Raw genomic sequence first — 115,343 nt, 5'->3', positions numbered from 1 at the left:
CATGATAGGCAGCCCGACCGGGGTCACACTCTATCAGCAGGTGGCGCGGGATTTACCGATTATTGACTACCACTGCCATTTGGAAGCCAAAGACATTTATGAAAACCGCCGTTTCAGCAGTATCACGGAACTGTGGCTGGCAGGCGATCACTACAAATGGCGCGCGATGCGCGCCAACGGTATCCCAGAAGCAAAGATCACGGGTAATGCCTTCCCTGAAGAAAAATTTCAGGCGTGGGCAGAAACCGTTGAAGCGGCGTTTGGTAACCCGCTCTATCACTGGACGCATCTGGAACTGAAACACTACTTCGGCATTGATGAGATGCTGAGCAGCCGTAACTGGCGTGACATTATGGATGCCTGCAACCGGCAGTTGCAGGATGATGCTTTCACACCACGTGCGTTAATGATGCGTTCTCGGGTTGAGGTTATTTGCACCACGGATTCGCCGCTGGATTCTCTGCATTACCATCAGTTATTGAAGCAGGATGCCAGTTTTACCCCCAAAGTATTGCCGACCTTTCGACCGGACGAGTTTTTCTCGCACGACAGACACCAGTTCTCTTCGGCTTTGGTGCGTTTGGCGGAATTGACCGGTGAAACCATTACCCGCTTCACGGATTTTGAGCGTGCGCTGGAAGCGCGAGTGCAGTTTTTCCACGAGGTGGGCTGTCGTATTTCCGATCACGGGCTGGGCGATTTAACTTTTACACCGTTCACCACGCTACAAGGGGATGCGGTATTCCAGAAAAAAATGCAGAGCGAAGTAATTACCGCTGCGGAAGAGAGTATTTGGCAAAGCGTATTATTTATTACGCTGGCCCGGTTATATAAAAAATACGATTGGGCTATGCAAATTCATTTCGGGGCGATCCGCAATAATAATCAACGCATGTTGGAAAAAGTGGGGGTAAATAGTGGATTTGACGCTATTGCCGATCAACCCCGCTTGGCAGCCAATCTTAATGCATTTCTCAATGCAATGGCCGAGGAGAATCATTTACCCAGGACAATCATTTATAACTTATACGCAGCCTACAATGACATTGTGGCTTCGACGATTGCCAACTTCCAGTCCGGCGAAGAGGGGGTTAAATCACCGCTTCAGTTCGGGTCAGGCTGGTGGTTTAACGATACGCGCCGTGGCATGTTGAGCCAGCTTAACGCGCTGGCGGATCAAGGGTTGCTGATGAATTTTGTCGGTATGCTGACCGATTCGCGCAGCTTTGTTTCTTACCCGCGTCACGATTATTTCCGCCGGATATTATGTGGATTAATTGGACAATGGATCGATGCCGGGGAATTTCCCGCAGATGACATTATCCTGCAACGTATGGTAAGAAATATTTGTCACGATAACGCCCTACACTATTTTAAATTCTGATTATTACTCTCATTTTAATGAGGATAGAACATGTCTGCTGCTAAGAAAGTGACTATACCGGTCAGTATCGGCTATGGTCTGACGGATATTATGGGTGGCGGTGCCTTTACCGTGATCGGGGCTTGGTTACTCTTTTTCTATACCACTTTTGTAGGTTTAACGCCGGTGGAAGCTGCTTCGATCGTCGCTATTGCGCGTATTGTCGATGCGATTGTCAGCCTGTTTATGGGCAGTTTTACCGACCACTTTTATAAAAACTATTTCGGTAAGAAATTTGGCCGCCGCAGATTCTTTCTGTTGATCGGTGCGCCGTTGATGCTGGTGTATTCGTTGCTGTGGCTCAACGGCATGAATTACTGGTTCTATCTGGCGGTGTACCTGGCGTTTGAAGTCATTGCCGCGATGGTGCTGATCCCGTGGGAGACGCTGCCGTCCGAAATGACGAAAGGGTTTAACTCGCGCACCAAACTCTCTACCTGCCGTATGTTTCTCTCGGCGTTGGGGACGTTTCTTGCGACCTTTATCCCTGGCCTGCTAATTAAGCACTACGGTGAGCATGATGCGAATGCGTACCTGATCAACGGTGTCATGTTCTCGGTTATCTTTATGGTGTGTGTGTTCATCTCTTGGAAAGTGACCTGGGAACGCGAACTGACGCCGGAAATGCTGGCAGAGTTGGAGGCGGAAACGCCACCGCGCACCCTGAGTGAAAAACTGCGTATGCTGGGCGGGTTGTTTAAGGATTATGCTTCAACACTGCGTGTGCGTGCCTTTAGAAAACACCTGGCTATTTATTTGTTCTCCTTCACGGCTAAAGATGTCTACAACACCGTGTTTGTGTTCTTCTGTGTCTACTGCCTGAACGTCTCCTCGGCGTTTGCCGGAAGCCTGCTCTCCATGAGTACTGTCGGGCTGCCAGTGACGTTGCTGTCCGGGTTGGCGATCATTAAATATGGCCCATCGCGCCTGTATATCTTTGCCTACACGCTGATGATGCTGTGTCTGGCCGGGTTCTTCTATGTCTACCGTTTCCCGGTGGAAAACAAGATGGTGATGCTGGTGGCGCTGGCCGGTTTCTATCAGGTAGGCCGCTGCGTGCTGGAGTTCACCCCGTGGAACGTGTTCCCGTTCATTCCTGATATTGATGAAATGATCACCCGTCAGCGTCGTGAAGGGCTTTTTGCTGCGGTAATGACCTTCTCACGTAAAACCAAGGTCGCGATTGCCACCTTTATTGTCGGCCTGCTGTTGCAGTGGGGCGGTTTTATGAAAGGCAGCCAAGCGCAACCGCAGGAAGCGATTCAAACCATTGCTGGGTTGATGTTTATTGGCACCACCAGTCTATTGCTGATAGCGCTGTGGCAGGCACTGACCTTCCATCTGAATAAAACCACGCACAAGGTGTTTGTGGACGAAGTGGAACGCTTGAAAGCCGATGGCAGAAAACAGGATGTGACACCAGAAACACGCCGTATCGTCGAGGATTTAACCGGTCATCCTTATGACACGCTGTGGCATCAAAAGGATGTGTCATCGGTGAAAGGCTCACGGACAGCTTCGCCGGTGGGTGAGTAAATGTAATCGGATGCGCAAGCGTCTACGTTGGGAAAAACTGTTATGACAACCTCTCTCTTACAGGCAAAAGCCGCGGTGCCTGAATATGACCGCAGCAAACTGGTTGCACGTATTGCCCATATTGGTTTCGGCGCATTTCACCGCGCCCACCAGGCGGTGTGTGCCGACAAACTGGCCGCACAGTTCGGCAGCGATTGGGGCTATTGCGAAATCAATCTGATTGGCGGTGAGCAACAGATTCAGGATCTTCGCCAGCAGGATCTGCTTTGGTCGGTATCTGAAATGGCGGACAATGGCTGGACCAGCCGCATTGTCGGTATTGCCAAAACCGCTTTGCACGCGGAGTTGGACGGCATCGAGGCGGTGCTGGAGGCATTAAGCGCACCGGATATCGCTATCGTATCCATCACGGTGACGGAAAAAGGCTACTGCCACCATCCGGCGACCGGACAGCTTAACGCAGAGCATCCGCTGATTGCGCACGATCTCCAGCATCCGGATCAACCGCGCTCTTTGCCGGGTGTCATTCTGGCTGCGATCAAACGCCGTATAGCGCGTGGTGTGTCGCCATTTAGCGTGATGTCGTGCGACAACATGCCGGAAAATGGCCATGTGACACGCAACGTGATAACCCAACTGGCGCAGCGTCAGGATCCTGAACTGGCTCTCTGGGTCGCGCAACATGTGACGTTCCCTTCCACCATGGTGGATCGTATCGTACCGGCGATGACGCCGGAAACGCTGGAGCAGATCACCGAACTGCTGGGCGTGAACGACCCGGCGGGCATTGCCTGCGAGCCGTTCTTTCAGTGGGTGATTGAAGACAACTTCGTCAACGGGCGTCCCGCATGGGAAAAGGCGGGCGCAGAGCTGGTACAGGACGTACTGCCGTATGAAGAGATGAAACTGCGCATGTTGAATGGCAGCCACTCTTTCCTGGCGTACCTCGGTTATCTGGCGGGTTATGCACACATCAGCGACTGCATGCAGGACGAGGCGTTGGTCAACGCGGCACATCACCTGATGCTGCAAGAGCAGGCGCCCACATTGCGCACGCAGGGAGTCAATCTGGCGGCTTACGCTGACGCACTGTTGCAGCGTTACCGCAACCGTGCGCTGAAGCACCGTACCTGGCAAATTGCCATGGACGGCTCGCAGAAATTGCCACAGCGCATGCTGGATTCGATTCGCTGGCATCTGGCACACGGCAGCCGTTTTGACATGCTGGCGCTCGGTGTAGCTGGGTGGATGCGCTATGTTGGCGGCGTAGACGAGCAAGGGAACGCGATTGATATCAGCGACCCGCTACGTGATGTGCTGGCTGATGTGGTGCGTAACAGTGCTCAAGGAGAAGCCCGCGTACAGGCCTTGCTGGGGCTGGAGGCTATCTTTGGACCAGACTTGCCGCAGCAGCGCGAGTTTGTCGCGACAGTGACCCGCTACTATCAGTCACTGCTTCAGCATGGGGTGAAACAGACGCTGCGCACGCTGGTCTGGTGATCCCTGTTTTCGGATTGATGACAAAATCACTTCACGCCTCGTCATCCCCGCCTTCGCGGGAATCACTGTGGGATTAGGGCCATTTGTTAGCAACCTCCAACGTTATCCGCACAGCGGATAACGTTTTTACGTTTAGCGCCGCGAAAAATATGATGGAAAAGGGGGGTAGGCAAAGCATTAGCATGTATCATGACGGGTAATACTTTCGAATAGTTAAAAGCGATGTATGGAAACTTCCTTTCAGATCAACAGCAATGAGCCGGTCAATCAGCAAATCTATCGTATCTTGCGTAAGGATATCGTGGAGTGCGCGATTCCGCCGGGTAAGTTACTGTCAGAAAAAGAGATATCAACCCGTTTTTCCGTTTCGCGCCAGCCGGTGCGTGAGGCGTTTATCAAACTGGCGGAAGCGGGACTGGTGCAGGTATTGCCGCAGCGCGGTACTTTCGTGATGAAAATTTCGGAACAACGGGTGGCGGATGCGCGTTTTATTCGCCAGGCGTTAGAGTGCGCCATTGCGCGCCGGGCCGCAGAGTTCGTGACCGATGAGCAATTGCTGGTGCTGGAGCACAATCTACACCGGCAGGAATTGGCCGCGCAGAATGAGCAGATTCGTGAGTTTCTCAGCTTGGATGACGATTTTCACCAACTGCTGATGCAGGTGGCACGCTGTCCATTGGCGTGGGAAACCATCGAATCAATCAAAGCAACCATGGACCGGGTACGCTTTCTCAGTTTGAGTCAGGTTTCTCCACCGCTGAATCTGATCAAGCAACACTACCTGATTTTTAATAGCCTGAAAGCACACGATCCTGATGCGGCAGAAGCAGCAATTCGCGAGCATCTGCAAGAGATGGTCTATTCGATCACGCCGATAGCCGAGCAAAACCGCGATTGGTTCGATCACCCTTAACGGGGGGATAAAGAGAGTATTCTTGCATCGGGCGTGTTAACACGCCCGAAGGGAGACGAAAGCCGTGTCAGGCGCGGCCCAAACGCATCAGCTCATCAGGGGAAAAGTATTCGCTGACCCCGTTGAGTTGCACGCATTTGGCTTTACGAACGTCTTCTCGTTTCAGCTTATCTGCATGAATGGCAGCAATGGTACCCACCAGACGAGAACCGTTTTGCATTACACGACAGCCCGTTTCAAGCGGGTTTCTGTATCTGTCATACGCTGTGTACATAATAACCTCCTTCGTTGACTACAAAAAACCGCTATCGATCCTACTGCCGAACGGCGGTCATCGCCAAGGTAAAGGGGGGTTTATGCATAATCTGTATATAAATCCTGGCGTTATTTCCTGAGGTAAATAACGCCAGGAGATAACGGCGGAGCGATCAGGGTTTGGTGGGGATTTGTCGAAAGCGCCAGGCGATATGCAGCGTGTTCACCAATACCAGCAACGCGGTGATGATGAACACCCAGCGAAATCCCATCATGGCGGACACGCCGGAGCCGAGTAACGGGCCTGCGACATTACCCAGATACATAAAGGATTGGTTGTAACCGAAAATCCGCCCGGTCACCTGCTGGCTGCTGTATTTCAGCAGCAGCGCCTGTGTGGCTGGCATCAGTGCGCCATCGGCGAAGCCTAGCAGGAAACGCAGTATCCCCAACTGTAGCGAATCACTGATGGTGGACATCAAACAAAACAGCAGCACACAGGCGCCCAGTGCGGCGATCAGGATGCGATGTGCGCCGATTTTGTCGCCAAGACGGCCCAACCGCGGTGCTGATAGCAGCGCTGAAACGCCGGGAACAGCAGCGATCACGCCGCTGAGAAACGCGAGATTATTGGTGTCTGGCGTAAGTTCGCGAATAAATAGTGTCAGTATTGGGCTGATGGAGCCGTTAGCGAGCTGAATCATCATGGTGGTGATGAACAGGCTGACAATCAACGCCGGGTAGGGCAGGGAAGAGAATACGGCTTTGCCACTAAGACGATTCGCTTTGGTGACCTTGATAACGCCTTCTTTGATGGAGAACAAGGTGATCAAAAAGCACATGAACAGCAAGGTGGCAGTGATAAAGAACACCACGCGCAGCCCGACGTGGTCGGCGAGAAAGCCACCGATCAGCGGGCCGATAATCACGCCAGCCACCTGACCGGTGGAAAGCGTACCCAGTGCCCAGCCGCTTTTTTCACGCGGGACTTGCGAGGCGATCAACGCCATGGCATTGGGAATATAGCCAGAGGTCAGCCCCATCAGAGTTCGCAGGATAAACAGGTGCCAGACGTTGCTGGCCATGCCCTGTAGCGCCATGACGATGGCCATGCCGAGTGCAGCGCGCAGCAGCATCAGCTTGCGCCCTTTGCGATCCGCCAGACTGCCCCACAGCGGCGCGACGATGGCCGAGACCAGAAACGAGGAGCTGAAAATCAGCCCGGACCACAAACTCAGTGATGCGTGGTCGGTGACGCCGAGCTGTTCAATATAGAGCGGCAGGAACGGCAGTATCTGGCTCATGGCAAGGCCAGTAAAAAAGCATCCCACCCAAGCGGCGTATAAATTGAGTTTCCAGGTTTCCATGGCGTCCTGCATGCCGTCGCAGCGCGGCAGCGTTACGGGTAAAACGGCGATATCGGCGCGATATTGGCCGTTGAGCGAACTTGCCTTCACGGCTACAGCCGGGAAACTATCACGCTAGGTGATTAAAAGTTCATCATATTTCAATACGATAACATAACGGACGCCGAGATGAGCTATTTGCACGTGTGAATATCGCCAGTTTCTGAACGCCATGTTGCGTATACAAAAAAATTTTGTGATGTGTGTCACAAAAACTTGCGTTTGGATTATGACGAGCGTACACTCTGTTAACAGAAGACAACATCACCTGCAACTTCATTATCGGTAACGTTAAAAAAGCCAAAAATCGTGCGTAAATTACTGAAAAGAATCCTGGCTGCTTATGTTCTTGCCCACAAAGATGTTCCGCCGGGCGCTATGTACTGATAGCCATCGCAAATTAAAAAAAGCCGTGAAAACGGCTTTTTTTATGTCTAACGATCCAACCTCAAAGCGCATCAGCAATCGCACGGCCTAAGGTTTCTGTATTGCCGCTGCCGCCCAAATCCCGAGTTAACGGTGCCTGTGTCGGCCCTTGTGCCAACACGGTTTCGATAGCCTGTAAAATCGCGGCCCCCGCCTCTGCGTGACCCAGATGCTCCAGCATCATGGCACCGCACCAGATTTGACCAATCGGATTGGCCAGGCCTTTGCCAGCGATATCCGGGGCAGAACCGTGCACCGGCTCAAACAGGCTGGGGAACGTGCGCTCAGGGTTAATATTGGCAGAGGGAGCGATGCCGATGGTGCCGGTGCAGGCAGGGCCAAGATCGGACAGGATATCGCCAAACAGGTTACTGGCGACCACCACGTCAAACCAGTCGGGATGCAGCACAAAGTTGGCGGTGAGAATATCGATATGGAATTTATCGACTTTCACCTCTGGGTAATGCTGCCCCATTGCGGCAACGCGCGTATCCCAGTATGGCATGGTGATCGCAATGCCGTTGGATTTGGTGGCAGACGTCAGGTGTTTGCGCGGCCGCTTCTGCGCCAGTTCATAGGCAAATTTCAGGATACGATCGACGCCGACGCGAGTCATTACGGTTTCCTGCATCACGATCTCACGTTCCGTGCCTTCAAACATCATGCCGCCGACGCTGGAGTATTCCCCTTCGGTATTTTCGCGCACCACGTAGAAATCAATATCGCCAGGGTTGCGATTAGCCAGCGGGGCTTTGACGCCGGGCATTAAGCGGCACGGCCGCAAGTTGACGTACTGATCGAAATCGCGGCGGAATTTGAGCAGCGATCCCCAGAGCGACACATGATCGGGTACCACCTCTGGCCAGCCAACGGCGCCAAAATAGAGGGCATCGAAGCCTTTCAACAGCTCAAACCAATTATCCGGCAACATTTTACCGTGTTTGAGATAGTAGTCGGCGCTGGCAAAATCAAACCATTCCCACTGTAATTCAATGCCAAACTGCGCGGCAGCGCGCGTAACAACGCGTACCCCTTCTGGCATAACTTCTTTTCCGATGCCATCCCCAGGGATGACAGCAATTTTGTAGCGCGGTACGGACATAAGGGTATTCCTGTTTTTCTATTAGCGGACCCTTACGAGTGTATTTCTTGTAAAAATGATGAACAATAAGCCTTACGGGAAAGCTATTATTGAATTAAAGGTAACAATCGATGCGGGAAATGAACGATCTGCTGTTTTTCAGTCGCATTGTCGCGCTGGGTAGCCTGACGGCGGTCGCCAGAGAAAGGGGGCTGTCTCTTCCTGCTATCAGTAAACGGTTAAGCGCGCTGGAACATCGACTCGGCGTGCAACTGATTCAGCGTACCACCCGGCGTTTAGAGTTGACGCTGGAAGGGCAACTCTACAGCGAAGGCGCACTTCCCATCCTCAATGACATTGCCGAACTGGAGAATGCAGTCAGCCGTAGCCAAATGACGTTACGCGGCAAGCTCACGGTAAACGCCTCGTTTGGCTTTGGTCGACGTCATATTGCCCCGCTGGTGTCTGCATTCTCCTTGCTGCATCCTGAATTGGAGATACAACTGCAACTGTCGAGTCAGCCCATCAATATGCTTGATGCCGGCATTGATATTGATATTCGCGTGGGCACGCCCCCTGATTCACGTCTAATTGCCCACAAACTGCGTACCAATCACCGTATCCTGTGCGCATCACCTGATTATCTGTCCAAGCGCTGCATCTCACGTACGGTGGCGGAGTTGGCCGGGCATAACTGTCTGGTGCTGCGCCAGTATGAAAGCGATTATGCGATGTGGCGCTTTTACCGCGACGGTCAGGAGTTTAGCCATAAAGCTGAAGGCAACCTGTCGAGTAACGACGGCGAAGTGGTGATGCGTTATGCGCTGGATGGGCGAGGTCTGCTGTTACGTTCAGCCTGGGATGTTGAACCTTATCTGGAGCAGGGCGCATTAGTGGCTTTGTTGCCAGACTTTACAACGCAGGATGCAGGCATTCACGCGGTCTATCAGCAACGGCGTCACGTTCCCGCCAGAATCACTACTTTTGTCCGCTATCTTCAGGCAGAAATGGCTGTCTAGATTGAAACGCAGTCGCGTTTTATTAAAGACGCTCAAATCTCCGATCGCTATGGTATCAATTTTAATCCCTTACGCTCGGCAGAGGGTCGCCGTCAATACGGCGATGATCGGTCTTGTGTCATTTGGGACATTTATCGATGCCTGCGCACAGGTACAATGTTGTTAAAAGGAAAGAGTAAAAAACCCACAGCCTTGTGCACAGAGTCTGGCAGTACGGCAGCGCGATGGATGCGTACTGTAAGTGTGACCAGGAGGGTGAAACAGCACGGTTTTGATTCAATTCCTAATAGGGGTGGTATGACGATGGTTAAAGCAGAAGAAGCGGCGATGGAGATTCTTGTCAATGCGGATGAATCACGCAGCCTGTGTCTGGAGGCGTTGCAGGCGGCACGCCACGGAAAGGTTGAACAAGCCAATGCGTTAATGACTCGCGCAGATCGGTTTGCAAGAGTGGCGCATCAGGTTCAAACGCAGTGGGTTGCACGAGAAACCGTTGTGCCGATGACATCTATTATGGCGCATGCACAAGACCACTTGATGACGTCATTATTGGTGCGGGAGTTGGCGAACGAAATGCTGTATTTATACCAGAGTTAACACAGGGCACGATGTGTCGGCGGGTGGGAATAGGCCTGTACCGCCTTTAAGCAGGACGGTACAGGCAGTGATGCGTTGATTAGCGGGTGGCTTTGATTGCCGCGACCAACGTGTTCATCTGTTCGCCGATCAGTGCCGCAATTTTTTCGTCATGCAAGTTGCCCTGATCGTCAAAACCGCCAGCAAATGCGTTAGCAAACACTTCCGGCTTGTTAAGCGGTTGCAGATTCAGGAACACGGCGCTTTGGCGCAAATGATACTGCGCGCGTGAGGTCCCCATACCGCCGCCCGCCCCCATCAGCGCTACGGGTTTGCCGCTCAGCGGTTGGCTATCTGGCAGTCGTGAAAGCCAGTCGAGGATGTTTTTCAATGCTGGTGCCACGGAGTAGTTGTACTCGGTGCAGGCAAAGACAAATCCGTCAGCCTGTTGCGCCTGACGCGCGATGCGCTGCACGGCAGCGGGGATCTCGGTCAGATCGGCATTGTAGAACGGTACATCCAGCAGATCGGCGATCTCGAGGGTGGTATCCGCTGGCACAGCGGCTTGCGCTGCGCGCAACAGCCCTTTATTCGCAGAGGCGCGGCGCAGGCTGCCCGCGATGCCCAATAGTCGTAGGGTGCTCATGGTATTTCCTTAAAATTCAGCATCAATATCAACAACAGAAATCAGCTTGTGGTTCACAAACTCTTTAATGCCCAGTCCGGTTAGTTCGCGCCCATACCCAGAACGGCGGATACCGCCAAACGGCAGATCGGCCTTCACGCGGGTTGGGTGGTTGACGTACACCATCCCGGTGGACAGGCGAGCGGCAACCTCAGCCCCGTGTTTGCCGTTACGGGTGAACACTGAACCCCCGAGACCGAACGGTGAATCGTTGGCAATACGTACCGCATCATCTTCATCTTTAGCACGGAACAACATAGAGACCGGGCCAAAAAATTCCATATGGTAGGCGGGATTGTCCGGCGTAACGTCGGTAAGTATAGTCGGCTGTACGAACGCACCCTGGGTCGGCACTTTCGGGCCCACTTCCAATGCGGTTGCGCCATGCGACACCGCCAGTTGAATCTTCTGTCTTACTTCATCAGCGGCCTGTTGGGAAGAGAGCGGGGCCAGCGTGGTGTTCTCATCCAGCGGATCGCCGGTGCGCAACGCAGCAACGCCCTGGGTGTAGCGATCGAGAAACGCGTCATACACGGCGTCTTCAATGATCATACGTTTGGAAGAGACGCACACTTGCCCGCCGTTCCAGTGGCGGCCAAACACGGCCCACTTGACGGTTTTCTCCAGTTCGGCATCTTTCAACACCACGAAAGCATCGGCACCGCCCAATTCCAGCGTGGATTTTTTCAGGGCAAGTGCGGCCTGCTGGGCAACGGTGGCGCCCGCGCCTTCTGAACCGGTCAGGGCTACGCCCTGCACACGCGGATCGTTGAGGATCATTTCAATGTGCTTGCGGGTGGCATACAGATTAGTAAATGCCCCTTTAGGCAACCCGGCGTCATGCATCAGTTTTTCAAAGCGGGCTGCACTTTGTGGCACGTTGGAAGCATGCTTCAACAGAATAGTGTTACCGGCAGAAAGTTGCGGTGCGATGATGCGTGCGATCTGATAGTAAGGGAAATTCCACGGCTCGATAGCGAGCAGCACGCCCAGCGGTTCGTGCACGATCTGCGCGGTCGCTTCTTTCGGGTTGGCGACTGGCAGCGTTTCGGGGGCCAGCAGCCCTTCCGCATGCTTAACGTAGTACTCGAAAATTTGAGCGGATAGTTCCACTTCTGCTCGAGCTTCTGCAACCAGCTTGCCCATTTCCAGCGTCAGCAGTCGTGCCATTTCTTCTTTATGTTGACGTAGCAGTGTGGCAGCTTTTTGTAGAATGGCCCCTCGGGTGGAAAACGGGGTTTCTTTCCATGCCAGGAAAGCGTTGTGTGCTTGGCTGATGGCGTCAGTGACTTCTGCGTCAGTGGCGTCGGGGAACGTTTTAATGACTTCACCCGTGTACGGGTTGATAGTGGCATATCCCACGGTAAACCTCCTGAAAACAAACTGTTCAAGATGCCCGTCCTACTTCAAATTGCAGATGCGTTGGCTGCGCTCACTCACCCGAATCACTTACTTGAGTAGGGTCATCGGGATTCCTTCACTTGCCGCGTTACGAGACTCATCAATGAGTCTCGCCCTAAAGGGCCAGCGCAAGCGCTGTTCAAAACGTTAACGTTTTGTCCTGCAACTCGTATTATTTAGGGCATATGTTACTTAGTAAGGTATCAACTGATAATTCACACCGTTTCAGGTTGCTCCACAGAAAACAGTCGGCTCCTGCCAGCATAGCGATGGCGAGGAGGCTGCGGAGTCACCTCTGACGCCGCGATGGTGAAGCGATGCTATCCCGACGTCATCAAGCTATAATACGCCTAGCTAAAAACAATACAATATTAACCGCATTGCGATACAGTTTTGAGGCAAGTGATGAATAAAACGGCAGGGATACAGGTTATCTCAAGAGCAATCAAAATATTACGGCTGCTGCATGAGCGTGGCACGAGTCTGGGAGAACTGGCGCGTTTGACGGATCTGCCTCGCTCAACGGTGCAACGTATTGTCGATACTCTGGCGGCTGAACATTTGGTCGAGTGCGGTGAGGGCGGTGTGCGGCTGGGCTGGGGTATCAATGAGTTGGCGAGAAATGCCTATTCTGACGTGGCAGCGCAGTTGCGTCATCCGCTTGAACTGCTGTTTGAAAAGACGCGTGAAACGGTCGATATTTCGACCTTTCATGGTCGCGAGGTGATCTTCCTTGACCGGATTATCAGCGATCAGGCGGTGCGTGTGGTGCCCATACACGATCGTCCCAAGCCGGTATATGCCATGGCGAACGGCAAGGCGATGTTGTCGCTATTAACCGATGCGCAAATTACGGCACTGCTACACGATCAGATGCCTGCGTTAACGTCCCAGACGCTGGTTTCACTGCCCGTGCTGCTGCAACAAATAGCAGAAGTGCGCGCCGATGGCTTTTCTTATGACAGGGAAGAGCATGCGGAAGGCGTCTGTGCCGTTGGGATTGCCCTGCCGGTACCGGGAAGACCGGCGCACGCCTTGTCGGTGGTGCTTCCTTCCTATCGCTTTGCTGCTCGCCTTCCGGCTATTCAGCAGGCGCTGGAAGAGGTGCGGCAAATGTGCCTGTGTATCCTTTCCCCGCGCAGCAAGTAACCGACGCACAGATTACAGATGTTAATGGCATATAATGCATGTATAATTAATGTGGAATTATATGCTTTTCTTATGGCTAATGTGAGTCGATCATGAGGTCAGCAGCAGTGCCAACAAAAAACAATCCGCTGGCAACGGCACATACCTTAAAGGATGATATTTACGGGCTGGCGCTGGGCGTGATGTTTATTGCCGTCGGCCTGAACCTGCTTAAATTTTCTGGCATGGTGACTGGCGGTATTGCCGGCATCGCACTGCTCATCTCTTACTATCTGCCGCTCTCTATCGGGTTGCTGTTCACTCTGGTCAACATCCCGTTTCTGGTGTTTTGCTATTTCAGCATGGGGCGGGCTTTCACGATAAAAACGCTGATTGTCAGTATCACACTGGGGCTAGCGACCCAGGCGGTACCGATGTTAATCACCATCAGCTATCTGCATCCGCTGTTCGCCGCCTTGGTGGGCGGCACCTTTATTGGCATGGGGATCCTTTCCCTCGCGCGCCATAATGCGTCTGTTGGCGGCACGGGGGGGGTGACGCTGTGGCTGTATCGTCGCTTTGGCATCAACGCAGGTAAAAGCCAGATGGCGTTGGATGCGCTGGTGTTTCTTCTCTCTCTGATCAAAATGCCGTTGCTGCTATTGCTGTGGTCTGCGCTCAGTGCGCTAGCCATGAATGCCATGCTGATGAACTGGCACAAACCGGGGCGTTATCAAGGCGGTGACGCCTGATGTCCAACGAGTACGCTATCCCATAGCGTTTCGGCCCCTGTCGCCAGCCGTGCTGCTGGACGATAGAGCCGGATATCCAGTGGGATCGTCCACTTCTCTTCGTGGTGGGTAGCCCGGCAAATGGTGCCGTTTTTTTCACTTTCAGCGGCCAGCGCGTGCGGCAGCCAGGCCACGCCTTCACCCGCTTTCACCAGCGCCAGCAACGTGGCGGCCAAATCGGACGTGAATACCGTCTCCATGTTGCGCGTCAGGCGGTGCAGTGACGCGGTATTGCTGATAATGCGCCCCAATCCAGAATCCTCGCTGTAAGCGAGAAACGGAAACCCTTGCTGAGCGTCAACAAACCACTTGGCGCTATGGGGGCCCGTGGCGGGAATGCTATAGGGAATCAGCCGATCCTGGCCGAGCGAAATGCTCATAAACTTCTGCGTTGGTAGGTGTAATTGCATATGCGGGTGGTGGTGGCACAGCAGAAATTGTGCACCTCCCTGTGTCAGCATGCGTTCACAGGCGTGCAGGGTGGCGGATACCAACTGAAAAGCGCTATCACGCGAGATATCGCTGTTGTTTCTCAGCCAATCGGGAATAAAGGTGAACGAGAGAGCATGGGTGGCGCACATAATGACCTCAGGGGCGCGCTGTTCTACGCTGTCGCGCGTTTCGCTGCGCAGGGCATAGAGTGCCCGAATCAGATCCGGTGCCTGATGAAAAAAGACCTCTCCCGCCTGCGTTAGCCGCGCGCCGCGACGATTTCGTTCAAACAGCGCCACGCCGACCCAGGCTTCCAGAGCCTGAATACGCCGACTGAATGCGGGCTGTGTCACATAACGCGCAGCCGCCGCTTTTGAAAAGTTGAGCGATTCGGCCAGCGCTATCCCGTCTTCCAACCACGCTAGCTCTAAGTGATGCCGATTTGGCATTACAGCGCTCCTTTTTCGCATTGGTTATCCGTCAAACATTGCCTTTACTATAGACGCCATGGCGTGCTTTAGGGCATTGCTCTCGCAGAATATGACATTTTTCACGTTAAGCAAACGGCATCACAGCGCATGTAACAAAGGCAGGTTTTTGCCGCTGGCTTAGCGACCATCAGGAGATTCGGCTATGCGTATTATCGATGTGTGTGAAGTCACCAAACCCATCGCTTCCCCGATCAGAAATGCCTACATCGATTTTTCGCACATGACGACCAGCCTGGTCGCCGTGGTGACCGATGTGGTGCGTGATGGTCGACGGGTTGTCGGGTATGGGTTTAACTCCAACGGGCGCTATGGGCAGGGCGGTTTGATTCGTGAGCGCTTTCGTCCGCGTATTCTGGACGCTGACCCGGAAACGCTGCTTAATGCGCGTGGTGATAATCTCGATCCCGATCGGGTATGGAACACCATGATGAAAAATGAAAAGCCGGGTGGGCACGGTGAACGCTCGGTCGCGGTAGGAACGCTGGACATGGCGATTTGGGATGCGACCGCCAAAATTGCCGGTATGCCGCTGTTTCATCTGCTGGCGGATAACAACGGTGTGCGCGCCAATCCGCGCGTGTTCGTATACGCCGCGGGGGGGGTACTACTATCCGGGCAAAGCGCTGGATGCGTTGAAGCAGGAGATGCGCGGCTATTTGCGTCGTGGTTACACGGTGGTGAAAATGAAGATTGGCGGTGCGTCGATAGAGGAAGACCGTCGGCGTATTGAAGCCGTGCTCGAAGAGATTGGCAGCGAGGCTCAGCTTGCCGTGGATGCCAATGGGCGTTTCTCCTTGGAAACTGGCATCGCTTACGCCAAGATGCTGCGCGATTACCCGCTGTTTTGGTATGAAGAGGTGGGCGATCCGCTGGATTATGCTCTGCAGGCGGCGTTGAGTGAATTCTATCCAGGGCCGATGGCTACGGGAGAAAATCTGTTCTCGCATCAGGATGCGCGTAATCTGCTGCGCTATGGCGGTATGCGCCCGGACAGAGATTACCTGCAATTTGATTGCGCGCTGTCCTACGGTTTGTGCGAATACCTGCGTACGCTCGAGGTGCTGGAGCAGTTTGGCTGGTCACCTGCGCGCTGCATTCCACACGGTGGGCATCAAATGTCACTGAACATCGCCGCCGGGTTGGGATTGGGCGGTAATGAAAGCTATCCGGATCTGTTCCAGCCTTACGGCGGATTCCCCGATGCTGTTCGGGTGGAGCAAGGGCATATTGTGATGCCAGAATTGCCGGGTATTGGCTTTGAAGGCAAAAGCGATTTGATTGTTGAAATGCGCGCGCTGGCGGAATAATCGGTGGGGTAAGGCTGGCGTGTCGTGCCAGCCTGAAACGATCAGAAACAGGCCAGATAGTTTTCCAACAGCTTTTTCAACTGAACCTGCAAGGTGGCGGCCTTCTCTGCATGCCAGGCAAAGGGCGCTTGCTCTTCCATGTAGTTACACTGTGCCAGTTCCAACTGCACGGCATGTTGCTGTAGCGCGGGTTGCCCGTAGGCGCGAGTGATGTAGCCGCCCTTGAAACGCCCGTTAATCACCCAGCTGTATTGATCCTGAGTTTCACAGCATGTACGTATTGCCGCTTCTGCCTCGCGGGAACAGCTTTCGCCTCCATTGGTGCCGATGTTCAAATCGGGCAGCTTGCCGTCAAACAGGCGCGGAATGTGTGACGCGATGGAGTGAGCATCGAACAGTAGCGCATAGCCGTAACGTGCGGTGAGGCGATCGAGTTCTTGCTGGATTTGCTGGTGATAGGGCTGCCAAATATGTTGCAGGTAGCCGTTACGTTGCTCAGGCGTCGGTGCTTTACCTGCAACAAAGGTCGGCGTGCCGTCAAACAAGGTGCTGGGAAACAGTCCTGTGGTGGCGCTGGCGTAAAGTGGTGTATCGTCGGCGGGGCGGTTGAGATCGACCACCATGCGCGAATAGTGGCCCACCAGTATGCTGGCCCCCATCTCGCGGACAAAATCATAAAGCTGTGGAATGTGCCAATCGGTATCTGGCTGAGGGCGCGCGGCGTCACTCAGCCCGTCTTCGACTTCGGGCGTAAGCTGGGTTCCCGCGTGGGGAATACTGACCAACAACGGCAGCGTGCCGCTTTGAAAATCAAACGGTTCCATGACGAACACTCCCTCGATAAACGGTGGTACAGGGCAACTGCCCACCCAGCCAATAGGTTAATTCTGCCGGACGGGCTATCGGCCAGTGTACAAAATCGGCTACTTTGCCCACCTCCAGCGATCCGTGGCTTGCTTGCTGCCCCAGCGCTTTCGCCGCGTGGTAGGTGACACCGGCCAGTGCTTCTTCCGGTGTGAGTCGAAACAGGGTGCACGCCATATTGAGCATCAGACGCAGAGAAAGGGCCGGTGAGGTGCCTGGATTGGCATCGCTGGCGATAGCCATGGGCACGCCGTACTGGCGCAGCAGTTCCACCGGTGGTCGCTGCGTTTCGCGCGGCAGGTAAAAAGCCCCCGGTAGCAGCACGGCGACGGTGCCGCTGGCTGCCATGGCCTGTACGTCCTCTTCCGTCAGGTATTCCAGATGATCGGCAGAGAGCGCATGGTAGCGCGCCGCCAAGGCGCTGCCACCCAGTGCGGAGAGCTGCTCTGCATGCAGTTTTACCGGCAGCCCTAGCTGCGTGGCGGTGTTAAACAGCGTTTTAACCTGTGCCGGTGAAAACGCCAGGTGTTCGCAGAACGCGTCAACGGCATCGGCCAACTGCTCTCGTGCGACCTGCGGCAGCAACTGGTCGCTGAGTGTGGTAATCCAGGCATCCGCGCGCCCTGCGTATTCCGGTGGAACGGCATGGGCCGCCAGACAAGTAGCAACCACCTGCGCAGGCACCTGTGCGGCAAGCTGGCGTATGGCGCGGAGCATTTTCACTTCGCTGTCGATATCCAGCCCATAGCCGGATTTGATCTCGACGGTGGTGACGCCTTCGGCTAACAGCAAGGCTAATCGTTGTCGCGCGCTTTCAACCAACTGCTGTTCCGTTGCGGCACGCGTGGCACGCACGGTGGAGAGAATGCCGCCGCCGTTGGCGGCGATGTCGGCATAGCTTACGCCATTCAGACGCTGTTCGAATTCGTCACTGCGATCGCCACCGAACATCAGGTGAGTGTGGCAATCAATAAAGCCGGGCGTGATGATACCGCCGTCGAAGTGGGTGGTGGTATCGGCGTTGTAGGCCGGTAGCTGCGCTTGCGGCCCAGCCCAGGCTATCTTGCCCTCTGCTACGGCCAGCGCGCCATCATGAATGATCTGGTAGCGTCCATCGCGCAGGGTGACGAGGTCTGCGCCAAGCCACAGGCTGTCGCAGGATAATCGTTGAGTCATGATGTCACTCTTCTTGTATATACAACCAAAGACAAGCTAACCTACCCGCACCGGAACGACAAGGGGCGCAAGATAGCATTTTCTTATTGTGACCATAATAATTCACTATAGTCGTTGGCCGGTGAGCTGGTGTATGTATAGGTATAGACAACCAGTAATACAACTCAAACCACAACCGTAAAGGATCAACCATGCCGAGCTTCTTCGCTTCGCGCGCCCTGTTGCCGCAGGGATGGGCGCGCGATGTCCGCATTGCCGTTTCCGCTGAGGGCGTGATTACTGACGTCGAGCAAAACGCCACGTCAGAAGAAACGCAGTCTTTGCCGGGTATTGTGCTGCCTGCGATGGCGAACCTGCATTCACATGCTTTTCAGCGCGCGATGGCGGGGCTGGCAGAAGTGGCAGGCGATCCGCAAGACAGCTTCTGGACCTGGCGCGATCTGATGTATCGGCTGGTAGGCCATCTGACGCCGGAGCAGGTCGGTGCCATCGCCAGCCGACTCTATATCGAGATGTTGAAAGGGGGCTATACCCAGGTTGCTGAGTTTCACTACCTGCATCACGACCCGGCCGGGCAGCCTTACGCGCAGGATGACATGCTGCTGCAACTGATCACGGCGGCAGAGCGCGCAGGCATCGGCCAAACGCTGCTGCCGGTGCTCTACAGCTACGCCGGTTTTGGCGCCCAGCCTGCGCTGCCGGGGCAACGACGTTTCATCCAGCATACCGAACACTATGTAGCCCAGCAGCAGCGATTGGCAACGCTGTTACGGGATAGGCCGTTGCATACGGCAGGGATTTGTTTTCACTCGCTGCGTGCCGTCAGTGAAAGCCAAATCAACGACGTGCTGGCAGCCATGCCCACAACGTTGCCGGTGCACATTCACATTGCCGAGCAGATGAAAGAGGTGGAAGACTGCCTGGCGTGGAGCGGCGAACGGCCCGTGAACTGGCTGTTCGATCGCTTCGCCGTGGATGAGCGCTGGACGTTGATTCATGCCACTCATCTGGATGAACGCGAGCTACAGCGCGTAGCAGCCAGCGGAGCCATTGCGGGACTGTGTCCGACCACGGAAGCCAACCTTGGCGATGGCATCTTTGCGCTGGACCAGTATGTCGCACTGGGCGGTCGTTGGGGCATCGGTTCAGACAGCCACGTCTCATTGAACCTGTTGGAAGAGTTGCGCTGGTTGGAATATGCGCAACGCTTGCGTGACAGACGGCGCAACCGGGTAGTGACGCCTGACCAACCTGCGGTCGGTGATGTGCTTTATCGGCAGGCGCTGGCGGGCGGCGCGGCAGCCTGTGGGGTTGCCATCGGCGCGCTGGCTCCGGGTTATCGCGCCGATTGGCTGGTGCTGGAGGATAATGCCTGGTTGCACGGCCTGCCGGACCGCGCGCTGCTCAACCGCTGGCTGTTTGCCGGTGAGCGCCAGCAGATTCGCGATGTGTGGGTTGCCGGGAAACAGGTGATTTATCAGGGACAGCATGCGCTGGATGATGAATCTGACCGCCAGTTCGCCCTGGTCATGGATGTGTTGGGGAGGCTCTAATGCCATTTTTTGATGTAAATACCTTACCGGTCAGCCGTTGGCGTAATGGCGGCGGAGAAACACGGGAAATCATCAGCGTGGCTGCGGTGGGCGGGGAAGGGTTTGCCTGGCGTGCCAGCATTGCCACCATTGCCCAGGCCGGTGATTTTTCTGCCTTTCCGGGCGTTGATCGCATTATTACCTTGCTGGAAGGCGCCGGTGTTTCTCTGATTTTCCCGGGGTTTTCGCACCGTTTGCGGCGCGGCGAGCCGCTGTTTTTTGCCGGTGAAACGCCGCTTTCTGCCACGCCGGTCGTGACGCATGGCGAGGATACTGACAACCGGGACTTTAATATCATGACCCGGCGCGACAGCCATTATGCCACCGTGATGGCGGTGCGTGACGCGATGCAACTGGGCGCGCAGGAAGCGGGCGTGCTCTATGTGATGGACGGTTGCTGGCGCATTGGTGAGGAAACCTGTCAGACGGGGCAGGGCGTGTGGTGTACGAGTCAACAGCCTGAACGCCACCTCACGCCACTGACCAAGGATGCCTGGTTGCTCTACACCGCGGTATTTCGCCGCGAGAGCAACCCCTTACAGCCATCAGCCGTGGGTCTTGAAACGGCCCAGCAGGCGATAGCATGAACCGGGATAGATAAGACGAGCGACGGTAACAATGCGCGCGTCGTGCCAGGTGCGGCGGCGGATCATCAGGCACGGCTCCTGCGGGTCTAGTGCCAATACCTGACGCTGGTGATCGTCTGGAATAAAAGCTTCCACGATATGTTCACCGGCGGTGAGTGGCGCCACCTGACTGAGATAGGTGTAAGGCGTGCGGCAGGTGAAATCCTGTTGCAGATAGTCCGGCGCTTCCACGGGATTGACGTAGCGATCTTCCAGTTGGACCGGGAGATCGTTTTCGTAATGGACGATCTGCGAGTGGAACAGCGTTTGCCCCGGGGAGATATCAAACTGTTCCGCCAGTTCACTTTCCGCTTTCAGACTTTGCAGCGCTAGCACGCGGCTGCTGTGGCGATGTCCACGTTCGGCAATCTCTTCGGCGATATTGCGCACTTCGAGCATGGCCGCGTAGGCCTTGATCTCCGCGACAAACGTACCGACGCCTTGCATTCGCAGCAAAAAGCCTTCACTGGTCAGCTCACGCAGCGCGCGGTTAATCGTCATACGGCTAACGCCGAGCTCGTTGACCAACTCGCTCTCTGACGGAATACGCTGGTGCGGCTGCCAGGCACCCGTACGAATCTGGCTGATAATCGCCTGCTTGACCCGTTGATAGATGGGGGCGGGTATATCGCTCATGGCGCCTGCAAGTTGCGATGCGCGCTGCTGTGTCACCACGGTGTTCTCCTTGACCCTACGCTTTTGTGCAGTGTAGCGAATTTTATGCGCGTATGTATATATATAGACAATAGTGCAAAGACGGTGCCGTGCTGCTGACAACCCGTTGAGGAGGATGGCAGGTGTGTTGTTGCGTGCTGGCTTGTGAATGACGAATCATCATGGTGCGCCAAACGGGAGCAATGCACTATTCTGGAACCTGCTTTCCTGCCTGGTCTTTTCACACGATTCCCGCCAATAAAGGGCTATACGCCAGTTCTGTGGCATTGGCACATTGCTTGCTTAAGTTGTCTATACAAGCTTATACCCATTTAGGGTACAGACAATAACGTTGGCACAGTTTGCCGCATGGGTAATGACTTCTCTCACAGGAGCGGAACGAATGAACAAAGCACGAGGTAACATGGGCTGGAAAGCGACCCTGATGGCGCTTTGCATGGTATCGGCAGGCGTGGCGCAGGCGGCAGATACGCCGGTAGCGATCGGTATTTCTGGCTGGACCGGCTTTGCGCCGCTGACGCTGGCTGATAAAGCCGGCATCTTCAAGAAGCATGGGCTGGATGTGTCGATCAAAATGATCCCACAAAAAGATCGCCATCTGGCCGTGGCCTCTGGAGCGATTCAATGTGCTGCCACCACGGTAGAAACCTATGTCGCCTGGAACGCCAACGGTGTGCCGATTAAGCAGATTGTGCAGTTGGATAAATCCTACGGCGCTGACGGTCTGGCGGTGCGTGGCCCGATCAGTGATATCAAATCGTTGAAAGGGAAAACTATTGGTGTCGATGCGCCAGGGACCTCCCCCTACTTTGCGCTGGCGTGGATCCTGGATAAAAACGGCATGACGCTTAAAGACGTGAAGACGGCAACGCTCTCGCCACAGGCTGCCGCACAGGCGCTGCTTGCCGGGCAAAACGATGCTGCCATGACTTATGAACCCTATCTCTCCAGCGTGCGCGACAAACCTGAAAGCGGCAAGATCATTGCCACCACGCTCGATTACCCGATGGTAATGGACACGCTTGGCTGTACGCCGGATTTTCTCGCGAAAAATCCGCAGGCCGCCAAAGCATTGGTAGAAAGCTATTTTGATGCGCTGGAAATGATCAAGGCCGAGCCGGAAAAATCTTACGAAATCATGGGCGCAGCGGTGAAATCAAGCGGGGCGGATTTTGCTAAATCAGCCAACTATCTGCGCTGGCAGGACAGAGAACAGAACCGCAAATTCTTCAGCGGTGAAATCGAAACCTTCAGCAATGAAGCGGCCAAACTGCTGCTGGAAATGGGCGTGATTCGCAAGATCCCGGATATCAGCACCCTGTATGACGCCAGCTACGTGAAATAAGGATATTGGCATGATGAGTGATTCTCGCGCGACTGACAAACTGCCTTTGCCGCCTGCGGCGTTACCTGACGCTGCACCGCGCTGGCACAATCCGTTGATGGTGCCGCTGCGGCCTGTTGCCGTGCGGTTGCGCGTGGCACTTGGGGTCGCCTTTTTTGTCCTGTTTTTTGCCCTGTGGGGAATGGTGACGTTCAGCGGTTCGGTATCACCGACCTTTTTGGCCGATCCGCTGACCATGCTGCGTGAAGGGGCGATCCTCTTCACCCAGTATAACTTCTCTGAGGATATCGCTATGACGGTGATGCGCGTGCTGGCAGGGTTCCTGCTGGCTGCAATCATCGGCGTCCCCCTCGGCATTCTGATGGGCGCGTACAAACTGTGCGAGGCGTTTTTTGAACCCTTTGTGTCGTTTTGCCGCTATTTACCGGCATCGGCGTTTATTCCGCTGTTGATTCTGTGGGCGGGCATCGGTGAGATGCAGAAGATTCTGGTGATCTTTATTGGTTCTTTCTTTCAAATCGTGTTGATGGTGGCGGTAGCGGTAGGCGCTGCGCGTCGCGATTTGGTGGAAGCGGCCTACACGCTGGGATGCAGCAACGGCAGCGTGGTGCGGCGCGTGCTGATCCCTGGGGCGGCATCGGAAATCGCCGAACTGTTACGGTTGGTGCTCGGGTGGGCGTGGACTTACGTGATTGTTGCTGAACTGATTGGCTCGTCGAGCGGTATCGGGCACATGATTGTCGACAGTCAGGCGCTGCTGAATACCGGACAGATCATCTTCGGCATTATCGTCATCGGGGTGATTGGCCTGCTGTCAGATTTTCTGTTTAAGGCGATGAATCGACGCCTGTTTTCCTGGAGCTTATTGTAATGTCCTACAGCAAATTAGCGGTACGCCAGGTCGAGCGCATCTTTACCGGCCCGCGCGGCGAACAGACTCAGGCGCTGTTGCCTGTCGATTATCAGGTACAGGAAAACGACTTCATCACCATTCTCGGGCCGTCCGGGTGTGGCAAATCTACCTTGTTGCGCATCATCGCCGGGTTGGATTCGCCCACCAGCGGTGAAGTGTGGCTTGATGGCGCGCTGGTGGAAGGACCGGGCGCCGATCGCGGTATGGTGTTTCAAAGCTATACGCTGTTCCCCTGGCTGACGGTGGCGCAGAACATCTGTTTTGGTTTGCAGGAGCGCGGCATCAGCAAGGCACAGCAGCAGGAGCGTTGTGACTACTACATTCATCAGGTTGGTTTGAAAGGCTTTGAGCATCACTATCCGCGTCAGCTTTCTGGCGGCATGCAGCAACGCACTGCGATTGCACGCGCATTGGCAAACGATCCCAAAGTGCTGTTGATGGATGAACCTTTTGGCGCGCTGGATAACCAGACGCGCGTCATGATGCAGGAACTTTTACTTTCGGTGTGGGAAGCGTCACGAAAGACGGTGATGTTTGTCACGCACGATATTGATGAAGCTATCTTTATGGGTAACCGAGTAGCGATTTTTAGTGCTCGCCCGGGACGCATCAAAACCGAAGTGGCGGTTGCCTTTGACGGGCATCGTGATTACACCCTGAAAACCTCGCCGGAATTTATGGCGCTCAAGGCCAGGGTGACCGAAGAGATTCGCGCCGAAACGCTCCAGGCGTTGGCGCATTAGTCAGGCACACAGACCAGAACAAGACATAAAAACGCCTATGGCGTTTTTACTTCAGTTTAACTTGTATATACAGGAATAGATTATGACAACAACACCCCTGTCGATTTGCCTCACTCCCGGCGCGGTCGATCTGGCGACGCTGCGGGCGATTTATCACGGTGGCGTCACACTGACGCTCGCCGAAGAGGCCTGGGCTGACGTGGATGCCGCGTGCCAGCAGGTGGCGGATATCGTGCGGCAGAATCGGGTGGTCTATGGCATCAATACCAGGTTTGGCAAGTTGGTCAGCACCTCCATTCCTGCCGAGCGTCTGGCGGAGTTGCAACGCAATCTGGTGCTGTCGCACAGCGTCGGCGTAGGTGAACTGCTGCCCGACAATGTGCTGCGTTTGGTGATGGCAACCAAAGTGGTGAGTCTGGCGCGGGGCCATTCCGGCGTGCGCCGTCTGGTGATTGAAACCTTGCTGGCGTTGTTCAATGCGGGCGTCATGCCGTGCGTTCCGGAAAAAGGATCGGTAGGGGCGTCGGGTGATTTGGCACCGTTGGCCCATATGTCGCTGATGCTGCTGGGGGAAGGGCAGGTCAAAATCAATGGCGCTCTGCTGCCAGCACGAGAAGGGCTGGCGCTGGCTGGCGTCGAGCCGCTGGTGTTGGGGCCGAAAGAGGGGTTGGCGCTGCTTAATGGCACGCAGGTTTCCACTTCGCTTGCCCTGCGCGGCCTGTTTGGTGCAGAGCAAGTGCTGGGGGCAGGTCTGGTCGCTGGTGCGCTTTCGCTGGAGGCCATTCGCGGTTCGGCCAAACCGTTCGATGCATGTATCCACAAAGCGCGCGGCCAGCGAGGTCAGATCGCGGTGGCTGAGGCGATGGATGCGCTGCTCAAAGGCAGCGGCATCATGGATTCACATATTCATTGTGGCCGGGTGCAGGATCCTTATTCCATCCGCTGCATTCCGCAAGTGATGGGGGCCTGTCTGGATAACCTGACCCATGCGGCGCGCATTCTGCAAATTGAAGCTAACGCTGCGTCAGATAACCCACTGGTGTTTACCGACAACGGTGATGTGATTTCGGGCGGTAACTTTCATGCTGAACCGGTGGCATTTGCCGCTGACATTATCGCTCTTGCTGTCGCGGAAATTGGCGCAATTTCTGAACGCCGTTTGGCGCTGCTGCTCGATACCGGTCTGTCGGCATTGCCGCCTTTCCTGGTGGCCGATGGCGGCGTGAATTCTGGCTTTATGATAGCCCAAGTGACCGCCGCCGCCTTGGCATCGGAAAACAAATCGCTGGCGCATCCCGGCAGCGTTGACAGCTTGCCTACCTCTGCCAATCAGGAAGACCACGTCTCCATGGCCACTTACGCGGCCCGTCGTCTAGGCGCAATGTGTGACAACACTGCTGCCGTGGTGGGTATCGAAGCGATGGCGGCTGCACAGGGCATCGAATTCCACCGCCCGTTGCGCAGTTCTGCTTTGCTGGAACAAGAGTTAACCCGCATTCGTCAGGCGGTACTTTTCCTCGATAAAGACCGCTATCTGGCGCCGGATATCGCTGCCATGTGTCGTTGGGCAAGCCAGGCCGAATGGCCGGAACAGGTGGCCGCGTTGCTGCCCACTTATGCTCAATAACCCGACAGGCTACGGACATTAACCGAATATCAAAGGAACAGCATTATGACCTTATCTGTGGAACAGGCGGGTGCGCGTGAAGTGAGAGCACCCCACGGCAGTGAACTGCATTGTGAAAACTGGCTGATCGAAGCGGCGTACCGCATGATCCAGAATAACCTGGATCCAGACGTTGCCGAACGGCCCGAAGATCTGGTGGTGTACGGTGGAATTGGCAAAGCGGCACGCAACTGGGCCTGTTTTGACGCGATACTCGCCTCTCTGCGCGCCCTCAAAGGGGATGAAACGCTGTTGGTGCAGTCTGGTAAACCGGTGGGCGTTTTCCGTACCCATGAAAACGCGCCGCGCGTGCTGATCGCCAACTCGAATCTGGTGCCGCACTGGGCCAACTGGGATCACTTCAATAAGCTAGACCGTGATGGATTGATGATGTACGGCCAGATGACGGCGGGTTCATGGATCTACATCGGTGCGCAGGGCATTGTGCAGGGAACCTACGAAACCTTTGCTGAAGCAGGGCAGCAGCACTACAACGGCGATTTGCGCGGGCGGTGGATCCTGACCGCTGGCTTGGGCGGCATGGGGGGCGCGCAGCCGTTGGCCGGCGTGCTGGCCGGTGCCAGCGTGCTGGCGATCGAGTGCCAGGAGTCACGCATTGATTTTCGCCTGCGTACACGTTATCTCGATTACAAAGCCACCGATCTGGATGAAGCGCTGGCAATGATCGATGAGGCGTGCAAAGCGGGACGCGCCATTTCTGTGGGCCTGTTGGGTAACGCGGCGGACGTGGTGCCAGAACTGGTGAAACGCGCCAAGGCCGGAGGGATGCGCCCGGATATCGTGACCGATCAAACCTCGGCGCACGATCCGATTAACGGTTATCTGCCGCAAGGATGGGACGTGGCGCACTGGACAGCGATGCGCACTCGCGATCCGAAAGCGGTAGAAAAGGCGGCCAAAGCCTCGATGGCGGTGCATGTGCAGGCGATGCTGGAATTCCACCATATGGGTATCCCTACGGTGGATTATGGCAACAATATCCGCCAGATGGCACTGGAAGAGGGGGTGGCTAACGCGTTCGATTTCCCCGGTTTTGTGCCTGCCTATATTCGCCCATTATTCTGTCAGGGCAAAGGCCCATTCCGCTGGGTGGCGCTGTCAGGCGATCCGGAGGATATCGCGCGTACCGATGCCAAGCTCAAAGCGCTGTTTCCCGAGAACACGTCGTTACTCCGCTGGCTGGATATGGCGCAAGAGCGCATCGCCTTCCAGGGATTACCCGCACGCATTTGCTGGTTGGGATTGGGAGAGCGCCATCTGGCAGGGTTGGCTTTCAATGAGATGGTACGCAATGGCGAGTTGAAAGCGCCGATTGTGATTGGTCGCGATCATCTGGACTGCGGATCAGTTGCCTCACCCAATCGGGAAACCGAAGCGATGCGCGATGGCTCGGACGCGGTATCCGACTGGCCGTTGCTCAATGCGCTGTTAAACACGGCGGGTGGCGCAACCTGGGTCAGTCTGCATCACGGCGGCGGCGTGGGTATGGGCTTCTCACAGCATGCGGGCACGGTGATCGTGTGTGACGGCAGCGAACAGGCCGATGAACGTCTGGCGCGCGTGCTGTGGAACGACCCGGCAACGGGCGTGATGCGCCATGCGGATGCAGGGTATGAGAGCGCTATCGCGTGCGCTGCGCAGCATGGGTTGAACTTGCCGATGGTGAAGGGCTAACGGAGCGCGCCGCTGAGGTCATCATGAAAGAAACGATTGAACGACTGGCGCGGCGCGAAGCCCGCCAACTGGGACGCTATAACTCAGGATTGTCTGATGATGCGGTGCGCCAGCGCTTTGCTGTGAAGGACATTGCCCGCCTTGCCAGCAATGAAAACCCACTGGGCATGAGTCCGTTGGCCGATGCGGCGTTGTGGGCTGAAGTGACGCGCACGGCCTGTTATCCCGATCCGGCGAGTCTCCAATTGCGCGCGGTCATTGCCGCACGCACCGGGATGACGCCGGAACCGGTGGTGATGGGTAACGGCTCGGAAAATCTGCTTGAAATGCTGTGTCTGGCTTTTCTCAATCCGGGCGATCGGGTTGTTACGCTGCTGCCCTCTTTTGGGCTGCATCACCTGTATCCCAACATGTTAGGGGCTGAGGTGACGCTGGTGCCAGTGAATGTGCAGATGGAGTACGACCTGGATGCCTGGGCGCAGGCGCTGGCACAACCGGCCAAAATGGTGGTGTTCAGTAACCCCTCCAACCCCGTGGGTTGCATGTTGGGGCGTGAGGGATTCGAACGCCTGATTGCCATGACGCCGCCGGACTGCGTGTTGGTGATCGACGAAGCGTATTATGAGTACTGCGCCGCGCACCCTGATTATCCCTATAGCCTCTGCGTATTACGTCAGCAGGCGCGACCGTGGATTGTGTTGCGCACGTTTTCCAAGGCATACGGTCTGGCTGGCTTGCGTGTGGGGTATGGTTTGGCGTGTCATGCCGAGATGGTTGAACTGCTCGACCGCGTGCGTACACCGTTCAATATCAATCGTATGGCGCAGGCTGCGGCACAGGCCGCGCTGTTGGATGTGGCGCACGTGGCACGCAGTGTCACCCATGTCACGCAGCAGCGGGCCTGGCTCAGAGATCAACTGCTCGCCATGGGGTGGGGTGTGGCGCCGTCGCAGACCAATTTCCTGTTTGTGAATGTCGCACAGGATAGCGCGGCGTTGGCTGAGCGTTTATTGCATTTCGGGGTGATTGTGAAGCCCTGGCTGGAAGCCGGATATACCCAATGGCTGCGGATCTCGGTGGGATCTGAGGCCGCCAACCAACAGTGTATTGCGGCGCTGCGTCAGTGTGCGCAGTAATCCCGCTTCGGCCAATTGACTGAATAATTACGGAGAATACATGCAACAGGTCTATTTTCCTGCGCGCGTGGTACGCGGCGCAGGCGCGATTAACCAGTTGGGCGCCATCGCTTCAGCGCTGGGTAAACGTGCTTTGGTTTTGGGGGGGAAACATGCGTTGGAGGCGGCGTCAGCCCTGATTGATGCACAACTGGCCGCAGCCGGTGTGAGCAAGTGCGCCGACATCTGGTACGGCGGCGAGTGCAGCGAAACACAAATTTTACGTCTGGCACAAGACGTACGCACCCATGCTGCCGATGTGATTATCGCGGTGGGCGGTGGGAAGGCGTTGGATACAGGAAAAGCTGTTGGACTGGAAACAGCCCGTCCGGTTATCACCCTGCCGACCATCGCGGCAACCTGTGCTGCGGTGACGCCACTGACGATTCGCTATGATGACGACGGTCATTTTCGTGATTTGTATCATCTGCCTGTCGCGCCCGCCGCGGTGATTATTGATTCCGATATTCTGGCTAAAGCACCACTGCGCTGGTTAGCCGCGGGGTTGGGCGATACGCTGGCAAAATGGTATGAACTGCGCGCCATTAGCGGTAATAAGGATGTCACCGGTTTTGGTGCGTCCTCTATGGCAAACAGCCAGCTTTGCTACCAACAGATTGCCCGATTTGGTGCCGCTTCCTGCGAAGCCGTACGACAACAGCAGGCGACACCGGCGTTGGATCAGGTGCTTGATGCCATCTTTTTGTTTGCCGGATTGACCTCGCTGATGAGTAATGGTGCCCATGCGGCGGCGGCCCATGCGCTCTACGAGGGCTTTACTGTGTGCGATAAGACGCGTGCTTACGGACATGGTCTGCTGGTGGGGTTTGGTAATCTCTGTTTGCTGGCGCAGGAAGGGCGTAGCGATGCGGAATTGCTTGAAGCCATTGCGTTGGCGAAGGCGTGTGCCATCCCAACATCACTGGCAGCGATTGCCCCAACCCTGACTCCAGAAGAACAGGCGGCCATATTGAATGCGGCGGTGACGGCACCGGATATGGGCAATATGCCTCATATCGTTACCCGCGAGACGTTACGCGATGACATCCATCGCGTAGAACGTCTGGCTATCAGCGCCTGTTAACAGGCGCTATAAAGTGTGGCCTGGTATAAAAACTTAATCAGTTAGCCCTAAGCGCCTTGAGCAATTAAGCAACTCTGTCACTTTATGTACATTGAGTTTTTTCATAATGTTCAGCCGATGGGTTTCGACCGTTTTAACGCTGATGCACAGTTGCTCGCCGATAAGGCGGTTGGTGTAGCTGTTGGCAATAAGTCTCAATATTTGCCGTTCACGCGGTGTCAGCAACTCCGGACTGTCCCCTTCCGTGTTCAGGGCGGAGTTGATGGCATCTCGGTTGAGCGCTGGGTCGATATACCGTTTTCGGACGGCCATAGTCTGGATTGCAGCCAATAATGTCTTTTGGCTGCTGTTTTTCAATACGTATCCCATGGCACCCGCCGACAGGGTGCGTATTGCCATAAACTCCTCGTTGTGTGCGGTGTACGCGAGGATGGCCATTTTAGGCCAGCGCGAACAGAGTTGCGGGATAAGGTCCAGCCCATTGATGCCCGGTAATCCCAGATCGAGGATCACTATATCAGGTTCATGCAGGCGGCAGGCGTTATAGACCTCAAGGCCATTTTCAGTGTGCGCAATAATACGAAAGCGCGGATAGGGCACCAGCAAATTGATAATGCCGTTTATGATCAACTCGTGATCGTCCACCAGCAAAATTTTATGATCGTTCATATTCCATTCCTCTCAACAAAACGTTGCTCTTTACGTTGAGCATTTCAAACGTAAAGCGACATCCAGCGTAAGACGTAGCTCTGCAATTTCCGCGTTGGATAATGGCAGTCCACGTTTAACCCGGTTCTCTATATCGATCACATCGCACAGCAATGGACCGAGACCAGCCTGCCCGATGCATCCTTTTAGGGTATGCAACAGCGTGATAGTTTTTTTCTGATCGCTTGAATTTTGTTCAATGCTTGACAGCAATTCTCGCAGTGAACGACGGATTTTTCGTCGCATAGTGGGGTGTGTGATATCGATGATGGCTTTGTCCATCAGGTTATCTTGCTCTTGCAGATCGATTTCTCGCTGAAGCTGATATTCGGCGGCGATGCTGATGCCATCGGCCAAATGCGCCAGCGTGACGGGCTTGGTCAGGTAGTGGTGCATACCGGCTTGCTTGCAACGGACAATTTCTTCCGAGGCGGTGTTGGCTGACAGGGCCATAATGGCGCATTCCGTATCCTGATTCTTGCTGTCTTTACGCCACTGCTGGGTGCAGGTCAGGCCATCCATCTCCGGCATGCAGACATCCATCAACACCAGATCAAAACGCTGTTGTCGCCCACACGCCAGTGCTTCTCGGCCGTTACTGGCGGTAGTGACGTTTTGCCCGAGCAGTCTCAGCATGGCACCAATGATGTCGCGGTTTATTGTCGCATCATCAACGAGCAGGATATGCAATCGCCAGGGTTGAACCGGGATCACCGCCTTATCGGTGTCGGTGATGCCTGACGTTATCTGAGCAGCCAGCGTATAGAGTTTGCCCGGCAGAAAGCCAAGTTCGTCGGCAGACAGGGCACTGCCATGCGCTGCGGAATGGCATGTCAGTCCCCATTCGCTCAGTTGACGGTGCAGTGCCAATGGCGCGGCAATATCGCCGTTTAATGGCGTGGGTGTGGCGTATTTACCGAGCGGCATCATAAAAGAGATGCAGGTACCGAGCCCTACCGAGCTGTTGAGATCCAGCCATCCCCCCATCATTCGGGCCAGATTCGAGGCAATCGTCAGCCCAAGCCCGGTCCCCTGAATGTTTCCCTGGCTCTGAAAGAAGGGGGTGAATACCGCATCATGATCGGCAGAGGCAATGCCTTTACCACTGTCACAAACGGCAAAGATCAGCGTGTTGTCGTTGCGTGTGACGCTGAGCGTTATCCCTCCGTTATCCGTAAATTTGACCGCATTTCCCAGCAGATTCACCAGAATTTGCCGTACGCGCGTCGCATCCATATCGATAAGCAAGGGCACATCACCGCTGACCGTGGTACGCAGCATCAATCCTTTGCTTTTTCCCGGTCCCTGAATGGTGTACATCGCGCGATCGATCAGCGGGAGCAGCGCTGTCTGCTCAACGTGCAGCGAGATTTGTCCTGACTCGATACGCGAGAAATCCAACAGGTTGTTGATGATATCCAGCAATGAGAGGGTGCAAAGCCGGGCCGTTTCCGCCAGGTGACTTTGCTTGGCGCATAGCGGGGTGAGTTGGAGTAGCTCCAGTGCACCCAGTGAACCGCTGAGCGGCGTGCGCAGTTCATGACTGATGGTTGTCAGGTGGCTGCTTTTGCGTTTGTTGGCCTGTTCCGCCTGCTGTTTGGCGATAATCAACTCGCGCGTGCGTTCAACCACGGTATTTTCCAGGTTGTCATGCTGCACGCGCAGATCGTTCAACAGCCGATTGTAAGCCTGAGCAATACTGCCAAGTTCATCCTGACGGTTCTCCGGCAAACGCAGCGACAGTGGTGCCCATTTCGTCTTATTGATGATATCGACAAAGTCCTGCAACGGCCGGGCCAGATGACGATGGAGCAGCCCCAACAGCATCAGCGCAAGGAGGACTAATGTCGCTAATGCGAAAGGCAACTGGCTGATGACGATAGACAGCGACCGGTGGATGATATCCCGGGTTGGATACAGGATAACCTGTTGCCAGCCCGGCCCTTTCAACTGGGTGCGCAGCACCAGATAGCCGGGAATTTCCTGCCAGCCATCATGCAGTGTGACGTCGTTGAACAGCGCTTGTAATGCCTGGCCTTGCTTCTCGTTGAGCAGGGAAAAAGGCAGGATGTGATTTTGCATATCCAGCCAGAGGCTGATATCGCTGCCAGAGAACAGTTGGCCGTAGGAGAGCACATCGCTTAATTTGACTGAAAGCCCGGCGAGCGTACCCTGTGAACTGGTAGCCGCAACGGAGATGCTCCAGCCCACGCCCTCTGTGTACTTGGGTTCGCCCCAGTGCATATTGTGGTTGACGGGGCTACCAAGCAATTCCGTTAACTCGGTGTGACGACGCGAAAAATAGTCGGCGGCATGCTCGCGAGGGGGCAACAGCGAGATGCCATAGCGGCTATCCAGCACAAAGCTGTCGAGGTAATAAGTTTGCCCAGCGGTGCCGTAAACCTGGATAAAGCTGCGATCCTGCTCTTGAACCGTTTTGGGGATACAGGCGCTGGTATCAATAGGCAGGTAACAGCTTTCACTTTTATCGACTACCGCCTTGTCTGCGGCACTGCTGTGATACAAGTGGTAGCGGTGTGCCAATATTTGCGCATCCCGTTCTGCACCTTCAAAACGGTGATTGGTTAACGTTGCCCTCAGGGTGGAAAAGTGCGTTAGATTCTCAATTAAATAATGTTTTTCCTGGTTAAGTGAGGCATAGGTTGCAGCGAAAACAGAAACCAGCCAGATAATAAATAAGCACAGTGATATGAATAATGTCGGTTTACTCACCAATGAGCGCTTTCTTTTCATTGTCATACCCGAAAATGGTGTCTAAATGAAATAGCCCCTGTGGGCGAATGAATTTACGTCTGTCGGTTTTCTCTAACACGGTAATTTTCACTAAAACTATAAAGGCTTTAGCGCCGCAATTGTTTTAATTTGTAAATATATATAACCTCACCGTAAGTAAAAATCAGGTATAAGGTTGATGTCTAAGATCCTCATTGCATTTGAGAATAAGATTATCCCATGGAGGTTGTTCTATATGCTTGATTTATTAAAAACTATCCCTTTGGTTGAGGATATATCCATGCCTAATAGTAAAGGAGAAATCGTGATGAAAATAGCGGATCTCCCAGCGAAAGGCTATTCATGCAACTTCTCCTGGATTTTGGCAATATACCTCGTTGACTCTCATGATTTATCATTGGAAACATTGTGTTATGTTTCATGTTTGTTAGGGGCTCATCATGAAATTCACGATTTTTCCTGCTACTTATCCGATGAGAAAAGTTGGCTGTGCTGTGTCTATGATAAGAAAATCTCTGCCGACGTAATGGCAAAACAAATAGAGATGCATGTGGCGCTAACGCGTTATTTTCGATACCTCATTTTGAGTAAAAAATACCCATGCCAGGTAAAAGAATATGAAGCTATGTAAAATCGCCCATTTGGTTTTGTTTTTTTTCTGTTCGGTTTCTTATGCCGAGAGCCTACCGTGGAAGGGCAATGATTTTTCATTGCGGGCACAAAATATGTCGCTCTCTTCTCTGTTGCAGCATCTCGCGGAAAACTATTATACATCAACGAATATCGATCCGGTGATTGTGCAAAATTTCAGCGGCGTTATCTTGCCAGGACCGCCGTTGGATATTCTGTATAAGTTGATGAGTCAATATAATCTGGTTTCTTATTACGATGGCAATACGCTGTTTATTTACCCCGCACAGCGCCTGTCGCGCCATCTTGTAACACTCAATGTGCTATCCGCCAAGCGTTTTGCAGCACATTTACGCAGACTGAATGTTCCTGAAGATCGGAGCTGTGTCATTTACCCCGTGTTGAATGAGCATGCGCTGGAAATCAGTGGCGTGCCTGCCTGCCTGGAACGCGTTACGCAACTGGCAACCACCCTTGATTCCGATATTAGCAAACGCCAGGATGATGCCGTGAGCGTTGTGGTATATCCCTTGAAATATGCCACTGCGCTGGATGATCAGTATAAATACCGCGATCAGACCGTTGTGGTGCCCGGCATTGTCAGCGTGCTGCGTGACATGACTCGCGGCGGCGCGCCCGCGCCAGCCAACAATACGCCTGCGACTCAGGGGCTGCCGATGTTTTCTGCGGATCCGCGTCAGAATGCGGTCATCGTGCGCGATCGCAGCGCTAACATGGCAGGGTATCGCCAACTGATCACCCAGTTGGATCAACGGCCTGAAATGATCGAAATTTCTGTGACCATCATTGATGTGGATGCTGCGGATATCAGCCAGTTAGGCATTGACTGGAGTGCAGCGACATCAATCGGCGGCGGAATGCTCAGCTTCAATAATAGCGGGGGGAGCCTGGACAGCGGGTTCTCCAGTGTGATCAAAGACACGCCGAACTTTATGGTGCGCCTTAACGCGTTGGAAAAGAACTCTCGTGCCTATGTGTTATCGCAACCTTCGGTGGTGACACTCAACAATATTCAAGCCGTGTTGGACAAGAATATCACGTTCTACACCAAGCTTGAGGGCGACAGAATGGTCAAACTGGAGTCCGTGACGACCGGATCGCTACTGCGCGTTACGCCTCGACTGTTAGAGCAGAATGGCAAGCAGAACATCATGTTGAGCCTGAACATTAAGGATGGGCAACAAAGCCAACCCATCAGTCAGGATGAGCCTTTGCCCGGTATTCAAAATGCAGAAATCGCTTCGCAAGCCATGTTGCAGTCGGGGCAGAGCCTGTTATTGGGCGGGTTCAAACAGGATAAGCAGATAGAGTCGGAAAAGAAGGTCCCTTTATTAGGCAGCATCCCTGTGCTTGGCCACCTGTTCAGCACCAAAACCAACCAAATGCATAGCGTTATTCGCTTGTTCCTGATCAAGGCATCCGTTGCCAATAGACAACAGTGAAAAGCGTATGGAAAACACGTGGAAGATTCGCCTGTTAGGCGGCGTATTGCATGGACGGGAAGTGTGGCTATCGGAAGGTCGTCTCTCCATTGGTGAACGGGATTGCGATCTGTGCATCCCTTTGCAGGCTGCAAGCCGTATTGAGCTGGCGGTCGTCGATGGGCAACTCTATGTCAATGTGGAAAAGGTGTCGGTGCGGGTAAATGGTCGCCGCCATGTACAGCATCACCCCTTGCCGTCCCAGGGGGTATTGGAGGCGGCAGGATTAGCGATGGCATTTGGGCCGCAGCAAGCAGACCTTGCCGGTCATCGCCTGCCAGTTCGCCGGTTTTCAAGCGGCTGGCTGTTGGTGCCAGGCATGCTTGCGCTGATCTTCGCTCTCATCTCTTTCTCTGTGGAATGGGGGCCGTCGCCATCGACGGAAGCACCAGTAGACGTGAACGCGTTGTTGCAGCACACCGGGTTGACGCAGCTCGTGGCGCAATGGCAGCAGGATGGCGTGCTGAGTGTGTCTGGAGATTGCGAATCGAGCGAGTCGTTGACGCCCTTGTGGCTTGCGCTGCAATCCCACAACATTCGCTACCAGGATGACGTTATTTGCGCCGATCAACTGGTCCGAAACGTGAAAGATGTGCTGATTCAGGCGGGCTACACCCAAGCTCAGGTTGTCAGTCGAGGGAAGGGCAATGTTGCGATCGATGCGGATATCCGTATGGGAGAACAGTGGGAGGCGGTTCAACCGCTGTTGGCTGACATTCCGGGATTACGGCATTGGCAGATAGAAAACCCCTACGACGAGATCGGTAACGCGCTGATTAGCGCGCTGCTACAGCAAGGTTTAGCGGGCAAGGTGAACCTGACGGATACGGGGCCGCGTTTCATTTTGAGCGGCGTGTTGAACGCGCAGGATAAGCAGACCTTGACACAACTGATGCAGGATATGCGATCGCGCTATCCCTCTGTGGCGCTGAGCTATCAGGATGTTCCCCTATCCAATGAGTTTTCCAGACAACTGCCAGCCCCTGTCACTGGCATTGTTCATAGCCGTCGTGGCGAGTATTTGGTGTTGGGTAATGGCGATACCTTATCCATAGGCAGCCGACTGGCTGAGGGCAGCGAGGTTGTGGCTATCAGCGATAGCGCGGTGACGTTCAGACAAGGGCGCACGCTGATCACGCTTCCATTCAATTTTTAAGGAGAAATACCATGACGACGCTGACGGCATTGGAAGATCGCATACAGGGGGCGGCTGACGATGCTCAAAAGGCATTGATGGTGCTAAGTGAGGCCCGTCATCGATTAACCTGTGCCATGGATAAACCCATTGCGCCAGAGGAATATCAGCACTTTGCCTTATTGCTGGAAGCGGTAATACAGAGCGAAGATATTATCAAGATCATTTACTTTCGTTATCACAATATAGCGCTAGAGGCTGAGTCAAGTCAGTAGGGAATAACCATCTTCATACCAACGGCTGACATATTCGTGAACGATGAGAGGTGTATCATGTCAGGTAATATTGCAAGTCAATTTAAAAAATTCGAAGTAGAGTATGAACGTCTATTAAAATGTTTTTCGGAATTTGAAAAGATAAAAGGCAAACTGTCTTCTGCGGAACGTACCGTTTTGCAGAATGATAATCAAGCCTCCCCCCCCCTGAGTATCCATCACATGAACCTCATTGAGGAAAATGCAAAAAGAGATTTAAAGGCATTAAGTATCTCCTTGAAAAAAATCGAGGCGCATATTAAGCATAGCGTCAATAAATGATGAACACATCTACACTGTTTCATATTTCAGGAGGTTTAAAATGGAGAACTCACCCGTTTCTTCATTGTCAGGCATTAATTCTACTGTAGTTGAAGACAAAGAAAAGCGTGTTGGAAATACATCACAGGAAACGGCGCATTATTATGGGTCAGCCGATAATATCTTCGCCTATGCCTATGAGGTAATGCTGTTATTGCAGGATGTACAGTTATCCCGTGCCTATGCCCAATTCAACGATATTCAAAATGCATCCAATCGAGCCAGAGATACCCAGGAAAAGGCAAACCAGATGGATGAGGTCATTGCGCAAGCGTCAAAAGGTGATGGCAATACCAAAGAAGCGGTACCGGCCGAGGTTATTGACTATATGAAGACACACGGTATCCAGGTAGATGGTAAATCGATAGAGGACTACATCAAACAACACGCGGATGCTGACGGTAAGTTGGACAAAGGCAGCCTACAGGCCGTTAAAGCGGCATTGGATAACAGCGCGAACCGCGACAGCGATCTCTCCTCTCAAGCGCAACTGACGATTCAAAAAGCAATACAGATGCTTAACGCGGCCATTTCACAGGCGACTAACCTGGTCAGCAAATGGGGCGAAATTCTGCAAATGATCACCCAAAAGACCTATTCATGACACAAGACGACAGTCTGGTCATGCTGCAATTTTTGCGTCGTGGTGGCGCTGTGCGCATGTTGCTGAAAAAAGACGTAAGCGGGGAATTGGATACCCTTTTTCGCTATGCCAGACAGTTATCCAGCGCGGGGGACTATCGTGCGGCGATCAACCTGTTACGCATATTGACCGCTTATGACGATTGGTCTTTTGACTACTGGTATCAACTTGGGGCGACGTGCCATGCGGCGCACGCCTGGCCCGATGCGCTTTATGCCTATGGTCGGGCAGCGAAAATTAACGTATCGGCCGCGCAGGTCCCTTGTGCTGCGGGGGAGTGTTTTCTGGCCTGTGGTGAGAAAGCATTGGCACGCAAAGCCTTTAAGGCTGCCTTGCTGATTTGCGGTGAAAACCGCTCATTACAGACGATACGCCGCCAAGCGGAGCAAGGACTATCTCGAACAGGAGAACCTCATGGATAGTGTACAAACCAGAGCGGGGATGGATTACCCGCTGTCCTATGGTGATGGTGATGGTGATGGTGATGGTGATGGTGATGAGATGCTTTTCTCTTCTTCAACCAAGCACACAACGCACCTAACACGTTCTGTTGTTGGCCTGCATTATCGGCAACACCAGGCAGCAAAGAATGTAGAAATGGAAAGCCAGCAGAGGGGCGTAGCGCAGCCGATGAGCGCGCAGCAGGCAGAGGCCGCTTGGCAACGACTGCTGGATGCCGGGTATACCGGTTCCGCCTCATCCTCGCTGCAAGACGTTATGAACATGGACCCACTGCTGTTATCGATGATGGTGACGCAGCAGGTGATGCGTGTTTCCAGCAGCAATGTAACGGCACTCTGTGAACAGTTGAATCGCGCCACAGAACTGCAAACTTTCCTGCGTAATAAGCAGGTTGAAAAATATCAGGAGCAGATCAACAAGTCGATTGAACAGGCAGATCAGGTGCGTAAATCCGCGCTGTGTAGTGCCGTATTTGATTGGATAAACAGTGCCATTGAGATAGGGGTAGGTGTATTTAAACTGATTGAAGCCGTCGCAACGGCAGATCCACTCGCCTTTGCTGCTGGCATCGCTTACTGCTCGGCAGGGGCTGCGGGGATCGTAAAAGGTGGCGCGGAGTTTGCTTTGGGACTGGGTGCGAATAAAGCGGACTGTGAAGCCATTATTCACACCGCAGGCTTGGTACAAAGCTCGTGTGAGTACGTTGCGATGGGATTGGATATTTTGCAGATCGGTCGTGGTATTTATGCGGCTCGCGGTTTGATCTCTGCGGCAGAAAAGGAAATGGGCAGCGGCGCGGGCAAAGCGCTGGTTGAGGCGGTAAGCCAAAATACGGGTGAGGTGGAGCAGCAGATCAAACAGATTGCTGAAAATACGGCTAAACAATTCGTGGGTAAACTCGAGTTAACACTTGAAGAAGATGTCAATCAATATTTGGCACGGACCCTGGGCTGCAGTTTCATCTCGACTGGCGCCGAGAAGGGGATCGAGAACATCTTAGAAAAAACATTGAAAAATACACTCGAAAATACGGCGAAAGATATTTTTAAAAAAAGTGCCGTCGAGGCAGAGAAAGCGTTTACCGACCGCTTTATTAAATCGTTGAATAAAGAACTGGGCGATATTATAAGGAAGAATGTCACTTCCCAGGTCTTATCAAGGGTACGGAGTGCACTCAGCGGTGGGCAGAAAATGGTATCTGGTATTGCGCAATCGAAAGCAGCAGATTTGCGCAAAGAGATCGAAGAGTTAATCGTTATGCAACGCATCAATGATATTAAAGATAATTGGACTCAGGAACGTAAAAAGAATCAGGAAAAACAGCTTGGCGATTATTTACAACAGAGTAGTACTGCTGTTAGCAATGCAGTATCAATAATGGAAGATTACGGTACCGCACTGGTTAAAATTGCCTGTAACCGTGCTTAAGGATAACTTATGAGCCAAAATAGTCTGTCGGTAGATGTATTGTCCGCGAATGAATCACTAAGTTCGCTTTCTTCTGTGTTATCGCACAAGATGGTTCTTGTCGAAGGGAAAAAGGAAAATGTATGTAATTCTACTGATCTGAATGATTTTTTTGCGATGTTTGATCAGTTGTGGGGAACGTTATTGAATCTTGCCCGACGTTTGCGTGACGTTATGCGTATGTATAACGAAAAGAAGCAGATATTAGGATGGGGACTTGAAGTTAATGCACTCTCTACCAGTTTAAACGCTATTGAACACAGTTTTAATGCGGCAAGGGATAATGCCTTAGGCACATTTATGAGCGGCGGGATGCAATTTGCGGGGGCGTTGACAGGAGGCTTCATGCAGGGAACCGGCAGTGCTGGATCTAACGACCTCATTACTATGGGATTCAACGGGTCGGGATCGATTGCCAACGGACTCTGTTCTTTTAACGCGGCATCAGAAAGCCGTAAAGCAGAAATAGAGCGGGCATTGGCGGATTTTCAAAGTAAAAACGCGCAATCATACATACGAAATCTCGATGACATCGTGCAAAAGGCTGTTGACGTCATGCAACAGATGATGGAAATGGGCCGCAAGATGGTTGAGATATTTGCTCAGACGCTTCATTCCCTTGCGAAGTAATGATGGAACGACTGGAAGCGCTTTTTTGCAGGCAGTTGCAAACGGCTGGGTTAGCGCCGCAGCCCCTGTTTTTGTTGGGGTGCGGATTGCGTCTCGGGCAGCAGATCTCGCTGCATCCCTATCGCCTTGTGTTTCGTGTTCAGAATAATGCGTTGCTTATCTGTAGCTTAACCCGGTTACCGGACGGCGCCTCACAACCTGCGTCATTACTGCGACTCTGGCGGCTGCTGCAAGAGGCGTCACTTTCGGTTTCTGCGTTGAGGTATGTCCGCATGTTAGTCATAACCGATGTATTGCCCCGCCGTTTAGCGCTCCAGCGTCAAAAGCTGGTACGGCGGCTGTGTCAACAAGGTGCGGTAACCTGCCTGCTCGACGGTGAGCGTTGGTTAGAAATAGACATAGACCGGATATTTCGTGGAAAAGCCCGTAGTTAAGTTAAACACCGGATAGGCGGGCTGACCGGTTAACACGATAGTGGATGTCAGCAAACCTATTGCCCGGTAACCCGATGTACCACGCAATAAAGCCGTACGCTATGGAGATCAACGATGGATGTTCAACAGCTCATTAACACGCTGTCTAGTCTGGCAAGCAAGGCCGGTCAAGATGTCAAAGACAAAATGAATGACAAAGATTTAACCAATCCAGACGCCATGCTCAAGGCGCAGTTTGCTGTGCAGCAGTATTCCACTTTTATCAACTACGAAAGCGCGATGATCAATACCATCAAAAATTTGCTGAGTGGGATTATCTCGAAGATATGAGCGTGCTGACGTCTGCTGAACGACAACTGCTGCTTGAAACCGCTTTTGCCGGAGTAAATCATGGCCTGTGGCGTCAAGTGCGCGCGATAGTGCCAGTGGTGCCGAATCTGGTGACCGATAGAGATGATTGTGCGGTATGCATGGCCGTTCTGCTGTTGGGGCTGGAGGCGCCTGAAGAGGCGGTGCGCGTTTTGGAGCACGTGAATACGCCGGACGCTAATGTGGTCAAGCAGTGCTTCTCATTATGAGCTCCTCACCGTGATTACGGGGTACACCATGGACACACCCATGACTATTTCTCAGAAGATATTGCCAGATGGCCGTTATGACAGTTTTGAACCGGTGTCCTCGATGGATGCACCGGACAGTCAGGCCGCGCAGACCTTTAAACAGATGCTGAATGGCGGAGCGGTATCCGGTGCGGTAGAAACCTTATCACCGGAACAGATGTTGCAGCAGCAGGCGAAGATCTTGACGTTGAGTGTCGGCGTCGATCTTGGCGCAAAGGTCGCCGGTTCTGCGGCGCAAACGGTCAACAAATTGGCCAATATGACATGAACGCCTTCCGTTGTCTGGGCATGGCAATACTGGCTTTCATGCTGGCGGGTTGTCGTGTTGAGCTCTACAACGGTTTGTCTCAGAGCGATGCTAACCAGATGTTGGCGATTCTGATGAACAACAACATTGATGCGGATAAGCAACCTTCGCCGGACGGCGGGGTAACGCTGCGCGTCGAACAATCCCGCTTTATCGATGCCGTTGAAGTGCTGCGCATGGATGGCTTTCCGCGTAAACGCTACACCACGGTAGAAACCATGTTTCCGCCTAACCAACTGGTGGTTTCTCCCCGGGAAGAGCAGCAGAAGATCCTGTATCTCACCGAACAGCACATTGAAGAGATGCTCAGTCAAATGGATGGCGTTGTGCATGCCTCTGTTGCGATAGCATCCCATCCCCCGAGCGACGATGTTGGCACCCGTTCTGGTGATAGCACCTCGGTAGCGGTGTACCTTAAATTTTCCCCGCGGGTGAACCTGGAAGCGTTTCGCGTACAAATTAAGAGTCTGATTGAAAAGGCTATACCCGGTGTCCAGTACGATCAAATCAGTATTTTGATGCAGCCTGCCGGCTATCGCGCTCGGGTAGCGCCGCCGCCGCAATCCGTTGAACAGAGAGCGCTCCTGAAATGGCTATCCCGTTATCGACAACATGTGATGTTAACGCTGATTTTACTGGCATCGGCCCTATTGATACTGGCAGCGTGGCGCGTGTTTCCGCGGACGAGTCCAGCAGACCGGATGCGTTGATCTTGCTGCTGCACCGTGCGGTCTGGCAGCCCGCCCGTTACGCGCACCCTGACTGGTTTGCCTCGTTAGGGTTTTATCGGTGCGAACGGTGGCGTTATGGCGAATCCCCGGTTTTAGATCGCGCACTGAACCGTGTGTTACGGGCACGGCGTGGCCCGATTTGTCTGCCGGGGCGGCTTGATGAACGTCAGCGCCGTTTGGCTGTGCTGGCACCGAATATCTCAAAATACGCGCTGGCGCTTGGGCTGCTGGCGCTGGCATGCGGTGATTACTTTCTGCTGCCTGATTATCGACACGTGCTTCGTCATTGGCTGGATAACGATCTGATCTGGCACCTGTTCGGCATGTGTGACAACAAATACCCCGCTTTTTATTCACCGGAACAGGTGGTCGATGCGGCGAATCGTATGGGGATCGCCATGCTGTATCGTGCTGCCAAGCATGAACCTGTGCTTCAGGCGCTTTTGATACAGCTGCCACCGCTCAAGCAAGCGTTGTATCCCGTGATCCCTCTGGCCACCATGAATTTACTGGAGCGTATGCTATGCCGCTGTGTCGACTCCCGTTGATTGAGCTTGATGGGCAACTCCCAGGTTTCCCCGTGATCCCTGCTGACAGGCTAAACACGCAGTTGGCTTATACCCACACCCTGCTTGATGCCCATCATGAGGCTGCTCTTATTGTGAAGGCGGCGAGCCGTAAGGCAGAGCAAATGATACGTCAGGCGCGCCACTCGCAGCGCCAGATACAGCGTGAGGCTTATGCCGAGTTCTCTCGTCGTCAGCAGGAGATCCTTGCCCGCTGTGAGGAGCAGTGGCTGGCGCGCCACGTGGTGTCACTGTGTGAAGCTGCATCGGTAGAACAGCGTGTGGTGCAGGCGGTCACGTCACGTATCCGTCTTGCTATGGGGAACGTATTGCGCGCCTGGTTTTCCCAACAGCCCGTTGATGACTTGTTGTGCGCGCGTTTGTCGCAGCAGGTGGAGCAACTGGCTGCTATGGGGGGGGCCACCTTGCAGATTCATCCCGAGAGAGAGGCCAGAATGCGCGATGCTTTCGGAGAGCGGTTAGCCATCGTCTGCGACCCGCAGTTGGCTAGGGATGAAGCTGTTCTGACATCATCACAGCTTAGCGTCTCTTTTTCGCTCAGTCGGCATTTTCAGCAAGTGCTGGCGTGGATAGATACCGAGAGTGAGCTCGGTATTCAGGAACCGGAGGCAAGGCTTGATGATGAAAATGCCTGAGGATCATAACCCCGTCAGTCCGGTGTTAGCACCGCACTACGAATCGCACCGGGTGCTGCCGGTGCGCACTGTCGAATTCAGCCTGCCGCCGATGGATATGGCGTTGCTGGAGTTGGAGGAAGCGACAGGCGAATCGCTGGATTCAACGTTGGAAGAGATGAGCCTGGTCCTTTCTGGCCGGATGCGCGATGAAAAGCGGCTGGCATCGTCAGAAAGGCAGCTACGCAGGCAGCAAGAGTTAATTGCACTGATACAACGCTTGCGTGAGCAACACGGTGGTCTTCCGACGTTTCTCGCCGCGTCGTCAGAGGAGAATAGCGAGGCGCTGGAGGGGCTGCAGCGTATTTTCACCCTCGCTCAACACCTCGCCTCAACGGCGTTGGATGAAAAGCGAAAAAAGGCGCTGCACGCGCAGTTAGCTCAGCTTATCGAAGAAAATGCGTATGAGACCACACTCTTTGGCCTGATGGAGCTCGGTACTGTCAGCAAGGCAGCGCTGGCACCTATTGGCCGCCTATTCCAACGCGCGATGGATGAACAAGACATACCGTTATCGGAATGGTTTAAACGCATCGCGGATTGGTCCGATCGTCAGCGTCGGCTGCGCGTGGTGTTACGCATGGCGGCGTTTGAGCTCACGCTGTCTGTCGGCTGCGCTCAGCAAGCCAGATTGGCGACTGTACTGGTTCGCCTGCGCCGTCTGTTGCTGTTTTTGGGGCTGGAACAAGAGTGTAAAGCACAGGAACAGCGTTATCCCTTACCTGACGATTCGCTTTTGACCTTACTGATTGATATTACGCAGGAAAGCTGGCTTTTTGATGATTGGCTTATCGCGCGAATTTCCTCGTTGACGACCAGCGCAACGGTATTCAAGCACATCGTGCGTTATCTGGATGTGCAATTCAGAGTGATGCCGGATGCCTGTTTTAGTGATGAAGATCAGCGTGAAAGCATTCTTGCCGTGCTGCAAAAACTGAAGGGTAATCAGGTGTTGTCTTGATTTCTCCTCCTTGTCTTCTCTGGGATTCTGTTACCGGACATGAGAGGAAAGACATCATGACATTAGATCTGTTCATCGAAAGAAACATCCAGCGCTTTATACAGTTGGCCGAACTGGCGGAGCAACCTCCCTCTGCCGAAATGCAATGGGTCGATCGGGGATTTCAGACTTTCCTCACCTTCCGTCAGGGACGCATGCATATCAGCCAATGTCTGCTGGATCCTTGGCGGGATAATGCGTTACTGCTTGTTGCACTGCAACGCGCCCATCCCGCCTGGTTTGCGGGTATTCCTCAGCGTGTCTTCACGTTACGTCAAGGCATGGTGATCAGTTGTGCCCCGATGGCAGACAGCGTGGCGGAACAATGGCTATGGCTGCACCGTCGCCAGCGAACCTTTCTGGAAACATTATGCGAACCGACGTGATAAGAAAAGATAACGTCCAGCGCTGGTTGCAAATGTGCGCCGGTAGACAAGATATTATTCTCGCCGTGGTGATGCTCATGGCGATTGTCATGATCACCCTGCCGTTGCCTACGTTTGTGGTGGATATTCTGATCGCCATTAATCTGGCTTTTTCTATCATCCTGCTGCTGTTTGCCATTTACATCAACGATCCATTGGATCTGTCGGTGTTCCCCTCACTGTTGTTGATCACCACGCTTTACCGGCTGTCACTGACCATCAGCACCTCGCGGCTGGTGCTGTTGCAGCATAATGCTGGCGATATTATCGATGCATTTGGCCGCTTTATGGTGGGGGGCAATTTGACGGTGGGGCTGGTGATTTTCGCCATCATCACCATCGTGCAGTTTATCGTTATTACTAAGGGTACGGAGCGCGTAGCCGAGGTGAGCGCCCGGTTTTCTCTCGATGGCATGCCGGGCAAACAGATGAGTATCGATGGCGATTTGCGTGCCGGGGTGATCGATGCCGATCAGGCGCGGCAGTTGCGTCTGCACGTGCAGCACGAAAGCCGTTTTCTTGGTGCGATGGACGGCGCCATGAAGTTTGTGAAAGGGGATGCTATCGCCGGTATTATTGTTGTGCTGGTGAATATTCTGGGCGGCATCACCATTGCCGTGGTGCAATACGGCATGTCGCTTGGGGATGCGGTGCAAACTTACAGCGTGCTCTCTATCGGTGACGGCCTGTGCGGCCAGATCCCCTCGCTGCTGATTTCGCTCAGTGCCGGTATTATCGTCACCCGCGTGCCGGGTGAGAAACGGCAAAATTTGGGGCGTGAACTGAGCACGCAATTGGGGAAACAGCCCCAGGCGCTGATCCTTGCGGCGGTGGTGATGTTGCTGTTTGCCGTTATTCCCGGCTTCCCGTTTATCTACTTCTTTATCATGGCGGTAGTCACGTCATTGCCTTGTGCACTGCTGTGGTATCGCGCACGACATCCGCAGCCTGTATCCGCGCCGCAGGGCAGCGTTGATGAGGATCAGATGGTGCCGGGCGCGCAGCCCCTGACTTTGCGCCTTGCGCCGCGCCTGCATTCAGAGTCTCTTTCAGTGGAGATCGATGCGCTGCGCAAAACCCTGTTCGACGCCCTGGGTGTACCCCTGCCGGATGTCTCCATCATCGTCGATGCTTCAATGACAGAGAACAGCATGGCGGTGCTTGTCTATCAGGAGTCGGTGTTCTCTCTGACGCTCCCCGTGGCGGCTTCCTGCATGGTTTTCACTCGCGTGGCGGCGGACGATGCCATGCCAGAAGCGCACGTGTTGCCGCAGGGAATGGGGCGAATTACGTGGCTGTCTGCCGCTGAGGGGCAGCGTGCACAACAGGCGGGGCAAACCGTGTTTACCGGAGACCAGTGCCTTGTTGCGTTGTTGCATAAAGTGTTGGTGAACCACATGGCGGAGTTTATCGGGGTGCAAGAAGCGCGCTACCTGATGGATGCCATGGAGAAACGCTATGCCGAGTTGGTGAAAGAACTTCAGCGGCAGATGCCCATCAACAAAATTGCCGAGGTGCTCCAGCGATTGGTATCAGAACGGGTCTCTATCCGTGATTTGCGCCTGGTCTTCGGCACGCTGATTGAGTGGGCTCCGCGGGAAAAAGATGTCCAAATGCTGACGGAATATGTTCGCATCGCCTTACGCCGCCATATTTTGCATCGTCTGATGGCAGAAGGGATGCCGCTACGCGTGCTGCGCATTGGGGAAGAGATGGAGAATGTGATTCGCGAATCCATTCGACAGACTGCAATGGGCACTTACACCGCATTAAGCCATGAACAACGTGCGCAGATATTGCAGTTGATTACCGAGGCGCAAAGGGTGTACGGCGAGTTTGTGATTGTCAGCTCGGTGGATACACGTCGTTTCTTGCGTAAGGTCATCGAGCAACAACACACCGACATTGCGGTGTTGTCGTGGCAGGAAGTCGGGGAGCATTGCCTTATCCAGGTGGTGCACAGTATTGACCTGAACCCCGAGCATGCATTCGATGATGAAGACTGAGTTTTCCTCTCTGGTAGCGGCCGTGAGCCAGCGACTGGCCTTGTCCGGTGGACCGCCTGATGGTATCGACATGACGGGGCGGGTGCGGCATATCAGCGCCTCGTTGTTGAAAGTGCGCTTGCCCGGCGTGTTTATGGGCGAACTTTGCCAGATTTTGCCCGACGGCGCTTTGGCTGAAGTGGTTGCAGTGGACGGCGAAGACGCGTTGTTATCTCCCTTCGCCAGTACCGTAGGTCTGTATTGCGGCCAGAAGGTGCGGCCGCTAAGACGACGGCAGCAGGTTCCCGTCGGAGAGGCGTTGCTGGGGCGCGTGGTTGATGGCCTGGGGCAGATGCTGGATGGCGATGAGACGTGGCAAGGACCGTGGCGCGATTTTGACGCGCCACCGCCGGCGGCACTGGTTCGTGGGCTTATCGATCGCCCGTTGCTAACCGGTGTGCGGGCGATAGACAGCATACTCACCTGCGGCGAAGGGCAGCGTATCGGGATTTTCGCGGCAGCGGGCGTGGGGAAAAGCACGTTGCTTTCCATGCTGTGTGACGGTGCGGACTGCGAGGTGATTGTCCTGGCACTTATCGGAGAGCGTGGCCGCGAGGTGCGGGAGTTTTTAGAGCATTCGCTTAATGCACAGACGCGACGTCGCTGCGTTGTTGTTGTCGCCACGTCAGACAAACCACCGCTCGAGCGCATGCGCGCGCTGTATGTGGCGACCACCATCGCGGAGTCGTTTCGCGATCGGGGCCAGCGCGTTCTGTTAATGGCCGATTCACTGACGCGTTACGCTCGCGCCGCGCGGGAGATCGCCATCGAGGCGGGCGAGCGTGCGGTTGCTGGCAGCTATCCCCCCAGTGTATTTGCCGCGCTGCCGCGTTTGTTGGAGCGGACCGGTAAAGGGCGCTGTGGCAGCATTACTGCGTTCTACACCGTGCTGGTGGAGGGAGACGATATGAATGAGCCGCTGGCGGACGAGGTGCGCTCGCTGCTCGATGGGCACATTGTGCTGTCGCGCCAGTTGGCTGAGGCAGCGCATTTCCCAGCGATTGATGTGCTCGCCAGCGTAAGCCGCATCATGCCTAACGTCACCAGCCAGATGCACCTGACGCTTGCCAATGAAGTACGCCGTTTGCTCAGTGTTTATCGCGATGTAGAGTTGCTGGTGCGAGTGGGGGAGTATCAGCAAGGTGAGGATCCGCTCGCCGATCTGGCGGTAGAAAAGTATGCGGCAATCAATGCATTTTTACAACAGCAGGAGAATGAACCATGTCACAGCGACCTGTTATTGCAACGGCTCAGTGCGCTGGTAGCACCGTGATGCTGCGGGCCTTATTGGCCATCAAGCAACGTCGGGAAATCACCTTGCGCCGACAGTTGGTACAGCAACGCTCTCAGCTCCAGCAACTGGAACAGGATATGTGCACCTGTTCGACCCAGCGCACATTGCTGGTAGAAAAACGAAACGCCTGGCTGGCTTGGTCCGGCACGCGCATCAGCGATGAACTGCTGGCACATAAGCAGACACTGATGACATTGCGCGATAAGGATCAGCAATTGATGGCTAACCAGATGGCGCTGTCTGATGAGCAGCACGCCGTATTGGCGCAGCAAGACGCGGTAAGGCACGCGTTGAATGTTGTCATGAAAAAGCAGGAAAAACTGCACAGTGTGCTCAACGATGCAGGCGGTAGACGATGAGCCGCTATTCATGAGTGGGCCACGCGTTGAAGGGAGTCTGTGGCACACGCTGCCGGAGCCGGAAGCGACCGACGCTGAAACCGCGATGGACGCTCAGAAATTTATGCAACTGATAGCCCAAAAGGCAACGCATTGCACCTCTTCTCCACTTACACCTTACGCGCATCGCCGACAGCGTTATCGCATGGTGAGTTGCAATGGTGAAGTGATGCTGTGTGAGGTCAGCGAGAGGGACGGTGAACTTCACCTTTGTATCCAGGTGTCTCAGCGCGAGCTGTTCGACACGTTGAGCCTTATTTCATCCTGGCTCTGCGCGCGTTTGCGCGAGGCAGGCCATGCTGTTGTTCTGGAGGTTGAACATGTTAAGGACGACTCAGGATACGTGGAACCTGGCGCAGCATCTTCCTCCTGAGGGCGTAACCGCAGGCGAATTGCATATCGGTTTACAAACGTGGACACGTGCTCAATCCGGGGTAGTTATAACACTTTCCTTCGAGGAAGGGACATCGGTGAGCCACGTTTGGTTGGAGGACGCTGGGTGGCGGGCACTGTGTGAGCAGATGCTGGGCACCGCTGAGGTGGCAACGGTGGATGGGGTATTGCTTGAGGATATTGCTGAGTGGGCGCTATCGCCGTTGCTGGCACAGTGCCAGGCTAGCATGGTGCGGGAGAATGCAGCACCGTGCCCTTGTAGCGCGCTGTCCGAGCAATGGGGCGTCGTTTTTACCTGGCAGGTGGAACAGGTTGTTTTTAAGGCCGTGCTGTTTGGCAATACTGACGCTGGGTTTAAACATCTGCATGCGTTGATTGTGCCCGATCGTGTCCCCACTGGTCCATTGCCTCCGTTGCGGTGTGCGCTGTATGCCGGAGAGTGTGAGCTCCCGCTGTCTGTTTTAGGGAGTCTGACGCGGGGGGATGGGATCGTAATACACCCGTATGGTGATTTACGTGCGGGGCATTTCGCCTTGTCGCCATTGTTGAGGCAGGCGGCGTATGTCCAGATAAACGGAGATAACACGATGCACTGTAGAGCGTTAGGCGCTGAGCTTGAAAATAGCGCGAGTGAAATACCGGATGAACTCCCTTGCGCCGAGTCCCTGTCAGTGGATCTTGCGGCGCTGCCGCAAAAATTGTTGGTTGAGGTCGGGCAGGTCACGCTGACACTGGGATCGCTGCGAACGCTACAGGTGGGTGATACGGTGGCGGTGAACGCCGAGTTCTCTCCTGAAGCAACGTTGAAGTTGAATGGCCGAGCCATTGGTAAAGGCGCGCTGATTGGTTGCGGCGACCGCTTTTTGGTGCAAATCCGGCAATGGTATCTGACAGCACAAGATTGAACGGTGGTAGGGGAAAGATGGGGTGAATGCCCGGTAGGTGGGGCTGGTTTAGCCGAGGTATAAGGGGACGTCAACCCTATAGCGTGGAATTCACATGTCACTACCTGACTCTCCCTGGCAGTTAATTGCGCTGCTGTTTGTGCTTTCGCTGTTGCCGCTGATTATCGTAATGGGAACCTCATTTCTCAAACTGGCGGTAGTCTTTTCCATCTTGCGCAATGCCCTGGGGATCCAGCAGGTGCCACCAAATATGGCGCTGTATGGCCTTGCGTTGGTGCTATCGCTGTTTATCATGGCCCCGACGCTACTGGCGGTAAAGGCGCAATGGCATCCGGTTGCCGTTGAGGGCGAACCCGCCTGGATGAGCGGTTGGGATAGCCAGGCACTGACGCCCTACCGCCACTTTCTGATAAAAAACACTGAAGATAAGCAAGTGCACTATTTTCAGAACCTGATTGCGAAAACCTGGCCGGAAGAGGTGCGTCGCACAGTGAAGGATGACTCCTTACTCATTTTGCTGCCAGCGTTCACGGTCAGCCAATTGACTCAGGCGTTTCGTATCGGCTTATTGATATATTTGCCGTTTCTTGCGATTGACCTGCTGGTGTCCAATATCCTGCTGGCGATGGGGATGATGATGGTCTCACCCATGACCATCGCCTTACCGTTCAAACTGTTAATTTTTCTCTTGGCCGGCGGTTGGGACCTGATCCTTTCCCAGTTAGTACAGAGTTTCGTATGAATGAAGCCACTCTGACGCACCTGATGACCCAACTGTTGTGGATCGTCTTACTGACCTCATTGCCGATCATTGTTGTTGCGTGTGTGGTCGGCGTACTGGTTAGCCTGTTACAAGCGCTGACGCAGATACAGGATCAGACCCTGCAATTTATGATCAAACTGCTGGCCGTGGCGCTGATGCTGATGGCGACTTATCACTGGCTTGGCGGCATCCTGCTGGGATATACACGCCAGGTGCTATTGCAAATAAGTGCGCATGCATGAATCTGGTGCTTAACGAAGAGATCGCGCATCTGGCTTTCCTGATGATGCGCCCACTGGGGATGACCCTGCTGTTTCCGCTGTTGCAGGCAGGGAATCTGGGGTCGCCGTTAGTCAGAAACGCGGTGTTGATGGCGATTGCATTGCCGATGTTGGCCGTGGTGCCTGTACCCCAGGACATCGGGGAGGGGTGGACATGGTTGAGCTATATTCCCGGTGAGCTGCTCATCGGGCTGATCTTGGGGTTCTGCGGCGCAATTCCTTTTTGGGCCGTGGATATGGCGGGATTTATTATCGATACACTGCGTGGTGCGACCATGAGCGCGGTGTTCAATCCTGCGATGTCCGTCCAATCGTCGCTTTTTGGTTTGTTGTTCAGCCAGTTTCTCTGTGCGCTGTTTTTTATTAGCGGAGGGATAAACCTGCACTTGAGCGTGCTGTATGACTCTTATCATTACCTACCGCCAGGCAACACGCTGGTGTTTAATCAGCAACTGTTGGATTTTATCAAGGTGGAGTGGCAGACGCTCTATCACCTGTGTTTGAGCTTCTCCTTGCCAGCCGTATTGGTGATGGTATTGGCGGATATGGCACTGGGGTTATTGAATCGTTCGGCGCAGCAGTTGAACGTGTTCTTTCTGGCTATGCCCATCAAAAGTCTGTTGGTCTTGTTGTTGCTGATCGTGTCACTGCCCTATGCATTGCACCACTATCTGGTGGAGAGTGAACGCCTCTACCAGCATGTTGGCGAGTGGTTTGCTCAACATGAGTGAGAAAACGGAGCAGCCTACCCGCAAAAGGCGGCAGGATGGTGAAAAAGAGGGGCAGGTGATCAAAAGCGTTGAGCTGACCTCCGGCGCACAACTGCTCGCCTTATTTCTCTTTTTCCATTTTTTTTCCGATGTGCTGATACAAAACATCACCTTGCTCATTCAGGAATCGGTACGCGTTATTAATGCCCCTTTCTCCTATGCGCTGGGCACCATTGTGCGTGCATTGGTGAAGGAATGCGGTCTGATGCTGATTTACCTGGGGGCGATGGTAAGCGTTGCCACCGTTTTCAGCGTGCTGATTCAAATCGGTTTTGTGGTTGCCAGTAAGGCGGTGGGTTTCAAGGGGAGCAAACTTAACCCGGTGGACAATCTTAAACAGATTGTGTCCTGGCGCAGCGTGGTTGAACTGCTCAAATCCTGTTTGAAAGTGCTGCTGCTGTGCACGATTTTCCTCCTGCTGTTTTATGGCTACGCGTCGACGTTTCGCGCGTTACCTTATTGCGATCCTCACTGTGCGTTACCCACATTCTCCGCCATCATGCGTTTTATGTGGTTTGGTATGCTGGGCTTCTATCTGGTACTGGCAGTGGCGGATTATAGCTATCAGCGTTTTCATACGCTGAAGCAGCAGCGCATGAGCAAGGAGGACATCAAACAGGAAAACAAGAATCGGGAAGGTGATCCTCATATTAAACAGCGTCGTCGTGCGCTACAGCGCGAAGTGCAGAGCGGCAGTTTGGCACAAAACGTCAGGCAATCGGCGGTGATTGTGCGTAACCCCACCCATTTGGTGGTTTGTCTGGGATACGATCCCGAGACGATGCCTGTGCCGCGCGTGTTGGAGAAAGGCCGGGATGCTATGGCGCAACACATTGTTGAACTGGCACAACGTGAGGCCATTCCGATGGTAGAGAATGTCCCTCTGGCGCGAACGCTGTTTTATGATGTGAAATGTGGCGAGCGTATCCCTGATGCACTTTTCGAACCGGTTGCCGCGCTGCTGCGCATCGTCTTGCAGATCGATTACGCCTCTCGTGAGAATGTCGGTGGCGAGGAGCGTAACTGACAGGCAAAAAAAAGACCGGGCCAAGGTACGGTGCCGGTCAAAGCGCAAAGAGAACCATAATGGAGTTGTGCTCTTTGCAAAATCGATACGAATCGCGCGCTTACTGACTGTCAGCGTGCGTAGTAAATCCCTGGTGCAGGCCACAATTGGTCAAGAGGTTTTCATACAGCCTTATCCCGATAAGCAGGCTGGTGTATTTGTTGTATAACGCGTCATGGTGCGTCTTGAGATAGTCAGAAAATGACGCTTCAGCCAGCAATTTGTTGATCTTCAAATAGCTGATTTTCAAGTGATTGCAATTGTTGATGTACACATCCAACGAGTGATACTTTTTCTGCATCATCTGCTGAAGCAGCGCCGTAATCTGCTCAAGCTCCGTTAAGAACGTATCGTAATCGGCCAATAATTTCTGACGCTCTCCATGACTATCCATATCTTTTTCTTATAGTTATCGCTGTATCGGGGTTTACCGTAGCGCCCCGAAATCTGGACTCCCAGGACGCGCTGTACGCTGTGTATCAGAAGCTTGTCCAATCGGACGTGTTTTTCTCTGTTGATCGCGATGCCGTTGGTAACATGGCGACGGGCGTTGAAGCCTGTGCCACTCTCAGCGCTGACGGCGCGGTGTGATAACCGGCAACGTTGAAGACAGACACTTCTTTGACGAGCTGATCGGCTTGCTCTTTGAGACTTTGCGCCGCGGCCGCAGATTCCTCTACCAGCGCCGCATTCTGCTGGGTGGTCTGGTCCATTTGGCTGACGGCAATCCCGACTTGCTCCACCCCGGTCGATTGTTCTGCGCTGGCAGAGCTTATCTCTGCCACGGTGTCGGTTAACTGGCGAATGGACGTGACAACCTGCTGCATCGTTTACCCTGCCTTATTCACCAGTGAAGAGCCTTGCCCGACCCGCTCTACGCTTGCGGTTATCAGACTTTTAATCTCCTTCGCGGCGTCTGCACTTCGCTGTGCCAGATTGCGAACTTCTCCCGCGACCACGGCGAATCCGCGTCCTTGCTCCCCTGCGCGGGCGGCTTCGACGGCGGCATTGAGCGCCAATATATTGGTTTGAAAAGCGATGCTATCGATAACATTGATGATATCGGCAATGCTGCGGGAACTCTCATTGATGGACTTCATGGTCTCCACCACATCATCCACAACATTGCCGCCTTGCTGCGCTACCGAACTCGCATTTTGCGCCAACACATTTGCCTGACGAGCGTTATCTGCATTATTTTTCACCGTCATCCCCAACTGTGTCATTGATGAGGTTTCTTCCAGCGCACTTGCCTGCTCTTCTGTGCGCGACGACAGGTCGGCGTTGCCTTGGGCTATTTGCATGCTGGCGGTGGCCACGCTTTCGGCGTTGTTTCTGACGCTGATAACCATCCGCGTCAGGGCGGCCTGCATCTCCTTCATCGCTTCCAAAAGTTGGCCGATTTCATCGCGACTGTCCGACCCTATTGAGCCACTGAGATCGCCGACGCTGATACGCTTTGCAGAAGAAAGCGCAAGGGCTAACGGCGTTGTGACGCTGCGCGTTAAGCGCCAGGCAATCAGGCAGCCTAACAGCGTTGAAATCACCGACAGCAGCAACATCCAGTACAGGGCTTTAGTGATATAGTCCTTGGTGATTTGCTTTGCGGTATCTACATAGGCTTCTTGTAATTCAGTAAACTCAGTGAGTTTGTTAAAATAAATCCCCTGAACGTTAGCGATTTCACTAAATACCAGCGCTGTCGCTAATTCATCTTGATCCTCCATGGCATAATTCACTGCTTTATTAATGTAGAGGCTGTATTCTTTCCTGATGTCGAGAAGTTGATTGAAAAGCGCTCGACCTTTTTCCGTATTGATCCCGTTATCGAGTTTTTTGTAGATATTGCTGGCTGAGTTGGTTGTACTGACGATAATTTCTTTAAGGCTTTGCTTTTCCTGATTTTTATTTTCTGGTAGTAAGATTATATCGCGCAGGGTGCGGACGTTGGTATTCAATATATCTTGAATGTCACGCAACATATCGACCTTCACCATTCGATCTTCAGTGATTTCTTCAAGTTCAATTTCGATGTTCTTTATGAAAAAATAACTGAGGGAGGACAATGAGAGCGTTAATATGATTAACACACCAAACCCTAAAAAAAGCCGATTACCAATGCTCATGTTTTTAAAGAAATTCATGCCAATTCCATCTGTTGTATTTATTTAATAATGCATTTCCCTACGATGACTATCTGACTAATTACCCACTGATTCTTTTGCAAAGTAGGTAATGTTTCATTTAATTACAATAGGTTCCCTGGATGTTCGCAAATTCCCCATTATCAATGCATGCACCAAGACACTGGCATAAGAAATCTGTTTGGCTATAAGCCGAAAAACGTTTTTCTCATCTAAGATGAATACGGTTTTGAACCGCTTGTCACCTTACTGAGTTGAGCTTTATGTTAATTTAATGTTGATATCTATATTTGTTGATATTACCCACATATCAAATCGAAGTGCGGAGTGTTGTATAGTCTCACGCTATTATAAACACAAGATCGATCGAAAAAAACGATCATTAAACCGTTTGATTTTTCTTATTCGATCGGTTTTTTCTATCAAGAAAATAAAAATGAATCGATTCAGCTTATGGGACTATTAAGGTAAATTAATAATTTAGAGTGCTAATTATTTTGTTGTTCTGTTTGTGCGTAAAAATAAGAGCCGTAGCACCAAGTTTGCACGGTAGGTCCGATAATGTGAAGATCAGTGAGATAACTGGTCTTGTGATGTGCCGTACTTTTATGATAGTACACCGCCCCTCTCCCAACAATGCATATTGCGCGAACAGAGGGGCGGATAATGTATCAGGTTAAATCAACATTCTTGCTGGCGAACAGCCAGGTTAAAATAAAACCGGTAATATAAGAAACGATGAGACCTGCAATATAAACGGCCATTCCGACAAAAATACCCTGTGCAGATGTCATCAACGGGATGGAGACCAAACCGGAGGGACCGAATACCGTATTCAGGCCGATTGGCAATCCCATCCAGGCTATCGTACCAATAAAGAAACCGCCCATAGCACCACCGCAACAGGCGGTCACAAAAGGTTTCAGGCGTGGCAGCGTGACGCCATAAATCAGCGGTTCGCCAATGCCCAACAGACCGGGGAAAATGGCCCCTTTGATTTGGGTGCGTAACAGCGAGTCTTTCGGGGAACGAACAAAAAGGGCCAGTGCCGCGCCGACTTGCCCAGCACCCGCCATGGCGAGAATGGGAAACAGCGAGTTGAAGCCTTGTGCATCCATCAACGCAAAATAGACCGGCACAAAACCCTGGTGGATACCGAAAACCACCGCAATCAGAAATAGGCCAGCCAAAATGGCACTGCCAAACGGGTTGCCGTTTAAGTGCAGGAACAGCCATGACATGCCTTTAAACAGTTCACCGCCGATAGGCATGATGACGACAAAGGTCACCGCACCGGTAATCAACAATGTCAGGGTGGCGGTGAGGATCATATCAAGGTTGTCAGGCATGATGCGGCGCACCTGCTTTTCGACCCAGGCCCCCAACATACAAGCCAGTAACACACCAATAATATTACCGCGCGGATCGATGGCCAGGCCAAAAAAATGCGACATCCCTGCGTAATAACCCGTCGTACCTTCCGGCACGTAGCGCAGAATAAACAGGGATGCAATGATTGCGCCATTGACGCCCGTTCCGCCAAATGCCTTCTGGGTATTAAAACCAATCAGGATGCTAAGAAAAGTAAACAGACCAATGCTAAACACTTTCATGTAAGCAATCAGACTCTTTAGCCAGACAGCCTGTGCGACACCCTCTACAACCAGCGTTTGCTGTAATAAGGTGGCGATCCCGAGTAATAAACCCGCAGCAGTAAAACCCGGAATCAGCGGGGTGAAAATCGTGGCAAATTTGGTCAGAAAGTTGTGTACCGCGCTTTTCTGCTTGGCTTTGATTTGCTGCTTATTTTGACTGGCTACCTGACGTAAATCAGGAGGATCTTCACCCGTGGGTGCCGATGGAGAAGGGGTAATCAGTAGCGCATTCATCATTTCACTGGCGGTTTGCGCCTTTCCGGGGCCAAGAATGACCTGCAACTGGTCGTCACCGTTTACCACTCCCAGAACCCCAGGTATTTTTTTCAGTGCGTCCAGCGCGATTAATTGACGATCCTTTAACGTAAGGCGCAGCCGGGTCATGCAGTTACCGCAGAGAATGACATTCTCTCTTCCGCCGATGAGATATAAAATCTCTTCGATCATCGAAACGGTTATTTTTGCCATGATTATCGTTATATCTCCTGCAATGTTTTACGGATAAAAGCATTGTTTTTAACGTGAGCCATATCAGCGTTTACACCGACATGTCCCCAGGATCATCACAACTGCTGTTTTGCCATGGCGATTAACGCCTTCTCCTCTTGATATCTGCATGCTAATACCGTCGATACCATGTTAACCACCTTCACGCGCAAATGATAATGCAATGTCAGGGGCAAGGATGCAGTAAATGTCGCATTAAAATAGCGTGTTCTATACCCGTCATACTTCAAGCTGCAGGTGCGTTGGCTACGCTCGTTATTCGGCCCATCCCTGGGCCTCACCTCTTACGAGGCCGCCGCTAGCGGCGTTCAAATCTGCTCCCGGCAGATTTGTCACCCGAATCACTTATTTGAGTAAGCTCATCGGGATAAATGAATCTCATCCCTGAGATTCACCCTACAGGCCAGCGCAGGCGCTGTTCAAATCTGTTCCAGACAGATTTGTCATTCGCTTGCCGCCTTCCTGCAACTCGGATTATTTAGGGTATATACTTGCAGGTAAGTTGCGTTCTGGTTTTTCATCACCACGCTCACTTGTGGATAAGACTATGACAATGATAACGGCAACGCCCCCTGACAATCATGCGTTACACAGCACAGAGATAGAGCAAAAAGTCCTTAAGCGTTCGATTTTGTGTACCTTTTTTATTGCAAGTGCGGGGATTGTCGTTGGTCTGGTTTGCGGATCAATATCGATTATTTTCGATGGTATGTTTTCCATTCTGGATGCCGGAATGTGCTCGCTCTCTTTATTAGTCTCTCGTCTGCTGGGGCAACCCCATAGCCGCCGCTTCCAGTTCGGATTTTGGCATGTTGAACCGATGGTACTGGCATTTAATGGTTGCCTGCTGGTTATTCTGTGTTTGTATGCGTTTGTTAACGCCATTAAAGGGATTATCGATGGAGGGCGCGAATTAGAACTTGGCTGGGCTATCGCTTATGCGATTACTATCAGCATCTTTTGTTTTTCGCTCTACTTTATACAGCGTCGGCTTAACAAGAAAATCAAATCTGAGCTGATTGCGCTGGATACGAAAAGCTGGCTAATGTCGGCCTGTATCAGCAGCGCCTTATTATTTGCTTTTATACTTTCCTGGCTGATGGAAGGCACTCGCTACGAATACCTCAATGTTTATACCGATCCTTTTGCACTGGCGGTTTTGACATTACTGTTAATCCCCGTTCCGGTGAAAACGGTTCTGTCCGCTGTTCGGGAAATTCTACAAATGACGCCGGACAGTCTCGACTGTAAAATCGAATCTATCATGGCACAGTTGACGCTGGAATATGGTTTTCTGGATTATTCAAACTATGCGACGCGTATCGGACGTGGTTTATTTGTTGAAATCCATATTGTCGTTCCCGAGAGTATGGCAGATAGCGGTGTGCAAAAATTTGATAAAATTCGCGATGAGATCGCTCTCTCTATCGGCGAAGATGGCCCCCATCGTTGGTTGACCATCTCCTTCACCCAAGACCCTAAATGGTTGTAGTCTGGGTAAACGGTTTGAATGAGCGGCAATCATTGTCGCCAGTAGAAATTTTGCGTCGTGGTGGCATTGGTTATCTTCTGTCGGACAGCACCTTGTCCTGGAATAAAGCGCAGGCCAGTTTCTATATTCAGTTGTTTATCCACTTTGTGGGTGTGCTCGGCGCGTATAACGTCACGAGAAGGGCCTTTTATCGCTACGGCAGGAAAGGATACCACGGTTGTCACATCGGCGGGTTTTGTTTCGGGTTTCCCAGCGGCATTCACTGGTAACGAAAGCGCGGCTAAAATCCCTGTAATCAATGATAATAATGAGATATTTTTCATAACTGCACCTCAAAGTAGACACCGCTATCCCTGTTATCGGCATGCTTATGGAAAACTGTATCTATGAGAAGGCGCGCTGTGTTTCTATTTTATGTGGTCATAGCTATTCAGAGACTATTCCAATTATATAGCCGTAGGATTTTAACATTACCTGTGCGCTAGCCAGATGTTGGGTTAGGCAAGTGTGAAAGCACCAGTAGGGTGCTCGATAATGTGATGGCATTTTCATTGTGGAGAAGGATAACCAGATGTGTAAAGCAGGGGTTCTAACGGGCGCTATTTTGCTGTTTTGCCAATTTCCCGCTCAGGCGGCAACCGACTGGCAAGTTGGTGATTTTGTCCGCCAAACTCACCGTTGGGATGAAAAATCCAACCGCTTTTTGCCGGGCGCGGCGGAAGGTGAGGGTGATGGTTGCTGGCAGGTCACGGCCATCACGCCAGAGAGCATCTCAATGAAACTGCTAAGTGGCGTCTTTAAGCCCTGGTGGGCGGATAAACCCATCGCGCTTGGCGCAGTAGATGATTGGTTTGATAGCGGTGTTTATAAAGAGGCAAACCCTAACATGCCGCCGTTGTCTGAAATTAAAGCAACATTTTCTAGCGTCGCCTCCTGTCGTTAATCCGGCTTCTGGGGATTCAGTGTTGGTCGACGATCGCGACTGAATCCTCCAGCAGCAGAGGTTTAATCCAGATTTAGCTCGCTGTAGGTCTGCACTACGCGGGAAATAATGCCGTAATCAATCGCTTCCTGGGTGTTCATCCAGTAATTGCGGTCGGTATCCTGTTTCACTTTCTCGACAGGCTGACCGGTGGCATCGGCAATCAGATGATTGACGCGATCGAGCATCCTGATTATTTCTTTGGCTTCGATTTCAATATCGCTAGCCTGACCGCGCACGCCACCCAATGGCTGATGGATCATAAAACGAGTATTCGGCAGCGCGTAACGGTGCTCTTTTTTAGCGGCAAGGAAAATGGTGGTGCCGGCGCTGGCAACCCAACCGGTGCCAATAATATGGACTTCCGGTTTGATAAACTTAATCATGTCATGGATGGTGTCTGCCGCCTCAACGTGCCCCCCTTGACTGTTAATATAGATTTTTATCGGCGCATCGCTGATGCTTTGCAGCAGCAGAAGCTGGGTAACGACCTTCTCGGTCAGCGCCTGATTCACTTCACCGGAGATAATGATCGAGCGCGCATCCAGCAGCTTTTGCTGCATGAGGGAGCTGGTATTGGCGGATTCCGCCTCTTTCTTATCGTCCTGTTCTTTACTCGTGATAAATTGCATGCTGTGCTTTCCTTTTCTGATAATAGCGCTAAGCATAGTCCACGAAAGGCTGAGCGGAAATAACAACGGGTTATCTTCATTGATGAAGTGCCCGTTGGCCTGTGGTGATTCAGGACATCAACCTATTTTGAACCCTAGAGGGCACCCTGTTTATTACTGAGAATGACCCGTCATCCGTTTTTGGGTTTTATTCGGCAATCACCCATCGTTCTTCGCCATACCAGAGTTGTGAATGCGCTAAATCCACGAATTTACGCTCATCCTCAATAAGCTCCTGAAGCGCGCGTAAGCCGTTCTCTGTTTTTCGAGCTGCAAGATGTGATTCCATATCGTCCCACCATAGCTCGGCGCAGCCATCAAAGTCGACAGGCTCTGCGTTCCTGGTGCGCTGAAGTGCGCACTGCGCCGCCGTATCTGTGAAAGGAATGGTTTGAATGTATCGGCGAATGCCGAGAAGCGCCGCATGTTTGCTAACCAGCGAGGCATGATTATTTCGCCAGTAATGATCAAATTCTTCCCGCGTTAAGCGAGGGTGTCTTTTTACACACATGATGAGTTTTAGCATGTTATGGCTCCTTTTATTCTGGAGCGTCAAATCTTACACTCTGACAGTAATGTCAGAGTCAAGGGGGGCGTGATGCAAATTGGGAAACTGGCTGAACTGACTGGCGTGAGCATCCGCATGCTACGCTACTATGAAAATGCGGGGCTGCTGCATCCAACGCGTACGGAAACCGGCTACCGAGACTTCGCTGTGCATGATGCTGACGTGGTAAGGCGTATCCTGATGTTGAAGCGAGCGGGTTTCACGCTGCCGGTGATTGCCAGCGTACTGAACTGCGTGCGTGCGGGGGCTAGGCCCTGTGATGCGTTGAAAATGAAAATACGGGAACAGCTAGCCCTAATCGACCGTCAGGTTGACGCTTTGGGGCAGAGCCGGGAGTTGTTGAAGGGGTTGCTTGCTGTCCCCCATCAATAGCGACATCTTTTACCAGCACCGGCAAAATCACGTGCTGGGATTGGTCTCTTTAGCGGTGGAGGGCATGATTTCGTTGGTGGCTGCCATTATGGTAAGTATTCCGGCAAACAGATCTATTCACTTTTTCAGACTCATGATGCGCTTTAGCGGGGAAAATGTAGCGTCTCAGGCAGGTGAGGATTTTAGAAGCGTGCGCATCTGACCAAAGCTTAAGACTGCTGGTGTGCCAGCCAGTGGCGATATAGCGAAACGTTCTTGATTCATCCACTGCGGATTTTTCTGCCTTGCGAGACAGTGAAGGGCAGACGCTGGATGCCAGCAACTTACGCGCCGCATCGCGCTTTTCACGGGCTGCTGCCAATGAAATCAACGGGTAAGCGCCAAGGGCGAGGCGGTTCTCTTTACGCTCGAAGGTATAGCGGAAATACCACCGCTTAGCACCGTGAGTAGATATCGTTAGATAAAGCCCTAACGCATCGGTGAGCTTGTATGGTTTTTCGAGGTTTTTAGCTGAGCGAGTCTTGCTATCCGTTAACATGGGCAAGTCACTTCGTTCATCGAACTGAATGACCCGTAATTTGACCCACTTTTTTCCGGATACCCAGGGATAACTAAGAACGTATCAGGAAAGATTTTTATGCCACTCTGGTTACATTACAAACACATAGGGATTTATAGGAACGTATAGGGAGGCATAAAAAAGGAGAAATGGTGCCCGGACTCGGAATCGAACCAAGGACACGGGGATTTTCAATCCCCTGCTCTACCGACTGAGCTATCCGGGCAACGGGGCGCATTAAACCGTATTGGGTCAGTGCCGTCAATGAGTTTATATCACATTCCCGTACGAATGCTGTGAATTCGAGCAGCAACGTGCATTTTTGCAGCAAAAGTGCTTTTTCTGGGTTTGGGAACCCGCCAGGCAAACGTTTTCTTATTAGCCCCAAGGTGTATTGTGTTTGCTGAAAAACCGTGCCACTATGACGCCGTTTTTTACTCCCCATTCACGAGCGGTTAAAGAGGGCGTCACTATGTCAGATTCATTGCGCAAGGTGCAGGTTGTACGCGCCGGGCTGTCTATGATGCCTGCTAGTGGGTTCGGTTTCCGCTTGTCTGCATTATCTCGATTATCCTCCTTCACCATGCGGTGAGGCGTTCAGATGCTCACTGTTAGGCATGAGTAAGAACAGCGCATCGCTCTGATTTTACTGATGTCTATCGGACGGGGCTGGATCCAGTTTCTCCTTACGTGTTAAGCCGTATAGGCAAAAAGCGGTATTTGTCAGTCGCACCGTCTGGTCTTTTCATAAGATTAATGTATATCTGTTTTAATCTGCGGATATGCCATCTAGGCCTGACAGTGATGACGCTTTACACGGTGCCTTTGCGCCACTACTCATCCTTAAGTGTTTGGGTTTGGTTACATGAAACAGTTAAAAATTGCAGCGAACGCGACGGTTGCGGGCCGTCTTCATACCCAGCGAGAAATTGTCTCTCTGAGTCAAACTGACTTTACTGATGTGGCCGCGGTCGTTGTTTCTCTTGAAGAGGCGCGATGTGGGGTGTTGTCGCTGTTGCAGCATACCGGTTTCGGCATTCCGGCGTTCGTGGTGAACGAGCCTTGGTATTCAGCTGAGGACATGTTGCCATCGGGCAGCAGTTGGCTGCGCGTTGACGGTGCGGGCGAGCACGCACCGCTACTGGAGAAAGCCGCAGCGGATTATCAGGCCGGTTTATTGCCGCCGTTTTTCGATACGCTGTCCAAATATGTCGGCATGCGTAATTCCACCTTCGCTTGCCCAGGACATCAAGGTGGCCAATTTTTTCGCAAGCATCCCACCGGGCGTCAATTCTTTGAGTTCTATGGCGAAACGCTCTTCCGTTCCGATATCTGCAATGCTGATGTGAAACTGGGCGATTTGCTGATTCATGAAGGGGCGGCGAAAAAAGCGCAAAAGTTTGCGGCCAAAGTATTTAATGCCGACAAAACCTACTTCGTACTCAACGGCACCTCGTCAGCCAATAAGGTCGTGACCAACGCGTTGCTGACGCCGGGCGATCTGGTGCTGTTCGATCGTAATAACCATAAATCCAACCACCACGGTGCGCTGATTCAGGCGGGTGCGACGCCTATTTACCTCGAGACGGCACGCAATCCGTTTGGCTTTATTGGTGGGGTGGATGCGCACTGCTTTGATGAAGCTTACCTGCGTGGCTTGATTCGGGAAGAGGCGCCGCATCGCGCGGATGCGCCGCGTCCGTTCCGTCTTGCGGTGATCCAGCTCGGCACTTACGATGGCACCATTTACAACGCGCGTCAGGTGGTGGATAGCATTGGCCATCTCTGTGATTACATCCTGTTTGACTCTGCCTGGGTGGGCTACGAGCAGTTTATCCCGATGATGGAGCAGTGCTCGCCGCTGTTGCTGGAGCTGAATGAGAACGATCCGGGCATCTTTGTTACCCAATCGGTTCACAAGCAGCAGGCGGGTTTTTCACAAACCTCGCAGATCCATAAAAAGGACACGCACATTAAAGGGCAGAAGCGGTTTTGTAACCACAAGCGCTTTAACCACGCCTTTATGCTGCATGCCTCGACCAGCCCGTTTTATCCGCTGTTTGCGGCGCTCGATGTTAATGCAAAAATGCACGAAGGCAGCAGTGGTCGCCGACTGTGGCTCGAATGCGTCAAGCAAGGTATCGATACCCGTAAGCAACTGCTGGCCCGCTGTTCGTTGATCAAACCTTTTGTTCCGGATCTGATCGACGGCGTGCCGTGGCAGGATCACGCCACGGACGACATTGCCCAGGATGTGCGCTTCTTCAATTTCGAGCCGGGAGCAGCCTGGCATGCGTTTGAGGGATATGCGCAAGGCCAGTACGTTATCGATCCGTGCAAACTGTTGCTGACTACGCCCGGTATTGATGCCAGCAGCGGTGAATATACCGATTTCGGCATTCCTGCCACCATTTTGGCCAACTACCTGCGTGAACATGGCATCATCCCAGAGAAAAGCGATCTTAACTCGATCCTGTTTCTGCTGACGCCAGCGGAAGATAGCGCCAAGCTGGCGCATCTGGTGGAGGCGCTGGTGCGCTTTGAAGCGCTGATTGCGCGCGATGCGCCGTTAAGCGAAGTGCTACCGAATCTCTATCACAAGTATGAACAGCGCTACTCAGGCTACACGCTGCGCCAATTATGTCAGGAAATGCATGATTTCTATGTTAGCCACAACGTGCAGTATTTGCAGAAAGCCATGTTCCGCAAAGCGACGTTACCGCGTGCCGTGATGCTGCCGCAGGCGGCAAACACAGCCTTTGTGCGCGGAGACGTCGATTTGATCCCACTGGCTGAAGCTGAAGGCCGTGTCGCGGCAGAGGGGGCGCTTCCTTATCCGCCTGGGGTGCTGTGTGTGGTGCCGGGAGAAATTTGGGGCGGGGCGGTGCTGCGTTACTTCCTGGCGTTAGAGGAAGGCATTAACCGTATGCCGGGCTTCTCACCGGAGTTGCAAGGCGTTTACAGCGTTGAGCAAGCGGATGGCAGTAAGCGCTTGTGTGCACATGTGATTCAGGAATAAGCGGTATTAACGGCGCGAGGCATAACCCCTCGCGCCGTTTTTTTATTCGGTGGCAGAGGTGGGCGTTGCCTCGATTTCGCCATTAGCCGCAGCGCGATGCTTTTTCAGTCCGTACCAACCCACAACCAGTAAGAGAGCCAACACCGGAGTGGAAGCAATGGTCCAGGTGCCGTTCGGGTAGTCAAATGCCATCAGCACCACCACGCCCAGCAAGAACAGCAGTGTCAGCCAGGAGGTAAACGGCGCACCGGGCATCTTGAATGAAACGGGCTCGGCTTTCCCCTGTTTGATGGCCTGGCGCAGCTTCATTTGGCACAGAATAATGAATGCCCAGGAACAGATAATGCCGACAGAAGCCATGTTCAGCACAATCTCAAACACCTGCGACGGCACAATATAGTTCAGGAATACTCCAACGATATGGATTGCCACTGTCACCATGATGCCAGTATAGGGAACAGACTGTGCACTCATTTTCGACAGAAAATGCGGCGCTGAGCCACCCTGAGACAGTGAGCGCAAAATGCGTCCGGTCGAGTAGAGGCCAGAGTTCAGGCTGGATAACGCTGCCGTGAGTACGACCACGTTCATCACATCGCCCATGTAGGGCACGCCCAGCTTGCTAAAGAAGGTGACAAACGGGCTTTGCCCGGCCTGATAGGCATTCCACGGTAACAGACACACCAAAAGCACGATAGATCCCACGTAAAACAGAGCGATACGCCAGATAACGCTGTTGACGGCTTTAGGCAGAATGCGCCGGGCGTCTTTGGCTTCACCGGCAGCAGTGCCGATGATCTCGATGCCGGCGAAGGCGAAGATCACGCCCTGAACCAACACCAATGCGGGCAATAATCCGTGGGGGAACAGGCCGCCGTTATCACTGATGAGATGAAAACCGGTTGGGTTACCCGCAACAGGGTGACCGCTTGCCAGAAACACCGTACCGACAATCAGGAACACTGAAATGGCGGCTACCTTGATCAAGGCAAACCAGAATTCCATCTCGGCGAACCATTTCACACCAATCAGGTTCATGGTGGTAACAATGGATAGCGCACCTAAAGCCAGTACCCACTGCGGCACATCGGCAAACGTTCCCCAGTAGTGCATATAGAGCGCAACCGCCGTGATATCCACAATGCCGGTCATTGCCCAGTTAAGGAAATACATCCAGCCTGCGAGGTACGAGCCTTTTTCGCCGAGAAATTCTCGCGCATAAGAGACAAAACTGCCGCTGGAAGGGCGATGAACGATCAATTCGCCGAGTGCTCGCAAGATAAAGAAAGAGAAGATACCGCAGGTCAGGTACACCAGCGCCAATGAAGGACCTGCCAGTTGCAGGCGAGCTCCTGCGCCTAAAAACAGTCCGGTACCGATAGAGCCGCCAATGGCGATCATCTGCACGTGGCGTTTACTAATGCTTTTTTGGTAACCCTTTTCGTGGGAGTCGAGCCAGTTTTTTTTGCTGGTCTGATGCGTCACATCTGTTGTGTTGTGGTGTGTCATGCTCAGTTTGTGTTCCTGCTGGTCTTTCATGCCCGATGGCGTTTGGTTTGACGTTGCGGTCATGCAGGTGCGCGGTGTGGTGCTTCTCCTCGCTCCGCAGTCATAACCCTTTGTTATGTTTGTTTCGGGCAGCGATGCTACCCTTTCTCGTCTGTGCTGGCAAAAAAACGTCAGCGGCGGACAAACGCGTGAAAGCATGGCATGCGGAAAGAGCGTGTGGAACCGGACAAAAGGCTGAAAGGCGTTATCTGAAAAAATCCCCTTCTGGCGCATACTTACGCCAAAAGGGGACATTGATTAACGGCGATAGTTTTTCTGCGTCGAATTGACTTTGTAGAGATAGCGCCGTGATTCGGATGACGGGTGCTTGGTGGTCAATGTATCGTAGACTTCGCCCGGCGACATCTGGTTGATCAGGCTAACGGCCCTGTCCTTGTCGCTGGAGAACACACGCAGTACGCTGCCCGCACCACCGTTATACGCGGTAATAACCGCATAGCGACGCGAGGTGGGGTTCTCGATACCCCCCAGATAGGTGTTTTTCAGAATCGCCAGATAGGCCACGCCGGTATCGATGTTGTTCTCGGGATCGAACAGATAGCTGCGGCTCGGTTGCCCCCATTTTCCCTTGCTCTTAAACACATCACGTCCGGCGCTGTGCTGCACCACCTGCATCAGCCCTAATGCGTCAGAACGGCTCACCGCGTAAGGGTTAAAGCTGGATTCGGTTTGCATGATTGCCAGAATCAGCGATTCTTCAATGCCATAGCGCTCGGAAGCCTGGCGAATCAGCGGCAGGTATTTATGCGCTCGTTTGTCCAGATGGTTTGGCACCAGTTGGAAGGTGACGGACCAGATCACATGCAGCCCGGAGGTCCGTTTCTGCAAGCGGTTTTGCAACAGATAATCGGCAAAGCTGGCGGCGCGTCCTTCCCAACGAATGGGTTGTCCGGTGTTATCTAATACCTGCCCGTAAAGCATCGGTTCACGGCTGATTTGAATGTCATTGGCGTCAGAGTAAAGGTCTGTATTGCTGGCGTCGTCGCCCATTAACAGTGTGGTGATGATGGCCTGGCGTAAACTCGGGGCGTAATTGGTCGCTGAAATGGTCTCGATAGTAATCGTACCGGCATCAAAGTTGATGTGACTACGGGTTTGATATTGATCGGTATACTTGACGTAGTCTTTCGGGCCGGCAATCAGCACTTCGTTCAGGCCCCAGATATTCTCGATGTTATGGGCGAGCTGCCCCATCAGAATGTCAAAGGCGTTGGTATCCTTGATGAATTCTTCATTATTGAGATCGCCGCGCTTGCCGGAACAGGAGATCAGCAAGGGCGCAACGAGCAACAACGCTAGCAATTTCTTCATAGATGATTCGTTATAAGTATCTTGTTATTAACGGTTCGTTAGCAACGCGGTGTCAGCATAAAGAGACAAAAGGGCCATAAGGCCCTGATATCATGCGCTGGGAGGGGTATAGCCTTCGATGTGGACTTCTTTACCCTCGAACAGGAATTTAATCATCTCTTGTTCCAGCAGTTTGCGGTGCTCCACGTTCATCATGTTGAGCTTTTTTTCGTTGATCAGCATGGTTTGTTTGGTCTGCCATTGCGCCCACGCCTCTTTTGAAATTTCCTGATAGATGCGTTTGCCCAGTTCTCCCGGATAAAGCTGAAAATCCTGCCCTTCGGCTTCACGTTGTAAATAAGTACAAAAAATGCTTCTGCTCATGCTGATTCCTCTTGAATAACGCGTGCTGGTCAGATCAAACTGCCGCCGGAGTGTAGCGTTAACATACGTAATAGTCGTTCCACCGGTGCAGCCAGCCCAACGGCGGGCGGTTGCGCCAAGTTATACCAGAGACCGGCCTTTTCCTCCATGCAAGCATCGTGCAAAGCGTGAGGAATGTCAGTGGGTAATGCGAGCCAGAGCGGAACAATATCCAGATGGAAATGGCTAAAGGTGTGGCGAAATGACACCAATTGCTGCACGTCTGTGATTTTCAGACCGCGTTGTTGCAGCCAAGGTTCCACATCATCATGAGTGTTGAACTGTGGAAAGCAAAACAAGCCTCCCCATAGCCCGGTCGCAGGCCGCTGTTGCAGCCATACTTCATCGCCCCGTTGCAGTAATAGGAACCAGGCGCTTTTTTCCGGTAACGTCTGCTTCGGTTTTTTACCCGGATAGCGGGCCCAACTGTGGTTAGCATAAGCGATGCAACCATTGCTCAGCGGACAAAGTTCGCATTTGGGGCGGCTGCGGGTGCACACCATCGCGCCTAAATCCATCATCGCCTGATTGAACTGGCTAACGCCCTGCGCGGGCGTAACCTGCTCGCTATGGGTCCAGAGCTGGTGCTCAACCTCTTTCTTACCCGGCCAACCGGCTACCGCGTAGCAGCGTGCCAGCACGCGTTTAACATTGCCATCAAGAATCGGGTGATGCTGACCAAGAGAAAGGGACAGCACTGCGCCTGCGGTGGAACGCCCAACCCCCGGCAGTGCACAGACGGCGTCCAACGTGGTTGGAAACGCCCCGCCATGCTGCTCCATGATGGTTTGCGCGGCTTTGTGCAGGTTGCGCGCACGCGCGTAATAACCCAGCCCGGTCCACAGGTGCAGTACCTCATCCAAGGGGGCGGCGGCAAGGGTGCGCACATCGGGAAAGCGTGCAATAAAACGTTGAAAATAGGGAATGACCGTGGTGACCTGCGTCTGTTGCAACATGATCTCGGAGAGCCATACGGTATAAGGCGTTTTCTCTTGTTGCCACGGCAGTGTCTTGCGGCCATAGCGCTCATACCATGCCAACACCTGCTGCGCGAACGGCTGCGCTTGCATCATAAAAAAGCCACTCTCTTGCCGGGTGAAAAGTCTGACAGCGATTCCAGCACAGAGTGAATGTGCTGTAAACCGGAACTTTCCGAGGTATCCCCCTTGCTAAACCGCGGTATCCTTGCATAATGCGCCTTTCTTTGGGCGAATTTGAACAGGCCATCGGCACACGTTTTCTATGATCAATAACGTCATTTCACCGGAATTTGATGAGGATGGGCGTCCGCTGCGCCGTATTCGCAGTTTTGTGCGCCGTCAGGGGCGTTTAACCAATGGGCAGCAGCAGGCGCTGGATAACTACTGGCCCGTTATGGGTGTAGAGTATCAGGCACAGGCGCTCGATTTTACTGCACTTTTCGGTCGTGAAGCGCCGACGGTATTGGAAATCGGGTTTGGCATGGGGGCATCGCTGGTCACCATGGCAGAGCAACACCCTGAGCAAAATTTTTTAGGGATCGAGGTACATCTTCCCGGCGTCGGAGCCTGCTTGGCGGCGGCGCAGGAAGCTAACCTGAGCAATCTGCGCGTTATGTGTCATGACGCGGTTGAAGTGCTGGAGCAGATGATCCCCGATGGGGCACTGACCATGGTTCAGCTCTTTTTCCCTGATCCTTGGCATAAAGCGCGCCATAATAAACGTCGTATTGTACAAAAAGCCTTTGCGGAGCGGGTGCTGCGCAAGCTGGCGAAGGGGGGCGTGTTTCATATGGCGACAGACTGGGAGCCCTATGCGGAACATATGCTTGAGGTCATGCGTGATGTGGCGGGATACCGTAATCTCTCTGCCACACAGGACTACGTTCCTCGCCCCTCGTCTCGCCCGTTAACCAAGTTCGAAGCGCGCGGCCAGCGGTTAGGCCACGGAGTGTGGGATCTTATGTTTGAGAGGATAGAATAATGGCACAACAACGCAGTCGTCGTTTGCGTAAAAAGTTACACATTGAGGAGTTTCAGGAACTGGGCTTTTCGGTGAGCTGGCGTTTCGCTGAGGGCACGTCGGTAGAGACTATCGATGCCACCCTGGATAAGTTTGTTGACGATGTGATTGATCCGGCGGGCCTGGCATTTGAAGGCAGCGGTTATCTGCACTGGGAAGGGTTGATCTGCTTGCAGAAGACCGGCCATTGCACCGATGCGCACCGTGAGCTGGTTGCTGCCTGGCTGAAAGCACAGCAGTTGCAAGACGTTAAAGTTAGCGAACTGTTCGATATCTGGTGGGAACTGCCGGAAAATCTGCTCTCCTGATTCTGTTTTTATAGGAAGACGACATGTTGCGATCGGTAATGCTCTCTCTGCTGGCGTTGTTGTCCTGGCAGGCACAGGCGGCGTATCAATGTGAAGTGAATCCGCAGGATGACATCTTCATTACACCGCAACAGGTGCAGGTGGTTGGTGCAAGTGGCAATCTGGTGATTTCGCCGCAGGGCGATGTCACGCGCAACCAGACGGTGTTAACGCTTACTGCGCCACAGCGTCAGCAGGCGAAAGCGTATCAAGCGGATTTGCGTCAGCAACTGCCGTGGATTGAGCAGGGTGCACAGGCGCATCTGGAAAAAGCGCGTATAGCGCTGGACGGCGTCATTGCTAAGGAACTGGGGAGTGACAGCAATGTGCGTACCCGGCTAACCACGCTGGATACCCAGCTCAAGCAGCAGATGGCGCGCATTCTCGAGCCGCGTAGCGATGGCATTGCGTTTCATCACCAGGCGGTCAAACAGGTGGAGCAGGATGGCCGCCAACTGGTTCAGCAGGCCCTTGGCGGCGTGTTGCAAGACAGCCTGAACGAGATGGGCGTAAAGCAGCTTTCCAGCGGAGGCAATCCGTTGCAGGCAATGATGGGTAACCTTGGTAACCTGCAACAAGCGATTCAAACCGAGTGGAACAGCCAGGAACTCACGTTCCAGCGTTTTGGCAAGGATGTATGCCAGCGGGTTATTGCACTGGAAAACCAGCGTAAGCAGTTGCTTAAATCCCTGCCGTAATCGTATCTACAGCGCCACTCTGATGAAAACAGGTATTTCGTCAGAGTGGCTTTTTTTATGCCCCCACGTCATCCCCTGCGCTTGGCAAGTCATATAGCCGATTTGTGAAAGCTAGTTATGGTTATACATATATCATGCTTTTACTCGATTCTATTTCTTTCATGCCGTTGTAAAGATAAAGAAGAATAAATGTGAAGTCGTAAGCGGAAGATCTTCAACGGACATTTGCGTTTACAACTTCTCACTTTTGCCTATGCAATACGAAGCGTTATGGATATATATTATTTTACAAAGGATTTAACATGACCTTCACCGAACTGTTGCAGGCAATTTCTGCCGATATGCATGTAGATATTAATAAAGCTGTTGATAGCGGAGGCTGTGCTATTCGCTTTGAGAATAATGTTGAGCTGAATATTGAGTATCATAATGACGAGGCCTATCTTTTTTCACCCGTCATGCGTACGGCAGATATTCTCTCTGATGATTTTTTCGCATCGCTGTTACAAATTCATTTATTCGGGGTCGCAACCGAGCGTTGCTGGTTTGGTTTTGATGCCAGCGGTAATCAGGTCATTCTGTTTCATCTGCTCACGTTAGACAATATGGATGCCGAGACTGCGATAAAACGTATCGACACACTCATTACGCAAGTTCACTATTGGCAAGAGCATTTGCCCAAGATTGTCAATCGTGCTTCACGGCCTTCAATTGCGCAAACCACTATCAGCAGAAACAGGTATCAACGTACATGATGAAGATTTCCGATGGCATGAAACTGGCTGCCCGTACGCTAACCTATAAAGCGATGGACAGCAGCAAAGTCGTTAATACGCTGGTCAACCGTATCACTTTTGGCTCGGTTACCCGTGATACATTGGCGAAGAATATCCTGTCCGGTACGGTTAACCTTGCACAGCAATACGCCTGTGACCAAAAATTGCTGGGTGAGCGAAGCGCTGAAATTGTCAGCCTTGGCAGAAGCGTATTGTTTGATAATACGATGGCGCAGGTAAAAGAGGGGGCCGGTCCCTTGGTCTCTTTGCTGATGGAATACAATGGCAATAATTCGTGTTCCACCTTCCTGGCGAGTAAAATTGCCGGGCATTTTCTGCCTGATATGTTACAAGACCATGCGCTGGAGCGCATTTTGTGCGTCTGGTCAAAGCAGGAATCAGGCTCACAGGTGATGAAACTGGCAATAGAAAATGCCCTCACCGGTGTTCATGGTGGAAAAATGATTGCCGCGACATTTATGTCGGTATTGAAACGCACAATTTTGGATAAAGCAGAATATCAAAGTAATACGGCATTGCACCGTATTGCGGCAAAAGAGTTGCAGCGGCATTATACGCAAAGCAAAGACGTTGTCCCAGAAATGTCACTGTGCTCAGTAATTTCATCTGTAACCGCAGAAACCTATAACCATGTTTCATCCCTGTGTTTGCAATCAGAAGTGATGCGGAATGTTTTGCAATTGCCGGCCAAAATAAAAGAAGTATTTAATGAATTCAGCACATGGTTACCAACGGGGACTGCCAATGGAGACAAAAAAACCGTCTCCGATCTTGTTGAACTTGCCATTCTTGCTCATAAAACACAACAACCTGAACAAGTTGATGAGATGTTCAAGATGATTGCTGAACTGCCCAAAGAGGTTCGCAGTGAATTCCAAAATAAATATGAGCAACTAAAACCATTATTAGAAAAGATGCCGATGTCTACCATTGCAATGGGTCACAACTGGCTTAATGAGCTTGACTCCGTTTCCTTCGAACATCATGGTAAATATGCAGTTTCCCCCGAACTGACGAATTTTATGAAAAACGGTTTCTCTTTGCCAGTGAAACACCCTGAGGAAGCGGGGGCTTATTTCGCTGGCGGTTCGTTTATCAATGAATTGCGGCAGGGAATGGCTCTCCATGTTGATAATAGCCATAAAAGCTATGGTCAAAGAGCGGTTGATGTAGGGGGCAATCTGTTTGTTATTATCAAAGACATGTTCGCGTTACCTGAGGATCTGTCTGAAGGGCAAAAGCGTCAGGTCGGACAGCTTTCTGACATGGTCAATCACCATCCTATGAGCCTATTGGCGTTGACGCACCATATTGCGCCAAAAAATGTTCTGAATAACGTAGGTAATAAGGTACTTAATCAGCTCAATCACCAGTCTGGCGACGTAATTTTTACCGATAATCGATGGATGAAACTGGGGCCGCCTGAAACAAAGGTTACCGTGAGCAAGAGCAACGGTGTTGATATTGCAACCCAGATAGTCTGGCCGGTGGAGCAACTGGGATCGTCGCGGGATGCCATGCAGCCCTTATCGAGTGGTTCCAGCACGGTGTCCACCACGGTTAACAGTCATCTGACGTTCAATGAGCAAGGCTTGAAAAACAAGAGCGTGACCATTTCAGACATCAATGTCGATTTGGCTGAAAAATTAACCTTTAGCCAGCCGCTGGAAACCTATACGGCAAGCGCGCCGAAATGGCTGAATCTTGATCCGCAGCGAGGATAGCTATTCCCATTGCTCGGTGGGGCTTCCAGTTGCTAATTGTTCAATGGGCGTAAAGCGTTTTAAGCCAGGGGCGCATATGCCCCTGGGCTGAAGCTATCAACAGTCCACCTTCGGCAGCACACTGACGTCAATGCGATAACCATCACCGCGTCAATCTCCCTTCCCCTGCAAACTCATCGACTCAACCCAATCATTTCGTGACTAATATATTAAAAAAAATTAACTATAATTAATGTGTGTATAAATGGTTTTTTTAATTAATTGATTTTAATCAATATTTAGAGGTGAGCATGAAAGAGGATACGCATCATGAGTCGGGAAATCATAAAAAAAGTGAACCTGATAAGACTGTGTCATCGCACCGTCATGCTGAGATTGGGCAAGAAGCGTCTTTGAAACTCTCTGGAAGCACCCATCCACCGGGTGCTGCGCCCATGTCCCCTGGAATTGAAAAATCGCCTGAAATTAGCAATGACAAATTGCGCCAGTTAGAAAAATCAAAAGACGTCCCAGCGGGTGAAGCGTTAACCACCAACCAGGGGATCAAAATTGCGGACAACCAAAACTCACTGAGCGTGGGGGAAAGAGGTGCAATCCTGCTCGAAGATTTTATGCTGCGAGAAAAAATTACGCACTTCGATCATGAGCGGATTCCTGAACGAGTGGTGCATGCGCGGGGGGCGGCGGTGCACGGTTTTTTTCAGGTTTATAAGCCGCTGACACATTTGACCAAGGCAGGGTTTTTGCAACAGCCTGATATTGAAACGCCTGTGTTTGTGCGTTTTTCCACGGTTCAGGGATCGCGAGGATCGGCCGATACGGTCAGGGACATTCGTGGTTGGGCAACGAAATTTTATACCCATGAGGGCAACTTTGATTTGGTCGGCAATAACACGCCTGTGTTCTTCATTCAGGATGCTATCAAGTTTCCCGATCTGGTCCACGCGGTAAAGCCTGAGCCACATAATGAGATCCCACAAGGTCAAAGTGCGCACGATACTTTCTGGGATTTTGTCTCGCTCCAACCCGAGACGTTGCACAATGTGATGTGGGCGATGTCAGATCGCGGGATCCCTCGCAGTTACCGCATGATGGAGGGATTTGGGATCCACACATTCAAGATGATTAATGCTGAAGGGCAATGCCACTTTGTGCGTTTTCATTGGAAACCGCTCTATGGCGTTGCCTCCTTGTTGTGGGATGAGGCACAGCTGATTACAGGCCGGGACCCTGATTTCCATCGGCGCGAGTTATGGGAAGCGATTGAGGCAGGGGATTACCCTGAATATGAACTGGGTTTACAAATCATTCCTATGCAGGATGAGCATCGCTTTGATTTTGACATTCTCGAGCCCACTAAACTGATACCGGAATCACTCGTTCCCGTGCAGCGGGTCGGGAAAATGACGCTTAACCGCAATCCGGACAACTATTTCTGCGAGACCGAACAGGTCGCATTTTGCCCGGCAAACCTGGTTCCCGGATTGGATTTTTCTGACGATCCCTTGCTACAGGGTCGGCCGTTTTCCTATTTGGATACGCAAATCAGCCGGTTGGGTGGCCCTAATTTCCATGAAATCCCCATCAACAAACCACTTTGTCCATTCCACAATCACCAACGCGACGGCCAGCACAGAATGAGCGTTTCTGGTGCCGCCAATTATGAACCTAACTCTATTGATAATAATTGGCCAAGAGAAACACCGCCCGGCGCGCGTGAGGGCGGCGGTTCCACCTTCAAACAGCCAGTAAACGGTGAAAAAATCCGCCAGAGAAGCGGCTCTTTTTCTGACCATTACTCGCAGCCGCGCCTGTTTTGGTTGAGCCAAACGGACTATGAGCAGGCCCATATTGTCGATGGATTCAGCTTTGAACTGGGCAAAGTTCAGCGACCGTGGATCCGCAAACGCGTTGTTGATCAACTGTGCTACATCGATAAAGATCTGGCAAAACGGGTTGCGCAGCAAGTGGGCATCTCGATCTCACCCGCACAGCTTGCCTATCCGCTCCCTAATCCTGTCAATGGGCTAACGGTAGAACCCTCGCTCAGTATTTATGGCGAAAATGCGCGTGAGGTTGCTGTGGACTATCGCATCAAATCGCGTCAGGTGGCTCTGTTGGTGGCTGACGGCGTCTGTGGAGAGGCTGTTATCCGCATGATCCGTCGCCTTGAGCAACAAGGGGTCCACGCTAAAATATTGGCCCCCAGCGTTGGGGAAATTACCACGTTGCAAGGTCTTAACCTTGAAGTGAATGATTCGTTTGAGGGGAATACCTCAGTGCTGTTCGACGCAGCGATTGTTCCAACCGGAAAAGAGTCTGTAGCAACGTTGATGCAAAACGGTGCTGCCAAATATTTTCTTATACAGAGCTTCAAACACCTCAAAGGGATTGGCCTGCAAGGTGAAGCGTCAGCGCTTTATTCCGCATTGTCTCTGCCTGCTCCCGATGAAGGCGTTATCGTCAATAACACTCCACAACACCTGGTGGATGAACTTACCGCCGTTATGAAACAACACCGAGTGTGGTCGCGGGAGAAAGTCGCCGCGACGATTGCTGGTTAACGTTGATAAACTCACCAAACAGGAGTCGATTATGCAGCACGACCAACTTCATTATTCCATGCCACCCTATCCGCAACAACGCCAGCCTGAGCCCGGTCTGGCGGGAAAAATGTCGCCTCGACCCGATCATGGTGAAACCAGTTACCAGGGGAGCGGTCGCCTGGCGGGGAGCAAAGCGCTGATTACCGGGGGGGACTCCGGTATCGGCAGAGCGGTTGCTATTGCTTTTGCCCGCGAAGGTGCCGATGTCGTGATTAATTATCTTCCCGATGAACAGCAAGATGCCGATGAAGTGATTGCACTTATTCGAGATGCGGGTCAGAAAGGCTACGGTATTGCCGGCGATCTGCGCGATGAGGCGTTCTGTCAGTTACTGATTGAGGAGGCCCATCGTTGCCTGGGGGGGTTGGATATTCTGATCAATAATGCCGGAAAACAACAGTTCGTTGAATCCATCCTCGATCTCTCGACTGAGCAGTTTGATGCCACGTTTAAAACCAATGTATATGCCATGTTTTGGCTCTCGAAATATGCGCTCAATGTCATGGAACCGGGCGCATCAATTATCACTACCGCATCGGTACAAGCGTATGCGCCTTCTGCTGGGCTGCTTGATTATGCACAGACTAAAGCCTGTAACGTGGCGTTCACCAAGGCGTTGGCCAAACAGTTAGGGCCCAAAGGCATTCGTGTTAATGCCGTTGCCCCCGGTCCCTATTGGACACCACTGCAAGTTTGCGGCGGCCAACCTCAAGAGTCGCTGCCTCACTTTGGTGCGGACAGCCCACTGGGAAGGGCTGGACAGCCGGCAGAGATCGCTCCGCTTTACGTTACTCTGGCGTCGAAAGCCTGTAGCTACACGTCGGGGCAAGTATGGTGTTCGGACGGTGGCACCGGGACACTTTAGGTGGGAACAAGGCAAAAAAAGGCCCAGCATGCTGGGCCTTGATCGGTATTTAAGCCGCACATCACGGTGCCGGGATGGTAAAACGGCGATGAATCTCTTCCAACTCAGTCAACAATTCAGGATTTAATTGCACATCGAGGCTGGCAAGGTTGGTGTCGAGTTGTTCAAGTGTGGTTGCACCCAGGATAGTACTGGCGACAAACGGTTGCTGACGCACGAACGCCAATGCCATTTGCGCCGGATCCAGCCCGTGACGCTGCGCAAGGGCTACATACTCGGCAATGGCTTGCTGGGTGTGTGGTGCGCTATAACGCACAAAGCGGCTGAACAATGTGTTGCGCGCTCCGGCTGGCTGAGCGCCATTCAAATATTTCCCGGTTAACGTACCAAAAGCGAGAGGCGAATAGGCCAACAATTCCACCCCTTCGTGCTGGCTGATTTCAGCCAAACCTACTTCGAAACTGCGGTTAAGCAGGCTGTACGGGTTCTGGATGGAGACGATGCGCGGCAGGTTGTGTTTTTCAGCCAGTTGCAGATAGCGCATCACACCCCAGGGTGTTTCATTCGAGACCCCGATATAGCGGATTTTGCCAGCACGCACCTGCTCTTCGAGGGCTTCCAGCGTTTCCAGCAGTGTTACCGTCGCTTTGTCATCGGTGTATTGATAGTTCAGTTTGCCAAAGCAGTTCGTCTGTCGCTGCGGCCAGTGCACTTGATAAAGATCGAGGTAGTCTGTGTTGAGGCGCGTGAGGCTGGCGTCCAGCGCGGCACGGATGTTTTTACGATCCAATACCTGCTGCGGACGAATACCAACGTCGCTGCCACGGCTTGGGCCGGCGACTTTACTTGCCAAAATCAGTTTTTCTCTGCCGCCACGCGAGGCCAACCATGAGCCAATATAGCGTTCCGTGAGACCCTGTGTTTCTGGTCGCGGTGGCACAGGGTACATTTCTGCGGTGTCAATCAGGTTAACGCCGGCTGCCACTGCGCGATCGAGCTGCGCGTGCGCCTCCGCTTCACTGTTTTGTTCACCAAACGTCATGGTGCCCAGACTGAGCACGCTGACTTCTAAAGCACTATGGGGAATACGGTGATAGAGCATTGCCAGCTTCCTTAATGTCTGAAAATCCCGGCGTCCTCATCCCTTAGGTAAAGGGAAAAACCAGCGCCTGTTTCTGACTATAACCAAGCAATGCTATGGGGGGAAGCACCTTTAATGGCTTCATGGTGTGAAAAAAAAAACAAAAAAGCCAGGCGAGAGCAGTCGTTAACGCTGAACAATCTGGGAGACAATTTCATTATTGATCTGTCGCCACTGCCCATCTTCATCAAGATAACTGAGCAGGCCGGTATCTTTATCCAACGCCGGCTTGTTTTTTGTCAGCAGCATCTGCCCCTCTTTGGTCGCAATCACATAGTTGCTGCTACACCCACTCACCAACAAGGCAAAAAAGCATAACGCGATGGCTTTGTGTCGAATCGTCATCAAGTAATCCACTCAAATAGTAAAAAAATGGGCGATGGTTCTTTTTAGGACCTAATCTCTATCAAAAAACATGAATATACAAGATGAGTCTAGCAAAGCGGGAAAAAGAAGAATGTAGGAATAATGGAAATAATCAGTGATTCACCCGAAAAGGGGAGCGCGGGCAGCCAAGGCTACCCGCTGGGGAATTACTCTGCGTTTGTCGCTTTTTTGCTGCGCATCAGATTCAGCGCTTCAACCGACATTGAGAAGAACATCGCGAAATAGATATAGCCTTTGGGAACGTGAACATCGACGCTTTCCAGAATCAGCGTAAATCCCACCAGAATCAGGAAAGAGAGTGCCAGCATTTTCACCGATGGATGACGATCGACAAACTCACCGATGGCGCGGGCTGAAAACATCATCACCCCTACGGCAATCACCACGGCGGCCATCATGATAAACAGATGGTCGGAAAGGCCGACGGCGGTAATGACGGAGTCGAGGCTGAAGATGATATCTAACAACATGATCTGCACAATAGCCCCGAAAAAGGAATGCACCTGGCTGGAATGTGCCTCTGAACCGCCTTCGATCGTCTCATGAACTTCGCGACTGGATTTCCAGATCAGGAACAAGCCGCCGAAAAACAGGATCAGATCGCGCACGGAAATTTCATTATCCATCAGCGTAAACAGCGGGTTGGTCAGACGAATCACCCAGGCGATCGAGGCGAGCAGGCCAAGACGCATCAGCATGGCACCCAGAAGGCCGATACGGCGCGCTTTATTTTGTTGGGCTTTGGGTAACTTGGCGACAACCAGAGAAAGGAAGATGATGTTGTCGATACCTAGTACGATCTCCAAAATGGTCAGCGTGCCGAGCGCCAGCCATGCATTCGGATCAACAATCCAATCAAAAATTATATCAATCAAACCTAAACGAAATGTAAACGCAGATTATACGCTTTACATTCGGTTTTCTGGCAAGAAAAAACGATACGCATTATCTCTGGCATTTAAAGATGAAAATGGCGCGCTAACAACGGGCCGGTAAAGGTCTTCTTCAAATAGAAACCGCGCGGCAAGGTCATGATGGGCTGACCAAACTCGCCGATTGCTTGCGTCAGCGCCTTACTGTTGGCCCCTTTGGGGCGTAATTGTAGTACCTCGCCGTGACGCGCGGTGATGCTCTCCACCTTGCCGAGCACAATCAGGTCCATCAGTTCTTCCCAATCCCGCCGCAGCAGTTCCTCCTCCTCGGGAGAGGGGCTCCAGATAAGTGGCGTGCCGATATGGCGTTCGCCGAGAGGAATTTCACGCAATCCTTCCACCGGGATCCACAGTACCCGTGCCAACTTATGCCGCACATGGCTGCTCTCCCATGTCACACCGCTGTTGCCGGTTAGCGGTGCCACTGACACGAAGGTGGTTTCGAGCGGCCTGCCTCGATCGTCAATCGGAATGGTTTTTAGCTCTACGCCAATATCTGGAAAATCCTGTTCCGGTTTGCTGCCTGCGCTGGCACCGAGAAAGCGCTCAAGCAACACGCCTATCCACCCCTTGTCGCATTTGAGGTTGGCTGGCAGCGGCAGGTTTGCCCGTGCGGCAAGTTCTGCCAGCGTATAACCGGCAAGCGCTTGCGCGCGTTCAAGTAGCGTATGCTCATCGGCTGGTGGCGTTGCAATCGGGTTGGGCATATTCACCTATGAAAACAGGTCGTCAGATTGACTAAAAAAAGTACAGCATTCATCAGGTTTTTCAACAGGGCGGTGCCGTGCCAAAAAGAAAACAATAATAGCATGATTCATAGCGTGTTTTTTTATTTATCCCACCAAGGTATCACGTCGGTTTTATCGTTGTTCAAGGATAGACACCGACAATAAACAGGATCTTACACCAGGTTATCCACAGATTTTTGGGATAACCGGGATAAGTCCTCACTACTGGTTTGATTTACAGCCTTGACGTCACGATTTTTTGCGATTTTTGTTATTTTATTATGCGATTTTTGCGTCGTGGCTGTGGATAAAACCGTCGTGGAGCAATCTTTCACCACTCTGCCGTGCACCGGTTTTCTGCGCCGCTTAATTGCGGTGAATATGTCGTGGGTTAAATCGGTATTTTTTGAAAATAAAGGAAGATTTTTTGGATGGTGCGTTGTGGTTTCAACGATGGAGAAAATGTTTTCCGCATGCTTTCATTTGGTTCTGCACAGTGATATCCACAAAAATAGTGAATAAAAGCGCTATGCTTGATGCATGCTGTTTATAACTATTCCCCTTTCTGTGGGTTAGCGGCAGGTTATTCGTAGAATCAATGCTGTTAAGCAGGAGTTTACCGGGTGGCGGGAGTGTGAAACAATCAGGTCATCTTTGCATTGAAAGTTTTCGAGGTAGTCCGGTGATCGATGATGATGGCTACCGCCCTAACGTTGGTATTGTAATTTGCAATCGGCTTGGTGAAGTGCTCTGGGCGCGTCGTTATGGCCAGCACTCCTGGCAGTTCCCGCAAGGGGGCATCAACCCGGGGGAAAGCCCTGAACAGGCCATGTATCGCGAACTGTTTGAAGAAGTGGGACTCAGGAAAAAGGATGTCCGTATTCTGGCTTCAACCCGCAGCTGGTTACGTTACAAATTACCAAAACGTTTGGTGCGTTGGGATACAAAACCGGTTTGTATCGGTCAAAAGCAGAAGTGGTTTCTGCTACAGTTAATGTGCAACGAATCTGATATCAATATGCAAAGCAGCGGCACGCCGGAGTTTGACGGCTGGCGCTGGGTGAGTTACTGGTATCCTGTGCGTCAGGTGGTGTCGTTTAAACGCGACGTTTACCGTCGGGTGATGAAGGAATTTATCAGCCCGGTTATACAACTGCAAGAGAACGCCGCGGCGAGGGCGCCTTCGGTGCCTCGGCGCAAAAGAGGATAAGTCGCGCTCATCATGCTCACGCGTTTGCGAGAAATCGTTGAGAAAGTGGCGGCGGCATCGCGCTTAAATGATGCGCTGGATCTGTTGGTCAATGAGACCTGCCAGGCGATGGATACGGAAGTCTGTTCTATCTATCTGGCCGATCACGATCGCCAATGTTACTACCTGATGGCGACACGCGGTTTGAAAAAGCCGCGTGGTCGTCTTATCACGCTGGCTTTTGGTCAAGGAATTGTCGGATTAGTGGGGCAGCGTGCTGAACCCATCAACCTGGCCGATGCGCAAGCCCACCCCAGTTTTAAATTTATCCCTTCCGTTAAAGAGCAACACTTTCGTTCTTTCCTTGGCGTGCCCATTATTCATCGTCGACAACTGCTGGGTGTGTTGGTGGTGCAACAGCGCGAACATCGCCAGTTTGATAAGAATGAAGAGTCTTTCATGGTCACGCTGGCGAAGCAAATGGCCGCCATTCTCTCTCTGACGCAAATCAAGGCGCTGTTTGGTCAATATCGGCAAACACGGCTCAAAGCGCTGGTGGCATCGAGCGGCGTGGCGATTGCGCCAGGCTGGATGGACAGCAGCCAGCCTTCACTGGAATTGGTTTTCCCTGCTTCAAGCCTGGATAGCGAACGCGAGCGCTCGCGTCTGACGCAGGCGCTGGAAGAGGCCAACGCCGAATTCCGCCGTTTCAGTAAACGCTTCAGTGCCAGCGCGCAAAAAGAGAGTGCAGCGATTTTCGATCTTTATTCCCATTTGCTGAGCGACGCACGCCTCAAGCGCGAGCTATTTCAGGAAGTGGATGACGGGAATGTCGCCGAGTGGGCGGTAAAACTGGTGATCGAGCGTTTTGCTGCGCAGTTTGCTGTGCTTCAGGATGCCTATTTGCGCGAACGCGCCGGGGATTTCCGCGCGTTGGGCCAGCGTTTGTTGTTTCATCTTGATGACAGTGTGACCAGCAGCGAGCGCTGGCCGCCGCATTTTATTCTGGTGGCCGATGAACTGACGGCAACGCTGCTGGCGGATGTGCCGCAAGACCGATTGGCGGGTGTGGTCGTACACGACGGTGCCGCCAACTCACATGCGGCGATCATGGTGCGGGCGATGGGGATCCCCACCCTGATGGGCGCGGATATTCAGCCGGAGTTATTGCACCAGCGCACCTTGATCCTTGATGGTTATCGGGGTGAACTGCTGGTAGATCCCGAGCCGACGCTGTTGCAAGAATATCAACGCCTGTTGAGTGAAGATAATGCGCTGACGCGCCTGGCCGAAGACGATATGCAACGGCCTGCGGTGCTGAAAAGCGGAGAGCGCATGCAAGTGATGCTCAATGCCGGACTCAGCGCCGAACATGAGCAGCGTTTTATCAACCTGGTTGATGGCGTGGGGCTGTACCGCACCGAAGTGCCTTTCATGCTACAGAGCGGTTTTCCGTCTGAAGATGAACAGATGGCGCAGTACCAGGGCATGTTGCAGCTTTATCCTTCCCGCCCGGTGGTGTTGCGCACACTGGATATCGGTGCCGATAAACAGCTTCCCTATTTGCCGATCAGCGAAGAAAACCCCTGCTTGGGGTGGCGCGGTATTCGCGTTACGCTCGATCAACCGGAGATCTTCTTGATCCAGGTGCGGGCGATGCTGCGCGCGAATGCTGAAACCGGCAACCTGCGCATTTTGTTACCGATGGTCAGCAGTCTGGAGGAAGTGGACGAAGCGTGTCGGCTTATCGCTCAGGCCGCCGCTGAGGTACGGGAACTGGTGGGACATGCCTTGCCGGAACCGCGCATCGGGGTGATGATCGAAGTCCCGTCTATGCTGTTTTTGCTGCCGCATCTGGCCTCTCGTATCGATTTTGTCTCGGTAGGCACTAACGATCTGACCCAATATTTGCTGGCAGTGGATCGCAACAACCCGCACGTCGCATCACTTTATGACAGCCTGCACCCGTCCATGTTGCAGGCGTTGGCCGGTATTGCACGTGAATGCCAACGTCTTGATCTTGAAGTCTCTGTCTGTGGTGAAATGGCCGGCGAGGCGATGGGATCGCTGGTATTAACCGGGCTGGGCTATCGCACGTTCAGTATGAATGGTCGTAGCGTAGCGCGGGTAAAATACCTGCTGCGTCAATTGGTGCTGGCAGAGGTGCAAACGCTGACTCAACGCCTTTTGGCGGCGCGCAGCGCCAGCGAAGTGCGTCAGTGGATTGCGCTTTTCCTCGAAGAACGCGGTTTGGGCGGATTAGTCCGCGGTGGTCGCTGACAAAATGTGTCAACGGTAACATCCTATTTACATAACTTTTCCTGAGCTTGCACGCTGCGTAGTGGCTGCTGTGTGCTATCATGCGCAACCGCCGCCAGTGCGTAAGGTGTTAATGCCGAGAGTGCGCTGGCAAACAAGGTTTCCCCTTTTCCGACTTCCCATACCGTGGGATAAACAACGTCGTGAGATAAAACAAACAAGCATGTGGTGATCGATGACAACGAGTTACTTGGCGTTTCCTCAATTTGATCCGGTGATTTTCTCCCTTGGTCCCGTCTCTCTCCATTGGTATGGATTGATGTACCTGGTGGGATTTGTGTTTGCCATGTGGTTGGCTGTGCGCCGGGCGAATAAACCGGGCAGCGGCTGGACCAAAGAAGAAGTGGAAAACCTGCTCTACCTCGGGTTCCTCGGGGTGTTCGTGGGTGGCCGTCTGGGGTATGTCCTGTTCTATGCCTTCCCCTCGTTCATCAGTAACCCGCTTTACCTGTTCAAAGTGTGGGATGGCGGTATGTCATTCCACGGCGGTCTGGTTGGGGTGATTTGCGTTATGCTGTGGTTTGCCCATCGCACCAAGCGCCACTTCTTTCAGGTTGCCGATTTTATCGCACCGCTGATTCCTTTCGGGCTGGGTGCTGGGCGCTTGGGTAACTTTATCAACGGGGAGCTGTGGGGCCGCGTCACTACCGATACGCCATGGGCAATGCTGTTCCCAGGCGCACGCAGCGAAGATTTGATGCTGGCGGTCACCAACCCACAATGGCAGACAATTTTTAATCAGTACGGCATGTTACCGCGCCACCCGTCGCAGCTTTATCAGATGACGCTGGAAGGCATTGCGCTGTTTATCTTGTTAAACCTGTTTATTCGTAAACCGCGCCCGATGGGCAGCGTTTCCGGCTTGTTTTTGATTGGCTACGGTGTGTTCCGCATTATCACCGAATTTTTCCGCCAGCCGGACGCTCAGCTTGGCCTGTTCGGTAATTTCATCAGTATGGGGCAGATTCTGTCGCTGCCGATGGTGTTTGCCGGTATTCTGATGATGGTCTGGGCCTATCGCCGCAAGGCGTAAAAACAGCAATTGCTTGCCGTGAGCGGCCTCCTTGTTGACATCAGCGGGAGGCCACGCGGTAAATTCTTTAATCGTGTAGTGAGGGTGAAATGAAACAGTATCTGGAATTGATGCAGAAAGTGCTTGATGAGGGAACGCCGAAGGGAGACAGAACCGGCACCGGAACCTTATCGATTTTCGGCCATCAGATGCGTTTCAACCTGCAAGACGGCTTTCCACTGGTGACCACCAAGCGCTGCCATCTGCGCTCGATCATTCACGAACTGCTGTGGTTCCTCAACGGTGACACCAACGTTGGCTATCTGCATGACAATAAAGTTAGCATTTGGGATGAATGGGCCGATGAGAATGGCGATCTTGGGCCGGTATACGGCAAACAGTGGCGCGCCTGGGGGGCGGCGGATGGTCGGCAGATTGACCAGTTGCAAACCGTGCTGCAACAGTTAAAGCAGGACCCGAATTCACGCCGTATCATCGTTTCTGCCTGGAACGTGGGTGAATTAGAACAAATGGCGTTGGCACCCTGCCACGCATTTTTCCAGTTCTACGTGGCGGATGGCAAACTTTCCTGCCAGCTTTACCAACGCTCGTGTGATGTGTTCCTCGGCCTGCCGTTCAATATTGCCAGCTATGCACTGCTGGTGCATATGATGGCGCAGCAGTGTGACCTTGAAGTCGGCGACTTTGTCTGGACCGGTGGTGATACCCATCTGTACAACAACCATATGGAGCAGACGCATCTGCAACTGAGCCGTGAGCCAAAAGCGCTGCCGAAGTTGATCATTAAACGTCGTCCTGCCTCGCTGTTTGACTACCAGTTCGACGATTTCGAAATTGAAGGCTACGATCCGCATCCTGCCATTAAGGCACCGGTGGCGATTTAATCGGCGATTCTGCATTTCTGCTATCAAGGCTGCTTCGGCGGCCTTTTTTACCGGTTATTTTCACCTATAGTGCTTCAACCCGCATTTCTTTAACCCGCATTGTATCTGCCTTGTAACGCCGTCCTACCAAGCTCGTTTTGTTGCGAGCAGGCAGACATTCCCACTTTTTTTTGCCAGGTAGCTGCCCGATTCTGGCTACACTGCCGTCATGGATAAAAGCACCTTTGTTGATGCGGGTTTTACCCTGCCGGAATTGCTGATTGCACTGACGCTTATCGCCTTGTTATCCGCAGGCGGAATTCAGGGCTGGGCCGTCTATCAACAGGCTGTGCGTCTCGAGCAACAAACGCAGTTGGTGATGTTGTTTCTGCAACGCGTGCAGGCCAATGCCTACCGGTATAACGACACACGCACGGTAAGTGTAATACAAGCCGGTGGAACGTGGTGTTTGCGCGAAGGTACAGGTGGGGCGTTGAGCTGTCATGAGGGCACTGGCGGGCGTTTATTGCCCTCAGCTCGCGATGTACGCATTGCCGCAATGGCGCGTCCGACGGTCATCTTTTATGGTCTGCGCAATACGGCGCAGGCAGGACACCTGGTGTTGGAGAATGGTGCCGGTCGTCTGCGTATCGTGATATCGATCTGGGGGAGGATACGGTTATGCAGCGATACGCCGCCAGTTTTAGGCATTCCGCGTTGTTAAGCCGCAGAGTCGGCGGGTTTAGCCTGATGGAGGTGCTGCTGGCAATGCTGGTTGGCTGCGTGATGGTTATCGGCTCTATGCAGATTTACCCTACGCTGCACAGGCATAGTCAGAATACGCTACGCCATTTCTGGTTAGAACAGCGGATTCATCAGGCACTGTTTGCGCTGGAAAAAGATCTGCGCCGCGCGGGTTTTTGCACCAGTCGCTGTCAAGATAATGTCGTAACCTTAGGGCAATTTCCCGGTGAGACGGCGAACAGTTGCGCAATTGTTGCCTATGATTTTAATCGACGTGGCGGTGCGCCGCAGCGTCGGGAAACGTTTGGATACCGGTTGCGTGCAGGAGCATGGGAAACACAAGTCAGCATTGTCGATTGTGGCGGCGGCGGATGGGAGCGACGGCTTGATCCGCAGGAAGTGACGGTAACGCGTTTTGAAGTGATTGCATGGCGTAATGTGACCGGACTGGCGCTTTATGAAGTGCATCTGGCGGGACACTGGTTTCGCCGCCCTGATATCGCACGCCATACGGTGCGCTGGATTGCAGGGCATAACGCATGAAACGCTGGTGCCAGCAGGGCAATGGTGCACTCTTAATGGTGATGCTGTTGGCAGCCTCGGGGCTGCTGTTAATGACGGGGATGCAACGGCAGTTGGACAGTGCGCTCTCTCTTACCCATGATGAGCGCCGCTATTGGCAAACGAGGGTGTTGGCCGAATCGTCGTTACAATGGGGTCTTGGACAAGAGTGGCTCATGGGCAATCGTTCCGACGAGCAATGTCTCGGCTATGCCGCAGAAGGGCTGCAAGTCTGTTTACGCCAGGTACCCGGTGAACACTATATGTTGCTGCGCGGTGAGGGACATCTTCCCCGTTCTTCATCAGTGATGGTGCTCTATCAGCGTGTGGTACCCATCGAGCCAGACGGTGAAACCAGCCCGTTGAAGCCAATCACAGGAGGTTGGCTGGATTTTTGCCCCGAAAGGCAGGAGGCCATTTGTGGCGGATAGCCGGAGAATGCCGTGTGGAAGCTGTCGACAAAGGCAATATCAACAAGGGTTTGGGTTGGTGGAAACCGCCATCGCCGCGCTGTTTTTTGCTGTATCGGTGTTAGGATTACTGCAATATCATCAGCGGTTGCAACAGGCCTTTGTACATCAATGGCAGCAAAGGCAGGCATGGCATCTGGCATATCAACAGTTTGCCATTTATGCTGCCGGTCGGGGAGGGGAGGCATTAACGTTGTTTGAACGCGATCTCCCTCCTGGATGGCAGTTAGCGTTGACAGAGCAGTACCCGACGGCAGCCTGCCTGCGCGTCTCCTCGACGGTGACAACGCCGCAGCACTACCAGGCGTGCTTGTACCGTTGGTTTTGTTTTACTGATACGAATCGGCGAACCGTGCCTGAGGGCAATTGACGGTGAGCGGGGTTCGCGGGCACCGAAACGGGAATCATCATGTTCAGGGTTTATCACTCAAATCAGTTAGATATTTTGAAAACGCTGATGGTGACGCTGATAGCGCGCCAACCGTTACAGGACCCTTTCCAGCCTGAAACGATCCTGGTTCAAAGCCCTGGTATGGCACAATGGTTACAGATTGAACTTGCCACTCACTTTGGTATTGCTGCCAATTTGCATTTTCCTTTGCCCGGTGTTTTTTTGTGGGACATGTGTCGGCGCGTGTTACCGGATATCCCGGCGGAAAACACCTTTAGCAAAGAAGCGATGACCTGGAAGTTAATGCATATTTTGCCTCAGCAGCAGGATAATCCGTCATTCTTGCCGTTGAGTCACTATTTGCAAGATGATGCCGATAAACGCAAGCGGCATCAACTCGCCGGGCGAGTTGCAGATCTGTTCGATCAATACCTGATTTATCGGCCTGAGTGGATCAAACAGTGGCAAGCCGGTGCGCTGGTGGACGGGTTGGGGGATGCGCAGGTGTGGCAAGCCGAGCTGTGGCGTGCACTTTTGCAATACAGCGCGCAACTTGAACAGAAAGAGTGGCACCACGCTCGCCTTTATCAGCGCTTTATCGAGATGCTGGAGCAAGCCACTACCTGCCCGCAAGGGTTACCGCCACGCGTGTTTATCTGCGGTATTTCAGCGCTACCGCCGGTTTATTTGCACGCGCTGCGTGCATTGGCAAAGCATATTGATGTGCATCTGCTGTTTACTAACCCATGCCGGGATTACTGGAGTGATATTCAGGATCGCCATTTTTTAGCGAAGCTGAAAAGTCGTCAGCGTCGCTTGCACAGCAACAGCCTCAGCGCCGAGGAACAATACCGTCCGCTGTTTCGCGATCCTGCCAATGTTGATGGGTTGTTCAACGATGAGGGCGAACAGCGCATTGTGAATCCGCTGCTGGCAAGCTGGGGAAAACTGGGGCGTGATCATCTCTATCAGTTGGCGCAGATCGACGAGGTCGATGATATTGAAGCCTTTGTCGAGCTTGATGGCATAACGCTATTGCAACAAGTGCAGCGCGATATTCTGGAACTTGATGACGGCAGCGTGATTGCCGATAGCGCACAAGCGCAGGCTAGCAGTGAACGTAAGCGCCTGCTTACGCCGCAGGATGCTTCTCTCACTTTTCACGCCTGCCACAGTCCTCAGCGTGAGGTCGAAGTACTGCACGACCAACTGCTGGCAATGATGGCAGAGGATGAAACACTCACGCCGCGTGATGTTATCGTTATGATGGCGGACATTGATAGTTATACGCCTTTCATTCAGGCGGTGTTTGGTAATGCGCCGACAGCGCGCTATTTGCCTTTCGCTATCTCCGACCAGCGAGCCCGCCACGCGCACCCGGTTTTGCCTGCATTTCTCAGCCTGTTGGAGTTGCCACACAGTCGTTTTACCGCCGAGCAGGTGCTGTCGCTGCTTGAAGTCCCTGCGCTTTCTGCCCGTTTTGGTATCGACGAAGAAGGGCTGCGTCGTTTGCGGCTGTGGGTGATGGAATCTGGCGTGCGCTGGGGGCTTGATGATGACAACGTGCGCGATCTTGATTTGCCGGTCACCGGCCAGCATACCTGGCGTTTTGGTCTGACACGCATGCTGTTGGGCTATGCGATGAACAGCAGTTCGGGGGCCTGGCAGGGCGTGTTGCCCTATGATGAATCGAGTGGGTTGATTGCCCAACTGGTGGGGCAATTGGCGGAGTTATTGGCGCAACTCAGCCAATGGCGTCAGCGTTTACGGGTAGCGCGCACGCCAGCGCAATGGCTGCCGCTGTGTCGGCAACTGTTGGACGATCTTTTCATTGCGGATAGCGACAGCGATGCCGCGCTGTCTTTGATTGAGCAGCAATGGCAGGCGATGCTGGGGGCGGCAGTCGCCAATGCGTTTGAGGAGGCGATCCCGGTGGCATTGTTGCGTGACGATTTGTCCCAACGCTTGGATCGGGAAAAACTGAGTCAACGCTTTCTCGCCGGTGCCATTAACTTCTGTACGCTGATGCCGATGCGTTCGATACCCTTCAAAGTGGTCTGTCTGCTGGGGATGAACGATGGGGTGTATCCGCGCTCGCTGCCCCGGTTGGGGTTTGACCTGATGGCGCAGAAAGGGCAACGCGGTGACCGCAGCCGTCGTGATGATGACCGTTATTTGTTTCTGGAAGCGTTAATCTCGGCGCAACAGCGCCTCTATATCAGTTACATCGGTCGCGCCATTCAAGATAACACGCAGCGTTATCCCTCCGTGTTGGTGAGCGAACTGATGGAGTATTTAGCGCAAAGTTACCATTTGCCAGGGGATGAGGCGCAGGATCTGGATACCAGCGCGGCACGCGTATGTGCGCATCTGTGCTGCGAGCATACCCGTATGCCGTTTGACAAGGATAACTTTCTTGAACACGCTCAACCGTGCAGCTTCGCCAGTGAATGGCTTGCCGCGGCTGGGCGCGCTGGATTGCCGCAGCCGCTGTTTGATACGCCACTGGAGCCTATCACTTACTCCGATATTACGCTGGATGCGTTGAAACGTTTTTATCGCCACCCTGTCAAAACCTTTTTCCAAGCGCGTTTGGGCGTGAACTTTGTCGTGCAGAACGATGAACTGCTCGATGAGGAGCCATTCGCTTTGGATAACCTCAGTCGCTATCAGTTGAATGCGCAATTACTGAATGTGCTGATTGCGCAAGAGGATGCGGATGAACTGCTACACCGAGCCCGCGCGGCGGGCGAGCTTCCCTATGGCGCTTTCGGTGAGTTGTATTGGCAAAAACAGCGCCAGGAGATGCAAGCGCTGGCTGACAGCGTCAGCACGGAGCGTGATGCGGCGGGAATGACCAGCCTGGAAGTGGACATGACGCTAGACGGTGTACGCCTGAGTGGTTGGGTGATGCAGGTACAGCGCGATGGTCTGTTGCGCTGGCGCCCAGCGCGTTTAGGCATGAAAGATGGCGTGGCCCTGTGGTTGGATCATCTGGCGTACTGCCTGGCGGGAGGTTTGGGAGAGAGCCGCATGTATGGCCGTGAAGAGACAGTCTGGCGCTTTGCTGCAGTTTCTGTGGACGAAGCACAACGCCAGATGGCGCATATGATTGAAGGATATCAACAAGGCATGAATGCCCCACTATTATTACTGCACCAGAGCGGAGGGGCTTGGCTGCAAGCATGCTACGATGCATCAAGTGGCACGTTGAACGATGCCTCCGATGTGGTGCAGAAAGCGTTGAACAAGCTGCAACAAAGCTGGGCTGGCAACATGATGTTGCCCGGTGAAGGCGATGATTTCTATTTGCAGCGTATCGTGCCGGAACTGGATGAAGCCCGCATTGAGGCGATTGTTACAGCGGCAAAAACCTGGCTGTTGCCGATCCTGCGCGCCAATCAGGCATAAGCGAACGGATGTGATGGCAGTGAATCAAGAACGGCGAGATTGACGTGAGAGAAAGGACGGTAATGAAGAGAGAATGGCGTAAACAGTTTGCCTGTTGTATTGGCATGATGATGTTGTTGCTGAGCGGTGTGTCCTCAGCGTGGGCGCAAACCGCAGGGTGGCGTCCTTTGGAGCAGGTTATTCGCAAGGGAGAAAACGATCCGCGTAATTATCAGGCGATCACGTTGGATAACGGCATGACGGTATTGCTGGTGTCCGATCCTCAGGCAACCCGTTCGTTGGCATCGCTGGCGCTGCCTATCGGTTCACTCGACGATCCCAACAGTCAATTGGGATTGGCCCACTATCTGGAACACATGGTCCTGATGGGGTCCAAACGCTATCCGCAGGCGGATGCGTTGGCTGAGTTCCTGAAAAAACACGGTGGCAGCCATAATGCGAGTACTGCTCCGTATCGCACTGCGTATTATCTCGAAGTAGAAAATGCGGCATTACAGCCTGCACTCGATCGCCTGGCAGATGCCATTGCCGAGCCGCTGCTTGATCCGGTTAATGCAGATCGCGAACGCAATGCCGTCAATGCGGAATTGACCATGGCGCGCTCGCGCGATGGGCATCGCATGGTGCAGGTGGGCGCGGAAACCTTAAATCCAGCGCACCCGGCGTCACGTTTTTCTGGCGGGAATCTGGAAACCCTGAAGGACAAGCCCGGCAGCAAGTTGCATGACGAACTCTTGGCGTTCTATCAGCGTTACTACTCGGCTAACCTGATGAAAGGGGTGATATACAGCAATCAACCCTTACCGGAGTTGGCGAAAATGGCGGTAGAGACCTTCGGGCGTATTGCTAACCGTCAGGCCAAGGTGCCTGCTATCACTGCGCCGTCAGTGACGGACGAGCAGCGCGGTATCATGATTCATTACGTGCCAGCGCAGCCGCGCAAACAATTGCGTATTGAGTTTCGCGGTGATGTCATGGAACAGACCGACCCTACCAGTCAGGCATTCCGCAGCCAAACCAACACCTATATCAGCTATTTGATTGGCAATCGCAGCCAAAATACGCTGTCGGACTGGCTGCAAAAGCAAGGGTTGATAGAGTCTTTAGGCGCAGGAGCTGACCCCATTGTTGATCGTAACGGTGGCCTGTTTACTATCTCTGTTACCCTGACCGATAAAGGCCTTGAGCAGTATGACGTGGTAGTGGCTGCCATTTTCCACTATCTGCAACTGTTGCAGCAAGAAGGCATCCAGCAGCGCTATTTTGATGAAATCTCTCGCGTGATGGCGCTCGATTTCCGCTATCAGTCCGTTAAGCGTGACATGGGCTATATCGAATGGCTGGTGGATACCATGATGCGCGTGCCGGTGGAACATACGCTGGATGCCGCCTATCTGGCCGATCGCTTTGATCCCGATGCGATTAAGCAACGTTTGGCCAGCATGACGCCGGAGCGTGCGCGTATCTGGCTGATAAGCCCTGATGCACCGCACAACAAGGAAGCTTATTTTGTTAATGCGCCGTATCAGGTGGACAAAATAGCCCCTGCTCAGTTTACCCGCTGGCAAACGCTGGGCGAAAAGATGGCGCTCACGCTGCCGACGCCAAACCCGTATATCCCGACGGATTTCTCGCTGATCAAGCGCGGTGAAGCGCAGAACTACCCGAAAATGGTGTTACAGCAACCAGGGTTGCGTGTGCTCTATATGCCGAGTCGCTATTTTGCCGATGAACCGAAGGCGAATGTCACGGTGTTGCTGCGTAACCCGATGGCGCAGGATACGGCGCGCCATCAGGTGATGTTCCTGCTGAATGACTATCTGGCGGGTTTAGCGCTGGATGAGTTGAGCTATCAAGCTTTGGTGGGTGGGATCAGCTTCTCCACCCGTGGAAATGATGGGCTAACCATCAATGCCAATGGCTATACGCAGCATCTGCCTAAACTCATGCTGGCGCTGGTTGAAGGGTATGCAAGCTATACAGCAACCCCCGCACAGTTGGAGCAGGCCAAATCCTGGTATATCCAGCAGTTGGACGCCGCTGAAAATGCCAAAGCGTATGAGCAGGCACTTGAGCCTGTTCAGGCTATCTCTTCGCTGCCTTATACCGAGCGAGAAGAGCGGCGCGCCCTGATTAAAGATATTTCGCTGGACGATGTCATGGCTTTCCGTGATGCGCTGTTGCGTGATGCTGCACCGGAAATGCTGGCAGTCGGTAACCTCACCGAAAGTCAGGTAACGAAACTGGCGCAGGATATCAAAGCGCGTCTGGCGTGTTCGGGGCAAGTCTGGTGGCGTTCCCCGAGCGTGGAAGTGGCGCGTACTCAGCTTGCCAACCTGCAACGTGCAGGAAGCAGCACCGATTCTGCGTTGGCTGCGGTGTATATCCCGACCGGTTACGGTGAAGTGCAGGGCATGGCGTACAGTTCGCTGCTCAATCAGATTATTCAGCCTTGGTTCTATAACCAGCTGAGAACGGAAGAGCAGCTCGGCTATGCGGTGTTCTCTTTCCCGACCATTGTTGGCCGTCAGTTCGGTATTGGGTTCTTGCTGCAAAGCAACAGCCAGCAGCCTGCTTATCTGTACCAACGTTATCTGGATTTCTTCCAGAAAGCCAAGCCGCGCCTGCGTGCCATCAAAGCCGATGAGTTTGAACAGTATAAACAGGCGTTGATTACCGAACTGAGTGAGCGTCCGCAAACGATGAACGAAGAGGTTGGGCGGTTGCGTAACGATCTCGATCGTGAAAACTTTGCCTTCAACACCCGTGAGAAATTGATTGAAGCGCTAAAACCGCTGACGGTCGAGCAACTTGCGCGCTTCTTCGAACAGGCTCTGGCACCGCAAGGGCTGGCGGTGTTGTCGCAAATTTCGGGCAGCCATTACGGTAAGGCTGATTACGCTGCACCGAAAGACTGGACGCTTTATCCCAATGCATCAACGCTGCAACAGACGCTGCCAGTGAAACAACGCGTGATTGAAAAACCGCGCAGCGGCGTGTTGTCTGCTGAAAAAGTCTCGGCGGTTGAGAAAAAAAACGTGGTTGAGAAGGTTGTTCCATGAGTCAGGATACGCCGCGTACGCTTGATGTGCTTACGCTTCCCCTGTTTGGGGAACAGTTGATAGAAGCGTCTGCCGGTACGGGTAAAACCTATACGCTGGCCGGGCTCTATCTGCGCCTGTTACTCGGGCTGGGCGGCGAGGCGGCGTATCCTAAACCTCTGTTGGTGGAAGAGATCCTGGTGGTGACTTTTACCGAGGCGGCGACTGAGGAACTGCGCGAACGTATTCGTTCCAATATTCATGCGCTGCGACTGGCTTGCCTGTGTGGCGAAAGTGAAAATCCGCTTTTCTCGGCACTGCTGACGCAACTTCCCGATAAGCCGTCGGCAGCACAACTGTTGCTCGATGCTGAGCGACAAATGGATGAAGCCGCCATCTACACCATCCATGGTTTTTGTCAGCGCATGCTAGGAAGCCATGCCTTTGAGTCCGGTTCGCTGTTCGATCAGGAATTGATCGAAGATGAACAGCTTCTTACTCGGCAGGCCTGTGCCGATTTCTGGCGGCGTTACTGTTACCCCTTGCCCTTCGATGTGGTTAGCGTCATTGATCAGCTTTGGCGGGGGCCGGATGCGTTACAGCGCGAACTTGCCCCCTATTTACACGGCGAAGCGCCACAATTGCATAACCCGCCTGCTCCGGACGAGACGCTGTTACAGCGTCATCAGCAGATTCTGGCGCGCATTGATGATATCAAGCAGCAGTGGCGGCAGGTGGCGGCGCAGGTGGAGAAGTGCATTCTCGAATCGGATGTGGATAAGCGCAGTTACAGTAACCGTTATCTACCGGGCTGGGTAGAAGGCGTTAGCCTTTGGGCCGAAGCGAAAACCACCGATTATACCTTGCCAAAAGCGCTGGAGCGGTTCGCTCAATCTGCGCTGAACGAGAAAACCAAAAAGGGGGCATCCCCTGTGCTTCCTGTGTTTTCGGCGATTGAAATGCTGCTTACCACGCCGTTGTCACTGCGCGATATTGTTATCGACCGGGCGTTGCATGATATTCGCGCCACGGTGCGCAGCGAAAAATTGCGCCGCGCAGCCTTGGGGTTTGACGATCTGCTCAGCCGTATGGATGAGGCGCTGCGCCAGCCGCTGGGTGAGCAATTGGCGGCCGCGATACGTCAGCGCCATCCGGTGGCGATGATCGATGAGTTTCAGGATACCGATCCGCAGCAGTATCGTATTTTCCGCGCCATCTATGGTGAACAGCCCGACAGCGGTATGCTGTTGATCGGCGATCCGAAACAAGCTATCTATGCCTTTCGCGGCGCGGATATTTTTACTTATATGCGGGCGCGTGCCGATGTTAAGGCGCACTACACGCTGGAAACCAACTGGCGCTCTTCCCATGACATGGTTAGCGGTGTCAATCGCCTGTTTCAATGCGTCGATAATCCCTTTATTTTTTCGGCGATCCCTTTTTTGCCGGTTAAGCCTGCACCGAGTAAACAGGGGCTGCGTTTTGAGCTGGATGGCGTGTCGCAGCCTGCACTGCAATTTTGTCTATCGGGCTCGTCGGCGTTGGGGACAGGCGAATATCAACAACTGATGGCGCAGCAGTGTGCCATGCAAATTCGCGACTGGTTGCAAGCGGGTCAACGGCATACTGCCTGGCTGGATAATGGTCGCCAGCGCTCTCCCGTGCAGGCATCAGATATTTGTGTTTTGGTACGCAGCCGCCATGAAGCGGCGTTGGTGCGTGATGCGCTGCGCCGCCTTGCTATTCCCTCCGTTTATCTCTCCAACCGTGACAGCGTCTTTACTACACCGCAAGCGCGCGAGGTGCTGTGGTTGTTGCAGGCGGTGCTGGCACCAGAACAAGAACGCACGTTGCGCAGCGCGCTGGCGACCTCCTTACTGGGATTCAGCGCGCAGCAGATTGATGCGCTAAACCAGAGTGAGGCGGAGTGGGATGCACAGGTCGATACCTTTGCCGAATTTCGTGGTCTTTGGCAGCGGCGTGGCGTGCTCCCGATGCTGCGATCGCTCATGTCGCATTATCATTTGGCGGAAAACCTACTGGCTAGCCGTGAAGGTGAACGCCGGTTAACCGATTTTTTGCACCTGGGCGAGCTGTTGCAACACGCCGGGGCTACGCTCGAAAGTGAGCATGCGTTGGTGCGTTGGTTGTCGCAGCAGATTTTGCAGCCCAATCCTCAAGCAGAAAACCAGCAACTGCGGTTAGAGAGCGATCGCCATCTGGTGCAAATTGTCACCATCCATAAATCCAAAGGGTTGGAATATCCGCTGGTCTGGTTGCCCTTTATTTGTCACTTTCGACCTCAGCCTGAGGGCGTCTACCATGACAGACGCACTTTTCAGGCGCTGCTCGACGTCAATAGTGGGGAAGAAAGCCAGCAGTTGGCTGAGGAAGAGCGGCTGGCGGAAGATCTACGGTTGCTGTACGTGGCGCTGACGCGGTCGATTTACCACTGTAGCGTGGGGGTGGCACCGCTACAGCGCACCCGACGCAAGAGTGAAACGACTGACATGCACCTTAATGCGCTCGGCTATTTGCTGCAACGCGGCAAGGAGGCGGATGCGGAGACGCTGGTCGCTGCACTGCATGCGTTGGAAGGCGATGGCGTTGCGGTAAGCGCTGTGCGCGAATGGGATGGCATTCCCTGGCAAGATAGCGTAGAGAAGCCAGCAGTACTGCGTGCCAGTGAATGTGAGCGCCTGCTTACCAGTAATTGGCGAGTGACCAGCTATTCTGGTTTACAACAGCATGGCGCTCAACAACATCCTCTACAGCTGGGGGGGGCAATGGCGCAAGAGCTGTTTCCCCGCCTGGACGTTGATGCCGCGTTGGATCCGCGCAACCTTGCCTCTGAAGGGAGTGAGCAAGCGCTCACCCCGCATACCTTCCCCAAAGGTGCAGGGCCGGGAACCTTCTTGCATAGTCTGTTTGAGACATTGGATTTTAGCCAACCCGTCAGCGTTGAATGGCTGGAGGATCAGTTGACAGCGCATGGCATGGCAAGCGGGTGGGCACCCACCTTGCAGGTGTGGTTTTCGGCTCTGCTGCATGCGCCGCTGAATGCGGATAGGGCCGCTTCTGATGCCCCATTGACGTTGGCAAGCGTGCACGCACAGCATCGGATTGCCGAGCTCGCCTTTTATCTGCCAATAGATGCCCCGCTACAGGCCACCGCGCTGGATGCTCTGGCAAAACGTTATGATCCGCTGTCAGCGAATTGTCCACCACTCTCCTTTCAGCAGGTACAGGGGATGTTGAAAGGCTTTATCGACCTGGTGTTTTGCTGGCAGGGACGTTATTACCTGCTGGATTATAAGTCGAACTGGTTGGGAGAAAGCGCCAGTGCCTACACGCAGCCTGCCATGCAATCGGCAATGATGGCGCACCGCTATGATTTGCAGTATCAGCTTTATACGCTGGCTCTGCATCGCTATCTGCGCCATCGGGTGCCGGATTATGATTATGACCGCCACATTGGTGGCGCTATCTACCTGTTTTTACGCGGTGTCGATCCGGTTCTTCCCACGAATGGTATTTTCACCCAGCGCTTGCCGCGCGCCTTTGTTGAGCACCTCGATCGCTTGTTCAGCGGTCAAGTGGCACTGTCAGGAGAACGCCTATGATGGACTTGCTGGCGACGGCGATGGAGCGCCAACTGCTGCGCCCACTGGATGTACAGTTCGCGGATATGCTGACCGATGGACAACCCACACCGGTGCAACTGGCGGCGGCGTTGGTAAGCGCGGGGGCGGGGGCGGGCAACGTCTGTTTACCGTTAACGGAATTGCACCCTGATTCCCTGTTTGATGGTCGCGATCCTGCATTGGCGCATGCGCTGTGGGCGCTCGCAGGGCTACCGGATAGTGCGGCGTGGCAGCAACACCTGCTGGCTTCGCCCGCCGTGAGCGATGGCCGTGAGACCACGCCGCTGGTGTTGCAGCACCAACGGCTTTATTTGCAACGCAATTGGCTGAGTGAAGTGCAGGTGGCTGCCTTTTTTACCGAGAATCATCTCGTTGATATTCATACCGATCCCCTTGCTATACGTCGCGTGTTAGACCGCTTGTTTTCACCGGTTGATGCTGAGGTTGATTGGCAAAAGGTGGCTGCCGCTGTAGCGCTGACGCGCCGGGTCTCGGTGATTTCCGGCGGACCGGGCACGGGAAAAACCACGACGGTGGCTAAACTGCTGGCTGCCATGTTGTTGCTGCATGAAGGGGATAGGCCGTTGCGCATACAACTGGCGGCCCCGACAGGAAAAGCCGCCGCGCGTTTGACGGAGTCGCTGCGCAGTGTGTTAAGCAAACTGCCGCTGGAAGAGGCTCAGCAGCGTCATTTGCCGCGGGAAGCGACTACGCTGCACCGTCTGTTGGGCGCGGTGCCTGACAGCCAACGCTTGCGCTATCATCAGGGCAATCCGCTCCATCTTGATGTGTTGGTGGTGGATGAAGCCTCGATGGTGGATCTGCCGATGATGGCAAACCTGGTATTGGCACTGCCTGTGACAGCACGGGTGATTTTCCTTGGCGATCGCGATCAATTGGCCTCCGTTGAGGCTGGAGCGGTATTGGGCGATATCTGCCGTTTTGCCGCGCGGGGCTATAGCGCTCAACGCGTTGAGGAACTCGAACCGCTGACAGGCTATCGGTTGGCTGCCTCATCTGAAGCCAGCCCCGCGGTGGCAGACAGTTTGTGCCTGCTGAAAAAGAGCTACCGATTCGATCAGCACTCCGGCATTGGCATTGTGGCGCGCGCGGTAAATGGTGGCGATGAGCGTCAGGTCCGGCAGGTGTTGCAGGATAAACATGACGATCTGCACTGCATGCCGCTGGCGCAGGAAGAGGATTACCAGCAGATGGTGGCACAGTGTGTAGCGGGGTATAGCGACTATTTGCAGGCGGTATCACAGAGGCAGGACGCCGCACAGGTGCTGGCGGCATTTAACCGTTTTCGTTTGTTATGCGCACTGCGTGACGGCCCGTTTGGTGTCGCCGGTTTAAATGCGCGTATTGAGCAGGCGTTGCAACAGGCCGGGTTGATTCATCGCGGCCGTAATCCGACGAATCCCTGGTACTCTGGCCGACCGGTCATGATTGCACGTAATGATGCGCTGCTTGGCGTGTTTAACGGCGATATTGGGATCGCCATGCCGAATGAGGCGGGGGAGCTGCGCGTTTATTTCCAACTGCCGGATGGTCAGATGAAACCGGTCAGCCCGAGCCGCTTGCCACCGCATGAAACCGCCTACGCCATGACCGTGCACAAATCACAAGGTTCGGAATTCGATCATACCGCACTGGTGTTGCCGAACGGCTTTTTACCGGTGTTGACGCGCGAATTGTTGTACACCGCGGTTACGCGCGCGCGCGCGCAACTGTCGCTCTACGCCGAGATAAGCATCTTGTGTCGCGCGGTGAGAACACCGACGCGTCGCTTTAGCGGACTGGAAACACGCATACTTTCCGGTACTTGAAACGTTAGAAATCCAGCTCTACCGGAATCGGGGGGCTGTGAAGCATCAGCTTGCTCTGTTTTGTTATGCGAAACGTGGCGGAATAGCGCATTTTGGTGCTGCCAGCGATCAGGTTATTCATTTCGCTAAACGCAAAACGCAGCGAGGCATTGCTGGCCCAAGGTGCTAGTTGGGTTAAGCGGTAGGTGAAATAGACCGCATTCATCCCCTGTGCCACGGGCTCAATCGTGAGGATGTGGTCAAGTTCCATGCGCCCAAAGCAGAGATCGCCTGCGGTACGCCACGCTTGTTCGGCTTGCGGCGTTAACTGATAGACAATGTTCTCTCCCTGACGTGTCTCCCGTGCCAATCCGGCATCTACCAATGCCTGCATGCGCCCGGTGATCCAGGGCGCGTCTTGGGCGTGGCTATATACCGGCCATTGTTTTACGCCGAGGCAATGCGCAGGCTCTGCGGCAAAATAGTCACGTAATGCCCGCTGATAGTCAGCGTTTGTAGGCTGTGCCCAGAGGCTGCCTGGGAACAATGCAGCCCAGGATAATAAAAGGATCAGCGCGTAGTTAAGGTTCATACCGTGTCCTTACCAGGCGAAAACCGATATCTGACATCATAAAACCCGGCGTATGTGCATCACACCCGCTGCGCAGGTTGCCTTGTGTCATATAGCTCCCGCCACAAAACAGGTAGAGCGTTTTACCGCCTTCAACCGCAACGGTATCGTTAAGCCACTGAGACACATTGCCGCTCATGTCATACAAACCAAGAGCATTAGGCTGTTTTGATGCAACGGGGCGAGTACCGAACGTGGTGGCCTCCTGAGAGGCGAAATGGGCAACGTTCTCTGGCGTGTTACTGCCAGCATAATAGAAGCCATAGCTTCTGTTGGCCAAACCGGGTGCGCCGCCTCTGGCCGCCACCTCCCATTCATTGCGTGATGGCAAACGATAGCCTGAGGCATGAGGTGCAGTGCGAAGGGGGGCGGCTTCGTCTGGCTCTGGCTGCTGTTTAAGCGGTTGCCCATCGCCGGCCAGATAGTAGGGCGTTAATCCCTGTCGAGCACTCAACGCATTGGCAAAAATAATAGCATCCCACCAGGAGACATTGGTGACAGGATGTTTGCCATCGTCTTGTTCTGGCGCAAGGCAGTCTTCGAAGTGTGCGCCGTTGCATCCACCTTCAATCATGTAGCCTTGCTCTGTCGCCCATGCCAGCAGATCGTGATAAAAGCGATAGGTGACTGCGGTGGTCATGATGTTATAAGCAGTCAGTGAGGTGTTGGTGTGCTCGGCGTAGGCCTGCTGGCCAAAAACCGGACCAACGTAATAGTGACCTGTTTTGACCGTGATTTCGTCAATGTGCAGCGGCGTGGCGCAAGCGGCCTGAAACATCAGCCCCATGCCGAGCAGCATAAAGAGTGCTTTGATCATGGTATTCCTGTACCGGTGTTGCTGTCCTGTATGGCTGCTGTGAGGGCCGTGACGTGCTGAACATTCTACGCGCTGAGGCGCGATAAGTCTCTGCGCGATTGCTCGGGGGGGAGATAATGGCAATGCCGGTATACAGGGTTGCATACCGGCGTGATACGCGAGGACTACAGGTCGATCACCAGGATCTTGGAACGACGCTGGTAGTTATACAGTTCCTGCTTGCGTTTGGGCAGCATCTCCACCTCGGCGGGCTGAAAGCCGCGCTCCTGAAACCAATGGATGCTGTGTGTGGTGAGCACGAACAGTTTCTTCAACCCCTGCTGACGCGCCTGTGCCGCAACGCGTTGTAGCAACATGTCTCCACGCGAGGAACTGCGATAGTCAGGATGTACCGCGACGCAGGCCATTTCTCCGATGCTCTCTTCAGGGAACGGATACAGCGCGGCGCAGGCGATGGTCAGGTTATCGCGGACGACCACGGTAAACTTATCGATCTCCATTTCCAGCTGTTCGCGTGAGCGGCGCACGAGAATTCCCTGCTGCTCCAGTGGGCGGATCAGCTCGAGAATGCCGCCAATATCGTTAATGGTGGCACGGCGCACTTGCTCCGCGCTCTCCATAACGATCTGGGTACCGATACCGTCGCGAGAAAACAGTTCTTGCACCAATACCCCGTCTTCCTGATAGCTGATCAGGTGACTACGCCGCACGCCGCTCCGGCATGCGCGCACGGCGCCACGCAGGAAACGCACGGTTCCCGAGTTATAATCGCCATCGGCTTCGCGCTCTTCAATACAGCGCTGGGCGTCATCCGGGAACAGTTCAGAAATGATGGTGCCATCCTGCGTGGTAACCCCTTGAGATGAACAGAAGCCGATCATTTTCTCGGCTTTCAGTTTAATCGCCAACTGGGTAGCCACTTCTTCAGACGTCAGATTGAAACTCTCGCCCGTGACGGAGACGGCAACCGGGCCGAGCAGCACAATGGCGCCGCTGTCTAACTGACGATGTATCGCCGCTTCATCGATACGTCGGATGCGACCGCTGTGGCAGTAGTCCACGCCATCATCCACCCCCAATGGCTGGGCAATAATAAAGTTACCGCTTACCACGTTGATGTGCGCACCCTGTAGCGGCGTGTTATTCAAGCTCATGGAAAGACGCGCGGTGATATCCAGTTGCAGCATGCCTGCGGCCTGTTTCACCAGATCCAGCGTGTTGCTGTCGGTGACACGGGTATGCTTATGATAACGCGGTTCGAAATGGTGTGTGGTCAGGCTGGCGTCAATCTGCGGACGGGCACCATAGACCACCACCAGCTTGATGCCGAGGCTATGCAGCAGACCAATATCGTTGACGATGTTGGCGAAGTTTTCATGCTCAATGGCTTCACCGCCCAGCATAATGACAAAGGTTTTGCCGCGATGCGCATTGATATAAGGAACCGAATGGCGGAAGCCTTGGACCAGTTCTGTACTACGTTCCTTCACTGCGAGCCTCTCTGAGTGAATTTTTATTCTTAATTTGTGTATTTTTATTCTAATTGAACGAAAAGGCAAGGAGTAAGTCTCACAATTCGGTCGTGTTCCGCGTTATTGCCCTGTTTCTCGGAGTGGGCTGATTTCCGTTGTGAATGACTGACTTGCTCTCCGGCCATTTATACGCCGTCACAATGATTTTTACATGACAGAGGTGGGAAGATTCGTTAAAGTTTTCACATTGTTAATACTGACTTTATCTTTTTCGCGTAATATCGCAGCAAATTTTCTGTTGGTCTGTGTTTTTTTTGCCTGACATCACCGTTTGAGCACTTGCGCCAGTGTCTGCTTGCGACAGCATCACAATGACTACAGCACCATAATAACGACAGCATAACGAATTGGAGTGGCATGTCTTATTCGAATCACAATCAGACTCGCCGCCGCCTCTTGCAAGGCGCGGCGGCAACCTGGTTATTGAGTGTCAGCGGTGCCGGATGGGCCGCTGCCGCCCAGGTGATCGCCGTTCGCGTCTGGCCTTCTTCAGCCTATACCCGCGTCACGCTAGAGTCTAACCGCACGTTAAAATACAAGCAGTTTATGCTAACCAACCCTGACCGGCTGGTTGTGGATATCGAAGATATCCAACTTAACAGCGTGTTGAAAACGGTTTCGCAGCAGTTTCAGTCTGACGATCCGCTGATCAAAGAAGCCCGCATTGGGCAGTTTGATCCTAAAACGGTGCGCCTGGTGTTAGAACTGAAGCAAGCCTCCAATCCGAAAGTTTTTACTCTCGATCCCATCGCCGAGTTTAAACATCGCTTAGTGTTGGATCTCTACCCGGCGGTAGGGCGCTATGACAATGCCGACGATCCGCTACTGGCGCTGCTGGAAGATTACAATAAGGGAGATCTGGAGAGTAAATTACCGCCGGAAGCGCCGTTGGCAGGCAAAGCGGGGCGCGATCGTCCGTTGGTTATCATGCTCGATCCCGGTCACGGCGGTGAAGATCCCGGCGCCATTGGTAAAAATCGCACGCGTGAGAAAGACATCGTGTTGCAGATCGCACGGCGGTTACGCAGCCTGATTGAACGTGAACCCAATATGAAGGCGTACATGACGCGCAATGAGGATGTGTTTATTCCCCTGCGCGTGAGGGTGGCGAAAGCACGCAAGCAGCGTGCCGATCTGTTTGTTTCGATTCACGCAGATGCTTTTACCAACCGCGCGGCACGCGGCTCTTCGGTGTTTGCACTGTCGAAGAAAGGCGCGACCAGCACCGCAGCGCGTTTTTTGGCGGAAACGCAAAACGAATCCGATCTGATTGGCGGTGTGGGCATGAGTGGCGATCGTTATCTCGACCATACGCTGTTTGATCTGGTGCAGACTGCCACCATCAGCGATAGCCTGAAATTTGGCGGTGAAATCCTTAAGCGACTCGGCAAAGTGAATAAGCTGCATAAGAATAAGGTCGATCAGGCCGGGTTTGCGGTGTTAAAAGCACCCGATATCCCCTCGATTCTGGTAGAAACGGCGTTTATCAGTAATCTGGAAGAAGAGCGTAAATTGCGCACCAGCCACTTTCAGCAGCAGATTGCGGAATCTATTCTGGCAGGGATAAAAGCGTACTTTGCCAGCGTGGGCAATCGTAAGTGAGGCGCTTGCGGTATTGAGAGGGTAAAAACAAAAAAACACCCGTCAGGGTGTTTATTGTTGGTAAGTTTCTTGATTCAAGAATTTGGTTGCGGGGGCCGGATTTGAACCGACCACCTTCGGGTTATGAGCCCGACAAGCTACCAGGCTGCTCCACCCCGCGTCCGTCTTACACGTTATCTGACTTTATCTGATGTCTTGGCATCAGTTGGTTGCGGGGGCCGGATTTGAACCGACGACCTTCGGGTTATGAGCCCGACGAGCTACCAGGCTGCTCCACCCCGCGTCCGTATTACGCTTTATCTGACTTTCTATGATGTCTTGACATCAATTGGTTGCGGGGGCCGGATTTGAACCGACGACCTTCGGGTTATGAGCCCGACGAGCTACCAGGCTGCTCCACCCCGCGTCCGTATTACGCTTTATCTGACTTTCTATGATGTCTTGACATCAATTGGTTGCGGGGGCCGGATTTGAACCGACGACCTTCGGGTTATGAGCCCGACGAGCTACCAGGCTGCTCCACCCCGCGTCCGTGGATGCGCACTATACTCTCCATCGCTGGGTATGCAACCTCTATTTGAGCAAAAAGGGATCTTAGCGGCACGCCTGCCGATTTTATCTGCACTTTGGTTATTTTTTGTCCTTATTCACGCGGTTATGGTATTTGGCGCGTTTTCTTATAGAGATGCCTTTGTTATTGTGCATCCACTGATTTGTCGTGCGGTAAAGAGAGCGAAAAAGAAAATGAGAGTATGTTGGGGGAAATATGTGCTGACCGGGGTGGTGATCGCCATTCTGGCCGGGTGTCAGTCCAGGCCGACCGACCGTGGGCAGCAGTATAAAGATGGGCGACTTGAGCAGCCGCTTGCGCTCGTTAATGAACCCAACGCTACCGGAAAGCCGGTTAATGCGGGCGACTTCGTTAGCCAGGTGACAGAGATTAAGAATGCTTCCCCCGCGCTGTATGACCGTAATCAGGACATCTTTCAGGCCATTCAGCGTTGGATGCAGGCCGGTGCCGACACGCGTAACCTGAGCCAGTTCGGGCTTAATGCCTGGCAAATGGAGGGCGTGGATAATTTTGGTAACGTGCAGTTTACCGGGTTTTACACGCCGGTCGTGCAGGCGCGCTACACCCGTCAGGGCGAATTCCAGCACCCGCTCTATGGTATGCCAGCCCCCAACAAAAAGAGTCGTCGCTTACCCGATCGGGCGGGCATTTATGCTGGTGCGCTGGGCGAACGCAATGTCCTGGCCTGGACCAACTCGCTGATGGATAACTTTTTGATGGAAGTGCAGGGGAGCGGCTATGTGGATTTCGGTGATGGCCGACCGCTGACCTTCTTTGCCTATGGCGGCAAGAATGGGCACGCCTATCGCAGTATTGGTAAGGTGTTGATCGACAGAGGCGAAGTGCCTAAAGAAGAGATGTTGATGCAGGCGATCCGCCACTGGGGTGAGACACACTCTGCGTATGCTGTGCGTGAACTGCTGGAGCAGAATCCTTCTTTTGTTTTCTTTAAACCGATGTCATCCGCGCCGGTGAAGGGGGCCAGCGCCGTGCCGCTGATTGCCAAAGCCTCTGTAGCCTCCGATCGTTCGCTAATCCCGCCGGGTACGGCCTTGCTGGCAGAAGTTCCGTTGCTTAACAACGAAGGGAAATTCACCGGTCGTTACGAAATGCGCATGATGGTAGCGCTTGACGTGGGGGGAGCCATCAAAGGCCAGCATTTTGATATCTATCAGGGGATCGGGCATGAGGCCGGTCATGCTGCCGGATATTACAACCATTATGGCCGCGTCTGGGTGCTGAAAAATAATGCAGCGTCTCCCTTTAGCACTACGCCTTTATTAATGCAAAGCGCCTCACGGTAACGTATCTTTTATCTGTGCCGGGAAAGAATAACTTTTCCGGCCTTTTTATTGAGCAACGGTTTATTTTATTATTATTGCTTATGCCATATTCTGGATAAGGTAATAAATATAACTTTGTTTGCAAAAATGAACTTATTGTTACACTCCTCTGGCGCATCAATTTGATACGCCGTCATTTATCGCGGTTGGGATCACCTTCGTCTGCGAAGTTGTTGACGTCATCATAATAGCGGTAATGCAGTTTGACTCTCGGGGAAATACCATGAAATTAAAATTAGTAACGTTGGCAATTACTTCATTGGTTGCGCTCAATACGTTTGCGGCAACCATCGATTATCGTCACGAATTCAAAAATACCTCAAACGGCGATCATAAAGATCGTTTGTTGTTTTCTCATCGTTTTGAGCAAGGTTTCGGTCTGTCCGTCGAGGCTCGTTGGGGACAGCACGCCAATGATAAAACGCCAAACAAACCGTTTAACGAAAGTGTCAGCAACGGCACGGAAGTGATTGCCAGCTATTTGTATAACTTCAATAAAACCTTCTCGTTAGAGCCAGGTTTTTCTCTGGATTCAACGTCTAGCGTCAATAATTACCGTCCCTATTTGCGAGGTAAAGCCAATCTGACTAACGATCTTTCTGTCTCATTGCGCTATCGCCCCTATTATAAACGCACCAGCGGTAATATTGGAACGTCGGGTCGTACATCTGAAAATGGTTATAATCTAACCTCGGTGATTGCCTATAACTTTCTTAAAAACTACACAGTTGAATATGAGTTGGATTATCAAAAAGCCAATGCTGCTGGCATAAAATTGGCAGATAACGACAGTTATTCTTTTGGTCATGATGTGAAGTTGAGCTACAAGTGGGATAAAAACTGGCGTCCCTTCGTGGCGGTGGGAAATGTGCCTGAATCAGGAACCACGGATAATCGTCAAACACGTTATCGCGTTGGGGTTCAATACAGTTTCTGATGAGATATGTAGTGATAAAATAAAAGCCGCCTGATTATTCAGGCGGCTTTTTTATGCAGCGTTAAAGCATCAACCTTTAAAACCGTACTTTTTGCTCAGACCCAGTTCGTTGACGATACGAATACCGTTCTGTAGTGCATCGCCTTGCAGGTCGCGCAGCGGCCGACGCAGGTTACCTGCTGGTAAGCCGATGGCTTTCATCAGCGATTTTACCGCCACCGGATTGATGGCCGAATAGGTGTAGTGCAGCAGCGGTAGCAAGTGTTGATAAGCGGCACGGAAGCGCGCAGCATCGTCACCGTTTTTCCACGGGCGTGAGATTTCTGCCAGCTTTGCCGGCGCAAGGTTGCCGGTCATGTTGGCGGTGCCGTGTCCACCGAGTGACATGGTCGGAACCACCAGCCCCAGATTCGGGGAGTCACAGCACATAACCGAAACGTCCGGGTTGCCAGCCAGCACTTGCGCCACCTGCCCCACGCGGGTGGTGGATTCTTTATGCACGACATAGTTCGGGTGTTTGAAGATGCGCAGCAGTGATGTCCAGTGCAGATCGGATTTGACGCGCGGCGGGTTGTTGTAGATCCCGAGCGGCAAATCGGTGGCATCCGCGACTTCAAGGAAATAGCTTTCGATATCGCTTTCCGGTGCACAAATATAGGCCGGTGCTGCGATGATCGCGCCATCTGCGCCGTTATCTTGCGCATAGCGCACATAATCGATGGTAGTGTCAGTGTTGTTGCCGGTGCAACCGAAGAAAATCTTCATGTCGCCCTGACGGAATTTCGCCGTGCGGTGAATAATGGCCTTACGTTCTTCGGCTGACAACATGGAGACTTCACCGGTAGAGCCCATGATCAGCACGGCGGAGGTGCCGTTTTCAGCCTGGAACTGCAACAGAGTCTCAAATGCGCCGAAATCGACGCTGCCATCCTCGTTGAACGGGGTAATCAGCGCTACAAAGGAGCCTTCAATTTTTGGTTTACTCATGGTTTTCAGCCTGCATTATTTCCTGACGGTGTGAATAACGGCATGGACGACGCGTGTGATGTCGCCTCCATGCGGTGAATATGCGAGATATCATTATGGGAAGGCGCGCAAAAACCGGTGCTGACGAAGGTGAGCAAATGCGCCAGCACTTGTTCGTCGTCACGGTTATCGCACAGCCCGTGTGACAGTAAAGCCAGCCTGCCTGAACGTGGATCGGCATCGGTCAGCACATGCATGGCGGCACCGCGGGCAAATTCATAACGCCAAATCACCTCTGCACGCGCCAGATGTGGCAAGGTGCGAGAAAGTGCATCAATAAACCGATGCGCTACATGGTCGAACTGTGCGGAAAGCAATGACGTGACGCTGTGTTCCGGTGTGGCGCGTAAGTGCTGCAACAGTCGCACCACAATACGTCCCCCATCGGGGGTTTTGGCGGTTTTCACCAGTGGGCGCAGGAGTGCATCCAGCAGCACATCAATCGGAATGGGACGATCGCCATAGCGGGTTTCGGCGGCATCCAGCAGATGCGCGCGCGCTTCGCTCAACGGGCCCAGAACCGCGTCCAGCACCGCGTGCAGCAGGCCATCTTTGGAGCCGAAGTAATAATTGACCGAGGCCAGATTCACCTGCGTGGCCTGAGTAATTTCACGGATAGTGGTCAGCTCAGCGCCTTTATGGGCAAAACGCGCAATGGCCTCTTGCAGGATGCGCTGACGGATTTCCGGTTGCTTGTCTCTTGTCGCTGTGGTCATGGCAGTATCCTTGATTCAGGCGCTTTGCAGCTCCTGATACACCAGCGGGGCCCAATACTGGACGCCGACAGGAATCAGGTCATCGTTAAAGTCATAGTGCGGCGTATGCAGCGCGGCGGTATCGCCGTTACCGACCATCATGAATGCGCCAGGGCGCTGTTCCAGCATGTAGGCGAAATCTTCCGCGCCCAATAGCGGTGTCATGTTCGGATTCACGCTGGCGACCTTATGGGCGGCGCGAATGGCACGGTCGGTGGCGTCGGCATCGTTTACCAGCACCGGGTACTGATAGTCATAAGTCACTTCCGCGCGTGCGCCATAACCCTGGGCACAATGCTGCGCCAGCGTTTCAAGGCGGGAAGCCAGCAATTCACGAATGGCGGGCGAATAGCTGCGCCCCGTGCCTTTGATGCGCACACTGTCGGGAATGACGTTCGGCGCATTGGCATCACCCGCCTGAATATGACCGATACTCAACACGGCGGATTCCATTGCAGGTACGTTACGGCTGACGATAGTTTGTAACGCGCTAATAAACTGTGCGGCGGGCAGCGTGGGGTCGATGGACAGATGAGCCCCCGATCCTCCGTGCCCTCCCGTGCCGCGAAACACCACCTGCCAGGTGTCGCTGGCGCACAGCATCGGCCCAGCACGCAGCGCAAACGTACCGAGGGGGACGCCCGGCTTGTTGTGCAAACCGTAAAGGGCATCGCAGGGGAAGCGTTCCAACAAGCCGTCGTTGAGCATGGCCGGTGCACCGCCTAACCCTTCTTCCGCTGGTTGAAAAATAAAATGCACGGTGCCAGCAAAATCGGGGTGTAGCGACAGATAACGCGCTGCGCCGAGCAGCATGGTCACATGACCATCATGGCCGCAGGCGTGCATCTTGCCTGGGTGCGCAGAGGCATAAGGCAGCCCGGTTTGCTCATGGATATACAGCGCATCCATATCGGCACGCAGGCCAAGGCGCCCAGAGCCGGGATAGCGCCCTTTTAGCGTGGCGACGACGCCGGTCCCGCCGATATCGGTGGTAACCTCAATGCCCCATTCGGTTAAGGTGCTCGCAATTAAACGTGCGGTTTGCCACTCTTCAAAACCGATTTCCGGGTGCTGGTGAATCTGGCGGCGCAGTGCTGTCAGTTCGGGCAATAAGGTGTCGACTGTCGCCTTATTGACGCGCGGTGTCTCTGCTGTGGGTACAGATGGCGTCATGATGATTCCTTAAAAAGTACCGGGATAGCTGCCGCCATCAATCAGCAGGTTTTGTCCGGTGATATATCCGGCTTGCTGTGAGCAGAGAAACGCACAAGTGGCACCAAACTCTTCGGGTTGACCATAGCGCTGAGCCGGATTCGCCGCCGCGCGTTCTTTGTGGATGGTTGCAAAATCCCGCCCGGTTTGTTCGCTCAACGACTGGATATGGTGCCATTGGCCTTAGGTATCGAAGATGCCGGGCAGAATATTGTTGATCGTCACGTTGCGGTGCACTTGCGTGCGCGCCAATCCGGCGACAAAGCCCGTCAGGCCGGAACGCGCGATGTTGGATAAGCCCAGTTCCAACTGTGGGATCTTGACGCTGCGCGAGGTGATGTTGATGATGCGACCAAAACCGCGCTCAGCCATGCCATCAACGGTGAGGCGTATCATGGCAATCGGGCCGAGCATCATGCTGTCGAGCGCATCGAGCCAATCCTGTCTCTGCCATTCGCGAAAATCACCTGGCGTTGGGCCGCTGGCGTTATTGATCAGTATGTCAGGCGCAGGACAGGCATTCATGGCCGCTTGTCGGCCTGCTTCTGTGGTGATATCCGCCACAACGGCGTTCGGGCGCACGCCGGTTTGCAGCAAAATGCTCTCTTGGGCTTCGTGCAGTGCCTGTGCGGTGCGTGACAGTAGGGTGACTTCAACCCCTTCTTGTGTCAGTTGCAGTGCGGCTGCTTTTCCCAGCCCTCGGCTGGCTCCCCACACCAATGCTTTTTTTCCTTGAATGCCCAAATTCATGCCGTTTGTCTCTCTGTCAGGTGGACGGTGGGGGTGGTGCTCGCCGGGATCTCTTGTGCCGTACGCGGCGTTGCGCCCGGGACTGCATCGATCAATTTTCGGGTATACGGGTGTTGCGGCTGGTGCCAGATGCGGTAACTGTCGCCCTGTTCAACGCAGTTGCCGTTGTGCATCACCATCACGTTATCGGCGATATAGCGCACCACGGCCAAATCGTGCGAGATAAACAGCAGCGCCAGCCCCATCTCGTTTTTCAATTCCACCAGCAGGTTGAGAATTTGTGCCTGAATGGACACATCCAGTGCAGAGACCGGCTCATCGCAGATCACCAGCGACGGTTTAATCACCAGTGCGCGAGCTATCCCGATGCGTTGGCGCTGTCCACCAGAAAATTCGTGTGGGTAACGCTCCAGACTGCGTTGGGGTAGCCCGACCTTATCAAGGATTTCGCGTACGGCGCGTTGGCGTTCGGCACGTGAACCCATGTTGTGTACCACCAGTGGTGTTTCCAGAATGTGCTGAATGCTGTGGCGCGGGTTAAGCGACGCGTAAGGATCCTGAAATATCATCTGCACACGCTGACGCAGTGAAGCAAGGCGTGATCCGCTGTGATGGGTGATATCCTCACCGTCAAAAATGATGCTGCCCTGCGAGGTCGGCAGCAGGCGCAGAATGGTTTTTGACAAGGTCGACTTTCCGCAACCGGATTCGCCAACCAGCCCCAGCGTTTCCCCCGGGTGGATATCCAGCGATACGCCATTCACTGCGCTGACTTTCCCTTGTGCGGTCTGGTATTCGGTGTGGATATCGCGCAGCGACAGCAGCGGCTGTTGATCGGTCTGACGCGGGCTGTGCACCAGCGGCGGTGGTGTAATCAGTGAGAAAGCAGAACCTTGTGCATCCGATTGATGATGTATTTCCGGCAGGCGCGAATCCCGGTAATGCATATCCTGATCCATATGCAGCGAGGTGCCCAGCAGACCGCGCGTATAGGGGTGTTGCGGTGTGCTGAACAGCTGCGTGGTGGCAGCCTCTTCGACCTTTTGCCCGGCGTACATGACCGCCACGCGATCGGCCCACTGCGACACCAAACCGAGGTCGTGCGTGATCAGCAGCAGCCCCATCGACAATTCGCGTCTCAGTCTGTCCAGTAGCGCCAGAATTTGCGCCTGAATGGTGACGTCGAGCGCAGTGGTAGGTTCATCGGCAATCAGCAAACGCGGCTGGCAGGCAACCGCCATGGCGATCATCACACGCTGGCGCTGTCCGCCGGAGAGGTTATGCGGGTAATCATCAACGCGCCGCGCTGGCTCGGGGATCCGCACTAGATCCAGTAATTCAATGGCGCGTTTGCGCGCAGCGGCTGGGGTTAATTGCTGGTGCACATGCAGCGTTTCTGCGATTTGCTGGCCGATGCTCAACACCGGATTTAGCGATGTCATCGGCTCCTGAAAGATCATCGAAAGCTGATTGCCGCGCCGTTGGCGCATTTGTGCATCGGACAATGTCAGCAGGTTTTGCCCGTCAAACAGAATTTCCCCCTGCAAACGCGCGCTGTCAGGCAGCAGACGCATCAGCGACAGGGCGGTGGCGGATTTTCCGCAACTGGATTCCCCCACCAGTGCCAGCGTTTCACCGGCATTCAGGGTCAGGTTTAAACCACGCACCGCCTCATGGCCGGGAAAAGTGACGCGCAGATCGTTGATGGTGAGTAACGATGTCATGATGCTCTCCTGCGCAAACGGGGATTCAACGCGTCGTTAAGCGCATCGCCGACCAGATTGAGTGATAACACGGTCAGCACCAGTGCGCCGCCGGGCAGGGCAGTGAGGAACCAGGCGGTGCGCAGCGATTCGCGACCGGCACCGATCATGCTGCCCCAACTGACCCGGTTGGGATCGCCAAAACCGAGAAACGCTAACGCGGATTCAATCAGAATGGACGATGCCACCATGACCGAGGTGGTCACGATGATCGACGGCAGCGCGTTCGGCAGCATTTCCTGAAAGATAATGCGCAGCGACGAAAAGCCCTGACTGCGAGCTGCCATGACAAAGTCACTGGCGCGCAGCGAACGAAACTCCGCGCGAACCAGACGGGCAATGGTCGGCCAGGACGCAATGCCGATTGCGCTGGATATCAGGCCAATCGAGGGATTACCGAGCGCGACCAGCACGACCACCAGTAAGAACGTGGGAAAGGTTTGAAACAGTTCAGTGATATGCACCAAAACGTCGTCGATTATGCCGCCAAAATAGCCCGCCAATGCACCGACGACGGTGCCGATGGCCAGGCTGACCAACACGGCGCTGAAGCCTATCTGCAACGAAACCTGTGAACCGTGCACAATGCCGGCGGCCACGTCACGACCCAGCGAATCGGTTCCCAGTGGGAACTGGGGGTCCTGTCCGGGCCATAAAAACGGCTGTGCCACCATATCCAAAGGATCGCCGGGGTAGATGAACGGGGCGAGAAACGCCATCGCCACCACCGCCAAAAGCATCAGAAAACCCGCCATGCCTGAAGGATTGCGCAAAAAGGCGTTCACTTCAGGCGACAGGCGGAACGTGCGGCGCACAGGGCCTTTTTCATCAACAAGGTTACTCATGTCAGGAATTACCTATTTCATTGTATTCTGGTGTGATTTTTGGCCAGGCTCAGTGCGCTTTAATGCGCGGATCCAACCAGGACTGAAGTAAGTCCACCAGAATATTCGCCACAATCACCAGCAGAGCAGAAAGCAGCAGTACACCCAGCAGTACGTTAAAATCGCGAGCCATCACAGCCTCCAGCGCCAGCCGACCGAGTCCAGGCCAACTGAATACCGTTTCGACGACGGCAGCGCCGCCGAGCAGGTTGCCAAAGTGCATACCTGCGACCGTGGTGATCGGCAGCAACGCGCAGCGCAAAATGTGGCGCACAGTGACAAACCACGGGGTCAGTCCTTTGGCATGGGCGGTGCGTACAAAATCCTGCTGGGCGATTTCCAGCATCGCCGCGCGGGTTAAGCGGGCGTAAATGGCAATAAAAAAGCTGCTCAATGCCAGCACCGGCAAAATGGCGTGACGCAGCATATCCGCGACGTAGGCCCAGCCCGTGAGATCGGCGCCGATGGTGATGTTGCCGCCGCTCGGCAGCCAATCAAGCTGCACCGAGAACAGAATCAGCGTCATCAACCCGATCCAGAACCCCGGCGTGGAGTAGAGCAGCAGTGCCAGCAGCGACAGCACGCGGTCAGGCCATTTCCCTGCCCATACCGCCATTACTGCGCCCAGCGCGATCCCGACTACGATAGCGATGGTCTGTGAAAGCAGCATCAGCAGCAGCGTGCTGGGTAGCCGTGCCATGATCAGGTCCATCACGGGGGCGTTATAGCGCGGTGAAAAGCCGAGGCTGAAGTGGCTGAGGTTGCCAAGGTAGCTGAGAAGTTGGGAAAGAATAGGCTGATCCAGTCCGAACTGGGCGCGCAGCATCGTCATGGTTTCTGCGGTAGCGCTGCCCGCTTCGGCAGCCAGTACGTCGGCGGCATCGCCCGGTACCAGTTGCAGCAGAAAAAATACCACGATCACGATGCCGAGCGTCGTGGGCAGCGCATGCAATAGCGTGCGTTGCAAAATACGTCGGGTGCGTTGCAATCTGTTCATCGCCCTACCTCTATCAAAAAAACACAGTCCCGCCGTCGCGGGACTGTCGTATTACTTACTGTTCAATCCACACGTCAGCCAGGCTGCCATTCACACCCTGAATGCCGTTGATAAAGCCGTGGACGTGCTTGTTGTAGATAGTCAGTCGGTTGATCTGCAACAGGTTCAGGTCCGGAATCTCGGTCGCGATGATGCGTTGGAACTGTTTGTACAACTCCACGCGTTTCGCCTGATCGGTCTCAACGGCGGCCTGTTCCAGCAAACGATCTACTTCCGGGTTGCTGTAGTGCGAGCCATTACCAAACGGCACGCCCGGTGAGTAGGTTTTCGACCAGTAGAGACGCTGGACACCAACCGCCGGATCGAACAGGTTGGAAATGGAGCCGTTG

General features: G+C 53.4%; 108 protein-coding genes, 5 tRNA genes and 3 pseudogenes (2 of these 116 cut by a window edge). 73 read left to right on the top strand and 43 right to left on the bottom strand.

Going from position 1 to position 115,343, the window contains the following annotated elements; genetic code table 11:
* The 4 genes from uxaC to K6K13_RS19750 all read left to right on the top strand — a co-directional run.
* On the top strand, window positions 1–1,384 hold the 3' portion of the coding sequence (gene uxaC, locus K6K13_RS19765; protein ID WP_222158503.1) for a glucuronate isomerase. Its footprint begins 23 nt before the window's first position; 1,384 of the gene's 1,407 nt are visible here — the last part of the coding sequence; the start codon falls outside the window, past its left edge; its stop codon occupies window positions 1,382–1,384.
* Window positions 1,385–1,414: 30 nt separating this feature from the next.
* Window positions 1,415–2,959: an MFS transporter gene (locus K6K13_RS19760; protein WP_222158502.1), complete on the top strand. Its 1,545-nt coding sequence runs from the start codon at window positions 1,415–1,417 to the stop codon at window positions 2,957–2,959.
* Window positions 2,960–3,001: 42 nt separating this feature from the next.
* Window positions 3,002–4,459, top strand: a complete 1,458-nt coding sequence (locus K6K13_RS19755) for a mannitol dehydrogenase family protein (RefSeq protein ID WP_222158501.1) — start codon at window positions 3,002–3,004, stop codon at window positions 4,457–4,459.
* A 226-nt stretch (window positions 4,460–4,685) separates the two neighbouring features.
* On the top strand, window positions 4,686–5,372 hold the full coding sequence (locus tag K6K13_RS19750) for a GntR family transcriptional regulator (protein ID WP_222158500.1): 687 nt from the start codon (window positions 4,686–4,688) through the stop codon (window positions 5,370–5,372).
* 67 nt (window positions 5,373–5,439) lie between these two features.
* Here the strand turns inward: K6K13_RS19750 and ydfZ are convergent, their stop codons facing one another.
* The gene (gene ydfZ, locus K6K13_RS19745; RefSeq protein WP_222158499.1) at window positions 5,440–5,646 is read right to left on the bottom strand and encodes a putative selenium delivery protein YdfZ; all 207 of its coding nucleotides are present in this window, start codon (window positions 5,644–5,646) and stop codon (window positions 5,440–5,442) included.
* Between the two features lie 154 nt (window positions 5,647–5,800).
* Window positions 5,801–6,994, bottom strand: a complete 1,194-nt coding sequence (locus tag K6K13_RS19740) for a multidrug efflux MFS transporter (RefSeq protein WP_222161191.1) — start codon at window positions 6,992–6,994, stop codon at window positions 5,801–5,803.
* Between the two features lie 348 nt (window positions 6,995–7,342).
* Between K6K13_RS19740 and azuC the strand changes: the two genes are divergently transcribed.
* Complete coding sequence (gene azuC / locus K6K13_RS23635; protein ID WP_350338160.1) at window positions 7,343–7,420, top strand: stress response protein AzuC; 78 nt, start codon at window positions 7,343–7,345, stop codon at window positions 7,418–7,420.
* 61 nt (window positions 7,421–7,481) lie between these two features.
* Here the strand turns inward: azuC and K6K13_RS19730 are convergent, their stop codons facing one another.
* Window positions 7,482–8,561 (bottom strand): tartrate dehydrogenase, encoded by a 1,080-nt coding sequence (locus K6K13_RS19730; protein ID WP_222158498.1) that lies wholly within the window; start codon window positions 8,559–8,561, stop codon window positions 7,482–7,484.
* Window positions 8,562–8,671: 110 nt separating this feature from the next.
* Here K6K13_RS19730 and K6K13_RS19725 point away from each other — a divergent pair, with 110 nt between their 5' ends.
* Both K6K13_RS19725 and K6K13_RS19720 read left to right on the top strand, forming a co-directional pair.
* Window positions 8,672–9,559, top strand: a complete 888-nt coding sequence (locus tag K6K13_RS19725; protein WP_222158497.1) for a LysR family transcriptional regulator — start codon at window positions 8,672–8,674, stop codon at window positions 9,557–9,559.
* A gap of 303 nt (window positions 9,560–9,862) precedes the next feature.
* The gene (locus K6K13_RS19720; RefSeq protein WP_222161189.1) at window positions 9,863–10,156 is read left to right on the top strand and encodes a PTS lactose/cellobiose transporter subunit IIA; all 294 of its coding nucleotides are present in this window, start codon (window positions 9,863–9,865) and stop codon (window positions 10,154–10,156) included.
* Window positions 10,157–10,235: 79 nt separating this feature from the next.
* Here K6K13_RS19720 and K6K13_RS19715 read toward each other — a convergent pair whose 3' ends face one another.
* A complete protein-coding gene (locus K6K13_RS19715) occupies window positions 10,236–10,781 on the bottom strand; it encodes an NADPH-dependent FMN reductase (protein ID WP_222158496.1) in 546 nt (181 codons plus the stop codon).
* A 9-nt stretch (window positions 10,782–10,790) separates the two neighbouring features.
* Window positions 10,791–12,182: an NAD-dependent succinate-semialdehyde dehydrogenase gene (locus tag K6K13_RS19710; protein WP_222158495.1), complete on the bottom strand. Its 1,392-nt coding sequence runs from the start codon at window positions 12,180–12,182 to the stop codon at window positions 10,791–10,793.
* Window positions 12,183–12,626: 444 nt separating this feature from the next.
* Between K6K13_RS19710 and K6K13_RS19705 the strand changes: the two genes are divergently transcribed.
* Together K6K13_RS19705 and K6K13_RS19700 are read left to right on the top strand one after the other, a co-directional pair.
* Window positions 12,627–13,370: an IclR family transcriptional regulator gene (locus K6K13_RS19705; RefSeq protein WP_222158494.1), complete on the top strand. Its 744-nt coding sequence runs from the start codon at window positions 12,627–12,629 to the stop codon at window positions 13,368–13,370.
* Between the two features lie 107 nt (window positions 13,371–13,477).
* Window positions 13,478–14,101 (top strand): YitT family protein, encoded by a 624-nt coding sequence (locus K6K13_RS19700; RefSeq protein WP_252120352.1) that lies wholly within the window; start codon window positions 13,478–13,480, stop codon window positions 14,099–14,101.
* Here K6K13_RS19700 and K6K13_RS19695 read toward each other — a convergent pair.
* Window positions 14,083–15,021: a LysR family transcriptional regulator gene (locus tag K6K13_RS19695; protein WP_222158492.1), complete on the bottom strand. Its 939-nt coding sequence runs from the start codon at window positions 15,019–15,021 to the stop codon at window positions 14,083–14,085. The genes K6K13_RS19700 and K6K13_RS19695 overlap by 19 nt on opposite strands.
* A 184-nt stretch (window positions 15,022–15,205) precedes the next feature.
* Here K6K13_RS19695 and K6K13_RS19690 point away from each other — a divergent pair.
* Window positions 15,206–16,370, top strand: a pseudogene (locus K6K13_RS19690) (mandelate racemase/muconate lactonizing enzyme family protein).
* 41 nt (window positions 16,371–16,411) lie between these two features.
* Here K6K13_RS19690 and hutG read toward each other — a convergent pair.
* Both hutG and hutI read right to left on the bottom strand, forming a co-directional pair.
* Window positions 16,412–17,194, bottom strand: coding sequence for an N-formylglutamate deformylase (gene hutG / locus K6K13_RS19685; protein ID WP_222158491.1), 783 nt, complete (start codon window positions 17,192–17,194; stop codon window positions 16,412–16,414).
* Window positions 17,181–18,410 carry an imidazolonepropionase gene (gene hutI, locus K6K13_RS19680; RefSeq protein WP_222158490.1) on the bottom strand — a complete coding sequence of 410 codons (1,230 nt, stop codon included), beginning with the start codon at window positions 18,408–18,410 and terminating at the stop codon, window positions 17,181–17,183. The genes hutG and hutI overlap by 14 nt, the downstream gene beginning before the upstream one ends.
* A gap of 191 nt (window positions 18,411–18,601) precedes the next feature.
* On the opposite strand from hutI, the gene K6K13_RS19675 reads away from it, so the two are divergent.
* Together K6K13_RS19675 and K6K13_RS19670 are read left to right on the top strand one after the other, a co-directional pair.
* Window positions 18,602–19,963 (top strand): formimidoylglutamate deiminase, encoded by a 1,362-nt coding sequence (locus K6K13_RS19675; protein WP_222158489.1) that lies wholly within the window; start codon window positions 18,602–18,604, stop codon window positions 19,961–19,963.
* A complete protein-coding gene (locus tag K6K13_RS19670; protein WP_222158488.1) occupies window positions 19,963–20,589 on the top strand; it encodes a HutD/Ves family protein in 627 nt (208 codons plus the stop codon). Before K6K13_RS19675 ends, K6K13_RS19670 begins: the two co-directional genes overlap by 1 nt.
* On the opposite strand, the gene hutC is transcribed toward K6K13_RS19670, so the two are convergent.
* Complete coding sequence (gene hutC / locus K6K13_RS19665) at window positions 20,548–21,303, bottom strand: histidine utilization transcriptional repressor HutC (RefSeq protein WP_434064586.1); 756 nt, start codon at window positions 21,301–21,303, stop codon at window positions 20,548–20,550. The two genes, K6K13_RS19670 and hutC, sit on opposite strands and share 42 nt — an antisense overlap.
* 403 nt (window positions 21,304–21,706) lie before the next feature.
* On the opposite strand from hutC, the gene K6K13_RS19660 reads away from it, so the two are divergent.
* The 7 genes from K6K13_RS19660 (at window position 21,707) to K6K13_RS19630 (ending at window position 29,924) form a co-directional block, all read left to right on the top strand.
* Window positions 21,707–22,648, top strand: a complete 942-nt coding sequence (locus tag K6K13_RS19660) for an ABC transporter substrate-binding protein (protein WP_434064620.1) — start codon at window positions 21,707–21,709, stop codon at window positions 22,646–22,648.
* Between the two features lie 97 nt (window positions 22,649–22,745).
* Window positions 22,746–23,519 (top strand): ABC transporter permease, encoded by a 774-nt coding sequence (locus K6K13_RS19655; protein ID WP_222161187.1) that lies wholly within the window; start codon window positions 22,746–22,748, stop codon window positions 23,517–23,519.
* A complete protein-coding gene (locus K6K13_RS19650; protein ID WP_222158486.1) occupies window positions 23,519–24,304 on the top strand; it encodes an ABC transporter ATP-binding protein in 786 nt (261 codons plus the stop codon). Before K6K13_RS19655 ends, K6K13_RS19650 begins: the two co-directional genes overlap by 1 nt.
* Before the next feature lie 82 nt (window positions 24,305–24,386).
* On the top strand, window positions 24,387–25,931 hold the full coding sequence (gene hutH, locus K6K13_RS19645; protein WP_222158485.1) for a histidine ammonia-lyase: 1,545 nt from the start codon (window positions 24,387–24,389) through the stop codon (window positions 25,929–25,931).
* Window positions 25,932–25,976: 45 nt separating this feature from the next.
* Window positions 25,977–27,665, top strand: coding sequence for a urocanate hydratase (hutU, locus tag K6K13_RS19640; RefSeq protein ID WP_222158484.1), 1,689 nt, complete (start codon window positions 25,977–25,979; stop codon window positions 27,663–27,665).
* Between the two features lie 23 nt (window positions 27,666–27,688).
* Window positions 27,689–28,801: a histidinol-phosphate transaminase gene (gene hisC, locus K6K13_RS19635; protein WP_222158483.1), complete on the top strand. Its 1,113-nt coding sequence runs from the start codon at window positions 27,689–27,691 to the stop codon at window positions 28,799–28,801.
* Between the two features lie 40 nt (window positions 28,802–28,841).
* On the top strand, window positions 28,842–29,924 hold the full coding sequence (locus K6K13_RS19630; RefSeq protein WP_222158482.1) for an iron-containing alcohol dehydrogenase family protein: 1,083 nt from the start codon (window positions 28,842–28,844) through the stop codon (window positions 29,922–29,924).
* A gap of 33 nt (window positions 29,925–29,957) precedes the next feature.
* On the opposite strand, the gene K6K13_RS19625 is transcribed toward K6K13_RS19630, so the two are convergent.
* Complete coding sequence (locus K6K13_RS19625; protein WP_222158481.1) at window positions 29,958–30,593, bottom strand: two component system response regulator; 636 nt, start codon at window positions 30,591–30,593, stop codon at window positions 29,958–29,960.
* Between the two features lie 30 nt (window positions 30,594–30,623).
* Window positions 30,624–33,386 (bottom strand): two component system sensor kinase, encoded by a 2,763-nt coding sequence (locus tag K6K13_RS19620; protein WP_222158480.1) that lies wholly within the window; start codon window positions 33,384–33,386, stop codon window positions 30,624–30,626.
* Window positions 33,387–33,564: 178 nt separating this feature from the next.
* Here K6K13_RS19620 and K6K13_RS19615 point away from each other — a divergent pair, with 178 nt between their 5' ends.
* The 27 genes from K6K13_RS19615 (at window position 33,565) to K6K13_RS19485 (ending at window position 53,144) form a co-directional block, all read left to right on the top strand.
* Window positions 33,565–34,017 (top strand): pathogenicity island protein, encoded by a 453-nt coding sequence (locus tag K6K13_RS19615; RefSeq protein ID WP_222158479.1) that lies wholly within the window; start codon window positions 33,565–33,567, stop codon window positions 34,015–34,017.
* Window positions 34,004–35,479 (top strand): EscC/YscC/HrcC family type III secretion system outer membrane ring protein, encoded by a 1,476-nt coding sequence (locus K6K13_RS19610; RefSeq protein ID WP_222158478.1) that lies wholly within the window; start codon window positions 34,004–34,006, stop codon window positions 35,477–35,479. Before K6K13_RS19615 ends, K6K13_RS19610 begins: the two co-directional genes overlap by 14 nt.
* Window positions 35,480–35,486: 7 nt before the next feature.
* Window positions 35,487–36,674 (top strand): type III secretion system inner membrane ring subunit SctD, encoded by a 1,188-nt coding sequence (gene sctD / locus K6K13_RS19605; protein ID WP_222158477.1) that lies wholly within the window; start codon window positions 35,487–35,489, stop codon window positions 36,672–36,674.
* Window positions 36,675–36,685: 11 nt separating this feature from the next.
* Window positions 36,686–36,928: an EscE/YscE/SsaE family type III secretion system needle protein co-chaperone gene (locus tag K6K13_RS19600; protein WP_222158476.1), complete on the top strand. Its 243-nt coding sequence runs from the start codon at window positions 36,686–36,688 to the stop codon at window positions 36,926–36,928.
* A 57-nt stretch (window positions 36,929–36,985) separates the two neighbouring features.
* Complete coding sequence (locus K6K13_RS19595) at window positions 36,986–37,249, top strand: hypothetical protein (protein WP_222158475.1); 264 nt, start codon at window positions 36,986–36,988, stop codon at window positions 37,247–37,249.
* Window positions 37,250–37,289: 40 nt separating this feature from the next.
* Window positions 37,290–37,892, top strand: coding sequence for a type III secretion system translocon protein SseB (gene sseB / locus K6K13_RS19590; RefSeq protein ID WP_222158474.1), 603 nt, complete (start codon window positions 37,290–37,292; stop codon window positions 37,890–37,892).
* A complete protein-coding gene (gene sscA, locus K6K13_RS19585; protein ID WP_222158473.1) occupies window positions 37,889–38,353 on the top strand; it encodes a CesD/SycD/LcrH family type III secretion system chaperone SscA in 465 nt (154 codons plus the stop codon). Before sseB ends, sscA begins: the two co-directional genes overlap by 4 nt.
* Window positions 38,346–39,821 carry a type III secretion system translocon subunit SseC family protein gene (gene sctE / locus K6K13_RS19580; RefSeq protein WP_222158472.1) on the top strand — a complete coding sequence of 492 codons (1,476 nt, stop codon included), beginning with the start codon at window positions 38,346–38,348 and terminating at the stop codon, window positions 39,819–39,821. The genes sscA and sctE overlap by 8 nt, the downstream gene beginning before the upstream one ends.
* A gap of 9 nt (window positions 39,822–39,830) precedes the next feature.
* The gene (gene sseD, locus K6K13_RS19575; RefSeq protein WP_222158471.1) at window positions 39,831–40,490 is read left to right on the top strand and encodes a type III secretion system translocon protein SseD; all 660 of its coding nucleotides are present in this window, start codon (window positions 39,831–39,833) and stop codon (window positions 40,488–40,490) included.
* Window positions 40,490–40,924, top strand: coding sequence for a type III secretion system effector protein SseE (gene sseE, locus K6K13_RS19570; RefSeq protein ID WP_252120350.1), 435 nt, complete (start codon window positions 40,490–40,492; stop codon window positions 40,922–40,924). The genes sseD and sseE overlap by 1 nt, the downstream gene beginning before the upstream one ends.
* 114 nt (window positions 40,925–41,038) lie before the next feature.
* On the top strand, window positions 41,039–41,254 hold the full coding sequence (gene sctF, locus K6K13_RS19565) for a type III secretion system needle filament subunit SctF (protein ID WP_222158470.1): 216 nt from the start codon (window positions 41,039–41,041) through the stop codon (window positions 41,252–41,254).
* On the top strand, window positions 41,251–41,502 hold the full coding sequence (locus K6K13_RS19560) for an EscG/YscG/SsaH family type III secretion system needle protein co-chaperone (protein ID WP_252120349.1): 252 nt from the start codon (window positions 41,251–41,253) through the stop codon (window positions 41,500–41,502). Before sctF ends, K6K13_RS19560 begins: the two co-directional genes overlap by 4 nt.
* A 40-nt stretch (window positions 41,503–41,542) precedes the next feature.
* A complete protein-coding gene (gene sctI / locus K6K13_RS19555) occupies window positions 41,543–41,812 on the top strand; it encodes a type III secretion system inner rod subunit SctI (protein ID WP_222158469.1) in 270 nt (89 codons plus the stop codon).
* The gene (ssaJ, locus tag K6K13_RS19550) at window positions 41,809–42,561 is read left to right on the top strand and encodes an EscJ/YscJ/HrcJ family type III secretion inner membrane ring protein SsaJ (protein WP_222158468.1); all 753 of its coding nucleotides are present in this window, start codon (window positions 41,809–41,811) and stop codon (window positions 42,559–42,561) included. Before sctI ends, ssaJ begins: the two co-directional genes overlap by 4 nt.
* Complete coding sequence (locus K6K13_RS19545; RefSeq protein ID WP_222161235.1) at window positions 42,516–43,130, top strand: type III secretion system domain-containing protein; 615 nt, start codon at window positions 42,516–42,518, stop codon at window positions 43,128–43,130. Before ssaJ ends, K6K13_RS19545 begins: the two co-directional genes overlap by 46 nt.
* The gene (locus tag K6K13_RS19540) at window positions 43,106–43,804 is read left to right on the top strand and encodes an HrpE/YscL family type III secretion apparatus protein (protein ID WP_222158467.1); all 699 of its coding nucleotides are present in this window, start codon (window positions 43,106–43,108) and stop codon (window positions 43,802–43,804) included. Before K6K13_RS19545 ends, K6K13_RS19540 begins: the two co-directional genes overlap by 25 nt.
* Window positions 43,788–44,804, top strand: coding sequence for a SepL/TyeA/HrpJ family type III secretion system gatekeeper (locus K6K13_RS19535; protein WP_222158466.1), 1,017 nt, complete (start codon window positions 43,788–43,790; stop codon window positions 44,802–44,804). Before K6K13_RS19540 ends, K6K13_RS19535 begins: the two co-directional genes overlap by 17 nt.
* 56 nt (window positions 44,805–44,860) lie before the next feature.
* On the top strand, window positions 44,861–45,229 hold the full coding sequence (locus K6K13_RS19530) for a type III secretion system protein SsaM (RefSeq protein WP_222158465.1): 369 nt from the start codon (window positions 44,861–44,863) through the stop codon (window positions 45,227–45,229).
* A complete protein-coding gene (locus K6K13_RS19525; RefSeq protein WP_222158464.1) occupies window positions 45,214–47,274 on the top strand; it encodes an EscV/YscV/HrcV family type III secretion system export apparatus protein in 2,061 nt (686 codons plus the stop codon). Before K6K13_RS19530 ends, K6K13_RS19525 begins: the two co-directional genes overlap by 16 nt.
* On the top strand, window positions 47,261–48,586 hold the full coding sequence (locus K6K13_RS19520) for a FliI/YscN family ATPase (RefSeq protein WP_222158463.1): 1,326 nt from the start codon (window positions 47,261–47,263) through the stop codon (window positions 48,584–48,586). Before K6K13_RS19525 ends, K6K13_RS19520 begins: the two co-directional genes overlap by 14 nt.
* Entirely contained in the window at window positions 48,535–48,966 is a 432-nt protein-coding gene (locus K6K13_RS19515) for a hypothetical protein (protein WP_222158462.1), read from the top strand. The genes K6K13_RS19520 and K6K13_RS19515 overlap by 52 nt, the downstream gene beginning before the upstream one ends.
* Window positions 48,935–49,378, top strand: coding sequence for a hypothetical protein (locus K6K13_RS19510; RefSeq protein WP_222158461.1), 444 nt, complete (start codon window positions 48,935–48,937; stop codon window positions 49,376–49,378). Before K6K13_RS19515 ends, K6K13_RS19510 begins: the two co-directional genes overlap by 32 nt.
* The gene (locus K6K13_RS19505; RefSeq protein WP_222158460.1) at window positions 49,326–50,303 is read left to right on the top strand and encodes a YscQ/HrcQ family type III secretion apparatus protein; all 978 of its coding nucleotides are present in this window, start codon (window positions 49,326–49,328) and stop codon (window positions 50,301–50,303) included. Before K6K13_RS19510 ends, K6K13_RS19505 begins: the two co-directional genes overlap by 53 nt.
* A 94-nt stretch (window positions 50,304–50,397) precedes the next feature.
* A complete protein-coding gene (gene sctR / locus K6K13_RS19500; RefSeq protein WP_222158459.1) occupies window positions 50,398–51,045 on the top strand; it encodes a type III secretion system export apparatus subunit SctR in 648 nt (215 codons plus the stop codon).
* Complete coding sequence (locus K6K13_RS19495; protein WP_222158458.1) at window positions 51,042–51,308, top strand: EscS/YscS/HrcS family type III secretion system export apparatus protein; 267 nt, start codon at window positions 51,042–51,044, stop codon at window positions 51,306–51,308. Before sctR ends, K6K13_RS19495 begins: the two co-directional genes overlap by 4 nt.
* Window positions 51,305–52,078, top strand: coding sequence for an EscT/YscT/HrcT family type III secretion system export apparatus protein (locus K6K13_RS19490; protein ID WP_222158457.1), 774 nt, complete (start codon window positions 51,305–51,307; stop codon window positions 52,076–52,078). Before K6K13_RS19495 ends, K6K13_RS19490 begins: the two co-directional genes overlap by 4 nt.
* The gene (locus K6K13_RS19485) at window positions 52,071–53,144 is read left to right on the top strand and encodes an EscU/YscU/HrcU family type III secretion system export apparatus switch protein (protein WP_222158456.1); all 1,074 of its coding nucleotides are present in this window, start codon (window positions 52,071–52,073) and stop codon (window positions 53,142–53,144) included. The genes K6K13_RS19490 and K6K13_RS19485 overlap by 8 nt, the downstream gene beginning before the upstream one ends.
* A 100-nt stretch (window positions 53,145–53,244) precedes the next feature.
* Here the strand turns inward: K6K13_RS19485 and K6K13_RS19480 are convergent, their stop codons facing one another.
* From K6K13_RS19480 to murP, 4 genes are all read right to left on the bottom strand, one after another.
* Entirely contained in the window at window positions 53,245–53,577 is a 333-nt protein-coding gene (locus K6K13_RS19480) for a hypothetical protein (protein ID WP_222158455.1), read from the bottom strand.
* An 85-nt stretch (window positions 53,578–53,662) separates the two neighbouring features.
* Entirely contained in the window at window positions 53,663–54,010 is a 348-nt protein-coding gene (locus K6K13_RS23470) for a methyl-accepting chemotaxis protein (protein WP_286206772.1), read from the bottom strand.
* Window positions 54,011–54,013: 3 nt separating this feature from the next.
* Window positions 54,014–55,327, bottom strand: coding sequence for a methyl-accepting chemotaxis protein (locus K6K13_RS19475; RefSeq protein WP_286206771.1), 1,314 nt, complete (start codon window positions 55,325–55,327; stop codon window positions 54,014–54,016).
* Between the two features lie 671 nt (window positions 55,328–55,998).
* On the bottom strand, window positions 55,999–57,450 hold the full coding sequence (murP, locus tag K6K13_RS19470) for a PTS N-acetylmuramic acid transporter subunit IIBC (RefSeq protein WP_222158454.1): 1,452 nt from the start codon (window positions 57,448–57,450) through the stop codon (window positions 55,999–56,001).
* A 592-nt stretch (window positions 57,451–58,042) separates the two neighbouring features.
* Here murP and K6K13_RS19465 point away from each other — a divergent pair.
* Window positions 58,043–58,981 (top strand): cation diffusion facilitator family transporter, encoded by a 939-nt coding sequence (locus K6K13_RS19465; protein ID WP_434064585.1) that lies wholly within the window; start codon window positions 58,043–58,045, stop codon window positions 58,979–58,981.
* A gap of 29 nt (window positions 58,982–59,010) precedes the next feature.
* Here the strand turns inward: K6K13_RS19465 and K6K13_RS19460 are convergent, their stop codons facing one another.
* A complete protein-coding gene (locus K6K13_RS19460) occupies window positions 59,011–59,304 on the bottom strand; it encodes a hypothetical protein (protein WP_222158453.1) in 294 nt (97 codons plus the stop codon).
* A 248-nt stretch (window positions 59,305–59,552) separates the two neighbouring features.
* Between K6K13_RS19460 and K6K13_RS19455 the strand changes: the two genes are divergently transcribed.
* Window positions 59,553–59,924, top strand: coding sequence for a hypothetical protein (locus K6K13_RS19455; protein WP_222158452.1), 372 nt, complete (start codon window positions 59,553–59,555; stop codon window positions 59,922–59,924).
* Window positions 59,925–59,986: 62 nt separating this feature from the next.
* Here the strand turns inward: K6K13_RS19455 and K6K13_RS19450 are convergent, their stop codons facing one another.
* Together K6K13_RS19450 and K6K13_RS19445 are read right to left on the bottom strand one after the other, a co-directional pair.
* The gene (locus K6K13_RS19450) at window positions 59,987–60,595 is read right to left on the bottom strand and encodes an ATP-dependent Clp protease proteolytic subunit (RefSeq protein WP_222158451.1); all 609 of its coding nucleotides are present in this window, start codon (window positions 60,593–60,595) and stop codon (window positions 59,987–59,989) included.
* A gap of 187 nt (window positions 60,596–60,782) precedes the next feature.
* The gene (locus tag K6K13_RS19445) at window positions 60,783–61,160 is read right to left on the bottom strand and encodes an EthD domain-containing protein (RefSeq protein ID WP_222158450.1); all 378 of its coding nucleotides are present in this window, start codon (window positions 61,158–61,160) and stop codon (window positions 60,783–60,785) included.
* Window positions 61,161–61,232: 72 nt separating this feature from the next.
* Between K6K13_RS19445 and K6K13_RS19440 the strand changes: the two genes are divergently transcribed.
* Window positions 61,233–61,574, top strand: coding sequence for a MerR family transcriptional regulator (locus K6K13_RS19440; RefSeq protein WP_222158449.1), 342 nt, complete (start codon window positions 61,233–61,235; stop codon window positions 61,572–61,574).
* 148 nt (window positions 61,575–61,722) lie between these two features.
* Here the strand turns inward: K6K13_RS19440 and K6K13_RS19435 are convergent.
* Both K6K13_RS19435 and K6K13_RS19430 read right to left on the bottom strand, forming a co-directional pair.
* A pseudogene (locus K6K13_RS19435) lies at window positions 61,723–62,112 on the bottom strand (tyrosine-type recombinase/integrase); the annotation flags it as partial.
* 171 nt (window positions 62,113–62,283) lie between these two features.
* Window positions 62,284–62,359: transfer RNA gene (locus K6K13_RS19430), tRNA-Phe, on the bottom strand.
* A gap of 639 nt (window positions 62,360–62,998) precedes the next feature.
* Between K6K13_RS19430 and K6K13_RS19425 the strand changes: the two genes are divergently transcribed.
* Window positions 62,999–65,152 (top strand): ornithine decarboxylase, encoded by a 2,154-nt coding sequence (locus K6K13_RS19425; RefSeq protein WP_222158447.1) that lies wholly within the window; start codon window positions 62,999–63,001, stop codon window positions 65,150–65,152.
* A gap of 42 nt (window positions 65,153–65,194) precedes the next feature.
* Here K6K13_RS19425 and ansP read toward each other — a convergent pair whose 3' ends face one another.
* The 4 genes from ansP to mutY all read right to left on the bottom strand — a co-directional run bounded on the left by ansP (window position 65,195) and on the right by mutY (window position 69,507).
* Entirely contained in the window at window positions 65,195–66,661 is a 1,467-nt protein-coding gene (gene ansP, locus K6K13_RS19420) for an L-asparagine permease (RefSeq protein ID WP_222161183.1), read from the bottom strand.
* Between the two features lie 297 nt (window positions 66,662–66,958).
* A complete protein-coding gene (gene mltC, locus K6K13_RS19415) occupies window positions 66,959–68,032 on the bottom strand; it encodes a membrane-bound lytic murein transglycosylase MltC (RefSeq protein WP_222158446.1) in 1,074 nt (357 codons plus the stop codon).
* Between the two features lie 90 nt (window positions 68,033–68,122).
* Window positions 68,123–68,395 (bottom strand): oxidative damage protection protein, encoded by a 273-nt coding sequence (locus K6K13_RS19410; RefSeq protein ID WP_222158445.1) that lies wholly within the window; start codon window positions 68,393–68,395, stop codon window positions 68,123–68,125.
* Window positions 68,396–68,424: 29 nt separating this feature from the next.
* Window positions 68,425–69,507: an A/G-specific adenine glycosylase gene (gene mutY / locus K6K13_RS19405; RefSeq protein ID WP_222158444.1), complete on the bottom strand. Its 1,083-nt coding sequence runs from the start codon at window positions 69,505–69,507 to the stop codon at window positions 68,425–68,427.
* Between the two features lie 169 nt (window positions 69,508–69,676).
* On the opposite strand from mutY, the gene trmB reads away from it, so the two are divergent.
* The 7 genes from trmB (at window position 69,677) to K6K13_RS19370 (ending at window position 77,472) form a co-directional block, all read left to right on the top strand.
* Window positions 69,677–70,396 (top strand): tRNA (guanosine(46)-N7)-methyltransferase TrmB, encoded by a 720-nt coding sequence (gene trmB, locus K6K13_RS19400; RefSeq protein ID WP_222158443.1) that lies wholly within the window; start codon window positions 69,677–69,679, stop codon window positions 70,394–70,396.
* The gene (locus tag K6K13_RS19395; RefSeq protein ID WP_222158442.1) at window positions 70,396–70,743 is read left to right on the top strand and encodes a YggL family protein; all 348 of its coding nucleotides are present in this window, start codon (window positions 70,396–70,398) and stop codon (window positions 70,741–70,743) included. Before trmB ends, K6K13_RS19395 begins: the two co-directional genes overlap by 1 nt.
* Window positions 70,744–70,766: 23 nt before the next feature.
* The gene (locus K6K13_RS19390) at window positions 70,767–71,480 is read left to right on the top strand and encodes a YggN family protein (RefSeq protein WP_222158441.1); all 714 of its coding nucleotides are present in this window, start codon (window positions 70,767–70,769) and stop codon (window positions 71,478–71,480) included.
* Between the two features lie 302 nt (window positions 71,481–71,782).
* Window positions 71,783–72,235 (top strand): type III secretion system chaperone, encoded by a 453-nt coding sequence (locus K6K13_RS19385; RefSeq protein WP_222158440.1) that lies wholly within the window; start codon window positions 71,783–71,785, stop codon window positions 72,233–72,235.
* The gene (locus K6K13_RS19380; protein WP_222158439.1) at window positions 72,232–74,001 is read left to right on the top strand and encodes a hypothetical protein; all 1,770 of its coding nucleotides are present in this window, start codon (window positions 72,232–72,234) and stop codon (window positions 73,999–74,001) included. The genes K6K13_RS19385 and K6K13_RS19380 overlap by 4 nt, the downstream gene beginning before the upstream one ends.
* A 290-nt stretch (window positions 74,002–74,291) precedes the next feature.
* Window positions 74,292–76,565 carry a catalase HPII gene (katE, locus tag K6K13_RS19375; RefSeq protein ID WP_222158438.1) on the top strand — a complete coding sequence of 758 codons (2,274 nt, stop codon included), beginning with the start codon at window positions 74,292–74,294 and terminating at the stop codon, window positions 76,563–76,565.
* Between the two features lie 31 nt (window positions 76,566–76,596).
* On the top strand, window positions 76,597–77,472 hold the full coding sequence (locus K6K13_RS19370) for an SDR family oxidoreductase (RefSeq protein ID WP_222158437.1): 876 nt from the start codon (window positions 76,597–76,599) through the stop codon (window positions 77,470–77,472).
* 61 nt (window positions 77,473–77,533) lie between these two features.
* On the opposite strand, the gene K6K13_RS19365 is transcribed toward K6K13_RS19370, so the two are convergent.
* The 4 genes from K6K13_RS19365 to mutH form a co-directional block, all read right to left on the bottom strand.
* A complete protein-coding gene (locus K6K13_RS19365) occupies window positions 77,534–78,574 on the bottom strand; it encodes an NADP(H)-dependent aldo-keto reductase (RefSeq protein ID WP_222158436.1) in 1,041 nt (346 codons plus the stop codon).
* A 165-nt stretch (window positions 78,575–78,739) separates the two neighbouring features.
* Complete coding sequence (locus K6K13_RS19360) at window positions 78,740–78,958, bottom strand: YgdI/YgdR family lipoprotein (RefSeq protein WP_222158435.1); 219 nt, start codon at window positions 78,956–78,958, stop codon at window positions 78,740–78,742.
* 188 nt (window positions 78,959–79,146) lie between these two features.
* Window positions 79,147–79,863: a TerC family protein gene (locus tag K6K13_RS19355; RefSeq protein ID WP_222161182.1), complete on the bottom strand. Its 717-nt coding sequence runs from the start codon at window positions 79,861–79,863 to the stop codon at window positions 79,147–79,149.
* A 95-nt stretch (window positions 79,864–79,958) separates the two neighbouring features.
* A complete protein-coding gene (gene mutH / locus K6K13_RS19350) occupies window positions 79,959–80,639 on the bottom strand; it encodes a DNA mismatch repair endonuclease MutH (RefSeq protein ID WP_222158434.1) in 681 nt (226 codons plus the stop codon).
* Between the two features lie 318 nt (window positions 80,640–80,957).
* Between mutH and K6K13_RS19345 the strand changes: the two genes are divergently transcribed.
* The 13 genes from K6K13_RS19345 to recD all read left to right on the top strand — a co-directional run bounded on the left by K6K13_RS19345 (window position 80,958) and on the right by recD (window position 100,155).
* Window positions 80,958–81,182, top strand: coding sequence for a hypothetical protein (locus tag K6K13_RS19345; RefSeq protein WP_222158433.1), 225 nt, complete (start codon window positions 80,958–80,960; stop codon window positions 81,180–81,182).
* A gap of 160 nt (window positions 81,183–81,342) precedes the next feature.
* Window positions 81,343–81,870: an RNA pyrophosphohydrolase gene (rppH, locus tag K6K13_RS19340; protein ID WP_195313845.1), complete on the top strand. Its 528-nt coding sequence runs from the start codon at window positions 81,343–81,345 to the stop codon at window positions 81,868–81,870.
* A gap of 12 nt (window positions 81,871–81,882) precedes the next feature.
* A complete protein-coding gene (gene ptsP / locus K6K13_RS19335) occupies window positions 81,883–84,129 on the top strand; it encodes a phosphoenolpyruvate--protein phosphotransferase (protein WP_222158432.1) in 2,247 nt (748 codons plus the stop codon).
* 214 nt (window positions 84,130–84,343) lie between these two features.
* A complete protein-coding gene (gene lgt / locus K6K13_RS19330) occupies window positions 84,344–85,201 on the top strand; it encodes a prolipoprotein diacylglyceryl transferase (protein WP_222158431.1) in 858 nt (285 codons plus the stop codon).
* An 89-nt stretch (window positions 85,202–85,290) separates the two neighbouring features.
* Entirely contained in the window at window positions 85,291–86,085 is a 795-nt protein-coding gene (gene thyA, locus K6K13_RS19325) for a thymidylate synthase (protein ID WP_222158430.1), read from the top strand.
* Window positions 86,086–86,293: 208 nt separating this feature from the next.
* Window positions 86,294–86,788 (top strand): prepilin peptidase-dependent protein, encoded by a 495-nt coding sequence (locus K6K13_RS19320; RefSeq protein WP_222158429.1) that lies wholly within the window; start codon window positions 86,294–86,296, stop codon window positions 86,786–86,788.
* Complete coding sequence (locus tag K6K13_RS19315) at window positions 86,746–87,351, top strand: prepilin peptidase-dependent protein (protein WP_222158428.1); 606 nt, start codon at window positions 86,746–86,748, stop codon at window positions 87,349–87,351. Before K6K13_RS19320 ends, K6K13_RS19315 begins: the two co-directional genes overlap by 43 nt.
* Window positions 87,348–87,800: a YgdB family protein gene (locus K6K13_RS19310; RefSeq protein ID WP_222158427.1), complete on the top strand. Its 453-nt coding sequence runs from the start codon at window positions 87,348–87,350 to the stop codon at window positions 87,798–87,800. The genes K6K13_RS19315 and K6K13_RS19310 overlap by 4 nt, the downstream gene beginning before the upstream one ends.
* Before the next feature lie 7 nt (window positions 87,801–87,807).
* The gene (locus tag K6K13_RS19305; protein ID WP_222161181.1) at window positions 87,808–88,209 is read left to right on the top strand and encodes a prepilin-type N-terminal cleavage/methylation domain-containing protein; all 402 of its coding nucleotides are present in this window, start codon (window positions 87,808–87,810) and stop codon (window positions 88,207–88,209) included.
* A 39-nt stretch (window positions 88,210–88,248) separates the two neighbouring features.
* The gene (gene recC / locus K6K13_RS19300; protein ID WP_222158426.1) at window positions 88,249–91,641 is read left to right on the top strand and encodes an exodeoxyribonuclease V subunit gamma; all 3,393 of its coding nucleotides are present in this window, start codon (window positions 88,249–88,251) and stop codon (window positions 91,639–91,641) included.
* 62 nt (window positions 91,642–91,703) lie between these two features.
* Entirely contained in the window at window positions 91,704–94,703 is a 3,000-nt protein-coding gene (gene ptrA, locus K6K13_RS19295) for a pitrilysin (protein WP_222158425.1), read from the top strand.
* Window positions 94,700–98,305 (top strand): exodeoxyribonuclease V subunit beta, encoded by a 3,606-nt coding sequence (gene recB, locus K6K13_RS19290; RefSeq protein ID WP_222158424.1) that lies wholly within the window; start codon window positions 94,700–94,702, stop codon window positions 98,303–98,305. Before ptrA ends, recB begins: the two co-directional genes overlap by 4 nt.
* A complete protein-coding gene (gene recD / locus K6K13_RS19285; protein WP_222158423.1) occupies window positions 98,302–100,155 on the top strand; it encodes an exodeoxyribonuclease V subunit alpha in 1,854 nt (617 codons plus the stop codon). The genes recB and recD overlap by 4 nt, the downstream gene beginning before the upstream one ends.
* A gap of 4 nt (window positions 100,156–100,159) precedes the next feature.
* Here recD and K6K13_RS19280 read toward each other — a convergent pair whose 3' ends face one another.
* The 3 genes from K6K13_RS19280 to argA all read right to left on the bottom strand — a co-directional run bounded on the left by K6K13_RS19280 (window position 100,160) and on the right by argA (window position 103,072).
* Entirely contained in the window at window positions 100,160–100,726 is a 567-nt protein-coding gene (locus K6K13_RS19280; protein WP_252120348.1) for an SEN1982 family lipoprotein, read from the bottom strand.
* Entirely contained in the window at window positions 100,716–101,582 is an 867-nt protein-coding gene (locus K6K13_RS19275; RefSeq protein ID WP_222158422.1) for an SUMF1/EgtB/PvdO family nonheme iron enzyme, read from the bottom strand. Before K6K13_RS19275 ends, K6K13_RS19280 begins: the two co-directional genes overlap by 11 nt.
* 164 nt (window positions 101,583–101,746) lie before the next feature.
* Window positions 101,747–103,072 carry an amino-acid N-acetyltransferase gene (gene argA, locus K6K13_RS19270; RefSeq protein ID WP_222158421.1) on the bottom strand — a complete coding sequence of 442 codons (1,326 nt, stop codon included), beginning with the start codon at window positions 103,070–103,072 and terminating at the stop codon, window positions 101,747–101,749.
* Window positions 103,073–103,471: 399 nt separating this feature from the next.
* Here argA and amiC point away from each other — a divergent pair, with 399 nt between their 5' ends.
* Window positions 103,472–104,716, top strand: a complete 1,245-nt coding sequence (gene amiC, locus K6K13_RS19265; protein ID WP_222158420.1) for an N-acetylmuramoyl-L-alanine amidase AmiC — start codon at window positions 103,472–103,474, stop codon at window positions 104,714–104,716.
* Between the two features lie 83 nt (window positions 104,717–104,799).
* Here the strand turns inward: amiC and K6K13_RS19260 are convergent.
* From K6K13_RS19260 to K6K13_RS19245, 4 genes are all read right to left on the bottom strand, one after another.
* Window positions 104,800–104,876, bottom strand: a tRNA-Met gene (locus tag K6K13_RS19260).
* A gap of 46 nt (window positions 104,877–104,922) precedes the next feature.
* Window positions 104,923–104,999, bottom strand: a tRNA-Met gene (locus K6K13_RS19255).
* Between the two features lie 46 nt (window positions 105,000–105,045).
* Window positions 105,046–105,122: transfer RNA gene (locus K6K13_RS19250), tRNA-Met, on the bottom strand.
* A gap of 46 nt (window positions 105,123–105,168) precedes the next feature.
* Window positions 105,169–105,245: transfer RNA gene (locus K6K13_RS19245), tRNA-Met, on the bottom strand.
* Window positions 105,246–105,460: 215 nt separating this feature from the next.
* On the opposite strand from K6K13_RS19245, the gene mltA reads away from it, so the two are divergent.
* Entirely contained in the window at window positions 105,461–106,591 is a 1,131-nt protein-coding gene (gene mltA / locus K6K13_RS19240) for a murein transglycosylase A (RefSeq protein ID WP_222158419.1), read from the top strand.
* Window positions 106,592–106,853: 262 nt separating this feature from the next.
* The gene (locus K6K13_RS19235) at window positions 106,854–107,567 is read left to right on the top strand and encodes an oligogalacturonate-specific porin KdgM family protein (RefSeq protein WP_222158418.1); all 714 of its coding nucleotides are present in this window, start codon (window positions 106,854–106,856) and stop codon (window positions 107,565–107,567) included.
* Between the two features lie 69 nt (window positions 107,568–107,636).
* Here the strand turns inward: K6K13_RS19235 and K6K13_RS19230 are convergent, their stop codons facing one another.
* The 8 genes and pseudogenes from K6K13_RS19230 to K6K13_RS19195 all read right to left on the bottom strand — a co-directional run.
* On the bottom strand, window positions 107,637–108,554 hold the full coding sequence (locus K6K13_RS19230) for a 4-hydroxy-tetrahydrodipicolinate synthase family protein (RefSeq protein WP_222158417.1): 918 nt from the start codon (window positions 108,552–108,554) through the stop codon (window positions 107,637–107,639).
* 5 nt (window positions 108,555–108,559) lie between these two features.
* Window positions 108,560–109,309 carry a TetR/AcrR family transcriptional regulator gene (locus K6K13_RS19225; RefSeq protein ID WP_222158416.1) on the bottom strand — a complete coding sequence of 250 codons (750 nt, stop codon included), beginning with the start codon at window positions 109,307–109,309 and terminating at the stop codon, window positions 108,560–108,562.
* 15 nt (window positions 109,310–109,324) lie between these two features.
* Window positions 109,325–110,521: a M20 aminoacylase family protein gene (locus K6K13_RS19220; protein WP_222158415.1), complete on the bottom strand. Its 1,197-nt coding sequence runs from the start codon at window positions 110,519–110,521 to the stop codon at window positions 109,325–109,327.
* Between the two features lie 9 nt (window positions 110,522–110,530).
* Window positions 110,531–111,310, bottom strand: a pseudogene (locus K6K13_RS19215) (SDR family oxidoreductase).
* Complete coding sequence (locus K6K13_RS19210) at window positions 111,307–113,034, bottom strand: ABC transporter ATP-binding protein (protein ID WP_222158414.1); 1,728 nt, start codon at window positions 113,032–113,034, stop codon at window positions 111,307–111,309. The pseudogene K6K13_RS19215 and the gene K6K13_RS19210 overlap by 4 nt, the downstream one beginning before the upstream one ends.
* Window positions 113,031–113,918, bottom strand: a complete 888-nt coding sequence (locus tag K6K13_RS19205) for an ABC transporter permease (RefSeq protein ID WP_222158413.1) — start codon at window positions 113,916–113,918, stop codon at window positions 113,031–113,033. The genes K6K13_RS19210 and K6K13_RS19205 overlap by 4 nt, the downstream gene beginning before the upstream one ends.
* Before the next feature lie 49 nt (window positions 113,919–113,967).
* The gene (locus K6K13_RS19200) at window positions 113,968–114,954 is read right to left on the bottom strand and encodes an ABC transporter permease (RefSeq protein ID WP_222158412.1); all 987 of its coding nucleotides are present in this window, start codon (window positions 114,952–114,954) and stop codon (window positions 113,968–113,970) included.
* A 55-nt stretch (window positions 114,955–115,009) separates the two neighbouring features.
* Window positions 115,010–115,343: the end of an ABC transporter substrate-binding protein gene (locus tag K6K13_RS19195; RefSeq protein WP_222158411.1), read on the bottom strand. The gene runs 1,271 nt beyond the window's last position; only the last 334 of its 1,605 coding nucleotides appear in the window; the start codon falls outside the window, past its right edge; the stop codon is at window positions 115,010–115,012.

It is taken from the genome of Symbiopectobacterium purcellii, assembly GCF_019797845.1.
GTDB lineage: Bacteria > Pseudomonadota > Gammaproteobacteria > Enterobacterales > Enterobacteriaceae > Symbiopectobacterium > Symbiopectobacterium purcellii.
Note: the sequence above shows the minus strand (reverse complement) of the source record. Positions and strands in the feature narration are given on the sequence as shown.

Coding starts and splice junctions, on each gene's coding strand:
- K6K13_RS19760 (WP_222158502.1), top strand. CDS start 1,415: ATGTCTGCTGCTAAGAAAGTGACTATACCGGTCAGTATCGGCTATGGT.
- K6K13_RS19755 (WP_222158501.1), top strand. CDS start 3,002: ATGACAACCTCTCTCTTACAGGCAAAAGCCGCGGTGCCTGAATATGAC.
- K6K13_RS19750 (WP_222158500.1), top strand. CDS start 4,686: ATGGAAACTTCCTTTCAGATCAACAGCAATGAGCCGGTCAATCAGCAA.
- ydfZ (WP_222158499.1), bottom strand. CDS start 5,646: ATGTACACAGCGTATGACAGATACAGAAACCCGCTTGAAACGGGCTGT.
- K6K13_RS19740 (WP_222161191.1), bottom strand. CDS start 6,994: ATGGAAACCTGGAAACTCAATTTATACGCCGCTTGGGTGGGATGCTTT.
- K6K13_RS19730 (WP_222158498.1), bottom strand. CDS start 8,561: ATGTCCGTACCGCGCTACAAAATTGCTGTCATCCCTGGGGATGGCATC.
- K6K13_RS19725 (WP_222158497.1), top strand. CDS start 8,672: ATGCGGGAAATGAACGATCTGCTGTTTTTCAGTCGCATTGTCGCGCTG.
- K6K13_RS19720 (WP_222161189.1), top strand. CDS start 9,863: ATGGTTAAAGCAGAAGAAGCGGCGATGGAGATTCTTGTCAATGCGGAT.
- K6K13_RS19715 (WP_222158496.1), bottom strand. CDS start 10,781: ATGAGCACCCTACGACTATTGGGCATCGCGGGCAGCCTGCGCCGCGCC.
- K6K13_RS19705 (WP_222158494.1), top strand. CDS start 12,627: ATGAATAAAACGGCAGGGATACAGGTTATCTCAAGAGCAATCAAAATA.
- K6K13_RS19695 (WP_222158492.1), bottom strand. CDS start 15,021: ATGCCAAATCGGCATCACTTAGAGCTAGCGTGGTTGGAAGACGGGATA.
- hutG (WP_222158491.1), bottom strand. CDS start 17,194: ATGGAACCGTTTGATTTTCAAAGCGGCACGCTGCCGTTGTTGGTCAGT.
- hutI (WP_222158490.1), bottom strand. CDS start 18,410: ATGACTCAACGATTATCCTGCGACAGCCTGTGGCTTGGCGCAGACCTC.
- K6K13_RS19675 (WP_222158489.1), top strand. CDS start 18,602: ATGCCGAGCTTCTTCGCTTCGCGCGCCCTGTTGCCGCAGGGATGGGCG.
- K6K13_RS19670 (WP_222158488.1), top strand. CDS start 19,963: ATGCCATTTTTTGATGTAAATACCTTACCGGTCAGCCGTTGGCGTAAT.
- K6K13_RS19660 (WP_434064620.1), top strand. CDS start 21,707: ATGGGCTGGAAAGCGACCCTGATGGCGCTTTGCATGGTATCGGCAGGC.
- K6K13_RS19655 (WP_222161187.1), top strand. CDS start 22,746: ATGGTGCCGCTGCGGCCTGTTGCCGTGCGGTTGCGCGTGGCACTTGGG.
- K6K13_RS19650 (WP_222158486.1), top strand. CDS start 23,519: ATGTCCTACAGCAAATTAGCGGTACGCCAGGTCGAGCGCATCTTTACC.
- hutH (WP_222158485.1), top strand. CDS start 24,387: ATGACAACAACACCCCTGTCGATTTGCCTCACTCCCGGCGCGGTCGAT.
- hutU (WP_222158484.1), top strand. CDS start 25,977: ATGACCTTATCTGTGGAACAGGCGGGTGCGCGTGAAGTGAGAGCACCC.
- hisC (WP_222158483.1), top strand. CDS start 27,689: ATGAAAGAAACGATTGAACGACTGGCGCGGCGCGAAGCCCGCCAACTG.
- K6K13_RS19630 (WP_222158482.1), top strand. CDS start 28,842: ATGCAACAGGTCTATTTTCCTGCGCGCGTGGTACGCGGCGCAGGCGCG.
- K6K13_RS19625 (WP_222158481.1), bottom strand. CDS start 30,593: ATGAACGATCATAAAATTTTGCTGGTGGACGATCACGAGTTGATCATA.
- K6K13_RS19620 (WP_222158480.1), bottom strand. CDS start 33,386: ATGAAAAGAAAGCGCTCATTGGTGAGTAAACCGACATTATTCATATCA.
- K6K13_RS19615 (WP_222158479.1), top strand. CDS start 33,565: ATGTCTAAGATCCTCATTGCATTTGAGAATAAGATTATCCCATGGAGG.
- K6K13_RS19610 (WP_222158478.1), top strand. CDS start 34,004: ATGAAGCTATGTAAAATCGCCCATTTGGTTTTGTTTTTTTTCTGTTCG.
- sctD (WP_222158477.1), top strand. CDS start 35,487: ATGGAAAACACGTGGAAGATTCGCCTGTTAGGCGGCGTATTGCATGGA.
- K6K13_RS19600 (WP_222158476.1), top strand. CDS start 36,686: ATGACGACGCTGACGGCATTGGAAGATCGCATACAGGGGGCGGCTGAC.
- K6K13_RS19595 (WP_222158475.1), top strand. CDS start 36,986: ATGTCAGGTAATATTGCAAGTCAATTTAAAAAATTCGAAGTAGAGTAT.
- sseB (WP_222158474.1), top strand. CDS start 37,290: ATGGAGAACTCACCCGTTTCTTCATTGTCAGGCATTAATTCTACTGTA.
- sscA (WP_222158473.1), top strand. CDS start 37,889: ATGACACAAGACGACAGTCTGGTCATGCTGCAATTTTTGCGTCGTGGT.
- sctE (WP_222158472.1), top strand. CDS start 38,346: ATGGATAGTGTACAAACCAGAGCGGGGATGGATTACCCGCTGTCCTAT.
- sseD (WP_222158471.1), top strand. CDS start 39,831: ATGAGCCAAAATAGTCTGTCGGTAGATGTATTGTCCGCGAATGAATCA.
- sseE (WP_252120350.1), top strand. CDS start 40,490: ATGATGGAACGACTGGAAGCGCTTTTTTGCAGGCAGTTGCAAACGGCT.
- sctF (WP_222158470.1), top strand. CDS start 41,039: ATGGATGTTCAACAGCTCATTAACACGCTGTCTAGTCTGGCAAGCAAG.
- K6K13_RS19560 (WP_252120349.1), top strand. CDS start 41,251: ATGAGCGTGCTGACGTCTGCTGAACGACAACTGCTGCTTGAAACCGCT.
- sctI (WP_222158469.1), top strand. CDS start 41,543: ATGACTATTTCTCAGAAGATATTGCCAGATGGCCGTTATGACAGTTTT.
- ssaJ (WP_222158468.1), top strand. CDS start 41,809: ATGAACGCCTTCCGTTGTCTGGGCATGGCAATACTGGCTTTCATGCTG.
- K6K13_RS19540 (WP_222158467.1), top strand. CDS start 43,106: ATGCCGCTGTGTCGACTCCCGTTGATTGAGCTTGATGGGCAACTCCCA.
- K6K13_RS19535 (WP_222158466.1), top strand. CDS start 43,788: ATGATGAAAATGCCTGAGGATCATAACCCCGTCAGTCCGGTGTTAGCA.
- K6K13_RS19530 (WP_222158465.1), top strand. CDS start 44,861: ATGACATTAGATCTGTTCATCGAAAGAAACATCCAGCGCTTTATACAG.
- K6K13_RS19525 (WP_222158464.1), top strand. CDS start 45,214: ATGCGAACCGACGTGATAAGAAAAGATAACGTCCAGCGCTGGTTGCAA.
- K6K13_RS19520 (WP_222158463.1), top strand. CDS start 47,261: ATGATGAAGACTGAGTTTTCCTCTCTGGTAGCGGCCGTGAGCCAGCGA.
- K6K13_RS19515 (WP_222158462.1), top strand. CDS start 48,535: ATGTCACAGCGACCTGTTATTGCAACGGCTCAGTGCGCTGGTAGCACC.
- K6K13_RS19505 (WP_222158460.1), top strand. CDS start 49,326: ATGTTAAGGACGACTCAGGATACGTGGAACCTGGCGCAGCATCTTCCT.
- sctR (WP_222158459.1), top strand. CDS start 50,398: ATGTCACTACCTGACTCTCCCTGGCAGTTAATTGCGCTGCTGTTTGTG.
- K6K13_RS19495 (WP_222158458.1), top strand. CDS start 51,042: ATGAATGAAGCCACTCTGACGCACCTGATGACCCAACTGTTGTGGATC.
- K6K13_RS19490 (WP_222158457.1), top strand. CDS start 51,305: ATGAATCTGGTGCTTAACGAAGAGATCGCGCATCTGGCTTTCCTGATG.
- K6K13_RS19485 (WP_222158456.1), top strand. CDS start 52,071: ATGAGTGAGAAAACGGAGCAGCCTACCCGCAAAAGGCGGCAGGATGGT.
- K6K13_RS19480 (WP_222158455.1), bottom strand. CDS start 53,577: ATGGATAGTCATGGAGAGCGTCAGAAATTATTGGCCGATTACGATACG.
- K6K13_RS23470 (WP_286206772.1), bottom strand. CDS start 54,010: ATGCAGCAGGTTGTCACGTCCATTCGCCAGTTAACCGACACCGTGGCA.
- K6K13_RS19475 (WP_286206771.1), bottom strand. CDS start 55,327: ATGAATTTCTTTAAAAACATGAGCATTGGTAATCGGCTTTTTTTAGGG.
- murP (WP_222158454.1), bottom strand. CDS start 57,450: ATGGCAAAAATAACCGTTTCGATGATCGAAGAGATTTTATATCTCATC.
- K6K13_RS19465 (WP_434064585.1), top strand. CDS start 58,043: ATGATAACGGCAACGCCCCCTGACAATCATGCGTTACACAGCACAGAG.
- K6K13_RS19460 (WP_222158453.1), bottom strand. CDS start 59,304: ATGAAAAATATCTCATTATTATCATTGATTACAGGGATTTTAGCCGCG.
- K6K13_RS19455 (WP_222158452.1), top strand. CDS start 59,553: ATGTGTAAAGCAGGGGTTCTAACGGGCGCTATTTTGCTGTTTTGCCAA.
- K6K13_RS19450 (WP_222158451.1), bottom strand. CDS start 60,595: ATGCAATTTATCACGAGTAAAGAACAGGACGATAAGAAAGAGGCGGAA.
- K6K13_RS19445 (WP_222158450.1), bottom strand. CDS start 61,160: ATGCTAAAACTCATCATGTGTGTAAAAAGACACCCTCGCTTAACGCGG.
- K6K13_RS19440 (WP_222158449.1), top strand. CDS start 61,233: ATGCAAATTGGGAAACTGGCTGAACTGACTGGCGTGAGCATCCGCATG.
- K6K13_RS19425 (WP_222158447.1), top strand. CDS start 62,999: ATGAAACAGTTAAAAATTGCAGCGAACGCGACGGTTGCGGGCCGTCTT.
- ansP (WP_222161183.1), bottom strand. CDS start 66,661: ATGACACACCACAACACAACAGATGTGACGCATCAGACCAGCAAAAAA.
- mltC (WP_222158446.1), bottom strand. CDS start 68,032: ATGAAGAAATTGCTAGCGTTGTTGCTCGTTGCGCCCTTGCTGATCTCC.
- K6K13_RS19410 (WP_222158445.1), bottom strand. CDS start 68,395: ATGAGCAGAAGCATTTTTTGTACTTATTTACAACGTGAAGCCGAAGGG.
- mutY (WP_222158444.1), bottom strand. CDS start 69,507: ATGATGCAAGCGCAGCCGTTCGCGCAGCAGGTGTTGGCATGGTATGAG.
- trmB (WP_222158443.1), top strand. CDS start 69,677: ATGATCAATAACGTCATTTCACCGGAATTTGATGAGGATGGGCGTCCG.
- K6K13_RS19395 (WP_222158442.1), top strand. CDS start 70,396: ATGGCACAACAACGCAGTCGTCGTTTGCGTAAAAAGTTACACATTGAG.
- K6K13_RS19390 (WP_222158441.1), top strand. CDS start 70,767: ATGTTGCGATCGGTAATGCTCTCTCTGCTGGCGTTGTTGTCCTGGCAG.
- K6K13_RS19385 (WP_222158440.1), top strand. CDS start 71,783: ATGACCTTCACCGAACTGTTGCAGGCAATTTCTGCCGATATGCATGTA.
- K6K13_RS19380 (WP_222158439.1), top strand. CDS start 72,232: ATGATGAAGATTTCCGATGGCATGAAACTGGCTGCCCGTACGCTAACC.
- katE (WP_222158438.1), top strand. CDS start 74,292: ATGAAAGAGGATACGCATCATGAGTCGGGAAATCATAAAAAAAGTGAA.
- K6K13_RS19370 (WP_222158437.1), top strand. CDS start 76,597: ATGCAGCACGACCAACTTCATTATTCCATGCCACCCTATCCGCAACAA.
- K6K13_RS19365 (WP_222158436.1), bottom strand. CDS start 78,574: ATGCTCTATCACCGTATTCCCCATAGTGCTTTAGAAGTCAGCGTGCTC.
- K6K13_RS19360 (WP_222158435.1), bottom strand. CDS start 78,958: ATGACGATTCGACACAAAGCCATCGCGTTATGCTTTTTTGCCTTGTTG.
- mutH (WP_222158434.1), bottom strand. CDS start 80,639: ATGCCCAACCCGATTGCAACGCCACCAGCCGATGAGCATACGCTACTT.
- ptsP (WP_222158432.1), top strand. CDS start 81,883: ATGCTCACGCGTTTGCGAGAAATCGTTGAGAAAGTGGCGGCGGCATCG.
- lgt (WP_222158431.1), top strand. CDS start 84,344: ATGACAACGAGTTACTTGGCGTTTCCTCAATTTGATCCGGTGATTTTC.
- thyA (WP_222158430.1), top strand. CDS start 85,291: ATGAAACAGTATCTGGAATTGATGCAGAAAGTGCTTGATGAGGGAACG.
- K6K13_RS19320 (WP_222158429.1), top strand. CDS start 86,294: ATGGATAAAAGCACCTTTGTTGATGCGGGTTTTACCCTGCCGGAATTG.
- K6K13_RS19315 (WP_222158428.1), top strand. CDS start 86,746: ATGCAGCGATACGCCGCCAGTTTTAGGCATTCCGCGTTGTTAAGCCGC.
- K6K13_RS19310 (WP_222158427.1), top strand. CDS start 87,348: ATGAAACGCTGGTGCCAGCAGGGCAATGGTGCACTCTTAATGGTGATG.
- K6K13_RS19305 (WP_222161181.1), top strand. CDS start 87,808: ATGCCGTGTGGAAGCTGTCGACAAAGGCAATATCAACAAGGGTTTGGG.
- recC (WP_222158426.1), top strand. CDS start 88,249: ATGTTCAGGGTTTATCACTCAAATCAGTTAGATATTTTGAAAACGCTG.
- ptrA (WP_222158425.1), top strand. CDS start 91,704: ATGAAGAGAGAATGGCGTAAACAGTTTGCCTGTTGTATTGGCATGATG.
- recB (WP_222158424.1), top strand. CDS start 94,700: ATGAGTCAGGATACGCCGCGTACGCTTGATGTGCTTACGCTTCCCCTG.
- recD (WP_222158423.1), top strand. CDS start 98,302: ATGATGGACTTGCTGGCGACGGCGATGGAGCGCCAACTGCTGCGCCCA.
- K6K13_RS19280 (WP_252120348.1), bottom strand. CDS start 100,726: ATGAACCTTAACTACGCGCTGATCCTTTTATTATCCTGGGCTGCATTG.
- K6K13_RS19275 (WP_222158422.1), bottom strand. CDS start 101,582: ATGATCAAAGCACTCTTTATGCTGCTCGGCATGGGGCTGATGTTTCAG.
- amiC (WP_222158420.1), top strand. CDS start 103,472: ATGTCTTATTCGAATCACAATCAGACTCGCCGCCGCCTCTTGCAAGGC.
- mltA (WP_222158419.1), top strand. CDS start 105,461: ATGAGAGTATGTTGGGGGAAATATGTGCTGACCGGGGTGGTGATCGCC.
- K6K13_RS19235 (WP_222158418.1), top strand. CDS start 106,854: ATGAAATTAAAATTAGTAACGTTGGCAATTACTTCATTGGTTGCGCTC.
- K6K13_RS19230 (WP_222158417.1), bottom strand. CDS start 108,554: ATGAGTAAACCAAAAATTGAAGGCTCCTTTGTAGCGCTGATTACCCCG.
- K6K13_RS19225 (WP_222158416.1), bottom strand. CDS start 109,309: ATGACCACAGCGACAAGAGACAAGCAACCGGAAATCCGTCAGCGCATC.
- K6K13_RS19220 (WP_222158415.1), bottom strand. CDS start 110,521: ATGACGCCATCTGTACCCACAGCAGAGACACCGCGCGTCAATAAGGCG.
- K6K13_RS19210 (WP_222158414.1), bottom strand. CDS start 113,034: ATGACATCGTTACTCACCATCAACGATCTGCGCGTCACTTTTCCCGGC.
- K6K13_RS19205 (WP_222158413.1), bottom strand. CDS start 113,918: ATGAGTAACCTTGTTGATGAAAAAGGCCCTGTGCGCCGCACGTTCCGC.
- K6K13_RS19200 (WP_222158412.1), bottom strand. CDS start 114,954: ATGAACAGATTGCAACGCACCCGACGTATTTTGCAACGCACGCTATTG.